Here is a 115343-nt window from a genome sequence, read left to right as displayed (position 1 = left end):
TCCCCATCCGCGCGCACGTGCCGGAGCACCTTCTCGTAGCCCTGATAGTGGAAGGGCTCCGACGCGGACGGGACGGAGGCCGGCAGCAGGCCCTGCACATACAGCGCGGCCAGGGCGACCAGCGTGCTCGCGACGGCGAACACCACGGCGGGCACCAGGAGGCGGCGGCGGGAGGGCAGGGGAGCGTCCACGGGAGCGCGCAGCATAGACCAGCGCCGCGTCGCCCCGCGTCCGTCCGCCGCTCCGTCGCCCAGGCCGCGGGCGAGGCAGCGGCCCCTGTCGTGCCGAGGACGGTGGCCGCCCTCCAGCCCCACGCGGGCTCCGGATGGGCCCGTCCCCGCCCAGCCCGGTGACGCACCCCGGCGTGCCTACTGTTTAATTGGGGATTGTTGCTTTCTCGCGTCTTGAGACAGAGTGCCCTCCGGAATCAAAGGGAGGGAGTCAGCTTTGTCCATACGTGTGGGTCTCGCCCGCGGGGTGTGTCTCGCGGTCCTGCTCTGTGGCGCCGGAGCGTTCGCTCAAGGCGTCTCGGTCATCACCGGCACCATCACCAGCGCGGAGGACAAGAAGGCGCTGGGGGACGCGGTGGTGACGGCCACCTCGCCGAAGCTGCAGGGTGAGCGGGTGGTGGTCTCGGATGCGAGCGGCCTGTATCGCATCCCGCAGCTGCCGCCGGGCACGTACACGCTGCGCGTGGAGCGCGAGGGCTTCGAGCCCTTCGTGCGTCCGGACATCGTGCTGCGGTTGGACCGGACCATCCGGGTGAACATCCAGTTGCTGCCCTCGGCGTTCGGCGAGGAGATCTCCATCAGCGCGGCGCCCACGCTGGACGTGGGCTCGAGCACGCAGGGCATGAGCGTGGACGCGGACTTCCTGCGCAACGTGGCCGTCATCCGGCCGGGCAGCAAGGGCTCCGCGTCGCGCTCGTTCGAGTCGCTGGCGGAGCTGGCGCCGGGCGCGGTGGAGGACCGCTACGGCGTGAGCGTCAGCGGCAGCAGCTCCCCGGAGAGCCAGTACGTGGTGGATGGCCTGTCGGTGAACGACCCGGGCGTGGGCACGCTGGGCACGCCGCTGTCGGTGGAGTTCGTCCAGGAGGTCAACGTCATCACCGGCGGCTACATGCCCGAGTACGGCCGCTCCACGGGCGGCGTGCTCAACGTCGTCACCAAGTCGGGCTCCAACGAGTTCCACGGCTCGGTGTTCGCGAACATGGCGCCGGGGGCGCTGCAACGCGACGGCCCCTGGGTGCGACAGGAGGGCTCCGTCATCTCCGCGCAAGGCCAGCCCTGGAACCAGGGCGACTTCGGCTTCGATTTCGGCGGCCCCATCCTCAAGGACAGGCTCTGGTTCTACGCGGGCGTGGCGCCGTCGTTCAATCGCATCCGCGTGGACCGGCAGCTCAGCCGGCTGGAGTACTGTGGTCCCGACAATCCGAGCTGCGGCGGACCGAACGATCGCGACAAGGACCCGGAGACGGGCTTCGGGCTGGTGACGCCCATCGAGGGCACGCGCACCACGCGCTTCGCGGACGAGCGCTCGCTCCAGTACATGACCAAGCTGACGTACCTCTTCAATCCGGACCACAACTTGTCGGTGTCGGTGTTCGGCACGCCGCGCTCCTCGGGAGGCGCGGGCAAGTTCTCCTATAGCGATGACGGTGACCCGGAGGTGTGCACGGGCCTTGCCTGCACCGGCTTCGTGCAGGGGTCCTACGAATCCATCGCCACGCGGCGCAGCAACGGCGTGATGGACATCGTCGCCAAGCAGTCCTCGTCCTTCTTCGGCAAGACGCTCCTGGTCGACGCGACGGCCGGTTGGCACCACCAGGCGGACAGCATCCTGCCGTCGGATGGCTCGGGCCTCTTGTCCCCCACGGGCCTGGCCGCGGAGCCGAACGTCTCCTGGCGCCGTACGAGCAATCCCGGCCCGCGCTCCATCACCGACTTCGAGACGCTGCCGGACCCGTCTGTCTGTGGCACCACGCCGGAGGAACAGCGGCTCTTCTGTCCCGTCAGGACCTACTCCACCGGGGGGCCTGGCACCATCAGCGAGCAGGAACTGGACCGCTTCCAGGGCAAGGTGATGGGCACCCTCCTGGTCCAGGCACTCGGCCACCACATCATCAAGGCGGGCTTCGACGCGGAGCGGATGAGCTTCTACAACCACCGCGCGCGCACGGGCGGCGCCCCCTGGCAGGAGTGCGCCAACGGCCGCTGCTTCTTCACGCTCAACCAGTACGGCTATCTCGAGGGGCCGGACCAGCCGGTGTTCCTGGCGAGCAAGGAGGGCACGTCCACGTCGGTGACGATGGGCGGCTTCATCCAGGACAGCTGGTCCATCCTGGACAAGGTGACGCTCAACGCGGGCCTGCGCTACGACGTGCAGACCATCCGGGGGCTGGACGACAAGGTGGGCCTGTACCTGCCCAACCAGTGGTCGCCGCGCGTGGGGCTCATCTACGACTTCACCCAGCAGGGGCGCTCGAAGCTGTTCGTCAACTTCGCGCGCTTCTTCGAGAACGTGCCGTTGGATTTGGCGGACCTGTCCTTCCCGCAGCAGCAGCTCCTGTCGGCCACGTACGGTGCGGAGAACTGCGTGCCGAGCGACCGGGAGTCACGGCTCACGGGCTGCATGGCGCCGGGCAACCGTCAGACCATCGGCAGCCGGGAGGGGCCGAACCAGCGCTGGGACGCGCAGGGTGGAGACCGCGTGCCGGTGGACCCGAACATCCGCGCGCAGTCCGCGGACGAAATCATGGTGGGTGGCGAGTACGAGGTGCTGCTCGGCCGCTTCGGCCTGACGTACACGCGGCGCGTGCTCAACGACGTCATCGAGGACATGAGCCGCGATGACGGCAACACCTTCTTCCTGGGCAACCCGGGCAAGGGGTTCTCAACGGACTTCCCCGAGGCGAAGCGCCACTACGACGCGGTGAACCTGTACTACCAGAAGGCGTTCTCCGACGGCTGGCTGGCCCAGGCGAGCTACACGTGGTCCAAGCTGCGCGGCAACTACTCGGGCCTGTTCCGAGCCGACACCGGTCAGCTGTCGCCCAACCTCACGCGCGACTTCGACCTGGTGTCGCTGACCACCAACCGCGACGGTCCGCTGCCCGGGGACCGCACGCACTCGTTCAAGGCGTTCGGTGCGCGGGAGTTCAACCTGACGCGCACGACGAGCCTGAACGTGGGTGGTGGCTATCGGAGCCGCTCGGGCACGCCGCTCAACTACCTGGGCGCGCATCCTCGGCGCAGCGGCTCGGAGACGTTCATCCTGCCGCGAGGCAGCGCGGGTCGGCTGCCGTGGGTGCACAACATCGATACCCGCGTGAGCGTGAACCAGAAGCTGAGTGGCGACTACGTGCTGAGCATGTCGCTGGACGTGTTCAACGTCTTCAACTTCCAGCAGTACACGGCGGTGGACCAGACGCTGACGAATACGCGGGTCTACGCCATCGAGCAGGGGGGCAAGCCCGCGGACCTGTCGGCGTGCCTCGTCGCCAACAACCCGGACTGCAAGGTCATCTCGACGGCGACGAACCTGCCCATCGTCCCCGCGGACATCAACCCCAACTTCAAGCGTCCCACGGCCTACCAGGCGCCGCGCTCCGTGCGGCTGGGCGCGAAGCTGACCTTCTAGGCGCTCGCCATGAAAGGACATCTGCCAATGATTCGTGGAATGGGATGGAGCGCGCTGGCGGCGCTGGTGCTCGCGGGCTGTGGGGTGGAGGACCCGGAGGCGCAGTGTGTGGTGGCCCGGGCCGTGACGGATGGTTCCATCGGCTCGTTCGCCACGGTGTACACGCTGCTGCCGGGACAGAACCCCGACCTGCAGTGCGCGCGGTTGGCGCCGGAGGCGGTGGGGATGCAGAAGTACTTCAGCCAGGACCCCAAGGCGCCGGACACGGTGGCGCTGCGCAGCGCGCGGATGGGGAAGCTGCTGGTGGACTTCAAGGACCGGCCGGACCTGGATGCGTCGCACACGCCGTACTCGGTGGGGCCGTTGGCCAGCGAGGGGCCGGGGGCGGACAATTTCTGCGACGTGCCGCAGTTGTCGACGACGCGTCTGGAGGTGCCGGCGACGGACACGCTGCCCGCGCAGAGCTTCGCGTACGAGTGGTCCAACCTGCGCATCTACAACACGCCGGGCATTCCGGGGACGCAGTTCAAGGCGGACCTGCGCTACTCGGAGAACGGGTGCACGGCGACGTATCAGGCCAAGGGCATCTGGCCGGTGGTGAGCTGCGCCACCGCGGGCAAGCCGGACGACGTGAAGTGCGACCCGTACCCGGACTTCGAGGCGGGCCGCCTGCGTGGCTCGGGTATCAATCCCGTGTTCCCGGTGAAGTGTGACCCCGTCGCGCTCATCTGCGTGCTCACGGGGGAAGTGCCGTCCGACGAGACGCCCTGAGCGAGCGTCGAGCCCCTTCCCGCTTCTGTGGATTGAAGCGGGGAGGGGGCGTGGCTCCTTGCGCGGCGGCCTGCGCGGAAGGGGCGCTGGTGAGTGAGTGTCAGGCGAGCTGAAGCCGCGTGCGTCGAGTCCGTCCTGCTCCGTGCGTTGGCGCGAGCTGCAAGAGCCTCTCCGCGAGAAGACGCCCCGAGGGCCGAGTCCCTTCCTGCGCTGCACGTCGCTGCAAGCGGAAGGGGCGCGCCGGTGAGCGGCCTTCAGGCGAGAGATGCCGGGCTCGGTCTCGCCGAGTCCAGGCTCGCTCGGGACAGTCGAACGGGTGGGCTCCTACTGGAGTGGGGTGGACTTCTGGTCCACGCCCGACACGCGGCGCCACTGCGCGAGGCTGCGGGTCTCCTCGGGGTCGGCCTTGAAGGTGCCCTCGGCGGCGTACTGGTTGCCGTCCATCTTCAGGCCGGGGCGGTGCTTGCCCAGTCGCACCAGGTGCCGACCCTGGATGGAGTTGCCGCGCACGGTGAGGTTCTCGCTGGGCGCGCCGTTGGAGCCCAGCCCGAGCATCATCCCGAAGCCCTCCGTGTCGGAGATGGTGTTGCCCACCACCGTCACGTCGCGCGAGTTCTCCACGCGGATGCCCGCGCCGTCGCTGCCGCCGCTCTGGGTGATGCCCTTGATGGTGTTGCCGCGCACCACGACGTTGGCGGGGCTGGGCTGGTTCCCCTCGCGCGAGCCGCCCACCGCGATGCCGCGTCCCGCGTCGGAGATGCGGTTGCCCTCGATGCGCACGTTCCGCGCGGAGAAGTGGACGACGACGGCCTCGCCCGCCGACGTGGGGGACTTGCGGAAGCCGTACATCGTGTTGTCACGGATGACGACGTCGTGGCACGTCTTGATGTCCACGGCGTTCTCGTCGTTGTCGTGGAGTTGGTTGCCCTCGATGACCACGTTGCGCGCGGGCGCCTGACCCTTGCGGTCCGGCAGCAGGCACTGCACCGAGTCGCCCGAGTTCCCGTGGATGTCATTGCCGCGCACGGTGATGTTCCGCGACGTGGCCTGGATGACCACGCCGTGCGAGTCGCCCTTAGGCGCCCGGCGGAAATCGTGGATGTGGTTGTTCTCGATGAGCACGTCGCGCGCGCCACCGTGCGTCGCGACGCCGGCGCCCAGCGTGCCGTGGTGGATGTGGCAGCTGGTGAGCACCGCGCCGGTGGTGTCGCCCTCGAAGAGGACGGCGAAGCGCGGCTGCCCGCGCACGTCGATCTCGAAGCCCTCGATGACCCAGTGGGGCTTTCGCACCTGCACCAGCGTGCCGCCGCGCGCCGTCGGAATGATGCGGGGCTTGCCCTCGCCCAGCAGCGTGATGGGGGCGTTCGGCTTGCCGGCCTTCACGGCGGGGCCATCGATGAAGACCCCTTCCTCGTACTCGCCTGCCTGGACGCGGATGACCTCGCCAGGACCCGCGGTGCGCACCGCGCGGCCGATGGTCCGGAACGGGGCGCGCTTCGTCCCCGCGGCCATGTCGTTGCCCGAGGGGCTCACGTACCACTCGCGGGTGAAGCGGCCGAGACGCGGGGAGGAGGCCTTCGCGACGCTCTCCTGGCTGCCCTGCTCCCGGGCACTCGTGGGCTCCGCCGCCCATGCGGGCGTCGTGGCCCACATGGCGCAGGCAAGGCCCCATCCCAGTGTTCGCTGGCCGACCCTCATCCCCATCCCCTTCCGCACGAGACCGTCCCCAAGGTGCGCACGATGGCGCCCTGGGGAAGCGGGGCGAGGTGGGAGTTGTGCGCCCTGGCGAGCGAGGCGCCGGGACGGAGGACTCCAGGAGCGACGAACGGTCCTCGGAGCCCTCCGCCAGGGGGCTCAGGGAGGCGCGGGCGTCTTGAACTCGGGGATGAGCTCGCCGGTGAGGCGGATGCTCTTGAGCACGGCCTCGTGGGAGAGGGCGCCCACCTGGTGGAAGGACATCAGCGCGTCGATGCCCAGGGCCTCGTAGCGCTTGAGGCCCTGGCGCACCTGGTCCTTCGTCCCGACGATGAGCGAGTCCTGGGCGCTCAGCACCTCCCAGACCTGCTCATCGGGCACGGCCTCGCCGGACATGATGCGGCCGAGGATGCGCTGGGCCTGGGACTGGGGTGCGTTGGGGTCCTTGCGTCGCAGGTACTGGCCCGTGAGCCCGCCGCCAGCGGGGTCCTTGGCGAGCGCCTCCAGCTCCGCGGCGGATTTGACGAAGTGGTCCTTGGCCTCGAAGAACGTGAAGGAGCCGCTGGTGTACCAGGCGGCGGCCTTCGCGGCGCCGTTCTGCATCGCCTCGCGCTCGGTGTCAGCGCAGTGCACGAAGGTGAAGAAGGCCACCTGGTCGTTCACGAAGTCGCCGACGGGCTCACAGCGGGTCCGCAGCGCTTCGCGGTAGAGGTGGATCATCTCCGCGACTTCTTCGGGGGAGGCCCACAGCGTTACGCCGAGCGCGCCGACGCCGTTGCGTCCGGCCTGTTCGAAGGACGCGGGGCTGGAGCACGCCTGCCACAGCGGCGGGTGCGGCTTGCGGAAGGGCTTGGGGATGACGTTGATGTCCTTGACGCGGAAGTCCGGTGAGTCCCAGGAGAACTTCTCCTGGGTCCACAGCTTCGGAATCATCTGGAAGGCCTGCTGCATCTGCGAGCGGGTGGCGTCGGGCTCGATGTTGAAGACGCGCCACTCGGGGATGGTGCTGCGGGCCATGCCGAGCTGGAAGCGGCCGCCGCTCAGGTGGTCGAGGAACGCGGAGCGCTCGGCGATGCGGATGGGGTGGTTGAAGCGCGCGGGGGCGAGCGCCGCGGAGTGCCCCACGTGGATGTTCTGGGTGCCCATCGCGATGGCGGTGAGCATGACCTCGGGTGCGGAGCTGTAGCTGAACTCCACCGCGGTGTGGTGCTCCACCTGCCACCAGACGCCGTAGCCCATCTCGTCCGCGAGCCGAGCCTGCTCCAGCGTCTCACGGATGATTTGATGCTCGTGGTCCGCGCCAGTCCACCGCTCCTTCGGGTGCTGCATCTCCGAGAAGATGTCGAGTCTCATGTCGGGTCCTCCCCCTGTAGACCTCGGGTTGCGGAAGACTGTAGCACCATGGGTGAAGCAATCCGTTCCCCTGGCCCAATCCTTGTCAGGGGGAGGGCCTGGGTTGACATCCATTGTTTGTTTCGGCGGAGGGGCCCGCAGGCGCCGGTTCCTCGTGATGGATGTGCGGGCACCCGGCGCCGAGGAGTCAAGACGCCGCGCGGCCACCGATTTCAGGGAAGCGCTCATAGGCGCGCTTGAGCGCGTCCAGATGAGCGGGGTCGTCCAGGTCGAGTGGTGCCTCCGTGAGCTGTACGACCCAGCCCCCTGTCGCCGTGCGTCGAGCCCGTGAGAGCAGCTCCGCGTCACGGGAGGGGTCCGGGAACCCAATGGCCTGTGCGGCAGCGGAGGACCAGTAGTTCAGCCACCCGAGGTGACGTGGCGTCTCAGGTGAATGGATGTCCCATGGCATCTTCAACGCGGGCAGTCCGAGTGGCGGCTTGCTGGGGCCGTATCTCTTCGGGCCGGTCTGGTCCGCGATGACCTCCATGATGGCCCCCGGTGCCACGAGGCCCCACAGCGCCCGGATGCCCTCTGCCACTTGCTCCAACACATCCGCAGCTGCCGCGAGAGCGACCGTGTCCTGCGGTAGCTTCGCATGAACCTGAAGCTGGGGCTGGCCTCCTGGACTCTCACTGGCGAGTTGTTGCCGCCCTACAACCGTCACCGGGTAGCGCTCGTCCCCGTTGCAAACAAGAGGAAACTCTCCGCGTGCGGCTGCCTCGGCGAGCCATGCGTCGCGCTTGGGTATCGCGATGAGCTGACCTTTATTTGAAACCTGCCACGTCATGCTCAGGCCGGGGAACGCCCGCTCCAAGCCGTGGACGGCAGCGAGCGGACGGCCATCGTTCTCACTGAGCGCAGATGCATAGAGGTTCAGAATGAGGCGGTTTCGAGTGCTCATCGCGTGCACCCCGTCACGACAATGTCAAAGGTGTCGTCTGCCATCTTCAGTTCAGCTTTGTGCGTAACGGTGCTGACGCCAATGACGAAGTCATAGCCACAAGTCCGTGCGATACTCCGCGCATCCTTGAACTCTCTTATCTGGTCTTCGATGACCCGTTCCCGGAGGAAGTCACTGTACGTGTCGAACTGGTAGGTCTTGATTTCCCATAGGACACGCGCACCGACTTGAAGCGCATCGAAGCGCTTGCCACCCACCAGCACGTCCATTCCAGGATATCGGTTGGGCGGAAACTTATCGGCGCACTCGTCATGGGCGGCATCCTCGCCCGCGTGCGGCACCGGGACGGGCTTGCAGTCCGGGCGGCGCTCACTCGCCACTGGCTCGGTCGGTCCTGGAGGAAACCAGTCCTGCCCTGATGGCTTGGGCTTTCGGTCTGCCGCAGGCTTCTTGATGGGCTGCGTCTGGACCTCTGGCCGCGCGCTCGCACGGGATGCCCGCCGATACGCAGCCAACTCCTCGCTGATGGCGGCTGCCACCACGACCGCACCTGCGACAATCACGGCCCCGACGATGATTTCGGGCGCAATCAGAACGCAGACGCCCAAGCCAAGTGCGGCGGCTCCCGCGGAGGCGACCGAGCATCGTCCCGTGACATCACGAAACTCGAGCCGGTCATGGTCGAGCGAATGGAAGCACCGCTCCACCAGCACGGCCCATTCGTTGGAGGCCTCCCGCACCACACAGCGCCCGTCATCCACCCACGGCAGAGTCGCCGCTCTCTGGAGGTTGGCGACCCTGGAGTCTTGGGCCGCTGAGCCTCGTGTGTTCGACTCTGTCGTCGCGCAGGCCGAGAGTAGCAGCAGAAGTGCGGCGCAGGCGCGGAGTCGCATGGTCACGTCCGTTCAATCAGGCCGGGCTGTCGCGGGTCAAGGAGGGCCAACCGCGTCCGAGCGGGGACAGCGCCGCGCGGCCACTTCAGGCATTCTCCCGCGCATGGCACAGCCACCTCCCTTCCGGACCTACGCGAAGATGCCCGCGGCGGGCGAGCCGAAGTCGGTCCCCAGTCCCGGCGGCCCGTGGATCGCACTGGAGAAGGTCCATGGCGCGCAGCTCGTCATCGCCGTGCGTGAGGGACAGGCGTGGTTCGGCAAACGCAAGGCGTGGCTGACCGAGGAGGAGTCCTTCTTCGGATGGCAGCTCGTCCGAGCACAGCTGGGCCACGCCGCCGAGCAGATGGCCCAGGCGCTGGGGGCGGCCACCGGCACGTTGTACTTCTACGGAGAGCTCTTCGGCGGGCACTATCCGCATCCCCAGGTGCCACCCGTGCCGGGCCTGTCCGCCGTGCAGACGGGCATCTGGTATGCGCCAGACCTTCGCTGGTCTCCGTTCGACGTCCTGCTCGCGCGAGATGATGAAGACGAGGGCGTCTTGCTGGCCCACCCGGAGCTGGAGGCCGCGGCGAGGGACGCGGGGCTCATGACGCCTCCCGTGCTTCGCAGGGGAACCCGCGGCGACATGGACAGCGTCCCCACCCGGTTTCCGACGCGGGTCCCCGGCCTGTTGGGGTTGCCGACGCTCGCCGACAACGTGGCGGAGGGGCTGGTCATCAAGAGCGAACTGCGCGTCTCCCCGAGCGCGCGTGCCTCCGTCAAACGGAAGATCGACGAGTTCAGCGAGGGCCGCTTCGACGAGAGCGAGGCGTGGAGTCCGCACCAGCCCCTCTCTGTGGAGACGCTCGTGGACTGGTCCTTGAGATTGGTCAACCCCGCGCGAATCGCCAGCGCCATCTCCAAGTGTGGACGCGACCACGTCGACGCCCTGCTCGACGAAGTGGTCCTCGACGTGCGCGTGGACCTGGAGCTGGCGTTCCCGCTTGCCTATCGCTCGCTCGATGTCGCGGCGGAGGAACTCCTCTCGTCTCGGATTCGCGAGCGAGCCCGTGTGCTCATCCAAGCCGCGCTGGTGCCTCACGGTGTGTGACGACAAATGGACAGCATCCCGCCATCTTCAATCGGCCTCCCATTTTCTTCTGTCGCCGTGAATACACGCAGTCTTCAATTTTGCGTGGGCAAGTAATTATTGATTTCCAGGCAACTCGTTCCTGAGCGGCAGGAAAACCCATTCGTCACACATCACCGAATGGGTTTCCCCTCACCCCTGGAGCGACATGAGAAGACAATTCCTGGCACTCACCGTGCTGACGCTGGCTGCGACCAGCGCCGCCGCGGCGGACCGCATGAATCCGACGGACCTGCGCCGCGTGACGAAGGCGCGTGAGCACCTCGTCCCCGCCGTCGCGAAGGAGTTCGGACCCAAGGCCCGGTTCGTCCACCTCTTCGGGCAGGGCAAGGGAATGCTGGCCGGCGTCGTCGCGGAGATTCCCGCCGACGCCCTGGGCACGGACGAGCTGCCGCTGCTGGCCATCGTCCAGTACGACGAAACCACGGGCGCGGTGCGCGTGGTGGGCCGTGAGTTCAAGTACCGCGAGGCCCGCACGGTAGGCCCCGAGGTGGCGCTGCTGGATGGCGAGGGCAATCTGCACCTGCGCGACGCCAACGGCCGCGAGCGTCTGCTGGCGCAAGGCGTGGGCGGGGACCTGTTCCCCACGGCGAAGGGCGACGCCCTGGTGGCCACACTGGCGATGTCCCGCGGCCCCAAGCACGAGACCTCCGTGGGCCTCATCGACCTGAAGGGCCGCGTGAAGGTGCTCGCGGATGGGCCCGGCGTGGACGCGACGCCCAGCATCTCTCCGGATGGACGGACCGTGGTCTTCGTCTCCGGCCGCACCACCGTCGCATCGTTCTACGTGACGGACGTGGACGGCGCGGCGCCCAGGCAGCTCACCAACCTCGGGATGGACAGCACGATGCTGTATGGCGGCCCGCCCAAGGGCTTCGTGCCACCGCCCGTCTCCAGTCATCACATGACGTGGTTGAGCGACGACGTGCTCCGCTACAACGCGGGCGGCGGCGAGTTCTGGAAGCTGAACGTGCGGACGGGCGAGGCCTCCGCGGACCTGGGCGGTGAGAAATGAGTCGCGCGATTCGGCAACTGCTCATGCTGGCGCTGTGTGTCCTTCCAGCCCTGGCCTCCGCGCAGACGATGTTCCGCTTCCCCGCGTCGCAGCTCGCGGACCAGTGCGGCAACGGCGGCTGTACCGTGAGCGCGTACAAGGATTACGGCGGTCGGGACTACGCCTGTGGGGGTGTGCGCTACAGCGGCCACACGGGCACGGACTACGCGCTGGTCGGCGGGTTCAGCAAGATGGACTACGGCGTCTGGGCGATGAATGCCGCGCGGGGCTACATCGAGTCCAACGTGGATGGGTATTACGACCGGTGCAACTACTGGAACCAGTCCAACCCCTACGCCGCCTGTGGCCTCTACACAGCCAACTACATCATCATGCGGCACCCGGACAACACCCAGACCTGGTACTGGCACCTGAAGGCCTATACGCAGCAGTTCGCCCGGGGAACGTCGCTCGACTGCGCCTACTGGATTGCACGGGTGGGCTCTTCCGGGGCCTCCACGGGGCCGCACCTGCACTTCGAATACTGGGTGCCGGGCTACGGCACGGATGACCCGTACGCGGGTTCCTGCGGCACTCCATACACGCGTTGGACCTCACAGGGCGCGTACCGGGGCCTGCCGGGAATCGCCTGTCAGTAGCTCACGCTTCCATCGCCGGCGTGGTGGGTTGGGATTGCCCGCCACGCCTGGCGTAGGATGAGGCGTGCACTCTCCAAGATGGCTCCTCCTGGTTGCCCTGACGTTCGCCTGCGTCGCCTCCGCGGCAAGCCCCGCTCCCAGCTACCGGACCCGGGCCATCGAGGGCTGGACGGTTCGCATCGATGACCGCCTGCTGTCAGCGGCGAACAAGCCCCTGACGGACAAGGCCCTGGTGCTCCTGGGGGCGCAGCTCAAGGAGGTCGTCCGGCTCATCCCCGCGGGGCCCGTGGCGCAGCTCCGCAAGGTGACGCTGTGGCTGTCGCCGCCCTATCCCGACGCGCCGGATGCGGCCCGGTACCATGCTGGCAGGGTCTGGCTGGGCCAGCCCGGTCGCAACATGGCGATGCTGAAGGGCATCGAGTTCTCGAACGTCCTCATCTTCGAGAAGGAAACCAGGCGGATGCCGCTCTTCGTGCTCCACGAGCTCGCCCACGCCTATTACGACCAGGTGCTCCACCAGCACGCCGACATCCGGGCCGCCTATGCGCGCGCGGTGGCAAGCAAGAACTACGAATGCGTGGAGCGTCGGCGTGCGTCCGACAAGCCCATCACGTTCGAGCGTGCGTATGCCATCCTCGACGACTGGGAGTACTTCTCGGAGACCTCGGAGGCGTTCTTCGGCCGCAACGACTACTTCCCATTCACGCGTGAAGAGCTGGCCAGTCACGACCCGGGCATGCTCATGCTGCTCGAGCGGATGTGGCAGATGCCCACGACCACGGCCACGCCTCCCGCCACGCCACCTCCGTCCGCCGACTTCGATGCGCGTTGCTACTACCGGCTGACGACCCTGTGGCAGGGCGAGGGCATGTCGCTGGACATCCTCGGGGATGGCAAGGACGACAACGTGCCCATCCTCGCCAGGTCGGCGGAGCTCACGGGTCAGAAGTGGAAGGTGACGCCGGAGGCCAACGGCTACTACCGGTTGACGACCCAGTGGCGTGGGGCCGACCTGTCCCTTGCCAGCACCGCCGACAATCGCCCCCTGCTCGTCAAGACCGCGGATGTTCCGGAGCAGCGGTGGAAGTTGATTCCGGAGCCCAACGGCATCTATCGGCTGACCACCCAGGCGCAGGGTGATGCGCAGTCCCTGGGCATCCTCAATGACAGCAAGGAGAACAACATCTCCGTCCTCTCCAAGACGACCTGCAATGACTCGGCACAGTTGTGGAAGGTGACCTCCGAGTGGCCCGTGAAAGAGGCGCTGTGAGCGACGCCCCGATGGGCGTGCTGGCCACTCGTTCGGGTCAAGGCGACTCCAGGGCGAGGCCGTCCGCTCCCATGGGTCCGTCCCTGTCACGCGAGGGTCTGGGCTGACATCCATTGTTTGTTTGAAGTGAGGGTGTTTCCCGGGCGCGAGGGAATGGTCTACTTCGCGGGCTCGCACGCGCTGGTTCCCTCAAGGCGCGTGTGAGCGTTTCCCCACGGCCCGCGACCCTCCGCTCACCTTGCATCCACCTCCTTCGTCGGAGGGCGAGGCCGTTTCCTGCTCGTGCTGGAAAGGAACGCCCGAATGAGGATGCAAGCCAGGCAGCGCTGGAGTCAGTTGTGTTGGGTCATCGCGATGGTGTTCACCGTCTGGGGCTGTGGCTCCTCCGTTGAGCAGGAGCAGACGGGCTCCGTGGAGTTCATGAGCGCGGTGTCCGACGCGCTCGCGGGAGAGGACGTCACCCGCGTCACGGTGACGCTGACGGCCACGGGCGTGCCCGCGTCGACGGTGGTGTTGACGCAGGAGGCCGGGGCGTGGCGCGGCACGTTCCACCAGGTGCCCGTGGGCAGCGCGCGGACCTTCACGGCGGAGGCGTTCGATTCACAGGGCGCGCTGCGCTATCGCGGCGTGGCGGAGGGCGTCACCATCGTCGCGGGCGAGACAGCGGTGGTGGCGATCACGCTCCAGTCGCTCTCCAGTGGTACCCCGTTCGAGAACACGGTGCCGTGCATCGACTCGCTCATCGCGTCGGCGAGCGTGGTGATGCCGGGTGGGAGCATCGTCCTTCGCGCCACGGCGCACGACAAGGACACCCAGGACACGATTTCGTACGCGTGGAGCGCGACCGGTGGCTCCTTCACCACGACGGGCACGGCGACCACCACGTGGACCGCGCCGCAGGTGGCGGGTGAGTTCGCGCTGACGCTCACGGTGACGGACTCGCGTGGCGCGGCGACGAGCCTGCGCATCGACGTGCGGACGCTGTCGACGGATGGCGGGGCGGGGATGGGCAGCGCGAACGTGACGGTGTCCTTCAACATGGCGCCCACGGTGCGCGGAATCACGGTCACCCGTTCTCCGGTGCCGGTGGGGCAGGGGACCACTGTCACCGTGGACGCGGTGGACGCGGATGGGGATGCGCTGAGCTACCAGTGGTCCACGACGTGCGCGGGTGCGTGGACGCAGGCGACGTCCGCCGCCGCGACCTTCACGCCGAGCGCCGTGCCGGCCGGTGACCCGTGTGGCAACTGCGCGCTCAACGTCAGCGTGTCGGACGCGCACGGTGGACGGACGCAGGGCACGCTGCGCATCTGCGTGGGCCCTGGCACCGGTCCGAGCATCCCTCCGCGCATCGTGCAGGCGTACCAGTCCGCGACCACGGTGGCGGGCGGTGAGTCGGTGACGCTGCGGGTGCTGGCGGAGGATGGAGATGGCGGGGCGCTCGGCTTCGGCTGGGCGGCGAGCGTCGGCACGCTGGGCACGGCGACGAGCGGCTTCACCTCCAGCGAGGTGCGATGGACGGCGCCGGCCTGTGTCGCGCAGGGCAGCGCGCCGACGGTGACGGCCACCGTCACGAATGCTCGCGGCTTCTCCGCGTCACACACGTTCAACGTGAGCGTGGTGAACGGGACGAACTGTGGCAGTGGCTCCGCCGCGAAGTGGGATGCGACAGGGAGCTTGCAGGTGGCACGCGCCCGCCATGAGTCGGTCCTGCTGCCGTCCGGCAAGGTGCTGGTGGCGGGAGGCTACAGCAACACGTCGACCTTCGCCTCGGCCGAGCTCTACTCGCCGGACACTGGGACGTGGACCGCGGCAGGTAACATGCGCCGAGGGCGCATCAACCACACGCTGACGTTGCTGCCTTCGGGCAAGGTCCTGGCGATTGGCGGGGTGACGACCGTGAGCGCGGGGAGTGAGACGCAAGAGGTGGATGTGTATGACCCCCAGACGAATACCTGGTCTGCAGGGCCCTCGATGACGTTCGCTCGGGAGACGCACACCGCGACGCTGCTCGCATCCGGCAAGGTGCTCGTCATTGGTGGGGCGAATTCGGCCAGCGGTGGAGGTCGCATCCCGGAACTCTATGACCCGGAGACGAACGCCTGGACGCCCGTGGCGAGCATGAGCGCCGCGAGTCGTCTGGGCCACGTCGCGCTCCAGTTGCCCTCGGGCAAGGTGCTGGTGGCCGGCGCTGGCGGCGTGGCCGAACTCTACGACGTGGCGACCGACACGTGGGCCCCGGCCACGGGGCTGACGGGAACGAATTGGACGCGCGCCTTCCTATTGCCCTCGGGGCGCGTGCTGCTGCACGGCGGCACCACCTTGTTGGAGTATGACCCGGCACTCAACCTGCAGCGGACCGTCGGCTCCTGGATGCATGGCCGGAGCTGGTCGTTCCTGCTCATGCTGCCCTCCGGACAACTGCTGCACACGGGCGGGACGGACGCGATCTCCGCCACGGGCGAGCTGTTCGACCCCGCGACAGGGACCACCCGCTACACCGTGAGCATGCCGGGCGCTCGCGGCGGGGGACGCCCCATCCTGTTGTCCTCAGGCAAGGTGCTCGTGGAGGGCGGCTTCATCTTCGGCTCCTCGAGTACGACCTTCCTCAACACCGCGGCCCTCTACACGCCGTAGGCCGCATCACCCCGCCACCCTCGCGTGACACGGCGCGAGGGTGACGGCCCCTCTCCGGGCACCTGTGCGCTCACAGGCTCGGGTGCCCATCCCCCACGGCTCCAAACACGTGCCCCCAACCCCCGAACCACGTATGCAGGAGCGCATGAGCCGCGCTGACTCCCGTGGAATCCTCTTCGACCTCGACGGCACGCTGGTGGACTCGCTGCCGGACATCATCGACAGCTTCCTGTACGCCTTCCCCGCGAATGGCCTCCAGGCACCCACCTACGCGCAGGTGCGCGCCCTCATCGGCCTGCCGCTCGACATCATGTACGCGGAGTTCGCGCCCCAGCACGTGCCCGCGCTGTGCGCCTCCTACCGCGAGCACTACCCGCTGAACTTCCACAAGAACTCCCGCCCGTACCCCGGCGTCCTCGAGCTCCTCCACACCCTGCGCGAGCGCGGCTACCTGCTGGCCGTCGCCACCACCAAGAAGAGCCCCATGGCCCGCCGCTTCGTCGACGCCATGGGCCTGGGTGACGTCCTCCACCACGTCCAGGGCACCGACGACTTCCCCCACAAGCCCGCGCCGGACGTCCTCCACCGCGCCCTCGCCGCGCTCGGCACGCGGGGCCTGTGGATGGTCGGGGACACCTCGCTGGACCTCCGCGCCGGCAAGGCCGCCGGCCTGCGCACCTACGGTGTCACCTGGGGCACTCACCCCGTGGAGGAGCTCGCCCGTGAAACGCCGGATGAGCTCCAGCCAGACCTGGAAAGACTGCTGGAGCGCCTTCCTCCCCTGTCCTGAGTGGCCCGCTATACTTGGAAAGTATGGAGCCACTGCCCGACGTCCTTCGTCACTTCCATCCCGTGCTCCCTTCCCAGTCCCTTCGTCGAGAGCCCGTGCGCGTGGAGGTGGCCGGTCGCGCCTACGCGCTGTTCCGGGACGAGAAGGGGAGCCCCGCGGCGCTGGCGGACACGTGTCCCCACCGCTTCGCGCCCCTGTCCAAGGGCAAGGTGCGCCCGGACGGCCGGCTCCAGTGCCCGTACCACGGCTGGCGCTTCGACTCGCAGGGCCGGGGCTCCAATCCCAGCCAACCCGAGCTCAAGCACTGCGACGTGAAGAGCTTCCAGGTCGTGGAGCACCACGGCTACCTGTGGCTGGCCCACCGTGAGACGCCGCGCTCCGCCCTGCCCGAGCTGCCCCTGAACGACGGCTACGTCTTCGGCGGCAGCTTCTCGGTGCCCTTCGAGGCGCCGCTGCACGTCTCGCTCGACAACTTCAGCGAGGACGAGCACACGCCCTACGTGCACACCCGCCTGGGCTGGGACGACCCGCACGCGGGCCAGGTCGAGTTCGACGCGAAGAACCACGACGACCACACGGAGGTCCATTACCGCGCCCCCCAGCGCCCCGCGCTCCTGATGAAGCTGCTCGGCGTGCGCGACGGCGACTTCTTCCACAATGACTGGCTGACGCGCTTCGACCCCGTGCAGAGCGAGTACGTCGTGAGCTGGGTGTCGCCCACGGGGGAGAAGCGGCCGTTCATCACCCGCGCCAACATCTTCTTCGTGCCGGAGACGGCCAGGCGCACGCGCCTGCATGTCTTCTCCTTCCTGCGCTGCGTGCACCCGTGGCTCACCCCCTTCCTGCCGGTGGCGGCGAAGGTGGCGCGCGAGCTCACCCGCTGGGAGATCGTCGACGACGCGCGCTTCATCCCCACCGTCGCGGACACGCCCTACAGCCACAAGGGCATGCGGCTGGACCGCTACGACAAGCCGCTCGTCCACCAGCGCCGGCTGATGGAGCGCATCTATTTCCGTCAACCCCGCGCCGTCACCGAGGACGAGGTGCCCGCGCGCGAGGCGGTAGGCTGAAGGGCGCATGAGCCTGGATGAACGCGTCCTCGAAACCCTCGTGGCCCAGCGAAGGCGCTTCCTCGCCTTCCTGGCCCCGCGTGTCGGCAGCCCCGAGGAGGCCGAGGAGGTCCTCCAGCTCGCCCTGGTGAAGGGCCTGGAGAAGGGCGAGGCCCTGCGCGACGAGGAGAGCGCGGTGGCCTGGTTCTACCGCCTCCTGCGCAACGTGCTGGTGGACCGCCACCGCCGCGCGCGGCGCGAGTCCCAGGCCCTGGCCCTCGAGGAGGCCGAGGCGCCTCGCTCCACCGAGGACACCGCCGCGCTCGAGTCCACCGTGTGCGCGTGCGTGGCGGGGCTCGCCGACACCCTCAAGCCCGAGTACGCCCAGGCCATCCGCCGCGTGGACCTGGAGGGCACGCCCGTCTCCGCCTTCGCGGGGGAAGAGGGGCTCACCGCCAACAACGCCGCCGTGCGCCTGCACCGCGCCCGGCAGGCCCTGGGCCGCAGGCTCATCGAGCTGTGCGGGACGTGCTGCACCCACGGCTGCGTGGACTGCGTCTGCGAGCCGGACCGTCCCCGCGTGGGTGACGCGCCTTCATCCTGAGGTGGGGTGGAGCCGCGGTGCCTGCATCCGCGCACGCAAGGCGCGAGGGCTCGACGCGGTGGGGATTCCCGAGGGCCGTCTTGCTTCGTGGAGTCATGTGCTCCACGAAGGCTCGACGGATTCCCGCTGGACGGGCGTCAGTGCGCCGGTTGAGCGGGTTCCTGTTGCGGCTGCGAGCCAACCCCGACCCGGGCCTCGTACGCGTTGCAACCGCTCGCGCCGGAGACCTTCAGGTCGAACTTCCGCAGACTCGCCTGCATGCAGCGCTGCGTCTCGTTGTCACTGGGGTTGGGCTTGTCGCTGGCGAAGTAGCGACAACCCTTGCAGGTGCCCCACGTTCCTTCCGCCATGTTGACCTCCTCGGTGAAAAGGGTGCTTCGACTTCTCTCCGAGGGTGGGGCCGGTGGTGGGCTCCCACAAGAGCCCCGCCCACCCGCCCCGGGAAGCGGTCGCCCCGGTGCCTGGCGTCGAGCGTCCAGGCCACCGGATGGCGCTTGAAGCCTACTGCTGCTCGGGTGCCGGCTGCTCCGTCTGCACCGGCGCGTCCTGCGGCGCGGTCTGCTGCTGCAACTGGGTGGCGTCGCCGGGCAGCGGCTGCACCACGGGCGGCGCGGCGCTCTCGTCCTTCAGGTCCGAGTCGAGGCCACGGGCCTCGAACGCACCCACCGAGCGCAACAGCTTCAGCGCCGCGACGGACGCCTGGAGCCGCTCGGCCACCAGGCCAATCTCCGCCTGCGTCAGCGCCGTGTTCGCGTCCGCGACCTCCAGGTACGTGGCGACGCCCGCCTTGAAGGAGACGTCCGTCAGCCGCTGGCCCTCACGCGCCAGCTCCACCGTCTGCTCCGCCTTGAGGCGGTTGGCCAGCGCGCTCTCCAGGTCCAGCTGCGCCGTCTTCACTTCCTGCCGCGCCGTCAGCTCCGCCTTGCGCTGCGTGGCCAGCGACTCGGCGATGCGGGCGGAAGCCTCGGAGAGGTTCGCCTCGCGAAGCCCGCCATCCCACAGCGTCCAGTTGGCGCCGAAGGTGATGAGCCACACGTCCGAGCGGCCCTGGAAGCCCGCCGCGTTCGCCACGCGGAACTGCCCGGTGACGCCCAGCGTGGGCAGGTAGCTGAACCACACGCCGCGCTTGTTGATGCGCGCCAGCTCCGTCGTCTCACGGGCCGCGGCCACGTCCGCGCGCTGCTCCAGCGACTTCTGCACCAGCACCTCCGCCTCCGTCTTCACCGGCACCTGCGGCTCGGGAGGAGGCGCCACCTCGAAGTCCGGGCTGTCCAACGCCAGGAGCGTCGCCAGCACCAGCTTCGCGGACGCCAGCGCGTTCTTCGCGCGGATGAGGTCCTGCTCGGCGCGCGACAGGTCCTGCTCGGCGCGCAAGAGCGCCACGCGCGTCACCGTGCCGGCGTCGAAGCGGATCTTCGTGTCCTTGGCGCGGGCGCCGTTGAGCTCCACCAGCCGCTCCTGCACCGTCACCGCCTGGGCCTGCGCCGCAGCGCCGTAGTACGCCTGCGCCACGCCGAAGAGGATTTCGCGCCGGGCCTGCTCCACGTTGAGCTCCGCGACGCGCTCGCTCTTGTACGCGGCCTGGATGCCCGCCCACAGCTGCGGGGCGATGATGGCCTGACGCACCTCCGCCTGGAACTGGCGCTGCACCAGGGGCTGGATGACCACCGGCTCGGGGCCCAGCGGGCCGGGGGGGATGATGGCCGCGTTGGAGTTGCGGATGATGGCCGCGCCCACGGTGACGGTGGGCAGGTAGCCCGCCCACGCCTTGCGCGACGCCGTGTCCGCCTGCCGCAGCCGGGCCTGGGCCGCCTTCAGGTCCAGGTTCTCCTTGCGCGCCTGATTGAGCGCGTCCTCCAGTGTCAGCACGGGGGGCGGTGCCGCGGCCAGGGTGGCCGCCAGGGTCAACGCCAGAAGTGAGCTCATAACCGCCTCTGCCTCCTCGTGGAGCCCCGCGCCGGCGCGGTGTGCCCCATTTGCGTCCTCGAAGGACTTGCTACGGGTTGTGTCTTGGGTGCGCGCGCCCGGACGTCTTGACCGGGTGCGTCATGCTCTGTGGGAATTCAGCGCGAAGTGCCGAACCGGCTCTTATGAAGTTCGTCCGCCGCCGCATCGCTTCTTCCGCCGTCCTGTTCCGGGTCCGGCCCCACATAGGCCATGTCGTTCTATTTTGGAAGCTCCGGAATGTAGTAACCCTCAATAGTTGATGAAGTCAATTGTTTAGGTGGGCGGGGTGAATTACCATGAGGGGCATGAGCGGAAGCAGCGAGAGTCTGGAGCGACGCGGCAGGTCACCGGACGCCGGGCAGCAGGCCCCTGAGGAGGCGGGGCTGCCCAGGCAGGCGTGGACGCTGCTGTTCGAGCTGATGCACGCGCACATGCGCAACTTCCCCGCGCTGGCGGCGGAGTTCGAGCTGTCCCCGGTGCAGGCGCACGTGGTGCGTCAGCTGGGCGAGGGCCCGCTGGCGATGAGCACGCTGGCCAACTACCTGTCCTGTGACGCGTCGAACGTGACGGGCCTGGTGGACCGCATGGAGGCGCGGGGCCTCGTCGAGCGGCGCAGCAGCGAGCAGGACCGGCGCGTGAAGATGCTGGTGCTGACGGAGGCGGGCGTGGCCCTGCGCGAGCGGCTGCTCGAGCGGCTGGCGGAGCCGCCCGAGCCCATCGCCGCGCTGTCGGACGAGGACCTGCGCGCGCTGCGAGACATCATGCGCCGGGCGCTGCGCTCGCAGTGACGGCGCGCCCCCGGCGCCTTCAGTCCAGCAGGAACGTGTACGAGTACTTCATCTCCGTGGAGACCGCCTCACCGCCCTTGATGGCGGGCTTGAAGCGGAAGCGCTTGATGGCGTCGCGGGCCGCCTCGTTGAGGCCGTAGCCCGGGCCGGAGAGCACCTTGGCGGAGACGACGCGGCCCTCGTTGTCGATGGTGATGGACAGCGTCACCGTGCCCTCGATGCCGGCGCGGCGCGCCTCCTCCGGGTAGGGGACCTTCACCTCGGAGGCCACGGTGGGCTCGGAGTCCACCTGGTAGATGGGCGTGTACTTGGGCGCCGAGTACCCCTTCACGTCCTTGGGGTCCTTCGCGGTGCTGTCCACCTTGCCGTAGGACGTGTTGCCCACGGGCGCGGCGAACGAGCCGGCGCTGGTGGTGGACGACATCGTCATGCCCACCACGAGCGGCGGCGGCTTGGCCTGCGGCGTGGGCGGCGGCGGCTCGTTGGGCGGCGGCGGGGCCTGCTCGGGCGGAGGCGGCTGGGGCTTGGTCTCCGCGACCTTGATGGGCGGCGGCTTGACCGGCTTGGGCTTGGGCGGAGGCGGCTTGGGCTCCTCCTTCTTCTCCTCGGGAGGCGGCGGCGGAGGGGGCTTCTGTACCTCCACCATGACCAACTCCACGGGGCGCTGCACCACCGGCCGGGGCCGGTCCGCCATGTGGCTCAGGTACCAGAAGCCCACGCCGTGCAGCACCAGCGACACGAGCAGGAAGGCGCCCACGAACACGAGCGAGCGCTCGCGGCGGGGAAAGGAGTTGTCTTGGAGGACCGCCTGGCTCATGTGCTGGGTCGTGCCGTCAGGGAGTGGCGGGCGCGGCCGCGGGGGCCACGTCCTTCTCGATGTTGAGGGCGAACTTCGCGATGCCCTGGCCCTTCACCGTGTCGATGAGGCGCATCACCTGACCGTAGGCGATGGTCTGGTCGGCGCTGATGATGGCGCGCGTGTCCTTGTCCTTGGCCACCGCCTCCGCGACCTTGGTGGTCAGCTCCGGCTCCGTCACCTGCGCGCCGTCGAAGTAGAGCTTGCCCTCCTTGTCGAGCACCACGTTGACCAGGCCCTGCACCGTCTCGCCGCCGTTGGCCGCGCGGGGCAGGTCCACCTCCACCGTCTCGCGGACGATGAAGTTCGCCGTCACCATGAAGATGATGAGCAGCACCAGCACCACGTCCACCAGCGGCGTGACGTTGATGCCGGTGATCTCCTCTTCGTTGTCCTGCGCGCCGCCCGCCATGGCCTAGCGGACCTCCGCGGCCCGGGCGGCCGTGTCCGGCGTGCGACCCGAGGCGCGCATGCTGCCGACGAGCGCGTGGCCCAGGGCGTTGGTGCGGCTGGTGACCGTCTTCAACTGACGGTTGAAGATGTTGAAGGCGACGACGGCGGGAATCGCGACGGCCAGGCCCACCGCCGTGGCGACGAGCGCCTCGGAGATGCCGGCCATGACGGTCTGCTGGATGGCCGCGCCCTTCACGTTGCTGGCGCCCAAATCATTGAACGCCTTGATGATGCCGAGCACGGTGCCGAACAGACCGATGAACGGCGCGTTGTTGCCCAGCGTGCCCAGGAAGGACAGGAAGCGCTCGTACTGGGGACGCTCGCGCGCGACGGTGGAGGCGATGACCTGCTCCACGGTGTCGGCGCCCTGCGCGCTGGCGGCGAGCGCCTCGCGAATGACGGCGGCCTCCATGCCCGTCTTGCCCTCGATGGCCTTGCGCCCCGCATCGAAGTCGCCCTTCGCGAGCCGCACCGCGAGCGCCTCCGAGTCCGGCAGCCGGTGGCGGGCGAAGTACACCGCGCGCTCCAGCATGATGGCGATGGAGAGCACCGAGAGGACGACGAGAATCCAGAGGACCCACTCGGCGGACGTGAGCGTGACGCCGAGCAGCTTGCTGCTGAGCCAGCCGAGCTCGGAATGCCCTGACTGGGCCAGGAGGATGGGGGGGAGCGTCATGCGCCCATCTGTTTCTCCGTCCGCCCTGAAAGTCAAATGGATCAGCCGGTTTGTCCGCTTCCCGGGCCCTCGGGCCACGACTGGAAACACATTTGTTGCCCGGCCGTCCGCCCCTTTTCAGGCCCGTCTCCCCACGCGGACTCGGAGTGCTGGTCCGCGTGGGTCCGGCACCTTCATTGGGGTGTCATCTTGAGCAGGCGGCCGTTCGGGTCGTCGGTGAGCAGGTACAGCGCGCCCTCGGGGCCCTGGACCACCTCGCGCACCCGCGCGTTGTTGGCGGGCTTGAGCCGCTCCTCGCCCACCACCCGGTCATCCTGGAGGACGAGCCGGATGAGCGCGTGCCCCGACAGCGCCCCGATGAAGATGTTGCCCTGCCACTCAGGGAACAGGCTCCCCGAGTAGATGGTCATCCCGGATGGAGATACCACCGGGTTCCAGAAGTAAACGGGTTGCTCCATGCCCGGGCCCTGGCCGGACTGGTGGATGGGGGCTCCGGAGTACTCGGTGCCGTAGCCGATGGTGGGCCAGCCGTAGTCCTTGCCGCGCTCCACCAGGTTGAGCTCGTCGCCGCCCAACGGGCCCATCTCCGCCTCCCAGAGCCGGCCGCGTGAGTCGAGCGCGGCGGCCAGGATGTTGCGGTGGCCCAGGGAGAAGATCTCCGAGCGGGCGCCGACCTGGTTGTAGAAGGGGTTGTTCGAGGGGACGGTGCCGTCGGGGAAGATGCGGACGATCTTGCCGAAGTGGCTGTTGAGCTGTCGGGCCTGGACGCGGCCGGGGAGGATGGAGCGCTCGCCCAGCGTGACGAACAGGGTGCCGTCCGGGTGGAACACGATGCGCCCGCCCGCGTGCAGCGTCGAGTCCAGCGTGGGCTTCATTCGGAAGATGATTTGCAGGGCCTCGATGCGCGGCTGGGGGCCGTCCACCAGCTTGCCTCGCGCGACGGCCAGGCCGTTGCCCGCGGTGGGCCGGCCGTTGCCCGCCTCGCGCGGCTCGTAATAGCTCCAGTAGATGTAGCGGCTCTGCGCGTAGTCGGGGCCCACCTCCACGTCCATCAGGCCTCCCTGGCCCCGGCCGTCCACGGGCGGCAGGCCCGCCACGGGCGCGGACTTCGCGCCCTGCTGTGTGACGATGTAGAGCTTCCCGGTGGGCTTCTCCGTCACCAGCATCCGCCCGTCCGGGAGGAAGGCGATGGCCCAGGGGTAGTTGAAGCCACTTGCAATGGTGGTGACTTTGTAACGCGTCTGCGAAACGACGACGGGGCCGTTGGTCTGGCCGGGGAAGGCGGGAGGGAAGGGGGACGCCAGGGCCGCGGCGCCCTGTGGGGCCTGGGGCGGCTCGACGGGTTTCGCCGTCTCCGGGGGTGGGGGTGCGGCGCTCTGGGCGTGGGCGGTTCCCGTGAGGGACAGGAAGAGGGCGCAGGCGAGGCTCGACAAAGACAGACACAAGCGCATGGGGCTCCTCGGCGGGTGGTGGGTGGTCGAAGGGCAGCTAACCATCGCGTGCGCGGGCCGAGGCCCGAGGCTCGGGGGGCTGTGGCCGGTTGGACAGGTGAAGGGTTCGGCGTCTGTCCTTGCAAGGACTCGCACGTCCCCGGAGGGCAGGAGGAGCGTCGCGGCGACGACAGACTTCCCCGACGGCGGGGACTTGAGGGACAGTCGGGAGCCTTCCTCCTGGAGGACTCCCGCATGTCGAACAAGCCGCCCGATGACGATTCCTGGCGCTCCGTCCCGCCGCCGCCCCGGCCGCACATGCCTCCGGAGCCCGATGTGTCGACGCGCGACCCGCGGATTCCCGAGGGCAGCGCGGACTACTCCGCGGCGTTGGCGGACTCGGCGGCGTACAAGCGCGGGGACATCGCCTTCGAGGAGCTCCAGCGGCGCGTGCTCGCGCGGGCGCTCCCGCCGCACCCCCTGGGGGACGCGTATCTCATGATGACGCCCCCTCCTCCGCCCCCCGGCATGCTCTCGAGCTTCAATCCGTTGCGGATGCCAGGCGACTGGCGCGGGACGTGGGGCGAAGTCGCGATGACGCTCTTCGCGGGCGACATCACCCATGCGGAGTACGAGCGCCTCCACGCGGCGGCGCATCCAGACTGCCGGCGCTGAGCGCCTGGCGTCACTCGGGATAGGACGACTTCGCGCTCGGCTTCGGTGCGTCGCGCTGGCGCCGGTACTCCTCCAGGTTCCGGCGGTACGCGGCCTCGCTCTTGAGTTCCTGGCGCAGCTTGTCCGGGTACTCGGCGGCGATGATGGGGGCGAAGGTCTCCAGGGCCTCCTTGAGCGCGGGGAAGGGCACCGCGTCCTTGTCGACGAGGATCTCCCAGGGCTCCGACGTCGAACCCCGCTGCATGGTGAAGCCGACGCCCTGCTCCAGCCAGGTCTGGGGCACCTCGATGCGGAGGATGCCGTGGGTGTTGCTGTCGCAGTCCTGCATGGAGACGGCTTTGGGGTACCTGTTGCGGCCCTTGGCGTCCCACCGCTTGTATTCGATGCCGCAGGCCTCGAGCGGTCGGAGCTGCTCCTGGACGGAGGCGAGCTCGGCCAGGTCTCCCACGTCCGAGGTCCGCAGGAAGCCCTCCTTCTGCAGGCCGATGGCCACCGCGGCCAGTCCCCCGCCGGCCGCGAGGATGAAGCACAGCATGACGAGCACCCACCAACTGGATGGCTGCTTGCGGGGGCCGGGGAGCGCGGGGAGGGGCGCGGGCTCGTGCATGTCGATGTTCTCGAGGGCGGCGCGTCCGAACAGCGGCGCCGCGTGGTAGCCGCAGAAGAAGGCGGCGAGCCAGGAGAGGGCGCGCACCCAGTTGGCGGTGGGCGTGACGGGCAGGAAGGTCAGACCCTGGAGCCACACGAGCGTCTTCGCCGCGAGCATGCCCGTGGTGAGCACCATGGCCGTGGCGAACAGGGTGACGTTCACGAGCGTCATGAAGGTCGACGAGCGCGAGCGGGCGAGGGGCAGGACGGCGGGGAGTAGGCGCAGCAACTTCGGGTACACCCACCGGCCCACGAAGAATCCCGCGAGCAGCGGAATCCAGAGCAGCAGCATGCCGATGGCCTGGGCCTTGAAGAGTGGATCCATGCAGTGAAGATGCTCCGAGTGGCTCGCCCCTTGAATGCCCCTTCGCGCAGCCGAAAGGCAAAAGAAACCCAGGGGCGAAAAGCGCCCCCGGGTCGAGGGCCTACTTGCAGATCTCCTTGGTCAGCTTGTCGCGCTGGGCCTGCTCGGAGGTGGCGCGCTTGACGGCGTCTTCCATGGCGTCGTCGGCCTTCTCCAGCGCGTCGAGCGCGCGGCTGTGGGCGCGGCCCTTCTTGGCGGCGACGAGCACCTCGCGCATGTCCTTGCGAGCCTGCTTCAGGGTGGTGAGCTGACCCTCGCGCTCGACGTACTCCTTCTTCGCCGCCTTGCACTCGGGCGTCTGCGCGGACGCGCTCGACGCGAACAGGATTGCGGAGATTACGAACCAACGCACACGCCACCTCCAGGAGAAGGACCTGGGCGCGAGTATAGGGCGGCGCGGCGACGGGGTGCAGCGGCGCGAGCACGCCGGGCTCACGTGGAGACCCGGCGCGTCGCGTGGGGCTTCAAATCTTGCGGTCCGGCACGTCGGTGAGGGCGGGGTTGCGCTCGATGACGGGGCCGAGCACGTCGTCGATGCGGCGCATCAGCTCGGGCTCCAGCTTCACGCCGGCGGCCTTCACGGTGTCGTGGACCTGCTCGGGGCGGGAGGCGCCGATGATGGCGGAGGAGACGCCCTTGTTCTGGAGCACCCAGGCGACGGCGAGCTGGGCCATGGTGAGGCCGGCCTCTTGCGCGAGCGGCTTGAGGTTCTGCACGCGGGTGAGCACGTCCTCCTTGAGGAAGCGCGCGATGAAGCGCGAGCCGGTGGGGTCGGTGGCGCGGCTGCCCGCGGGCGGCGGCTTGCCGGGGAGGTACTTGCCGGTGAGCACGCCCATGGCCATGGGGGACCAGACAATCTGACCGAGGCCCTCGTCGAGGGACGCGGGGATGACGTCTGCCTCGATGACGCGCCAGAGCATGGAGTACTGGGGCTGGCTGGAGACGAAGGGAATCTTCAGCTCGCGGGCGAGCTTCGCGCCCTGGCGGATCTGCTCGCCGGTCCACTCGGAGACGCCGATGTAGAGGGCCTTGCCCTGACGGACGATGTCGGCGAAGGCGAGCATCGTCTCCTCGAGCGGCGTGGCGGTGTCGAAGCGGTGGGCCTGATAGAGGTCCACGTAGTCCGTCTGGAGGCGGGTGAGCGAGCCGTGGATGGACTCCATGATGTGCTTGCGCGACAGGCCCCAGTCGTTCTTCCCGGGGCCGGTGGGCCAGTAGACCTTGGTGAACAGCTCGTAGCCGGCGCGGCGCTGGCCCTTGAGGGCGCGGCCGAGGACGGACTCGGCGCGGGTGCTCGCGTAGACGTCGGCGGTGTCGAACGTGGTGATGCCCACGTCCTGCGCGGCCTTCACGCACGCGAGCGCGGCCTCTTCTTCCACCTGGGAGCCGTGCGTGAGCCAGTTGCCGAAGGAGATTTCACTGACGGCCAGACCGCTGCGACCAAGATGACGGAAGTTCATGGGGCGGCGAGCCTAACCAGCCATGGCGCGCCTCGCACGGCTTTGGGAGGGCAACAGTCCACCGGCCCACGCCACCCAGGCGATGTAGACGAGCTGGAAGGGGAGGCGCAGCCAGAAGTACCAGTCCGGGAAGGGCAGTACATGTGAGGCGGAGTTGGCCGAGGCCTCGTGGAGGTTCGCGGGGAGGATGGCGACGAGCAGCGCGATGAGGCCGAGTGCCGCGAGCTTTCGGGTGCGCGGGAGGAGGAGGCCCACGCCGCCTGCGACTTCGAGCACGCCGGACAGGAGCGTCCAGAAGCGGGGTGAGGGGAGCTGCGGCGGAATCATCGCGTCGTAGCGCGCGGGCATGAGGAAGTGCATGACGCCGGCGCCGATGAAGAAGAGGCCCGCGGCCACGGCGGCGCGGCTCGCGGGGGTGGAGAGCGCGGGCAGCCTGCGCAGCGGGGGCAGGTGGAAGAGGGCGAAGAACGAGAGCAGCACGAGGGCGAAGGACACGGCGAGGCTCCTGGCGCGGAAGGTCGGGAGGGGTCCCGGCCTGACGCTGCTCAAGATGCGTCGGGGGCCCTGGCCTGGGCTTGAACGAACTGGCTGCGACGTTGGAGGAAGGAGGGCGTGGTGCCGAACATGCGCCGGAAGGTGCGCGTCAGGTGGGCGGAGTCGGAGAAGCCGGCGGCGTGCGCGGCCTCTCCGGCGGTGCGTCCGGAGGCGATGGCGCCGGCGGCGCGCTGGAGTCGGAGCCAGAGGAGATAGGGGCGCAGGGGCACGCCGGTGGACTCGGTGAAGGCGTGCATCAGGCGGCCGGAGGACAGGCCGGCGACCTCGGCGAGCGCTTCGAGGGAGGTGTCCTCGGGAGCGGGGTCGGCGCGCAGGTGGCGCAGGAGCTTGCGCACGCGCGGGTGCATGCGAGGGGCGCTGGTGGTGCTGGGGCCGGCGAGGGCTTCCAGCGTGGACTCCATCCACGGGCCGATGTCCGCGTGGGGAATGGGCCCCGCGCGCGGCAGACTGGCGAGCAGGGCGTCGCGCGCGGCCTCGTCGAAGAGTCGGACGGATTCGGTGAGGGACGCGCGGAGGCGCAGACCGTCATGGCTCTCGGGCTCGACGAAGAGGAGGACGACCTCCGTGCCTCGGGCATCGAGCGCGTGTGGGACATCGGGCCCCACGAGGACTCCGGCCGCGCGCGTGTCCTTCCTGGCCGAGTCCACTCGGATGGAGAGCGTGCCCGTGCGGCACAGCATGAGGTGCATCGCGTGGTGGGCGTGCTTCGACGACATGTCCCCGGGGCCCCACATGGCGAGCGCGGCCGGCCACACCACCAGGGGCATGTCCGGCCACGGAGCGCGAGGCGCGAGGTCAGGAGGTCGGGCGAGCAGCATCCGCCCGCAGGCTACCAGCGGTCCCTGGAGAGAATCACCGCGCTGTACGCGCCCAGGGACACAGCTCCGCGCGCGGGCATTCCATCCCGCTCTCCCCACGTGCTCCAGAAGTCGTGCACGTGCGTGCCACCGAAGTCCGGGGAGTAGCCCTGCCAGTCGCTGTTGAACCGCACCCGCCACAGTCCATCCGAGGGCAGGCCCAGCTCGTACCCGCTGAACGTCCGGTGCCCCAGGTTCACGATGACCACCACGTCGTCACCCGCTCCCCCGTGCTGCCACCGGTGGAACGCGAGCACCTTGTCGTCGTGGTTCAGGTGGAAGACGTTGACGCCCTCGCCCCGCAGCCCCGCGCTCGTGTCGTGCCAGTTGCGCCGCAGGCGGATGAGGTCCCGATGCGCCTGGAGGATTCCCCCGAACCAGTCCGACTTGTTCCAGTCCAGCGGGTCCCCATCATCGAAGTGCCCGTCCTCCAGGAACTCCTGCCCCATGAACAACATCGGAATCCCCGGCGCCGTCAGCGTCAGCGCCGCGCCCAGCAACGCCTTCTTCTTCGCCAGCACGTCCCCGGGGTTGTACGGCGACACCTCCGTGGGCAACCGGCTGCGGCCGTTCGCCACCTCGTCGTGGCTCTCCGTGAAGATGACCCGCTGCATCGACTGGCCGTTGTAGCGGAAGTACAGCGCGTCCCGGACCGCGCTCAAGTCCCGCCACTCGTCGAACGGCGCCGTGAGCGCGGCGCGCACCGGGTGCACGAAGGCCGCGTCCCACTGCGCGTCGAACCCCGCCCCCTGCGGATGCGTCACCGCCGGGTCCGCCGCCATGTCCTCCGCGATGAGCAGCTTCCACGGGAACTCGCGCTTCACCGCCTCCGTAATCGAGCGCAGCAGGTCCCAGCCCGCCGGATTGTCCACGCCGCTCGTGGTGCGAATCTCCTTCGTCGCGTCCACGCGCAAGCCATCCATGTGGTACTCGCGCAGCCACATCAGCGCGTTGTCACGCAGGTAGTCGCGCACCTCGTGACGCCCGTAGTCCGGACGCGTGTCCCCCCACGGCGTGCTCGCGCGCCAGTCCGCGTAGAAGTACACGCCCCCTCGGCCGAACGTCTCTCCATCGAAGTCCCAGTGCGGCAAGTCACTGGGCCCCAGGTGGTTGTAGACCACGTCCATGATGACGCCGATGCCGCGCCGGTGCGCCTCGTCCACGAAGCGCTTCAGGTCGTTCGGCGCGCCATACGTGCTCTCCGGCGCGAACGGGAACGTCGGGTTGTAGCCCCACGAGAAGTCCCCCGCGAACTCCGCCGAGGGCATCAGCTCCACCAGGTTCACGCCCAAATCCCTCAGGTAGTCGAGCTTGTCGATGGCGCTCAACCAGTGCCCCGGCCCCCAGCCCGGTGAGTCGTGGAACGTGCCGATGTGCAGCTCGTAGATGACCGCCTCGTGCCGCGCGGGCATCTGGAAGTGCCCGTCGTACCGCCACACGAAGTCACGGTGGTCCAGGATGACGCTGTTGCCCGTGGAGTGCGTGACGTCCGCGGCCCTCGGGTCGTTGCGCCAGCGCCAGTCGCCATAACGGCCCTGCACGATGTACTGGTACTGCTGTCCGTTGTACGCCCCCTGGATGTCCCGGGAGAAGTTGCCCGAGGGCTCGCGCGCCAGCTCCACCGCGTGCCAGTGACTGAAGTCCCCCACCACCTGTACGCGCTGCGCATGCGGCGCCCACACGCGGAACGTCGCGCCGCCGTCGTACGGAATCACGCCCATGCCCGGACGCCATGACGGCTCCGGCTGTGCCTCCATCGGAACGAAGGCCGTGAGCTCGCCCGGGACCTGGAGCTGCTCCGCCGGTCCGAACAACTCCGGCGCCGAGCGCGAGCGCGCGGTGCGCCGAGCCACCTCGTTGCCTCGGGCCCTGCACGCCGTCTCGCTGAAGTCCTTGCGCGGCTGGCGCACCTCGTTCGATTTCGTCTCTCGCGTCGACATGGATTCCCCCCGGAAAGCGGATGCTTCGCGATGCGTCGCATTCCGACAGCGCGTCGCGGCGGGAGGCAAAGCCCACCTTGTCGCCCCCCGTTCAGTTCAGGGCAGTGCCCGGGTGTTTTCCCGTCCTTCGAGAGCAGGCGACCGTTCAGGTCGACACGAACGCCGCCCACCTGCCCCCGCCGACGCTCGACACCGAGCGGCTTGTCCGGGCACCCCGAGTGTCCGACACTGGTCCTTCCTCATGGCCGCCAGCGAAGAACGCCGCCTCCAGGCTCTGGTGCTTGCTCCGGTGCGCCGCGTCCAGCGACGCCTCAATGCCCTCGCGTGGGCGGAGGCCGGCCTCGCTCCCCTCTGGGCCACCAGCACCGCCTGCGTGCTGGCCCGGCTCCTGTTGCGCCAGCAGTGCGTCTGGGCCCTGCCGCCGCTCGTGCTCGCGGGCCTCGCATGGTGGTGGCGACGTGCCCGCGCGCGCCATGTCTCGCTCGAGCATGCGGCCGTGCTCGCGGACCGCTCGGCCAACGCGGGCGGGTTGCTGCTCACCCGGCTGGAGCGCCCCGTGGGGGAGTGGGAGCTCTCCGTCAATCAGCTCGCCCGCGAGGTGAAGCCTCCGCAGCTGAAGTGGCGGCGCCCCGTGGCGGCGCTCGCCGGCGCGCTGGTGTTCGCCCTCATTGGCTTCCTGATGCCGTTGCCCGCACCGCGCGCGTCCCGGGGTGTCCATGCCGCCGCCGCGGCGAAGGTGGACGCGGTGAAGGCACAGGCCGAGGCCCTGGCCCGCGAGGAGCCCCTGGGCGAGGCCGTGGAGGACGAGCTGCGTCGCCTGTCCGAGGAGGTCGCTTCGGGCCGCTTCGACTCGGGTGACTGGGAGGCCGCCGACTCGATGGAGCGTCGACTCGCCGAGCGCGCCGCCGAGGCCGCCGCCGAGCTGGCCCAGGCCTCCGAGGCCGCGCGTGAGCTGGAGGATGCGCTCGGCGCCGCGGGGGGCGCGGAGTCCGCGTCCCGTGAGCGCGAGGCCCTCGAGCGCGCGCTCATGGCGCTCCAGTCCGCGGGCGCGGAGGGCTCGGCGCAAGAGGGCTCCGAGAACGGGCAGCAGGGCTCGGAGCAGGGCGCCTCGAACTCCGGACAACAGGGCGGCGAGCAGGGCGCGTCGAACTCGGGGCAACAGGGCGGTGAGCAGGGCCAGGCGAACGCGGGACAACAGGGCGGCGAGCAGGGCCAGGCGAACGCGGGACAGCAAGGCGGCAATCCGAGCGAAGGTCAGCAGGGCGCTTCGCGCCAGGAGCAGGCGCGTGCCCAGTCCTCCGGTTCGGTGGACCAGATCTCGGAACTGCGCCAGTCGCTGGAGCGTCGAAGGCAGTCGCTCGCCCAGCGCTTCGAGCCGCGTGAGGGGCAGGGCGCGCAGGCCCGCAGTCAACGCTCGCGTCCTCGACAAGGCTCGAGTGGGCGGCAGGAAGGAAATCGCCAGCAATCGGGCCAGGGACAAGGCGGCGAGGGGCAGGAGGGCGGTGAAGGGCAGGAAGGCGGCGAGGGGCAGGAGGGCGGCGAAGGCCAGGGCGGCGGGCGCGGCAACAGCCAGGGCCACGCGAGCCGTGCGGTGCGCCAGGGCGCGGGCTCGGGGGCTCCCTCGGAAGGGGGCGGCTCGAATCCGCTCGTCTTCGGGGGCGCGGCGGAGATGGACCCGGACCGGCTCGCGTTCGAGCCGCTTCCGGAGGGACACGGCGGCGAGGCCGGTGAGCTGTGGGGGCTCGAGGCGGCGGACCCTCGGCGAGGCACGGGGGCCCGGGGCGCGGCGCGCGGTCAGGGGACCAGCGCTCAGGGCGACGCGGCGGCGGGGACCGGCGGACAGCCGCTGCTGCCGCGCAACCGCGACCTCGTGAAGCGGTACTTTGGTGGAGAGTAGTCCGGAAGGGGAGAACACACGTGGCAGCGGAACTTCTCAGTCCCGCCGAGGCGCAGGGGGCGGCGGAGGTGGCGAACCAGCTCAAGGCCCGGCTCGACACCGTCATGCTGGACCAGCAGACCGTCGTCGAGCAGGTCGTCATGGCGGTGCTCGCGCGCGGACACGTGCTGCTCGAGGGCCTGCCCGGCCTGGGCAAGACGGAGCTGTGCAAGTCGCTGGCGAAGCTGCTCGCGCTGCCCTTCCGCCGCATCCAGTTCACCCCGGACCTCCTGCCCGGCGACATCACCGGCACCTACGTGCTGGAGGGCGAGGGCCGCCGCGACTTCGTCTTCCGCGAGGGCCCGCTGTTCGCCAGCCTCGTGCTCGCGGATGAAATCAACCGCTCCAGCCCGAAGACGCAGGCCGCGCTGCTGGAGGCCATGCAGGAGCGCCGCGTGACGGTGCTCGGCCAGACGCGCGCGCTGCCGGACCCGTTCTTCGTGCTCGCCACGCAGAACCCCATCGAGCTGGAGGGCACCTATCCCCTGCCCGAGGCCCAGCTCGACCGCTTCCTCTTCCGCATCCAGGTGCCCCCCGTGGGCGCCAAGACGCTGCGCGCGCTGCTCACCACGCGCGTGCGCGGCGCGCCGCCGGAGCTGTCCCCCGTGCTCGACGCGGACGGGCTCGCGCGCCTGTTTGCCGCCGTGGACCGCGTCCACCTGCCCGGCCCGGTGGCGGACTTCATCGGGCGGCTGGTGGAGGCGAGCGACCCGCGCCAGGCCTCCGCGCCCGAGGCCGTCCGCCGCTTCGTGCGTTATGGCGCGAGCCCCCGCGCCGCGCTCGCGCTCGCGGCGGCCGGACGCGCGCGGGCCTTGATGCACGGCCGGCCCAACGTCGGCTTCGACGACGTGGTGGCCGCCGCCCCCGCCGCGCTCAACCACCGGCTGGTGCTCGCGTACGAGGCCTCGCTGGAGAAGGTGTCCGCGTCGGACGTGGTGGGCGCGCTGCTGCAGGCCGTGCCCGAGGTGCCGCGTGACTAGCGTCGTGGTGCTGTCGGTGTGGCTGCTCCTGGGGACCCCGCCGCCGGTCGTCGAGGCGGCCGCTCCCGTGGACGTCGCCACCGCCGCCACGGCCGTGAAGGCGCCTACCGGCTACCGCGATGCGAGCGGCTCGGTGGACTCGCTCGCCCAGGACTACCTGCGCGTCACGGTGCGCCGGGGCTCGCTCAAGCCCCAGCGCGGCTACTGGGCGGCGGAGGTGACCCTCCACAACGGCGACGCCCAGCCGCACCCGGTGCACCTGTCCTTCCGACCCTCCTACGGCGACGTCACGCACGCCGTCGAGCGCACCGTGGAGCTGGCGCCTCGCCAGCGGCTCGTCACCTGGTTGATGGCGCCCGTGGCCTGGCACTCCGGCGCGCTGACCGTCGAGGTCCCCGGCCTGCCGCCCATCACCGAGCACCTGTTCCCCGACAACGACCGCTTCGAGCCCGTGCTGGTGGTGGGCAACAGCGAGTCCTTCGAGGCCGTCACGGGCCTGACCAAGACGCCGGAGCAGGAGGACCCGCTGTTCTCCGTGCGCTTCATCGACGCGCAAGAGGCGCCGCGCGAGCTGGCGGCCTACGCGGGCTTCGAGATGGTGGTCCTCACCGAGACGGCGACGAAGGTCCCCGCGGATGTGTGGGCCGTGCTGGAGTCCTATGCGCTGTCGGGAGGCCGGCTCGTCGTCGCCAACCCTCCGAGGGACTTGCGCGAGCGGCTGCAGCTGCTCCAGTCCGTCCCGCTCCAGGACGGGCCCTACGCCTTCGGCGGCGTGTGGACCTGCGACAACTCCGCGGCCACGTGTCGGCACAAGATTCAGTCGGAGCTGTCGACCCTCACGGATGACAACCGGGGCAAGACGCGCCCGCAGGGGCTGCGCTCGCGGTGGGCGTCGAAGGTGTCGTTCGGTGACGACGAGGCGCCGCTGCTGGGCACCGCCCGCGCGCCGGTGGGGCCGTTCCTGCTCCTGATGACGGCGTTCGCGCTGCTGGTGGGGCCCGGGGCCTGGTGGCTGACGAAGCGCCGGGGCCCGGTGGCGGTGCTCATCGCGGTGCCCGCCGTGTCGCTGGTGACGTGCCTGGTGCTCATCGCCTGGTCCGTGCTGGTGGACGGCTTCGCGGTGCACACGGCACGCTACAGCCTGACGTACCTGGATGGCGCCCGGGCCCGCGCGGTGACGGTGGGGTTGTCGGGCTGGTACGCGAACCTGTCACCCGAGCCGCTGCGTCTGCCCTCGTCGAGCGTGCTCATCGCTCCGCACGACACGGAGGACCTGATGGCCGACCTGGACTGGACGGGCGGGCTCACCGTGGGAGATGGCTTCCTGCCACCGCGCACCTATCGCGAGTGGGGAGAGCTCGCGGTGGTCCCCTCGCGCGCCCGACTGGTGCTGGTGGAGACGGGCGGAGAACCCAAGGTCCAGAACGCGCTGGGCGTCGTCGTGGAGGAAGGCGTCCTGCGCTGGAACGGTCAGGTGCGCCGGCTGCCCCGGCTGGCGGATGGCGAGGAGGGCGCGCTGGGGGCCGCGGAGCCGGACCCGGGGCCCTCGCAGGCCAACGCGGCGGACACCCTGGTGGAGGTGGGCATGCCCTCCTCGGCCCAGTACCGCCTGCAGGCCGCGCTGCCGCTCTTCCGCAGGGAGCTGAAGGACAAGGAGTTCGTCGTGCGCACGAGTGGCCCGGGCCCGTTGCCCACCAGCGCCTTGAGCGCGGAGGTGGAGGCGAGCGTGCATCTGATTCGGGGCGAGGTGAGGCCATGAGCGCGTTGCTGGAGGTGAAGGGCCTCAGGCGCGACTACGGCGCCCTGCGGGCGGTGGACGACGTGTCCTTCCAACTGGAGGCGGGCAGCATCCTGGGGTTCATCGGTCCGAACGGCGCGGGCAAGAGCACCACGCTGCGCATCCTGGCGACGCTGGACGCACCCACGTCCGGCGAGGTGCTGCTCGGGGGCCACTCACTGGTGGACACGCCGGACAAGGTGCGGCCGCTCATCGGCTACATGCCGGACCGGTATGGCACCTATGACGACGTCACCGTCTTCGAGTTCCTGGACTTCTTCGCGCGCGCCTATGGGCTGACGGGCGCGAAGCGGCGCCAGCGCGTGGAGTCGGTGATGGGCTTCACGGGGCTGGGGCCGCTCGCGGACAAGCTCACCACCGCGCTGTCCAAGGGAATGCGGCAGCGCGTGGCGTTGGGGCGCACGCTGTTGCACGACCCGCGGCTGCTCTTGTTGGACGAGCCGGCGGATGGCCTGGACCCCCGGGCGCGCATCGAGCTGCGCGAGCTGCTGCGGGCGCTGGCGGACCAGGGCAAGGCGGTCATCATCTCCAGCCACATCCTCACGGAGCTGGCTGAAATCTGCGACACGTGCGCCATCATCGAGCAGGGGCGCCTGCTGGCCACGGGCAAGGTGGAGGACCTGCTCCAGCAGGACACGAACCTCGCCTCGGTGGAGCTGACGGTGCGCCTGGCGGCGGGGCCGGAGTCGGAAGGTGCGTGGTCGCGCGCGGAGCGGCTCCTGCTGGAGCAGCCCCGGGTGTCGCGGGTGTCGAAGGAGGGCGAGTCCCTGCGGGTGAGTCTGGAGCTGGAGCCCGGCACGGGCGCGGACGTGGCGTCGGCGGCGCTCCTGGCGGTGCTGGTGACGGCGGGCCTGCCGGTGTGCGCGTTCGGCATGCGTGAGCGCAACCTCGAGGATGCCTTCATGACGGTGACGAAGGGGAGGCTCGCGTGAGCGCGCCCATGGAGACGACCTCGGGGGCGCCCGTGGCGGAGCCGACCGGTGGCGCGGTGTCCGCGAGCGGCGGCGGCTTCCAGGCGCGGTGGGGGGATCGGCTCAACCCGCTGGTGGTGAAGGAGGTCCGTCAGGGCTTCCGCACGCGCATCTTCTGGGCGTGCTTCGGGTTGATGCTGCTGTCGTGCGTGGTGCTGGCGCTGGTGGCCTTCGTGCAGACGCGGGACGCGGCGTTCTCCCAGTTCGGGCAGACGTACTTCTTCGCGTTCTTCGTGTGCCTGGCGGTGGTGCACTTCTTCGTGATTCCGTACAGCGCGTACCGCTCGCTGGCGCGGGAGCGCGAGGACGACACGTGGGTGCTGCTGGTGCTCACGGGGCTGGGGCCTCGGAGGATTCTACGGGGCAAGGTGCTGTCGTTCCTGGTGCAGGCGGCGCTGTATGCCTCGGCGGTGGGGCCCTTCCTGCTCTTCAGCTACTACCTCAACGGCATCGCGCTGCCGACCATCCTGGTGGTGTTGGGGTTGAGCGCGGCGTGGCTCGTGTTCCTCACGGTGGTGGCGGTGTGCGCGGCGACGCTGGCGGACAGCCGGATGGGGCGGGGCCTGGTGCACTTCGTGGTGCTGGGCGCGTTGGGCCTCGCGTTCGCGATGGCGCTCGGCATCGCCAGCGCGCTGACGGACGCGGCGGACCGGCTGCTGCACACGGACGGGGTGTTGCTCGCGATGAGCATCTGTCTGGGGTTGATGCTCCTGGACGGGTGGCTGTTGTTCGAGGTGGCCGCGTCGCGGCTGTCCTTGTCCACGGAGGACTACACGCGCGGCCCGCGTCGGGCGGTGGCGGCGCAGATGGGGGTGGCCCTGCTCGCGGGCCTGGTGCTCTGGTGGGTGGATGACAAGAAGCACGTGGTGACGGAGGTGTTCGCCACGCTGGGGACGGTGCACCTGACGCTGGTGAGCCTGTTCATGGCCTCGGACGTGGATGGACAGGCGCGCGCGCTGCGAGCGGACACGGGCCCCTGGTCGCTGATGCGGCCGGGGGCGCTGCGGGGCTTCCGGCTGGCGGTGTTGCTGTTGGTGGGCTGGAACGTCGCGTGGTTCCTGGCGGCGCTCTTCTCCGAGCACACCTCGTCGCGCAGCGAGCCGTTCCGCATGGTGATGGCGGTGATGCCGGCGTACTCGGTCCTCTACCTGTCGCTGGCGTTGCTGTTGGGGCGGATGTCGAAGTCGGACCGGTTCTCCTCGCCCGCGGCGGTGCGGCTGCTCTTCGTGGCGACGGTGGGTATGGCCGCGGGCCTGCCGCCGCTCTTCGCGGAGGTGGTGGGGCTGGAGGCGGGCGATTCGTTGATCAACCTCCTGAACCCGGTGGTGGGGGTGGCCAACTTCTCGTCGCATGACTACTCCACGGGGCTGCCCGAGATGTCCTGGGCCATGGTGGGCTTCCTGGGCGGGCTGGCGCTGCTGTGCGCGTTCCTGGCCGACCGGGTGCTGACCGAGCGTGAGAAGCGGGCCCATCGGCTGTGAGCGGGCCCGCTCCCATGGACGAAGCGGCGGTGGGGCGGCTGGCCCCGGGGCTCGCGCTGGCGCTGCCGCGAGGGCCGCACCGGGGCCGGGTGGGCGAGGTGCGCGCGTCGTCGATGGGCAGCTCGTTGGAGCTGCATGACTTCCGGGCGTATCAGCCGGGAGATGACCTGCGGCAGCTCGACTGGAACGCGGTGGCGCGGACCGATGAGCTCATCCTCCGGGTGCGGCAGGACGAGGTGTCGCCCCGGGTGGAGGTGGTGGTGGATGGCTCTCGCTCCATGGCGCTGTCGCCGCGCAAGGCCGCGTGCGCGAAGGAGCTGGCGCTGCTGGTGTGCGAGGTGGCGGCGCGGCAGGGGTTGAGCCCGACGCTGCTGACCACGGCGGTCCGCGCGGAGCGGATGCAGGGGGCGGGGTGTCGGGCGGTGCTGCGGGCGCTCGAGTTCGACGCGCGGGATGACCTGGCGACGGCGCTGGGGCGACTGCCTCCGCCCCGGCCCTGTGGGCTGCGCGTGGTGGTGAGTGACTTCCTGTTCGAGGCGGACCTGCCCGCGCTGGTGTCCCGGCTGACGCGTGGGGCGGCGGGGTGCTTCCTGGTGCAGGTGTTGGATGAGGAGGACCTTTCGCCTTCGGGAGGTGAGGGCGCCAGGTTGGTGGACTCGGAGAGCGGCGCGGCGTTGGAGGAGCTGCTGACGGAGGACGTGCTGGCGGCATATGCGCGGCGCTTCGAGGAGCATCAGAGATTGCTGCGGGGCGCGGCGCTGCGTGCGCGTGGGCTGTTGGTGACGGCGCCTGCCACGGAGTCGCTGGCCGCGCTGGTGGCGGGGCCGCTGCATCCGCTCTTCGTGGCGGGAGGTGGCGCGTGAGCTTCGGCTTCCCGTGGGGCTTGCTGGCCCTGGGCGCGCTGGTGCCGTTGGTGGCGGCGTACTTCCTGCGGCGGCGGCAGAAGCCGGTGGTGGTGAGCGCGCTGTTCCTGTGGCGTACGCCGAGCCCTCGCGCCGAGGCGGGGCCTCGCTGGGAGCGCTTCACGCGGGAGGTGTCGCTGCTGCTGGAGGTGCTCGCGGTCATCGCCGCGGCGCTGTATCTGGCGGACGTGCGACTGGGTGAGTCGGCTCGGAGCCGACACCTGGTGCTCGTGGTGGATGGGAGCCTGTCCATGTCCGCGCGGGGGCCGGACAACGTGACGGTGCTGGAGTTGGTGCGCCGCGAGGCCGCGCGTCGGGTGGAGACCGCGAAGGCCACGCGGGTGACAGTGCTGGCGACGGGCATGACGCCCCGAGTGCTCGCGGGGCCGGAGGCGGAGCCTTCGCGGGCGTTGGCCGCGCTGGAGTCCTTCAATGCGCTGGGCGCGGACCATGACCCCATCCCCACGTTGTTGTGGGCACAGGAACTCGCGGGGCCGGGCAAGCACGTGGACTTCTTCACCGATGCGCCGCCGGCCGAGGGGCTCGTGGTGCCCGCGCCGGTGCGGTGGACAGCGCTGGGCACGGCGCGCGACAACGTGGCGCTCGTCTCCGCGCAGCGGAAGGACGAAGGCGGTACGTCGACGGTGACGCTGCGGGTGGCGCGCTTCGGTGTGGGGCCGGACTCGGTGTCGGTGCGGATGACCGCGCAGCCTGGGGCGGGCGCGAAGCAGGGGACGTCGCGCGCGGAGACGGTGTCGTTCAAGGATGGGGAGACGGCCACGGTGCGCGTCACGTTCCAGGACGCGGGCGAGGTGAGCGTCTTCATCGCTCCGGACGCACTGCCGGAGGACAACCGGGCGAAGCTGCCCGTGTCGTCGGCGCGGCCGCTCGCGGTGCGCCTGGCGCAGGGGCTGGGGCCGCTGGAGCGGGGCGCGCTGGAGCGCTTCGTCTCGGCCATCCCGGACCTGTCGCGCGAGGCCGCGGCGGAGGACGTGTTGCTCATCGGTCCGCAAGGCACGGATGCACGGGTGACCGTGGGGGCGACGGGTAAGCCCCGGACCTTCGTGGGTCCGTTCTTCTCCGAGAAGGGGCACCCCTTGCTCGACGACGTGCAGCTCGCGGGTGTGCGTTGGTCCGCGGGGGAGAACCCGCCCGGGCGTCCGCTCATCACCGCGGGGGAAGCGGTGCTGGTGTCGGAGGGAGAGGACGGACGTGTGCACCTCAACGTGGACCTGGCCCGCTCCAATGTTCAGCGTGTGTCCGCGTGGCCGGTGTTACTGGGCAACGTGGTGCGCGAGGCGCGTCGCTCGCGGGAGGGCTTCGCGCGAAGGCAGCTCTCGCTGGGCGAGCCGCTCCAGGTGGTGACGCTGCCCGGCGAGCGCTACACGCTGGTGGGGCCGGAGGGGGAGAAGCCCGTGTTCGGCGCGGGCGCGGTGAGCCTGCCTCCGCCTTCCTCGCCTGGACGCTACGAACTGGAGCGCGACGGTGAAGTCGTCGACGCCGCGGTGGTGCTGACGATGGATGCGCGCGAGTCGGACCTGCGCGGGCGCGGCAGCGTGGACATCCCCCCGCGTGAGTCCGGTGAGGACGAGGATGCAGCGGGGGCCTCCGAGCGGATGCGCTGGCCGCTGGTGCTGCTCCTGCTCGCGCTGATGGGCGACTTCTATGTCACGAGGCGGGTGTCATGACCTTCGCGCTCCCGCAGGCGTGGATGCTGCTCATCCCGCTCGGCCTCTTCCTGTGGAAGTACGGCCGCAGGCCCGGTCCGCCGATGTGGCTGCGCGCCACGCTGCTCGTGCTGGTGGTCGGCGCGCTGTCCGGCCCGAGCTGCCGCCGCGAGGACGCGGGCAGTGACGTGGTCGTCGTGGTGGACCGCTCCGCGTCCATGCCTCGCGACGTGGACCGCACGGCCCAGGAGCTCGTCTCGCACCTGGAATCCCAGCGGCGTCCGGGCGACCGCGTGGGCGTCATCACCTTCGGCCGCGAGGCCCGGGTGGAACAGCCCCTGTCTTCGGTCGGCGCTTTCGGTGGCTTCAGCCGACCGTTGGACGCCGAGGCGTCGGACCTGTCCGCCGCGCTCGACGCCGCCAATGTCCTCATCCCGCAAGAGCGCACCGGCCGCGTGCTCGTCCTCTCCGATGGTCGCGCCACCGGCACGGATGCACGAGGCGCGGCGCGCAGGCTCGCGGCCCGAGGCATCGCCGTGGACTGGCGACAGCTCGCCCGGCCCGAGCCCGCGCTGGACGTCGCCGTCGTCTCGCTCGACGTGCCCACCGTCGTGGCCGCGCGCGAGCCCTTCCAGTTCTCCGCCCAGGTGTACGCCTCGGCGGCCGTCACCGGCACCGTGCGCCTGGAGCGCAACGGCCGCGTGCTCGTGAAAGGTCCCTTCGACTTCCTGCCCGGCCCCAACGTGCTGCCGCTCAGGGACCTCATCGAGGAGCCCGGCCTCGCGCGCTACCAGCTCACCGTGGAGGTCCCCGGCGACGGCGTGGTGGAGAACGACAAGGGCCTCGCGGTGCTGCGCGTCGAGGGCCCGGGCCGCGTGCTGCTGCTCACCCACCAACCCAAGGGCACGCTCGCGCAGGCGCTCCAGGCCACGGGCCTGCTCGTCGATGTCCGCGCCCCCTTCCGCCTGTCCCTCGATGACCTGGACGGCGTGGGCAGCGTGGTGCTCGAGAACGTGGACGCGAACCTGCTCGGCGAACCGGGCCTCAACGCGCTCGCGTCCTACGTGGAGCAGGCCGGCGGCGGGCTCGTGATGACCGGCGGACGCGAGAGCTTCGGCGAGGGCGGCTACCGTCGCTCGCCCATCGAGCCCCTGCTCCCCGTGTCGCTGGAGATGCGCGAGGAGGTCCGCCGCGCCTCCATCGCCATCAGCATCCTGATGGACTGCTCGTGCTCCATGGGCGTCACCGTGCCCGACGGACGCACCAAGATGGAGGTCGCCGCCGAGGGCGTCGTCGCCGCGCTCTCGCTGCTCAACCCCCAGGACGAGGCCTCCGTGCACATGATCGACACGGAGACCCACGAAATCTTCCCGCTGCGCTCGGTCCAGGCGGGCCTGCCCTTCGACAAGGTCGCCCAGGGCTTCAGCGGAGGCGGCGGCATCTACGTGGGCGAGGCGCTGCGTTCCGGCCGCAAGCAAATCCTCCAGAGCGACAAGGCCACGCGCCACGTGCTGCTTTTCTCTGACGCGGCCGACTCCGAGGAGCCCGACGACTTCCGGCGCACGCTCGAGGAGCTCCAATCCAAGTCGGTGACGGTGTCGGTCATCGGCCTGGGCACACCGAAGGACTCCGACGCCAAGCTCCTCATGGAAGTCGCCCAGCGCGGCGGCGGGCGCATCTACTTCGCCGAGGATGCGATGAGCCTTCCGCGCATCTTCAGCCAGGAGACGCTCGCGGTCGCCCGGGCCACGTTCATCGACGAGCCCGTGTCGATGGAGGCCGCGCCCGACCTGCCGCTCCTGGGCCGGCTCCCCTCCGAGGGCCTGCCCCAGGTGGGCGGCTACAACCTCACGTACCTGCGCCCTCAAGCCAACGTGGCGCTGCGCACGCTCGACACCCACGCGGCCCCGGTCCTCGCGATGTGGCCCCGAGGCGCGGGCCGCACCGTGGCCTTCACCGCCGAGGTCGACGGCCCGTTCACCGGAGAGCTGCGCCAGTGGGCCTCGCTGCGCGCGACGCTGGAGGCGATGGTGCGCTGGACGCTGGCGGGCGCGTCTCCGCTGGGCGAGGCGGTGGTGCGCTCCGAGCGCCGCGGACACCTCCTGCGGGTGACGCTGGACCTGCCTCCCGAGGCGCCGCTGCCCGGCACGCTGCCCTCGATGATGTTGCTCGCGGGCGATGGCAAGTCGGAGCCGGTGGAGGTCCCCATGCGCTGGGAGGACGACGACCGGCTGGTGGCGGAGCTCCCGCTGGAGGGGAGCGGCACGTGGCACCCGGTGGTCCGCGTGGGCACGCGCGCCTTGAGGGCACCGCCCGTCGCGCTGCCATACGCCCCGGAGTTCGAGCCAGGAAGTCCGAAGGAGGGACTGGAGCTATTGCGCGCCCTCGCCGCCGTGGGCGGAGGCGTGGAGCGGCTGTCCATGACGGGCCTCTTCGCCGAGGCCCCCGAGTCCGAGGGCCAGCTCGCGCTGGCGCCCTGGCTCATCTCGCTGGCGATGCTGGTGTTGCTCTCCGAGGTGGCCGTGAGGCGCTTCCTCTCCGCGCCCCGGCAGCGCGTGGCCACCGCGACGTCACAGGGCACCGCCACGCCGAGAGGGGCCGCTCCCGGCGTGACGATGCCCGCACCCGACAGCACACGGGGCGCCTTGGAGTCGCCCACGTCCACTTCGAGCACCCCGGAGCCGAAGACAGACACCTCCGGGGCGAAACCATCAGGGGAGGGCGGCGTGGACTCGGCGCTGGAGGCCGCGCGCGCCCGCTCCCGTCGTCGACTGGACCGGTGAGCGGCGAGACGCACCGCCCACCGCTGGACCTCAGGGGTCCGGGACCAGGTACGGCGCGGCGCTCACCGGGTTGCCGAACTCGTTCTGCAGGGTGATGCGGATGGAGCTGCTCAGCGGCCACCGCCACGCGTCCGCGAACACGTCGGACAGGTTGACGTTCGCCGCGCGGCTGGCGGCGAGCACGAAGTTGTCCGCCGAGGAGTACGGGCTCGTCACGCTGCTCAGCGCGCCCACCTTGCGCCAGAGCTGGAAGACGAAGGCCCAGTTGTGCTGGCGCTTGAGGCGCATCACGAAGGACGCGAACAGGTCCGTGGTCCCCAGCCCGTTGAGGCCCTGGTTGGCCAGGAGCGTGTTCGTCCAGTCGTGCTTGTAGCAGAGCGAGCTGTTCGAGGGCGTGGGCGTGCTGGTGGCCCCCGCCGTGCCGCACGCCACCGTGGCGGACGCGTACGTGTCCACCAGCTTCTTCACGTTGGTGTGGAGGGTGGAGTGGCTCGAGGAGACGGCGAGCCCCGTGTACTCCATGGACAGGAACCGCATCAGCACCGCGTAGCCCGTCGTCATCGCGTGGGCGTAGTTGCTGTTCGTGGACGAGAGCTGGCCGCTGTAGAACCAGAAGTTGCGGCCCAGCTCGTAGAAGCCCACCTGGTTGTGCAGGCTCAGCGCGGCGTCGGTGCAGATGTTCGCGTTGTACAGGTCGTACTTGAACTCGATGCCCGTCTGGGCAATCTCACCGCAGGCCGGGTCCGACGCGCTCGGGCAGCCCGTCACGTAGCCGGACGGCAGCACCGCCATGCTGTCCAGGCCCTGGTAGTTGCGGAACAGCGAGGGCGTGCGGCCCGTGACGTCGCTGTAGAAGAGGTAGCCCCGGTCGAACCCATCCACCAGCAGGCTGATGCGATTCACGTCACAGGTGGTGGTGTCCGGCGTGCGCAGGGCGACGTACTGCCCCTTCCACACGAAGAGCGAGTGGACCTGCCCCTTCTGCGACGTGTAGTTCGCGCGCAGCTGGCAGTACCAGGAATAGGCGTCGTTGAAGTTGCGGTACGCGGCCTGGAAGCCATTCGTGTGCTGCGTCTGGCACGCCTGGTTGAGGTCCATTCCCAGGTACTGGCCATTCTTGTAGCAAGACCAGCCATAGGCATTGTTCGCGGTCAGCGTGGCGAACGCTCCCGAGCCATAGCGCTGGACGCAGTGTGCGTTGAGGTCCATCGGTGGATATTGGAGGGCGGCCTGCGCGCTCCCCGGCGCGACGGCTCCCCAGACCAACGCCACGGCTCCAACGGCCCCAAGACATGAACGAGCAATCGCGGAGCGCCTGGCGCCCCACGGCTGGTGCTGAGACATGTGGTGATTCCCCCTCTGCGAAATGACGCGGGCCGCCCCGACCTGGAGGTGTCGTCACGGGATGAGGGGGCGGCCCGCTCCCCTTGAAGCTCACAGGGTAAAGACGAGATACACGGAAAGAGCGGGATGCACAACTGGGTCAAAATAGTTCCCTACTATCAAAAGTTGATGCTCGGTTCATGCGGTCAGGACCACCCCAGGAGGTGGGAGGGATTCGGGGTAAGAGGGCGGCCGATGACGGACGCACGGTGGACGCGCGTGGGACTTGGGCTGGGACTCCTGGGGTTGGGGGTGCTGGCCGCGCGGCTGGCCTTGCACAAGGCCTTCAGCATCGACGAGTTCCAGTATGCCCATGCGGCGTGGCTCGTCTCGAAGGGGCAGGTGCCCTACCGGGACTTCTTCGAGGTGCACTTCCCGCTCGTGTACCAGGCGCTGGCGCCGCTGTTCTGGCTGCTGGGGGACTCGCCCAGGGGCGTGCTCGCGTTGCGCGCGGCCATGCTGGTGCCGCTGTTGGGGAGCTGTGTCGCGGTGGCGGTGCTGAACCGGCGCGAGGGCCCGGTCGTGCGCTGGCTGGGGCCGCTGCTGCTGCTCTCGTGCGTGCCCTTCACGCGCTTCGCCACGGAGATTCGTCCGGATGCGCTATCCACGGCGCTGTTCCTGGGCGTGCTCGCGGCGCTGTCGGTGCGGCCGGGGACGCGGTGGCCAGGCTTCGTGGCGGGGCTGGCGTACGTGGCCGCGCTGTGGGCCTCGCAGAAGGTGCTGTTCTTCGGCGGGGTGGTGGGCGCGGCGCTCGCGGTGGACCTGATGGTTCGGCGCGGACGTGCACCCGCGCTGGTGACGCAGCCGGGGATGTTCCTGGCGGGCGCGGGCGTGGGGCTCGCGGCGGTGGCGGCGTACCTCACGGCGACGGCGTCGTGGAGCGCGTGGTGGCAATGGTGCTTCGTGTGGGCCGCCGAGCACCAGCGTCACTATCCCGGCTTCTCGCCGTGGGACTACCTGGGGCCGGTCTTGCGTGAGCAGCCGTGGCTCTTCGGCCTGGCGGGGCTGGGCGTGGCGGCGACGGTGAGGCGGTGGTGGAGCACCGGCCCCGAGCGCTGGGCGGACGCGGACCTGCCGTTGCTGCTCGCGGTGGTGGCGACGTTCGGCTCGTACGCGCTCCAGCGCGCGCCCTTCCCGTACAGCCTGCTGCCCTGGCTGGGCGTGCTCGCGCCGTTCATGGCGCGTGGGGTGGGCTTCCTCGTCGAGCACGTGCGCGCGAGGGTGGCGCTGGGTGTGGCATTGGGAGCGCTGGTCTGCCTGCAGGTGTGGCGACTGGAGTCCCTGCTCGACGGGGACGGCAATGCCAGACAGCGGGAGGTGCTGGGGCGCATCGCCACGCTCACGGGGCCCGAGGACGTGGCCTACGACAACTCCGGTGGCTACGTGAGCCGGCCACACGCGCACTTCTACTTCTACACGGACGCGTACCTGCGCGGCGCCATCCCGGACCAGCTGGCGCGCGAGGTGCCCGAGGCGCTGATGGAGAAGGGCTGCGTGCTGCGCGTGGATGACCTGCGGACGTCCGGGTTGCCGCCCGGGCTGCGCGGGTTCCTCGACACGCACTACCAGCCGTACGACGGGGACCTGTTCCTCTGGGGCCAGCGGTACGACGTGAAGAACGGGGACAGGCTGGAGGACCGCTTCCTCGCCGTGCGTCAGGGTCGCTACTTCGTCGAGCCCGCGTCCGTGCTCGAGACGGGCGCGCTGTTCATCGACGGCCAGCGGGTGACGCAGGCGGAGCTTGTGCTCGAGCGCGGCGAGCACCCGGTGCGCTACGAAGGGCCCGCGGAGCGCTTCCACCTGCTCTGGCTTCCTCGCGACGGCCGGCGATGGACGCCGCGGCCGGACGCGAGGCCCACCTACTCACGCCTGTTCTGAGCGGGACCGCGAGTCACCGCGGTCCCGCCTCCGTCCGGACGGCTACTTCACGCAAGGCACCTGTCCACCGGCCTGCTTGTACGCGCGGACGCGGCTGGCCAGGTTTCCGTTGTCGGTCTCCGGCGACGTCTGTCGGCCCTCACCCGCGCCGAAGGAGAAGCCCACGGAGTGCGCGGCGGCCAGCTCCGCGGTGTGCGAGAAGAAGTAGTCCACGCGGTTGTCCTTCCAGCGCGTGTTGCTGTTCGGCAGGCTCATGTTGCCCACCGGCAGCTGCCACCAGAAGTTCGGCTTGCCCAGCCGCTCGGAGATGGCGGCGGCCCAGGTGAAGGCCTGACGGAAGTGGGGCAGCTTGCGGTTGTCCACGTCCCACCACGTCTCCTCGCCGATGCTGTCGTAGAAGCCCGCGTCGCGGTCCGACGCCTCCACGACGATGAAGTCCGTGTCCGCCGCGCCCAGCTTCGACAGGAAGTCGGCCACCTTGCGCGCCTCGCCCGCGATGTCGAAGGACGCGTTGGTGTTGAGGTACACGTCGACGCGCGTCGACCAGGGGCTCGCGTGCAGGCTCACCTTCGCGTTCGGCGCGTACTTGCGCGCCATCGCAATCATGCAGCGGCTCAGGCCCGACGCGGTGTTCGCCATGCCTCCGCAGTCCGTGTTGTTCGCGCTCGCCACCTGCGCGGGCACCGAGTCCGGATTGCCGTTGGAGAAGAACTGGAGATAGCCCCACAGGTCCGGCTCCAGGTGGAGCAGGGCGCGCGCGCTGCCCACCTGCTGCAGCGTGAAGCGATAGTCCGCGAAGTAGCGCCGCATCACCGCCGCGTCGTTGAGCGCCGTGAGCTGCTGCTCGCCCTCACCCGAGGGCCCCACGCTGCCCAGCAGCTGCTGGTAGTACGTGATGAACGGGAGCTGCTGCCGCCCCGCCGCCCGCGACACGAAGCCGCGGATGTAGTCCCCCGGCGGCTGCGACAGGTCCTGCCAGCAGCCCCACCACGCGCACGCGCCATTCGCGCAGGATGTTCCCCCCGCGTTGCAGCCCGACGTGCACGACGTGCACACGTTGTTCGAGTCCACCAGCCCGCTGGCGATGTACAGGTAGTGCACGTCGAACGGCGCGCTGGCCGCGGTGTCGTCCTCCATCTGCGCGCCCACCAGCAGCCGGTCCTCGCCCAGCGACTCCAGGAACGTCTCTCCCAGGCAGTCACCGCTGGCGGTGCCTCCGCCGTCCGGAGTGTTCGTCCCGCCATCCGCCGCGGGTGTCTTGCCGTCGTCGTCCGAGCTGGAGCAACCGCCCAGCACCGCGAGGGACACGCTGACCACCACCAGACGCTTCAGCCACATCGAGCAGGGCATGTGCATACGCCTAGGACGCTAGCCCGACGCGCCGCGTGAGCCTCAAGTCCCCTGGACTCCAGGACAGCACCCGCGCTCCGGGCGCCCATCCAGCTCGGCGCCAATAATCTGTCATTCCTTCAATTCAAGAAATTCTTGAGACATGAGGCAGGGGCCGGGTAGACGAGAAGGCTCCCCCCTGCCGGGCCCGCTGGGAGGCGAGCGCTTCACTCGCGGGCACGGCGCATCTCCCCTCGAGGCCGTGATGAAGACGCGACTGTGGTGGCTCATGGTGCCCGCGCTGTTGGCGGTTGGCTGTGGCCCTGTCGAAGAGGAGCAGGACGAGTTCGTCGACGAGCTGACCGGACAGGTGTTGCAGCGAGCCACGGTGAAGTACGACATGCACCGGCTGCTGGAGGACGACAACCTCCTGGGCCACCAGTGGATTACGACCGAGCAGGTGCAGGCCTTCCTGACGCAGCAGGGCTCGTACCTGGCCACCTATCGGGACCCGGCCTTCAGCAACAAGACGGCGGCGGCGCTCATCGTCGAGCGCTCCAAGGCGTTCGGCATCAGCCCGCTGTACATGCTCGCGCGCATCCAGGTGGAGTCCAGCCTGGTGCAGAGCGGCACCTCCAACAACCTGAGCAAGGCGACCGGCTGTGGTTGTCCCGACAGCAGCGGGTGTGACGCGCAATACGTGGGCTTCGGCAAGCAGATTGATTGCTCGGCGAAGAAGCTGCGCGGCTACTTCACGGACCTGGACGCGGGGCGGGCCACCGTGTCCGGCTGGAAGGTGGGCACGACGAAGGCGACGTTGGACCCGTGCTCGGTGAAGCCGACCAACAAGGCCACCGCGGCGCTCTACACGTACACGCCCTGGGTGGGCGCGTACGCGACGCAGTGTGGCCGCACGACGGTGGGCGGCTCGTCGTTGGTGTCGGTCATCTACCACCGGTACGCAGATGGCGGCTTCAACTGGGGGGCCCCGACGTCCACGGGCTGCGTGTCGGAGACGGCGGGCACGACGGTGCCGGAGCTCGGCTGCGTGCAGAGCTCGTCCGATGCGATGTGGCGCCAGTGCGTCTCCGGCGTCTTCACCGCGGGCAGCACCACGCGCCCCACCAACTGCACCCAGGCGTGGCCGTGGTGCTCGTCCGCCACGCTGGGCCGCTCGGTTCCCGCGCGCACCTGCGTGCAGTCCTCGTCGAACCAGCAGTGGAGCCAGTGCGGCGTGGGCGGCGCGTGGGTGAGCTCGCCCATGGCGCCCGACAGCGGCGCGGGCCCGGTGGGCGCGTGCTTCGAGATGTACTGGCTGTAGCCCCCTCGCGCTTGGAGGGCGGCCCTCAGTACTCGTTGGTCCAGATGAGGTCGAGGCCGCCCGAGCGGGCGTCGCCGTACTGTCCTTCCAGGCTCCAGCGCGGTCCGAACTGGTACTCGAAGCGGACCGCGTTGGAGTTCTCTCCCTGCTGGATGTTGGCGCCCACGCGTCCGGTGTAGCCGACGTAGATTTTGTCGGTGACGTAGGTGCCCACCTCCAGCTTGGTGCCGGCGATGCCCGCGCCGCCGGCTTCAATCGACAGCACGTCCAGCGGCAGCTTCGCGGCCAGCGCCTTGCGCGCCTCGTTGGCGACGAGCGAGCCCACCACGGAGGCCGCCTGCGCGCTGGCCGTCATGGACGCGCCGGAGCCTCGCTCCAGCGTGCGCCGGCCGGTGGCGAGCAGCGTGTAGATTTCGGACTCGGGCAGGGGCGGCTCGCTCGTGGGCTTCAGGGTGATGTCGCGGCCCTGGCCCCGGATGGTGACGTACACCGTGATGTTGGAGCTCTCGGCGCGGTGCTCCGCGGTGACGTTGATGTACGGGACGGTGGGCGGGCCGGTGAAGCTCACCAGGCTGTCGCGCTGCACGTCGAAGCGGCGGCCCAGCACGTCCACGCGGCCGCGCAGCACGCGCACCTGTCCGAAGAGGCGCGCCACGTCGGTGTACTCGACGCGGAAGTCCTCCGACAGACCCAGCTCCACGTTGAGGTCGCTGCCCTTCACCCAGATGTTTCGCGGCGCGTTCACGTTCACCCAGTACGCGCGCTGGGGCTTCGGCTCGTCGCCCGTCTCCAGGTCCTCCTCCGCGTCGGCGGGCGTCGGAGGCTCCGTGGACGGACCCGCGGCGACCTCGGGCTCGGGGTCTCCGGGCGAGGGCTGCTGGGGCTGCTTGCGCTTGCGCCGCTCGATGGGCTGACCGTTGCGCACGAGCACCACGTCGCCGGGGCGCTCCAGGTCCTGGAGGTCCTTGCGCTTGGCCTCGGGCAGCTCGACGGTGGCCTCCGGCACGGAGACGTTGCGCAGGTTGACCAGCCGCTCGGAGAGGGTGCCCTCCACCTTCGCGCGCAGGCTCAGCACCGCCATCAGCTGGTCGTCGAAGACGATGGGGAAGTCGCGGGCGCGCAGCGGGTAGGGGTTGTCCTGGGGGCTGGTCAGCTCGTACTCGCCCCGGGGGTTGCGCGTGGCCGTCAGCGGCGCGTCCAGCCAGACGGTGCCGCCGCCGGCCTTCATGGACAGCGTGTTGATGGCCAGGCGCTCCTGGCTGGCCTCCAGCGCCAGCTGGATGTCGCGGTACTCGCCCAGCCCCATCAGCGCGAGCTTGCCGTCCTTCCACTTCATCGACCCCTGGAAGGTGGGCACCGCGAGCGTGCCCGCGAGCTTCGCGTCCGCTTGAATCAAGCCGCCGATGCTGCGCAGCATCTCCGCCGCGCCGGACAGGAACGACGGGTCGAAGTCCTTCGCCTGCAGCGTCACCTCCATGGGCGCGCGCGAGGTGTCCAGGCCGCGGCGAATCGCGGGCAGCGACACGTCCAGCTCCAGGCCGCCGTCCACCATCATGGTGCCGCCCGACGGCGCGGTGAGCAGCACGTCGAACTTGGAGCGCGCGTCCTGGTAGCCGTACTGCAACCGCGCCTGCCCCAGCGCCAGCGCGCCCATGCCCAGCTTCTGCACGCCGGCGGTCAGCTCCATGCGCGGCGCGTCCAGCGTGCCTCGCGCGGCCAGCTCCACCGCCAGCTCGCCCTGCAGGCCCTTCTGGGACGACGGCGCGCCCGTCCGCTGCGCGCGCTCACCCGTGGCGCGCGCCTTGGCCACGCCGGGTAGCTGCTGCAGCGACACCGGGCCCAGCCGGCCCTTGAGCTGGAAGGGGATGTGTCCGTAGACCTCCTGGTCCTGCAGCGCGCCCAGCGGCGCGTCCAGCGTGAGGTCCAGCTGCGCCAGGGGCCCGTCCTCGCGCTGCGCGGCCAGCGTCACGCGCACGTCCTGGTCGTCACCCACCACGCCCAGCTGGCTGTTCATCGGCGGCAGCCCGTACGCGGTGAGCCCCACGCCCAGCACGCTCAGGCGCGCCTGGGGCACCAGCGCGGAGCCGGTGAGGTTGAGCTGCACCGACACGTTGCCGCCGGGCTTCTGCAGTCCGCCCACGCCCTCGAACTGGGCCAGGGGCAGCTCCGCCACGCGGGCCTCCAGGTCCACCGACGCGGAGAGGAGGTCCTCGGCTTGCGGCGGCCGCGCCATCATCCCGCCCACCGTGAAGGGCGTGCGCAGCACCACGTAGGTCTGCTGGGTGCCCAGGCCGCGCACGTCCAGGCGCGCGTCCAGCGTGCCGTCCTCCTTGTCGGAGGCCGCGCGCAGCTCGAAGTCCAGCGGGGCCTTCAGGGCGAAGCCCGGGGGCGGCGCGCTGTAGTTCACCTGCTGGCCGAGCAACACGAAGTCCAGGCGCGGGTCCTTCGCGGTGCCGTCCACCACGAGCTGGGCGGACACGGTGCCGCTCACCGGCTCCGGACGCTCGAGCAGCTTCATCACCCCGGCCAGGTCCACGCCCTCGAGGTTCGCCTTGAGCGACAGCGTGTCCTTGCGCCGCTTCAGCACGCCCTGCACCGGCACGTCGAAGTTCGCGGTGAGCTTCGCCACCGGCAGGCCCGCGGAGAGTGTGCCCTGCGCGCGGTCCTTCACGTACGTCGCGTCCAGCGCGAGCTGCAGGTCCTCGTAGCCCTGCGCGCGTCCGTCGCTCCAGCTCAGCTTCACCTGCGCGTCCGGACGCGGCATCCGGCCCTGCGCGGTGACGAAGCCCGACACCGTGCCGCCCAGCCCCAGCGACTCCGGCACCGCGACGCGCGGCAGCAGCGACAGGTCCACCGCTTCCAGGTCCACGCGCGCCGTCAGCCGCTCGTTGACCAGCAGGGCGCGCACGCCCAGCGCCTGTCCGCCCGAGCCGAGCCGCAGCGCGGGCTCCACCTCCACCTTGCCCCCGCCGAAGCCCACGTGCGTGGGGCCTTGCAGCTTCCACGTTGCCTCCGGCCACGACAAGGTCAGCGCCTCCAGCGCCAGCCCCATGCCGTCGTCGTCCACCAGCCCCGCGAGCGTCAGCCCCAGCGCCGTGTCGCCCATGACGCGCACGCTGGCCTCCAGGCGGCGCTCCTCGGTGGCGATGCCCACGGACACGTCGCGGAACATCCGCTCGCCCACCTTCAGCACGCCCACCACCAGCGTCGCGTCGGTCGTCAGCGGGCGGGTGGCGTCCGGCACCTCCGCGTTCAGCGTGAGGTTGCGAATCGCGTAGTCGCCGTAGGTCAGCGACGTGAAGTTGCCCTGCGCCACCACGCCGGGCGCGCGCACGGGGCCCTCCACCTTGAACTCCAGCGTGCCGCTGCCGGAGATGGGCGGCACCGCGCCGGGCAGCAGCTTCGTCAGCGAGTCGGACAGCAGGGCCAGGTTGCCCGCCGTCAGCCCGCCGTCGATGCGCACCGCCTGCGCCGTGCCCTGGCCCTTGGCCTGGAGCGAGGCGCCCGGCACCAGCACCAGGAGCCGCGACAGCGTGTACTGGCCGTCCTTCGCCTTCGCGTGCAGCTCCACGGGCCCCAGCGGCTGGCCCTTGAAGCGCGACGGCGACACGGTGAGGTCCACCTCGCCGTCGAGCGTCTCCAGGCTGGTGCCGCCGCCCTTCGCGCTCAGGTCCGCGGACAGGCTCGTCTTCGGCCCCTCGGCCACGAGCGCGGACAGGTCCACGCCTCGCACCTTCACGGTGACGCCGCGGGTGCGCAGGCGCTCCAGGTCCACGTCGCCCTTCAGCTCGAGCGTCGCGTCCGCCGCCTTGCCGGACAGCTGGGCCTGGGCCAGGTCACCCTCGATGCCCGCCGTGCCCTCCACGTGCACGGGCACCAGCAGGGGCCACGAGGGCACGAAGCCGCGCGGCAGCTCCGGCGGCACGGTGAGCTTGCGCACCACCAGGTCCGCCTTCAGGGCGCCAGGAGGCTGGCCGGGCGGCGTCTCGGCGGGGAGCTTCGCGTTGGCGCTCGCGTCGAGCAGGAGCCCCGCGAGCTCCAGCTTCACGTCCGCGTCGAGCGCGCCCTCCTCGCCGCCGCCCTTGAGGCTCAGCTTCACGGGGCCCTTCGTCGGCTGCGTCAGGGCCGCGGTGGCCTCCAGCGTGGCGCCGAAGCCCTGCGTCGCCGCGGCGAAGTGTCCGGAGGCCGTGGCGTCCAGGTCCTCCAGCCGCGCGTGCCGCTCGCCGCCGTCCTCCAGCTCCTGCCGGAAGTCGACGTAGCCGTCCTGGAGCACCAGCGCGTCCAGGTCCACGCGCAGCTTGCCGCGCGGACCGGGCGGCTCCTCGGGCTTGGGCACGCGGGGCGCAATCGCGCGCGACAGGTTCAACCCGCGCTCGTCCTGCGCGAGGTAGAGGCGGGGCGCCTCGATGCGGGCCTCCGTCAATCGGACCTGTTGCTGGAGGAGTCCGCCCAGCCGCACGCGGGCCTCGACGCGGGCAATCTCCGCGACCAGCTCTCCCTCCGGGTCATACAGCTTCACCCCGGTGAGCACCGCGCCCGGCGGCGCCAGGTCCAGGCCCCCGACTTCGAGCCTGCCGGAGAACTGCTCGTTGGCGAGCTGCAGCCCCTTGCCCACCAGGAACCGCTCGCCCGGCGCGGACGTCGCCCAGACGAGCACGCCCACCACGGCGAGCACGATGAAGGCCAGGCCGCCCAGCAGCCCCCACAGCAGTCGTCGCCCCCAGCGTCGCCGGCTCAAAACGCCTCTCCAATCGACAGGTGCAGCGCGCACTGTCCGTCAGGGGCCCCCGCGAAGGTCGCCTGCCGGGAGGTGGGTCCATCCGGCTTCCACTTGCTGCCAATGCCGAAGCATCCACCGGAGGACGGATAGATGTACCCCGGCGTGGCCACGGGCAATCCCTGGCCCAGGTTCAGCCGCCGCGCGATGTCCAGGCGGATGGGGCCCACCACCGTCAGGTAGCGCAGCCCCAGGCCCACCGCGTGGTAGTGCTCGGGACCGAACAGCCGCGGCGCGCGCGGCGAGTCGAAGCCCTCCACCCCCACCAGGCCCGAGTCCCAGAACGTCGCCAGCATGATGCTCTCGGTGATCTGGTAGCGCAGCTCCAGCGAGGTCTCTATCAGGCTGTTGCCGCCCACCGGCACCGTCTCCCACTCCTCGTTCTGCACCGGGGTGTCCGGCTCGCCGTCCCCGTTGGTGTCCTCCTGCTTCTCCAGCGCGGCCAGGGGCGACAGGCGCTGGCCGTTGAAGCCGCGCATGGACGTGGCGCCGCCGGAGAAGAAGCGCGTGACGATGGAGCTCTGCGAGTTTCCCGCCGGGTTGAGCGTCCCCATCCGCAGCTTGCCCGCCAGCACCACGCGCTTCTCCTCGCCGAAGGAGCGGTAGAAGCGCAGGTCCGGCAGCAGCCGCACGTAGTTGAAGTCACCCTGCAGGAAGCCGCCGCCCTTCTGCACGGACATGCTCACGTAGTAGCCGTCGCGCGGCTCCACCGGGTCGTCGCGCCGGTCCCACGCGAACGCGACCTCCAGGAAGGAGAGCGACACGTCACAGCGCGTCTGCCCCTCGCCGCAGCCCAGGATCACGGGCGGCACGCGCGAGTCCGCGCTCACCCGACCCGACAGCCGGTACACCTGGAGGTTGTAGGACGGGAAGACGGAGAAGTTGCGGTGCGGCTGCCAGATGACGCCCGTCTGCAACCGGCCGCCGTAGAAGTCGTAGGCCTGCTCCAGGCCCTTCTCCAGCGTGAGCGAGGTCTGCTGGCGCAGGTCCCGGAAGAGGAAGCGCGGCTGCTCGTACTCGCCCGTCACCTCGAACACGGGGCCCTGCTTCGACGTGCTCAGGATGTTGGGGATGAAGGCGTAACCGGCGCGCCCCCGCACCGTCACCCGGCGCAGGCCGCCCAGGAAGTTGCGGTGCGTCCACTCACCCAGCGCGCGGACCTCCTGGCGCGCGGCGTCCACGCCGATACCACCACCCAGCCGCACCGAGCGGAACGGCGCCTCGCGCACGTCCACCACGACGGGCACCGTGGCGGACTCGCGGTCCGGCGCGCCCCGGTTCACCTTCACCGCGCCGAACACGCCCATGCGGAACACGCGCGCCTGCGCCTCCGCGAGCGCCGTCTCGCTGTACCAGTCCCCCTTGCGCAGCGCGCCCTGCACCTGCTCGATGATGCGGCGCGGAGGCACCTCGGGGTTGGCGTCCGTGGCCACGAAGGTGTTGCCGAAGCGGTAGCGAAGCCCCGGCTTCACGTCGAGCCGCACCCGGGCCAGCTTCGTGTCCACGTCCACCTGGACCTCGCCCGACACCTCGGCCTCCGCGTAGCCCTGCTCGCGCAGCTGCTCCTGCATCGCGCCCTTGGACTCCTCCCACGGCCCCTCGCGGAAGATGTCGCCCTTCTTGAAGGGCAGCTTCGACTCGAGCCGCTCGCGGTGCTTGCCGCGCTCCTCCTCCGGCAGCGCCTGCAGCCCCTCGATGGTGATGTCGCCGATGCGCGTGGGCTCGCCCTCGTTCACCTCCACGAAGAGCTCCACCGCGTCGCCCTTGGGCTTCACCTCGCTGTCCACCACCTCCGCCTGGTAGTAGCCCTGGGCCTGGTAGTAGCGCTCGATGCGGCGCAGGTCCGCCTGCCACGCGTTGGGGTCGAAGTAGTTGGGCCCGCCGAACGGCCAGAACGCCCACCACGGCGTCTGCGACGTGAGGATGCGGTCCTTGATGTCGCCCTCGCTCACCTGCTTCGTGCCCTCGATGTCGAGCTTGGCGACCTTGGGTCCCGGGGGCGGCGTGGACGTGGTGGCACAACCCGCCATGCTCAGGAGCAGGGCGACGGTGGCGATGCGGAGGAGTCGGAGCAGGTCAACGGCCACGGACTGTTCATACCCGGAAGGCAAGAGGGGCAGCGCGTCTTGTGGAGGACGACCTCCTCCCTTTGTCGCATTCCAACGTCTCTTCATCCCGGCCTCTGTCGGCAAGTCCTTGCTCGAAACACCTCGACACGTGCAAGCCGCGCCAAGGTGCGCCAGATTGGGGGCCATGCTCCTGTCCCGCCGAATCAGAGTCCTGGTGTTCTGCGTGGTGTCGGCGCTCGCCTCCGCCTGCGGCGTGGATGACGACGAGGTCGTCAAACTCCGAGAAGGTGAGAGCCTCGCGGACGCCGAGTACTGCGGCTCCTTCGGCTGCGAGCAGATCTACGAGTTCTGCGCCGAGGTATTCCTGGAATTCGGCCGCTCTCCGCCCATCTGCGTCACCGAGGACGTCTGCGACAGGCTCGAGTGCGCGAACTCCAACCGCCGCTGCGCCATCTTCGATGGCTTCCCCGGTCAGGTGAAGTGCATCGACTGAGGTGAGGGCCACGCCACCGCGCCCGGGTGCGAATCACCCCGGGCACGGCGGTGGGAAGGCGTCCTTCAGCGGCGCGCGGAGGCGGTGAGCCAGGCCAGCTTCTCGGCGGCCTCGCGCGTCGTGGCGTCGTTGAGCAGCGAGCCCACGTCCTGGGCGATGCGGTAGGCCCAGTTCGAGTCGCTCATGGAGCCCGGCAGGTTGATGCGGTCCCGGGTGCCGAGCACGTCCTGCCAGGGCAGCACGCACAAATCACTGCCCGAGTTGAGCGCCGCGGCCAGCAGGGCCCGGTGCACCTCCGGGGTGAACTCGCGCGACACCGGCACGCCGTGGAACTCCGGCCACGCGCGGGCGGCGGCCTGGCGCTCGTCGTCGCGGGCGCCCTCCCACCACTCCACCATGGTGTCGGTGTCGTGGGTGCCCGTCGTCACCAGGGAGATTGCGGGGAACTGGTGGGGGTTGCGGTACGTGTTGTCGTCGCGCTCCCAGCGCATCACGCGGTAGCCGGGCAGCTTGAGCTCCGCGAGGATGTGGCGCACGAAGGGCGGAATCACGCCCAGGTCCTCGGCGACGATGCCCGCGCCCTCGGAGAGCAGCTCGAAGTGCTTGCGGCCCAGCCGCTTGTGGCTCTCCTCGTCCGGCGGGATGAAGCGCCCGGTGGGCGTCTGCTCGTCGCGAATCCACTGACGGAAGTAGCCCACCGCGTGGTCCACGCGGCGCAGGTCATAGTAGCTGGCGGCCTTCTTCGCGCGCGCCTTGAGCCAGGCGTAGTCGTCCTCCTGCATGGCGACGAAGTCGAAGTAGGGCAGGCCCCAGTCCTGGCCGGTGGCGGAGAAGTCATCCGGCGGCACGCCCAGCCGCGCGTCGCGGCGCAGGATGGTGGGGTTGGCCCAGCAGTCCGCGCTGTCCTGGCCGATGATGAACGGCTCGTCGCCGCACAGGAGCACGTCCTGGGCGCGGGCCTTGGCGCGCGCGGCGTTCCACTGCTCCTCGGCCACCCACTGCAGCCACGCGTGGTAGCGCACCCGGCGCTCCAATTCCTTCCCCTTGGCGGCGAGCGCCTCCGGCTGACGGGTGCGCAGGCCCTCCGGCCACTCCCACCACGCGCGGCGGTCCTCCTGCTCGCTGATGGCGGTGAACAGGGCGTAGGTCTCCAGCCAGCCAGCCTGGGCGTCGCGCCACCGGGCGAAGGCGCGGGCGCGCTCGGACTGGGTGGCCCAGTGCTGCGCCTCGAAGGTGTCGAACGCGCGCGCCAGGGCGGCGTCCTTCAGGGGGAAGACCAGGTCGTAGCGGATGCGCGGGGCGCTCCGGGCCTCGGCGAGCTGCCGGCGCTGCTCGTCGGAGAGCGCGGCCTCGCCGCCCGAGGCGGTGAACTCCGGCAGCGCGTGCAGGTCGATGAAGAGCGGGTTGAGGCCGAACGCCGAGCGGGTGGCGTAGGGGCTGGAGTCACCCGGCGCGGTGGGCAGCAGCGGCAACAGCATCAGCAGGCGCTGACGCCCGAGCTTCATCCAGGAGAACAGGCCGTCGAGCGCGCCGAAGTCACCGATGCCGAAATCCGTCGGGGAGCGCAGGGAGAAGAGCGGAAGCAGGAGACCGGAGAGCCGGCCGGGGGTGGACATGGTGCGGCGCAATCTGCACCAGCCCCGCGCTGGAGTGAACTGGTCCGGCGACAGGAAGTGCAGGGCCGTTTTCCGCTGGTGGACGGTTGTCCATTCCAAGGCGCAAGTCGGCCCTGAGCGGTACACTGCTGGACGTGAGCGTGTTGCCTTCGTCCTTCTACGCGCGCCCGGCCCTCGTCGTGGCGCGGGAGCTGCTCGGTACGCTGCTCGTCGTGCAGGCGTCCGACGGCGCCCGGCGGGTGGGGCGAATCGTCGAGACCGAGGCCTATATCGGCGAGCACGACCTGGCCTGCCACGCCGCCAAGGGGCTCACCCCTCGCACCGAGGTCATGTTCGGCCCGCCGGGAAAGGCCTACATGTATCTCATCTATGGGATGCACCACTGCTTCAACGTGGTGACGGACGCGCCCGGGGTGGGGGCGGCGGTGCTGGTGCGCGCGGTGGAGCCGGTGGAGGGGCTGGACGCAGGCGCGCGCACGGACGGGCCCGGCAAGCTGTGCAAGGCGATGGGGCTGACGCTCGCGCACAACCGGGTGGACCTGGCCTCACCGGGGCTGCACCTGCTCCCGGGTGTGCCGGTGGAGGAGGGGCGGGTGGAGAAGGGCCCCCGCATCGGCGTGGAGTACGCGGGGGCGTGGGCGGACGAGCCCTTCCGGCTGTGGGTCCGGGACAGTCAACATGTCAGCAAGCGGCCTGGGACGAGGCGTCGCAACCGCGCTTGACGAAGGCGCTTCCGGCTGGTTGGGTGCGCCCCGCCATGTCCGACGAGGTCGCCACGGAAGATGATCGCCAGCTCCTCGCCCGCGCGCAGGACGGGGACATGTCCGCCTTCGAGGCCCTGGTGGGAGCCCACCAGGACAAGGTGTACGGTCTGGCGCTGCGGATGACGCGCTCGGAGGCGGACGCCGCCGAAATCACCCAGGACACCTTCCTGTCGGCCTACCAACATCTCAAGGATTTCCGCGGGGATGCGGCCTTCGGCTCGTGGGTGCACCGCATCGCGGCCAACCATGCGCTCATGCGCCTGCGCCACCGGCGGGTGGCCCAGGCGGCCGAGGCGGAGCTTCAGGGGCCGGAGTTCACCCCCCGGGGTACGCTGGCGGACTACCCCCAGACGGACTGGAGTCGGGACGCCGAGGAGAAGGCCCTGGACGCGGAGCTGGGCCAGGCCATCCGGCAGGCGGCGGACCGCCTGCCCGAGGGGTATCGTGAGGTCTTCCTCTTGAAAGACGTGGACGGCCTCAGTTACGAACAGATTGCGGAAGTGACGGGGGATTCCATCCCCGCCATCAAGAGCCGCCTGCACCGGGCTCGTCTCGCGCTCCGGGAAGCCATCGACGCCTTCTACAACCGCGACAATCCCGGGCCGTGAAACGCGAACGGGGGGCTCCGCATCTTCCGAAGCGAGGACGAGGGCGCGCCGCAGCCAGCCGAGGTTCGGATGTACACCTGTAAAGACTCCATCAACCTCCTGCTGGAATACCTCGAGGGCGAGATGTCGCCCGAGGATTCGCGCCATCTCCAGGAGCACCTGTCCGGGTGCAGCCCCTGTGAGGAGTTCCTCCGCACGTACCGGGCGACGCCCAGTCTGTGCAAGCGCGCGCTGGCGGCGAGGATGCCGAAGGAGGTCAGCACCAAGCTGACGGACTTCCTTCGCTCCAAAATCAAGTCCGCCTCGTGAACCTGAAGCAACTCTCGCTCCCGGAGCTGGAGGCGGCGCTCGCGCCGCTGTCCCCGTCGCCCACCGCCGTGCGCAAGGTGTTCGCGGCCGTCTTCGCCCACGGCCGCAAGTCCGTGACGGAGGTGGCGCGCTCGCCGCAGGTGCCCCGCCGGGTGACGGACTACCTGGAAGCCCACGCCGAGATGCCGAGCCTCCAAATCGTGGAGCGCCGCAAGGCGGACGACGGCTTCGTGAAGTACCTCTTCGACTCCCCGCTGGGCGGGCGGATTGAAGCGGTCCGCATCCCCATCTTCGACGAGAAGTACGTCATCTGCGTGTCCAGCCAGGTCGGCTGCGCGCTGGCGTGCGACTTCTGCATGACGGGGAAGTTGGGCTTCAAACGGAACCTGTATACCTGGGAGATATTGGACCAGGTGCTGCAGGTGAGGGCGGAGGCGGACCGGCCGGTGCGGGGTGTGGTGTTCATGGGGATGGGCGAGCCGCTGCTGAACTACAAGGAGACGCTGCGGGCGGCGGGCATCCTGTCGAACCCGGCGGGGTTCTCGATTGCGGGCACGGCGATTACGTTCTCCACGGCGGGGCATGTGCCGGCGATTCGGCGCTACACGCGGGAGGGGCATCCGTACCGGCTGGCGTTCTCGGTGACGAGCGCGATGTCGGAGAAGCGGGCGAAGGTGCTCCCGATTGAGAAGACGCATCCGTTGCCGGAGCTGATTGAGGCCATCCGCGAGTACAGCCAGGTACGGCGTGAGCGGGCGATGATTGCCTATGTCGCCATCTCCGGCTTCAACCTGGAGCGCGAGGACGCGGAGGCGCTGAAGGTGGCGTTCGAGGGGATTCCCATCAAGGTGGACCTCATCGACGTGACGGACCCGACGGGGAAGTACCTGCCGCCGTCGGCGGAGGAGCTGAGCGCGTTCCGGGACTACTTGCAGATCCTGAAGGCGCCGGTGGCGCGGCGGTACTCAGGGGGCAAGGAGATTGGGGCGGCGTGCGGGACGCTGGCGGCGACGCAGTACGGCGGCACGGTGATGCCGGTGCCTGGGGTTGTGACCACGACTCCGTGACGGTGGGCGCGGGCTCACTGCGTTGGCGGCGTCAGGTCTTCGCGGAGGATTCGTTCTCGCCAGAGCCGTGAGCGCTCGGCGAACAGCTTCTCGTTCTCCTCCAGGCTCAGGCCTTTGGGCATCGAGGCATCGAGCCGCAGCGCATCGTCGTAGATGTGCAGGAAGCGCGCTCGATGTTCCCAGCCGTCGAAACAGGGGGCGTGGAAGGACGCGTCCTGATACCCCCAGAGTGAATGCCCCTTGGGGATGAAAGCGGGGAACATCACCGGGGCGTCGTCGATGACCTGTTTGCAGAGGATGCATCGACTGAGGCCGGGGAAGAATTGCGCCATGGAGAAGTCCGTTGGAGAGCGCTCGACTACTGAGTGGGGTCTTGGGTTGAGGCGTCGCTCTTGAGGAACAGCTTCGCTCCACTGTGGGCAAGCCGTTCTCGGAGCAGCTCCATCTCGACACGTGTTCCCTCCGCCAATTGACGTGGCAGGGACTTACACAGTTCGCCCGTGTCCTGGATGCTCATGCCCATGACGTCGCGGACTGCGTGGAGAAGCTGGCCTCTTCGTGGGCCTGGTTCTTCGAGACGCAGCGTCCATTTCCCGTGCGTTTCGTAGAAGAGATGGCGGAGGTCTTCCGGGATGCGGGAGTCGTCGCTCTCGAAGGTGTCTCCGCATTCGAGGCAGTGGAACGAGCTGGCGAAGCCCAGCCCCTTGCTCCTTGCCGTCGCCGTGTGGGTGCACTGTTGGAGTGTTCCGCACTGACGACACGACATGCTCGTGGTGATTGTCTCGCGAACCATCTCGTCGTCCTGAGCCCTGCGAGCCCCTCTCGCTGTTAGCGAGGCGTGTTCGCATCCTCTTCGTTGTGCAGGTCGTAGACGGTGCGCGTGCCGTGCTTTTCCTCGAGAAGATTGAAGGCCTCTTCGCCGTCTACCGCCATCACGGTCACCGGTGTTCCAGGCCAAATGAGGTCAGGGGTCCAGATGAACGCTTTGTACTCTTTCAATCTCTTCTTCGTCATGATTGTGCCGTTTTGATGAGTGAGAGGCAGGCCCCCACAAGGGCAAGAGACTTCGATGATGGTCCCCTGTTATTGGAGGGTTTCGTTGATTTGGGCGATGGTCGGTACGGCGTGAAAGGGGAAAGGCAAGATGCGCTGGTTTCCATGTCGAAGACATGGCCCGCAGCCCCTGGAGAGATGCTGCGTGCACTTCTCCAGGAACACGGAAGAGAGTTTTCGATGTTGCATGTGTGTTCATGGAGAAGTGAGCTGGCTGCTGTCGGTGCACCTATTGCTTGACGAAATAGCCAGCCTTGTCTGGGTCCGCCGAGATGGCTACACGGCCGCCTTGTTCTTCTATGTAGGGGATCCATTTCGTCTGTCCCCGATCCATCCAGTCGGGCGTGAACCCATCGAAAACGATAGCCGTTCCCGATGTGTCGGTAATGGCTGTCCAATGCCCCTCTTCCCGTTGTGGCTGATTATTTTGAGTGAATGTATGAAGATAGGTTCCATCTTCCCTGAGGACGATGGTTCCATTGATTTCTCGCGAGTTGGCAGTATATGTGCCAACGAGTGATGCGGCCGAGTGCCGGGATTTCGAGCGTTCTTGGGGGCACGCGAAACTGAATGCGAGGAGGAGTGAGAGCGGGAGAAAGCGAAGGTTCATGGCGGCTTGCGACACAGGGCATGGTCTATGGTTCCGACTCCGGCATATTCTGGTCCTTCGGAGGTATCCCTGGCAAGGGCTCTCTCCAGGTGAAGGTCTGGTAGGTGTTGCCAAAGGGGAGTCCCCAATTGGGGAATTCAATTCTGGCGCGTACTGCGAGCGTGTACAGAAAGATTCTCAGTATTGGATTCTTCGCGTCCAGAATTGGCCACCGTTCCCAACTCGGAGTGGTGTTCGCGGCGCCGGTGTCCATGTTGTTGCGTCGGGCGGATGTGAGCGACGTGGTGTTAAATAGGGTGACTGTCATTGATTTCTGATCTGGATGCGGTTTGAAGCTGGCTCCGTGGGTGCCAATCCAGAATGGGTAGTGCATTTCGTCGGGGTTGCTGATTCGAAGGATGGCGTCTTCGTATTTGCCGCTGAGTATGCTTGCTTTTTCGTATCGTTCACGTGCGGTTCGATAGTCGGCTGTATCCCTCATGAGCCTTGCAGGAAGGGATCCGTCTTCGTAGTTTGTGTTGACCGGCCCGATACCTGTTGCCCAGGTAAGAATGAGTTTGGCTGCGAAGATTGTGCCGATTGGTTTGAGGGCGGCAGGGACGTCATAGCCTGCCATGATTGAGGTAAGTGTGGATTTGTGTGTCCGCTCGTCCTCTTTTGAAAATGATGCCAAGGGGGATACTTGGCCGCGAGCGCTGGGGCCGGAACTCTGCCCGATGTCGTTTGTGTGATGCGCGTCAGGCTGCGCCTTGGCATCGTCGAGCGCTTGAACGCTAGGAACCTTGCTATTGGCGCTGGGCAGGTACAAGGATGGGCCCGGCATGGACAGGTGTCGCTCCAGCGCGCTCGTGATAATACTCTGGTGTGACTGAGGCGCCCCGGTCCAACCTCCTCCCCAACTGCTGACCAGCTCCCCGCCATACGGCGTGAAGCCGCTGGGGTCCGTGTAGCGCAGGGGGTTGTTGAGGACGTACGAGTACGCGTTGTAGGCCTGAGCGGAGCCCGGCTCGGCGATGACCGGGTCCACGCTGAGGAACTTCATCATCCGCGGGTCGTAGATGCGCCCGCGCATGTTGATGAGGCCCAGCTCGTCGTCCTGCTCGTGCCCGGTGAACCCTCGGCGCGCTCCCGTGTGGCTCGTCGTGGACGCCTGCGCCAGGTTCGCCGCCTGACGCTTGCCACCGAAGGGCTCGTACTTGATGCGCTCGAGCACTGCGCCCGAGGCATCCGTCACCGTGTCGGGGCTGCCCTGCGGGTCGTTGAGGAAGTAGCGAGTGGACTCCGACGTCGAGCCCTCCTGCCAGGACACCTCGGCGACGACGCCCTCGGGGCTGGGGATGCTGACGATGTGGGTGACCGTCGAGCCCTGCTTGCGGCGCTGGTAGAGGCCACCGACGTAGACGGTCTCATCCTGCCCATTGTCGGAGTACTTGCGGACGCGGGTGCCCGAGGCGTCGTAGTCGAAGCGGACGGTGCCGCTCGACGAGGTGATGCTCTCGGGCAGGTTGGCCGGGGTGTACTGGACCGAGCGCACCAGCGCGCCCTGGGCATCGCGCATCGCGAGCTGGTTGCCGCGGTGGTCGTACTCGTAGGTGAAGGACTCGGCGCCCAGCTGGGCCTGCTTGACGGCGTGGGGGCCGCCCGAGGTGCCGCCAGTGTACTGGAAGCTCGCGGAGGGCTCTGTGCCGGTGACAGGCGAGCGGCTGAGCATGTTGCCGAGCTTGTCGTACTGGAACTGGACATCGAGCGTCTGGCAGTTCTGCTGGACCTTCCAGCGCTCGAGCCGGTCCAGCGCGTCGTAGGTGTACTTCTGCGTGACGCCGACCATGAGGTCGTGACGCGCGGAGAGGTTGTCGTTGTAGGTATAGTCGTAGGCGAGGCTCTGGATTTTGTTTCCGCCGTGGCGAGCCTCCTGAAAGCGCAGCCGCCCTTGGCTGTCGTACTGAAAGCTCCTGGCAACGCCATTGCCGTAATGGGCCGTCTTGAGTCGACCCATGCTGTCTCTTGCGTACGCTCGCCAGTAGATGGCAAACGGGCTTGAAATGCTAGTCGAGTAGATGGTCGCGAGACTCCCTTGATTCATGAAGGAGTACTCCAATGTCATGGGCACTCCATTGCGCGCGACCGGGTAGGTGAGCCGCTTCACTCGCCCGAAGTCATCGTATTCGCGACTCATCACCAGTGTCTCGCCGCCTACTCTCAACGCAGTATCCGTCTCGCGCCCGAACGGGTCGTACACATGGTCCTTGATGACGACGCCATCGGAGTCGCCAACAGGCGTACGGGTCGTGCGTGACAGGCGTCGCATCGCACCCGGACCACTGTCATAGACGTAATCCAGACGCTCCTTTTCGTTGGTCGCCGAAAGAACCCGCCCCAGGAGATCGCGCTGATACGTGGTCGTCAACCGGCCCGTCGTCCCAGAGGGCGCGTCAGACTGACTCTTGAGCTCACCAAAGGCGTTGTAGAGGAACAGTCTTGTCCCCGCGCTGGGGTCGACCGTGCGCTCCAATCGTCCAGACGCATCGTAGAAGTGGGAACTCCGGTTCCCAGCAGGGTCGTCAACATGTTCCAGTCGCCCGAAGGGACCGTAGGTGTAGGCCATGGTTGCTTCCAGGGCTGTTCCGGGTGCCTCGGTTGTCCGGGTCATCAGCCCGCGGAAGTCGACGAGCGTCCGCTTCATCTGTCCGGCCGCGTCGAACGAGACCGCCTGCGAAATGTAGGGCGCAGTCGCTGCGTACAAACGTGTCTCGACGAGCATGCCGCGAGGCCCGGTGGTCGAGTCGCCAACGCGGCGTGCCGTGACTCGCCCAAGCGGGTCGTACTCGAATGCCTCCCAGGACGACATCTCCGTACTCAGTCGAGGGGCTTCCTGCTTCACCACGCGACCCAGGTCGTCATAATCGATGGTGGAGAGCACGGTCTGTCCATCGAATCGCGGCGCGCGGTGCGACACCGGGCGGCCGAGGGCGTCGAACGAGGTCGTGGCCTCAGTCACCCCTGCCGCGCCAGTATTCGTGTCTGCCTGGACGCGGAGCTGGGGCGTCGAGCCCTGCCACTCGTAGAAGCTGCGCACGATGGACTTGTTCGCAGGTGCAGACGATGGCCCTTGATAAAGCGGAGTCGCGATTCGCTCACGACCGAAGCCATCATATTGAACGCGCGTATGGACCCCGTTGGGGTCTTCCGTCTGCGCAAGAACGCCGAGACCTGGATGGAAGAGGTAGCGCCAGGTCGCGCCTCCTGCATCCGTCGTTGACGCAAGCTGCGTCTGGTCGAGGCTGTCGTATGTCACGGACCCGGTGCGCACTTCACCACTGCCGTGCTGGGAGACTCGCACGACGAGGCCTCTGTCGTTGCGGGTGAAGAAGGTCTTGAGGTGTGCTTCGGAGGTTGTAGGCGTCACGGACTCCCCAGAAAGGGAAGGCTCGGTCTCAGTGCTCGCAACCTCGCCAAGAGCACCATAGGTCATCCGCTGAGTATGGATATTCGTGGACTCGGGTTGCCCGGAGCAGCCAAGCGAGATGGCTCTGGCGCAGGACATCCATGACGTCGCAACAGTCCAGTCGCCTGCGGGGAGCCAGGTCGCTGCGTCGAAGGTGCCGGGCGTCGTCAGGGTCTTGACCTGTTCGGTCTTGTCTGCTCCATGGGTCAGTACCGTGTGCGAAATCGGTGTTCCATGGGCATCGAGCTCAACGATCGTCTCCGTCTCGGAAACGACTGTGGAGAGGGTTCCCTTGACCTCGCGTACAACCTCTACGAAACGACGTGCATACTGCTGATAGGTAAGAGCATAGGCGTGCTGGATGCGGGCATACGTCCAGGTTCGCTGCGTCTGGAGGGCCGTGTTCAAATCCACTTGGATCTCGACGTTCTCCTCGACAGGAAGATGTGCCTGGAGGGACGAACTCCTCTGATCAGCTCCTGGCACCATGGAGACGTTGTCGTAGCGTGTCGTGGTGCGAGCGCCTGTCACTTCGTCGACGACGACGCGTTGACCAAACCCCAGCCATCCCAGGCCGCGCATGTCGGAGAGTCCATCTCGATAGAGATAGTGCCAGCGGCGGGTACGCCGCCCATCCATCATGAGGGAGAGGCGTGCGACAACGCGCGTCGTCTCCGGTACTGCTCGAAGCCACCACTGCTCCGTGATATTGGATTTCGAGTAGAACGGCTCTGTGGCAACACCTACGCCGGTTGGGTTGGCTTGGGACAAGGGCGCATAGTCGAACGTGTAGTTCGCATTCTGGTTGAAATTGACGGACTTGAGGACATCGGTCGCGCGGGTACGAAACGCTACGCGCAGTTGATTGCCCTGCCGGAAGGTGAAGTCCAACAACCCGTCATTGTTGACGTCGACGACCTGTGCCCATTCCAGGTTGTCGCCGCTGAGGACGGAACTCAGCTTCTCCGTTCGTGCAAAATCGCCTCGGGTTCCCGCGAGCCAGAGTTGCACTGGCTCACCCTTCTTGAAAATCGCCAGGTCGATCCGGCCATCTCCGTCGAAGTCCCCATGCTCCGTCTTGGCTCCAAGGAGCATCTGCGAAAGATCGCTTGGAAGCACGACCTTGGTGGATTCGAGAAATCCGTTGCCGGAGTTGTGCTGCACCCATCGCTCGGGCGCAGGGTCCAGGAAGTACATCTGCCCGAGTGTGACAGCATCTCGCAGTCCATCGCCGTTGACGTCGATGAAGTCAAAAGTGAATGAGTAAGGGTTGTTGAGGAACGGGTTCCATTCGGGAGGTGTCCGGACCGTTGTCAGAGCGGGTTCAAGCGATGCGATGTCCGGGTTGTTTGGTGCGTGCTCTCGATAGGAAAGTGCGGCGAGAAAGGTGTTGGTGTCGGGGCCAACTCCAAGCAGGTTCATCTTGCCCGTGCCATCAAGGTCCGCTACGCGAACTCCGACGCGGGAGGGCTGGAAATAGCCCAGCGGGGACGCTTTAGTAGTTCGCCCTGTCGCGGGCTCTACGACAACGACACGTTGATTGGGGACGATGGAGTCTCCTGCTCCCCTGAGGTCAATGATATGTCGACCCATCCACACCCGCTCGTTCCGTCCATCGCCGTCCACGTCGAGCCAGTATTGTGAATTCGGTTCCGAGCCTGCTATCTTGGCTTTTCCGTATCCGCGGGGAATGTGTCCATATGCGGGGGCAAGCCTGCCTTCGGGATTGGAGAGAGGATTCTCCACAAAGACATCCCAGAAACATGAGAGCGGAGTGACAGAGGACCGGCCCATCCCGTTCCAGTCTGTGACCATGGGATACAGTCCTCGCTCATTGCGCTTCCCGCAGAAATATCCGGGGTCGTTACTCCCAAAGACGCTGTCCCAGATGTCCTCGAGCCACCCGGTTCCTTGAATGTTGAACCAGGGATGCCAGAGCGCGAATCCGGTCTCTTCCGCGAGAATGGGAGAGGTGGATGTTGCGTCTGGGTACTCAAGCAGTCGCATGACATCCCGCCAGTTTTGCTGCGTGAAGTCCGTGACCTGGCCATTGGTCGAATGGAAATCCAAGTCGTCCTCTCGAGTTTTCTCGGAGCGTACGTAGTACGCGAGGCCTTGTCGTCCTGCGCCCAGGCCGAATGCGTGGAGGCCTGCACCTGCGGCCGCTTCGCTCACGTTCACTGGCGGAGCAAGAGTGAACTCCCAGGAGCCCTGCTCCCAATCGAAAAACAAAGGCTTCTTGCAGATGCCCCCACCATCGCACTCGCCGACTTGTGTCAACAAACTGCGCTTACTGATCGCTCCCTCGGTGTACTTGAGTTCGTAGTAGCGCAGGAGGGTCATGGAAAGTGATGTCGAGCCGGGTGAAATGCCTGGGCCCCGCATGTTGATGCGGCGCAACCGAAAGTCACGGCTGACCTTCACCCCGGAAAAGTATCCAAGAAAAGTGTCAGGTCGAGTCTCATAGTCGAAAGTGACTTCTCGCTGGCCAGGCTCGAATCCGCCAGATGCTGATTTGAATTGGGTGTAGGCGATACGCGATGGCCGATGCCAGGCCCCTGTCTCAGTTCCAGGTGATGCCTGCTCGTAGAACACCTCCATGCGATTGCCGAAGCGATCTTCTATAGATGCGAGTGCCCAGGCGAGGGTCACGACATCATCGTGGTGCTCTTGAATCGCCCCGTCGTGTGGTGTGTATGCGAAATGCTGGCCCCGAAGGAGAGCGTCCTTCCGATTTCCAGCGGCCTTGCCATAAGTCCGGACGAGGCCGTCTCGTCCTAGGACTTCGAAGGTGTTTGGGTCCGCGGTGCTGTCGCCGGCGGGAATGCGAATGGAGGCGTATGAGTCGCGTTCCGTCTTGAACTCTCTCAATCCAGAGCGTACGAGTCGCATGCCGTCGAGGCAATAGGTCTTCGTGTAGCGATTGCTGTCGCTGGGATTCGCGTAGTTCGTCAGGTCGATCGCGTGGAGCTTGTTGTCTCGGGCAATGGTGTTGGGACAAAGAGTGATCTGCGACAGCCCCGCGAGGTTGAAGCCCGGGCCGAGAATGCCGTCGCTCCCCTGGCTGTCGTAGACGATGGAGAGAGAGGGCTGGATTCCCGCTCGACCGGGAGGAACCCAGAGGGGAATGGACACCGCGGCTGACCCGCTGGCCGTGACGTCGGCCGAGAACGGGATGGCCCCTGGCGTCGACTGCCCCGCCGGCCCCGTGGCGAGAATCGTGTCCTGTCTCAGTTCAAAAGGAATGTTCTGCGACGCCCCCAGTGCCTTGGCGTGCTGCGCGCTGCGCTCTTCCTCCTGCTCCCGAGGACTGGATGGCGCGCAGCTGACGAGCTGGGTTCCGTAGAGAAAAAGCATGACGTGCGCGGCGACAAACCTGCGCAACGAGGAATGATGATGGGATTTTTCCGGACTCATGAGGGCAATGGACTCCGAGCAGGACGGAGGGCTTCCGCCTGGGGATGCAGTCAATGGACTCGTGTCACTGGCACTGCGACTGTTCGCAGATGCCCGCTTCGTCGATGTTCGCGTTGCAGTTGTTGTCGATGCCGTCACAGACTTCCGCGGCGCCGGGCCTCACGGTGGACCGGGTGTCATCACAGTCTCCGCCAACTCGAGTCGTGCCCTCGGGCTGGCGGCACGCTCGTGTGCTCACCCAGGTGGCGCCATATCCGTCTTGATCCCGGTCGGCGTAGAAGTCGAGCCATGCATTCGAGTGGGTCGAGTCGTCAGCCAGCCCATTGCAGTCTTCGTCGATGCCGTTGGCGCAGACTTCCGGGGCTGGGGCTCCGGGAACGCACATGCCGTAGTCTCCCCACTCGCACACTTCTCGTGGAGGCTTGCCGTCACGACTCGGCTCCATCCAGCATGCCGTGGTGCAGGCGGGGACACTTCGCGCGCACGCTCCTACGCCACAGGTCTTCGGAGGGACATCGTCCACCTGCCCATTGCAGTTGTTGTCGATCTGGTCGCAGATCTCCCCGGAGGGAGGCAGCGGCGTGCAGGACTGCTCGACTCCGTTGCGACATGCGGGAACGCTGTTCGCGCATGCACCGACGCCGCAGGTCTTCTGGGCCGAGGGATGAACCGCGGCGTTCTTGTCGTTGCAGTCCAGGCTGTTCAGGGACGCCCCAGGAGGGACGCTGCAGCCACTTCCGATGGGGGCACTTGCCGCACCGAATCCGTCGCCATCCTCATCGCGGTAGAACGTCAGTTGCACGCCTTCGTCCGTCATCCCATTGCAGTTGTCATCGGCCCCATTGCAGACCTCGGCGGGCTTGGGGGTGCCAGGGACGCAGAAGTTGGATCTCCAGGTGCAGACCTCGACGGGGGGCTTCCCGTCATGGCGCTCTTCCAGTTCGCAGATATTGGCGCACGCGGGCACCGTGCGCTGGCAGGCTCCAACACCGCAGGAGAGCGGAGGAAGGTCATCCACCTGGCCATTGCAGTTGTTGTCGAGCTGGTCGCAGACCTCCTCGGTGGGAAGCCGGGGCGTACAGACCTGCTCGACTCCATTGATGCAGGCCTGGATGCTGGTCGCGCAGGCTCCGATGCCACAGGACTTCACGACGCCCGGCTTGACGGCGGACGAGGTGTCGTTGCAGTCGGTCGCATCCGTCACGTAGCCCGAGGGCTGGTCACATGAGTCCTTCCAGGTCGCCGGCGATCCGAAGCCATCGCCATCCGCATCGCGGTAGTATCTCCGCCACTGCCAGATGGAGGCGTTGTTGTCGTTGCAGTCGCTGTTGTTGCTGACCCAGCCGGGCTGGGCACAGGCTGCCTTCCCGACGCCCGCGCCCTTCCCGTCACCGTCCGCGTCACGGTAGAGGGTGAGAATCAGTCCTTCGTCGATGAGCCCGTCGCAGTCGTTGTCGACGCCGTCACAGACCTCCGGAGTGCATTCGGGGTCGGGGTCGGGGAACGGCTCGCAACCGTTGCAGGCCATGGGGGCAGCCATGGGGCCCGCGTCAGCCTGGGACATCGGCAGCGTGGGCTCCGAGGCGAGGACCGGTGGTGTGACGAGAAGGACGAGGAGTGCCGTGAGATGCAATGCCTGGAGCGCAAGGCGGGGTGGCGGGCGACGCGCTTGAGTCATGGTGAGCCTTCGGTCGAGCGACGAGGGTCTCGCGATGCCCTGGCTTGCGTCGGGATGGCCGTGTTCGGCCGTGCCGTCCAAGTGGGCTCGCGTGGTCCGCTGTTGTGCAACGGACGCGCCGGAGACCTTCCTCGACGGAGGGCTGCGCGGGGCTCGGCACGAGTCCGCAACACGGGACTCGAGTCCAACGCCGATGATGCACAGCTAGAAGCTTGCTGCTGGAGGGGACCAGGAAGTGGGTCGATCCAGCCTCTGCTCAGGCGATCGAACTCTCACTCTGGAATGGGTGCGCCCTGGGCGGGCCCGTGCGCCAGTGCGGCGTCCGGGCCCCGAGAGCGTCAAGCGCGTGGCTCCTTCATCAGGTCCACCGCACGGGACTCAGCCCTGGGATGCAGTCCCGGACTGGGTGAGGAACACCTTGAACTGGAGCGAGACGAAGAGGGGCTTGGGCGTCGTGAAGCCCGCCTGCCCGAGCATTCCGGCCAGGGCCGCGTCGGACTCGATGGGCGTCACCTTGGCGTCGAAGAGCTTGCGGCGGTGGTCCAGCTCCTCCTTGGGGATTCCATGGGCCCGCAGGCGGCGGAACTCCACATCCGTCAGCACCGGGTCCTTTCCGACGCGGCAGCCGATGACCAGGGGCGCTCCGGGCTTGAGCCGACGAGCCACCTCGCGCAGCAGCTCCAGGCGGGCCGCGTCCCCCTCGACATGGTGCAGGATGCCCATCATCTGCGCGCCGTCGAACGGAGGGCCCTCAGGAAGGCTCTTCAGCTCCCCCACGTGGATGTGCGTGCGAGAGAGCAACCCCTCGGTCTCCAGGCGTTTCCGGGCCACGTCGAGCATGGCCGCAGACGGGTCGATGCCCGTGAAGCGCCAGCCCGGGACATCGAAGCGCAGGTAGGGCACCAGCTCCATCCCCGTGCCCAGGCCCACGGCGAGCAGGGAGGCGTCCTGCTGGCCATCGAGCCGGGACGTCATCGCGCTGGCCACCAACTCGTACATGGCCTGGACGCCCGCGAGGCTGAGCGCGGCCTGGGCATCGTAATGAGCGGCGCGGTCCGCGCCGAAGCCCGGAACGATGTGCTGAACGGAATGGGCGGAGTGGTCGTGAGCCATGACGTGTCCTCGAAAGTCGGATGAGTCTTTCGAAGATGCGCGCCGGGCCGTCAGTCCGGTAGAGCGCGGATTCAGGCCACATCGGCGGATTGTCGGGCCGATGTCCCTCCCACGAAGAAGGGCCCGCGACCCGTGAGTCGCGAGCCCTTCCTCAACTACCTCGAACTGGCGCCTGCTGCGCCAGCCCGGTCAGCGAATCGTGTTCGCTTCCTCTTCGTTGTGCAGGTCGTGGACGGTGCCCTTGCCATGCTTCTCCTCCAACATGTCGAAGGCCTCTTCGGGGTCCGTCGCCATCACGCTCACTCGCAGGCCCGGCCGAGTGAGGTCCCGAGTCCAGATGAACCCTTTGTACTCTTTCAGCTTCTTCTGGGTCATGTCGTGCCTACCTGAAGGGCGCGAGGCAGCGGTCACTGTAGCAGAAGGCTCCGAAGATGCTCCCCTCGCTTCGGAGGATGTTCGTGATCTCCTCGGGAGACAGCTTGTTGATGTCGTGGACGGTCACGTTGGGCGCGTTTCGCCAGCGAAGCCTGTCTTCCTTGTGGAGTCTCATGTCCTGAAGCAGCCTGCCATTCGCCTGCCCATGGGTTCCTGAGAGAATCTGCACATTGCCCTTGAGGCGGGCTTCATCCACGAGGTGCGCGAAGTCCATCTGGATGATCTCCCCGTTGGAGGTCCAGACCTCTCCGCCCGCCGCGTTCTTGCTCATGGAGAAGGTGCCACGAGGTGGGAGCGTTCGACCCCTGAGCGAGCGGGTCACCTGGTTCATCGCGCTGCGCGCGCTCGAGACCGGAGCCTTGAGGACCCCTGCCACACCAGCGCCCGATTCGATGAGGGACAAGAGGCTGGCGCCAGAGGCCAGCGTGTAGAACGTGGTCTTGCCCGCGCCCACGGCGCAACCGCCCGCGTCTCCCTTGCTACAGGCCGACTTGGTCTCGAGATAGCTCTCACCCGCGGACACGAACGGGATGAACTCGTTGATGGCGAAGCTGGCCGCCGCGAGCTTGCTGACCGGCGCATAGCGGTCATAGAGCGTCGACGCATTGAGCATGCTCTCGAGCTGCGACCTCGTCATCGCCCGGCTCAGATGGCAGCCCACCATCGGACCGCACGGGACCTTGTCGGCGACCGCGTTGAACGTGCTCGACGCCGTCGTGAGCAGGGACGTCAACCCGGACCTGGACGACCCCGAGCTCTGTCCGATGTCGTTCGTGTGACGCGCATCGGGCTGGGTCCTCGTGTCATCCAGCGACTGGATGCTGGGCACCTTGAAGTCGACGCTGGGCAGGTACAGGGACGGGCCCGGCATGGACAGGTGGCGCTCCAGTGCGCCCATGATGCGGCTCTGGTGCGACTGCGGCGCTCCCGTCCAGCCACCCCCCCAACTGCTGACCAGCTCCCCGCCATACGGCGTGAAGCCGCTGGGGTCGGTGTAGCGCAGGGGGTTGTTGAGGACGTACGAGTACGCGTTGTAGGCCTGAGCGGAGCCCGGCTCGGCGATGACCGGGTCCACGCTGAGGAACTTCATCACCCGCGGGTCGTAGATGCGCCCGCGCATGTTGATGAGCCCCAGCTCATCGTCCTGCTCGTGCCCGGTGAACCCCCGGCGCGCGCCGGAGTGGTTCGTCGCGGAGGCCTGCGCCAGGTTCGTCGCCTGACGCTTGCCGCCGAAGGGCTCGTACTTGATGCGCTCGAGCACCGCGCCCGAGGCATCCGTCACCGTGTCGGGGCTGCCCTGCGGGTCGTTGAGGAAGTAGCGCGTGGACTCCGACGTCGAGCCCTCCTGCCACGACAGCTCGGCGACGACGCCCTCGGGGCTGGGGATGCTGACGATGTGGGTGACCGTCGAGCCCTGCTTGCGGCGCTGGTAGAGGCCACCGACGTAGACGGTCTCATCATCTTGCCCGTTGTCGGCGTACTTGCGGACGCGGGTGCCGGAGGCGTCGTAGTCGAAGCGGACGGTGCTGCTCGGCGCCGTGCTGCTCGACGAGGTGATGCTCTCGGGCAGGTTGGCCGGGGTGTATTGCACCGAGCGCACCAGCGCGCCCTGGGCATCGCGCATCGCGAGCTGGTTGCCGCGGTGGTCATACTCGTAGGTGAAGGACTCGGCGCCCAGCTGCGCCTGCTTGACGGCGTGGGGGCCGCCCGAGCTGCCGCCGGTGTACTGGAGGCTCGCGGAGGGCTCCCAGCCGGAGACAGGCGAGCGGCTGAGCAGGTTACCGACCGGGTCGTACTGGAACTGCACGTCGAGCGTCTGGCAGTTCTGCTGGACCTTCCAGCGCTCGAGCCGGTCCAGCGCGTCGTAGGTGTACTTCTGCGTGACGCCGACCATGAGGTCGTGGCGCGCGGAGAGGTTGTCGTTGGCCGTGTACTCGTAGGCCAGGCGCTGGACGTCGGTGAGGTGCTTCTTGGCCTCGGTGAAGCGCAGCCGTCCCTGCGTGTCGTAGCGGAAGACGCGCGAGACACCGTTGCCGTAGTGGGCCGTCTTGAGCCGGCCCATGCTGTCGCGCTCGTAGGCCCGCCAGTAGGTCGTGATGCTGTTGGAGCGGTAGACGCTCGAGAGCTCACCCCGGTCGGTGTACGAGTAGTTGATGGAGAAGGGCTGACCGTTGAGCTGCGCCGGATAGGTGAGGCGACCGACGCGACCGTAGTCGTCGTACTCACGACCCAGGCTGCGCGTGGTGCCGGCCACCTTCTGGGAGAGGCCCGTCTCCCGGCCGTACACGTCGTAGAGATAGGCGGTGTCGACGGCCTCCACCGAGGTCCCCACGGGCGTGCGGCTCGCGCGGGTCAGCCGCCCCTTTCCCCCCGGGCCCTCGTCGTACCAGTACTGGAGGGACTCCTTCGGATTGGTCGCCGTGAGGACACGGCCGAGCAAGTCCCGCTCGTACGTGGTGGTGATGCGGCCGGCCGCTCCCTCCGGCGCGTCGGAGTGGCTCTTGAGTTCACCGAAGGCGTTGTAGACGAACAGCCGCGTCCCGGAGTTGGGGTCGACCGTGCGCTCCAGCCGCCCCACGGCGTCATAGAAGCGCGAGCTGCGAATGTTAGCCGGGTCATCCGTGTGCTCCAGGCGGCCGAAGGCGCCGTAGGAGTACTTCATGGTGGCGGCCTTCGCCGTGCCCAGGGCCTCGGTCGCTTCGACCATCAGCCCGCGGAAGTCGGTGAGCGACTTCTTCACCTGTCCGAGCGCATCCGTCGACGTCGCCTGGGCCGAGTAGGGCTGGGGCGCCGAATAGGCGATGCCCTCGAGGAGCCTCCCGTTGGGTCCCGTGCTCCCATCCGCGAAGCGGCGCGCCGTGACGCGGCCGAGCGCGTCGTACTCGTGCAACTCCCAGGTGGGCGGCTCGGTGCTGGTCCTGGGCAGCTCCGTCTTCACCACGCGCCCGAGCACGTCGTAGGTGAGCGTGGTGGTCACCGGCTGACCATCGAAGCGCGGGGACTGGGTCGTCACCGGTCGGCCCATCGTGTCGAACCGGATGACGGTCTCGTCGAACACGCCGTTGCCCGTGGCGACCCGCGTCCGGTGCTGCGGCAGCGTGCCGTTCCACTCGTAGAACGTCTCGACGATGGACCTGTTGGCCGGCGCCGCCGAGGGGCCCTGGTACAGCGGCGTCACGATGCGCTGGCGGCCGAAGCCGTCATACTGGAGGCGCACGTGGGCGTCGTTCGGGTCCTTCGTCTGGGCGAGCACGCCCAGGCCCGGATGGAAGAGATACCTCCAGGTGAGCCCTTCCGCGTCCGTGGTGCTCGCCAACTGGGTCTGGTCGACGCCGTCGTACGTCACCGTCTCGGAGCGGGTGACGCCGTTCGCGCCCTGCTGGGAGACCTGCTCGACCAGTCCCTTGGCGTTCCGCGCGAAGGTGGTCTTCAGATAGGTCTCGGACGTCGTCGCCGTCGAGGACTCGTTGACGAGCGACGGCTCGTTCTCGGTGGACGACACCTGTCCCTGGGCGTCGTGGGTCACCTTCATCGTCCGGACGTTGGCGGCAGCGGGTTGACCCGCGCAGCCCGGGCTGTTCGGGAGCAGTCTGTCGCAGGACATCCACGAGGTCGTGATGGTCCAGGTGCCTCGGGGCAGCCAGGTGGCGGCGTCGAAGTCCGGCGTCGTGACGACCTGCTCCTGCTCGGTCGTCAAGGCGCCGTGGGTGAGCACGGTCCGCGACACCGGCGTGCCGTAGGCATCCAGCGTGGTGAGCGTCTCCTTCTCGGACACGGGCGTCACCGCGCCGCCCCGGCGCTCGCTGACGGTCTCCGAGATGCGCGTGGCGTACTGCTGATAGGTCGCGGCATACGGCTGCGCCACCGTGCGCGCGTACGTCCACTGGCGCTTCGTCTCGAGCCGGGTGTTGGCGTCGAGCGGGACTTCGGTCAGCTCCTCCACCGGGAGGTGGGCCAGCGGCGCGATGGCCTTGCGCTCGGTGCCCTCCTTCGCCGAGACGTTGTCGTAGGTCGTCGTGGTGCGAGCCCCCGTCACCTCGTCGATGACGATGCGCTGGCCGAAGCCCTTCCAGCCCAGGCCGCGCGTATCGGAGAGCCCGGTGCGGTACAGGTGCCGCCAGCTCTGGATGCGCTGCTCGTTGGAGTTGACGGACAGGCGCGAGACGACGCGCATCGACTCCGGCGCCAGGCGCAGCCACGGGGTCGTGGTCGTCTCCGTGTAGTTCCGCAGGTAGAAGGGCTCGCTCGGCGTGACGGCGCCGTGCGGGTTGGCCTGGGAGAGCGGCGCGTACTCGAACGAGTAGCTCAGGCCGGAGTAGCCCTGGTACGTGGCGAGCTGCACGTTGCCGTGCACCCGCTTGAGCTCGTCCACCGGCTTCTGGCGCCGGGCGATGCGCAGCTCGTTGCCCACGCGATAGGTGAGGTCCAAGAGGCCGTCGTTGTTGACGTCGATGACCTGCGACCAGTCCTTGCTGTCGCCGCTGGAAGGAATCGACAGGTTCAACAGCTGGGTGAACTCACCCCGCGGGCCCGCCAGCAGCACCTGGACGGGATGGCCCGGACGGAAGACCGCCAGGTCCACGCGACCGTCCCCGTCGAAGTCGCCGTGCTCGGTCTTCGCGCCCAGGAGCGCGGTCTTGAAGCTCTCCGGGAGCTCCGTCTCACGCATCTCCGTGAAGCCCTTGCCCGTGTTGAACTGGACCCGGAGCTTGAGCTGGGTGTCGGTCGCCTGCAGCTGTCCCAGCGTCACCGCGTCCTGGAGGCCGTCGCCGTTGACGTCGATGAAGTCGAAGGTGAAGGCGTAGAGGCTCGGGAAGAAGAACGGCAGGCCGGGCGGCCGGCGCAGCGTGGTCGGCACGATGTTCAGCTGGCCCGCGGTGGTGCTGCCCGAGGTCACCTCCCGGAAGCTGACCGCATCCAGGAAGCTGCTCGCGTCCGGGTGCGAGCCCAGGCCCACCAGGCTCAGCTTGCCGGTGCCGTCCAGGTCCGCCACGCGCACGCCCGCGCGTGTGCTCTGGGCGTAGAGCGCCGGTGACATGGTGTTCGCCCGGGTGGCGGGCACCATGGGCGGACGCATCGTGGAGGGGACGGGCTGGGTGATGACGACCCGCCGCACGATTTGACTGTTCGGGTTGCTCGTATCCTCGAGGTCGACCTGGTGCCGGCCCACCCACACGCGCTCGTTGCGCCGGTCACCATCCACGTCCAGCCAGTACTGGGGATTCAGCTCGGAGCCGACCCAGTGGATTTCATTGACCGTCCGCGAGACCTGATGCGCATAGGCGGGCGTGAGGTAGGGGCTGCCCGGGAACACGTTCCAGGCGCACGAGAGGCCCACCACCGAGGAGCGGCCCGAGCCGTCCCAGTCCGTGACCAGGGGGAAGAGGTTGCGCTCCGCGCGATTGCCGCAGAAGCGGTTGGAGTCTCCGCCGCCGAAGGGACCGCCATCCGCGTCGAGATAGGGATACCAGAGGACCAGGCCGCTGGCCTCTGACGAGTCGAGCGTGGTGGAGGCGGCGTCCGGGTACTGCAACAGCCGCATCCGGTCCTCCCAGTTCTGGATGGTGACGTCCGTGACGTACTCGGGGGGGCCCAGGTCGCGCTCCTGCATGAGGACGGAGCCGGTGAAGTACGCGAGGCCCTGACGGCCCGCGCCCAGCCCGAAGGCGCTGAGCCCCGCGCCCGCCTTCGCGTTGCTCACGTTGACCGTGGGCAGGTAGTCGAAGTCCCAGGAGCCCTGCTCCCAGTCGAAGCGGACGGGCGTCTTGCAGACGTCGGCGCCATCGCACTCGCGCAGCTCCGTCAGCAGGCTGCGCTGGCTGACGGTGCCCTGGTAGTACTTGAGCTTGTACGAGCGCAGCGCGACCTTGGAGAGCGTGCTCGCGCCGGGCGCCAGGCCCGGGCCCTTCATGTTGATGCGTGACAGCCGGAAGTCGCGTCCGACCTTCACCCCGGAGAGGTATCCGGTGAAGGTGTCCGGCCGGGACTCGTACTCGAAGGTGACCTCGCGCTGGCCCTCCTCGACGGTGACCTGCGTCGAGCCGGTCTCCGGGTTGACGACTTCGCGGCGGAAGCCGGTGTAGGTGATGCGCGACGGGCGGTGCCAGGCGACGGACGAGGCGTCGGTGGCGGGGGCCTGGTCGTAATGCACATCCATCCGGTTGCCGAACCGGTCCCGGACGGAGGCGAGCGCCCAGGTGAGGGTCACCGCCTGGTTGTCCTCCGACGTGATGGTGTTGTTGGCGCCGCGGATGGGCGTCGAGTGGAAGCCCCGGACGAGCGCGTCGTCCCGCTGCGCCCCGGAGACGGTGGTCGTCCTGCCGTAGGTCCGGATGAGCCCGTCGCGCCCCCGCACCTCGAAGGTCAACGCCTCCAGGTGGTTGCCGCCGGTGATGGTGATGGCGGTGGAGGGGTCCGCCTCCGTCGTGAACCTGTCCCAGGTGGAGCCCACCAGCCGCGAGCCATCCAGACAGTAGACGCGGGTGTAGTCCTGGACTCCTCCGGAGAGCATCCAGTGTCGCGTGTCCGCGGCCAGGAGCTTCCCGTCGCGCGCGAACGAGTTGGGGCAGAGCGTGATTTGCGACAGGCCCGCCAGGTTGAAGCCCGGGCCGAGCAGGCCGTCACTGCCCTGGCTGTCGTAGACGATGGAGAGCGAGGGCTGGATGCCCGCGCGTCCCGGTGGAGTCCAGAGCGGAATGGAGACGTTGGCCGAGCCGCCCGGCGACACGTCCGCGGTGAACGGGGTGATGCCCGGGGCCTCGGGGGTGGCGGAGGTGGTGGGGAGGATGGTGTCGGAGCGCAGCTCGAACGGGACGTTGTCGAGCGCGGCCCGGGCCCGCGCGACTTCGCCGGCGCCGCCAGGCTCGTCGGAGGGTGAGCCCGCTGGCACGCAGCCACTCAACAGCTGCGTGCCATAGAAGAACAGCATCGCGTTCGCCGCGAAGCGCTTGAGGCGCCCCGGGGGACGCGGAGGTCGTGAGTCGTGTCTCATTGGGGAAGGACCGTGATGAGTCGGAAGGGGGTTACTGGCAGAGGGACTGGTCGCAGACATTTCCTTCGTCCAGCGTCCCCGAGCAGTTGTTGTCGATGCCGTCGCAGACCTCGGCGGCGCCTGGCTTCATGTCGGCGCGGGTGTCGTCGCAATCCCCGCCCGTTCGGACCGTGCCCATGGGCTGGTAGCAGGCCCGCGTCGAGTTCCAATCCGCGCCGTAACCGTCATGGTCCTGGTCCGGATAGAAGGTCAGCCACGCGGCGCTGTTGCTCGAGTCATCGGCGATGCCGTTGCAGTCCTCGTCGATGTCGTTCGCGCACACCTCCGCGGAGGGCGCGCCGGGCGTGCACAGGCCGTACTCGCCCCACTCGCAGACCTCCTTGGGCGGCTTGTCGGGCTGGGTCTCCACCATCTCGCAGAGCTCACCGCAGGCCGGAGCGGTGCGACGGCACGCGCCCGTGCCGCAGGCGATGGTGATGTCGTCCACCGCGCCGTTGCAGTCGTTGTCCGCCTTGTCGCAAATCTCGACGCCGGGGGGACGCGGGGTGCAGGTCTGCTCCACGCCGTTGACGCAGGCCTGGACGCTGACGCGGCACTCGCCCACGCCACACTGCTTCACGGCGCCGGGCTTCACGTTGAAGTCGTGGTCGTTGCAGTCCGAGGCATTGGACGCGGCTCCGCCCGGGACGGTGCAGGCCATGCCGATGGGCGCTCCCGCGCCGTACCCGTCACTGTCGTTGTCGCGGTAGTAGGTCGTCATGACACCGTCGTCGACGGTGCCGTTGCAGTTGTCGTCGATGTTGTTGCAGGTCTCGGCCCTGGCCGGGCCCGGGGTGCAGCTGTTCGCCATCCACTCGCAGACCTCGACGGGCGGCTTGTTGGGCTGCGTCTCCACCAGCTCGCAGACGTCGGCGCAGGCGGCCACCGTGCGCTGGCAGTAGCCGGTGCCACAGGTGATGGGCGGCAGGTCGTCCACCACGCCGTTGCAGTTGTTGTCCACCTTGTCGCAAATCTCGGCGGTCGCGGGCTTGGGGACGCAGGCCTGCTCCACGCCGTTGACGCAGGCCTGGACCGTGCGCGCACACTCGCCGACGCCGCAGGACTTGATGACCCCCGGCTTCACGCCGGCGTTGGCGTCGTTGCAGTCCGTGGCGTCCGTGACGTAGCCCGCGGGGATGCCACAGGAGTCCTGCCACTGGTTGGGATTGCCGTAGCCATCTCCATCCGCGTCCCGGTAGAAGCGGCCGGCCTGCCAGACGGACGCGTTGGAGTCGTTGCAGTCCGTGTTGTTGGTGACCCAGCCGTAGTCGACGCAGCCCTGGACCGCGGCGCCCGCGCCCTTCCCGTCACCGTCCGCGTCGCGGTAGACGGTGCGCTTGACGCCCTCGTCAATCTGCCCGTCGCAGTCGTTGTCGACGCCGTCGCAGATCTCCGGGTCGCAGATGGGCTCGGGCTCGCAGTCGGGACAGCCCGGGGGCGGCAGCATCTGCGCTCCCGACTTCGCGCTGGGGCTCGAGGTGGAGCTGGAGGGCGTGCTCGCCGGGGCCGCGAGGACCAGGCTGGAGGCAAGCAATGGGAGTAATGCCAAGACATACGAAGGGAGTCGCCACACACGCGTGTGGGACCCAGGTGGTCGTTTCATGAGGTGCTTTCGTGGTGAACGAGCGGGGCGCTCGCGAGGCGCGAACGGGCGGCCATGGCGCACTGCTCGCCGTCAGACGGTGAATCCTGGCGAGTGTGCACGCGTGGGCCCGGTGCTGCGTGGACGCGCGCTTCCCTCATAAAAGAGGAATCACTCAAAAATCAAGCAGGCCACCCCATACCCAGAGAGCGCGCTCGGCCAGGAATTGCAGAGGGGCCGGGTATACGTATCGACGAATTGTCTTGGGTTGCCGGGGCTGAAAATCAGCCCGCTTTCCACGTGCTACGTCGGGATTCTTCCGGACATTGGAGCTGCAATCGGTGCGTGCCGCTCAGGGCTCGGGTTTCGCGGGTGTCGGCCGGCCGGTCCGGGAGCCCGAGCCGGCTCCAGGATGCGAGGCCCTGGGGGGCGGCTGGCGCCAGCCGGGCTTTCGCAGGGCGTAGAACACGAAGGGCACGGCGGCCAGGGAGAGGACGAGCCCAGCCAGCCGCGCCACGTAGGCCGCGGCGTTCTGCACGCCCAGCTGCTTGGGGGGCACGAAGCCGACGAGGAAGGCGAGGACACAGGCCACCAGTCCGACTCCCGCGAGCACGGGCAGCATGGGCGCCCGGTAGCCCCGCGGCAGGTCGGGCTGCGTGCGGCGCAGGCGCAGCGCGGAGAGGAACAGCAGCCCATACATGGGGATGTAGAGCTGCGTCGTCATCGCGTCGAGCGCCCAGTAGACCTGGTTGACATCCCGGGCGAAGAAGAACAGCAGCGCCAGCAGGGCCACCAGCACCGCCTGCGTGGCGAGCAGGCCCGTGGGGGTGCCGTGTGTGTTGGTGCGCTGGAAGAACGGTGGGAGCAATCCCTTGCGCCCCACGAGCAGCAGGCTGTGATTGGGGCCGAGTATCCACGTGAGCACCGTGCCCAGCGTGGCCACCAGGAACAGCACCGCGATGAGCGGCGCCACGCGCCGCATCCCGAACGTGGACAGGTAGGTCTCGAATGCCTGGATGAGCCCCGCGCTCAGGTCCACACGGGTGCGCGGCACCGCCACCGCGACGCCCAGCGTGGCGAACACGAAGATGCTGGTGGCGAGCAGCGCCATCACCACCATCGCCTTCGGATAACCGTGCCGCGCGTCGCGCATCTCCCGCACGTGCACCGCGCTCACCTCCACGCCGCCGAAGGCCAGGAAGTTGCCCACCACCAGCACGAGCCCGCCGATGCCGGACCACGGCGGCACCCAGTCGCGCGCGCCCAGCGGGGCCGCCGAGCCGTGCCCACCGACGAGATAGACCACCGCCAGCACCGACAGCAGCGCCGTGGGCAGGACGATGCCCAGAAGCACGCTCCACACCGAGAACAGCGAGGCGTGTCTCACGCCGTGCATCGCCACCGCCGCGCACAGCCCGAAGCCCACCAGCACGAAGGCGCCGTTGAACGGTCCGCTGCGCGCGAGGTCCGGCGACACCACGAAGGCCAGGTTCCCCGCCGCGAACGACAGGAGCAGCGGATAGAAGATGACGTTCTGCACCCACTGCTGCCACGCCGCGCAGAACGCCCACTTCTCCCCGAAGGCCTCGTGCACCCACGTGAAGACGCCGCCCGGCCAGGTGCTGCCCAGCTCCGCCGCGACGAAGGCCGCGGGCAGCAGGAAGACCAGCGCCGGGATGAGGTACAGCACCACCGAGCCCAGGCCGTACTCGGACATCGCCGCCACGTTCGTCAGGTTGATGACCGCCGAGGCCGACAGGAGTCCCATCGCGGGCCAGCGCATCCCGTGGCCCGGTTGCTTCGTGGACAGATGGGGGGACGGCCCTGACATGGTGGCGCTCCTCTTGGCTCAGGGAGTTCCCAATGCCACCTCGCCCCGTCAAGGTGCGCCCCGGTGGGGAACGTGCTCGAGCGGAAGCGCCGCGGCCGAGATGTGGCGTTTCGCGTGCTCGCCCGAGCCCCGCGTCCCGGTCGACAGAGCTGGGTACGGCTGGAGTGACGCAGCGACGGCGCGTTTGGGGTTGTCGGGCCGTAAATCCAGTCAGGCTTCAACGACTCCTCGCCAGGGGTTCGTGTTGCCCCTGGGATTCGTTTCAGGAGGGCGCCGTGGCACAGGGGCTCGGTGTTCCGAGGGAGAGAGGGCGGGATGCCACCGGACCCCAGTTCCCTTGTAGGATCGCATTCCATGAGTTCGACGGTGAGCGCGTTCCTCGACGACATCTCTACCCGCGACGGGCTGAAGGCGGCGCGGGCGCGAATCGACCAGCTGGGAGAAGCGCGGGCCTACCCGGCGCTGGTGGCGGTCGCGGCGGAGCTGGAGGCGCGGCTGGCCTCGACGCCCGCGGAGGGCCGGGAGCGGCTGCACGCCCTCTCGGACCACCTGGAGGAGGTGCTGGCCAAGGGCCAGGACGTGGACAGCGCCCTGACCCTCCTGGAGGTCGCCCGTCAGCCGCGTGACGCGCGCTACCAGGGACGTCTCTCCGCCGCGCGACGGGAGCAGGAGCTGGCGGCGCTCCTGGCCACCCATCGCCCCGCGACGAGCTTCGTGGAGCTGCTGTCCCTTCGACAGGGCCCCGAGGACCTGCTGGAGCTGTTCGCCTGCTGCGTCCACGAGTTCGTCCTGCGCGGCGCGGACCTGTCCTCGGTGCCCGGGGTCCTGGCGCTCCAGGAGGAGCTGTCTCGACGCGGCCATCCGCTGGCGGTGCTGCCGCTCCAGCGTCGGCGCTGGGAGTCCTCGTTCGGGCGCCTCATGGGCACGGAGGAGCTCGACCCGTACGACACGCTCGGGGAGCGGCTGTCCTCGGCGTCACGGGAGGACGAAGAGGACGAGTACACTGCGCCCGACATCCGGCTGGCGACGCAGGACGAGCCCGTGCCGCCCGGGCTCGCGGCCGTCCTGGTCTCGGAGGACGGGGAGAGGCCTCACGAGGCCATCGAGCAGCGGGTGCTCAAGCTGCGTCCCGCGCTGCCCAAGGCGCCCTCGGACACGATGACCTCGCTGCTCATCGACCTGGGCCTGCCGCTCATGAAGGACGCGGCCTTCGTGGTGTGCGAGCGGGACACGCTGTCGCGCGTGTCCGACTTCTTCTTCTCCCGGGTGGCGTCCCGCGCTCGTGGGTGGCTGGGCGCGGCGTATGGACGTCTGGCGTTGTGGCGCACGCTCGAGGCGCTCGGCGGCATCGAGGTCTCCTGGTCCAGCGATGCCCCCGAGAAGCGCTGGAACGCCTGCACCTGGTACCAGTTCAAGGGCTCCTGGCAGGACGCGCGTCCCCCTGTCATGGGGGTCGTCTGTCTTCGCCCCGGTGGGACATCGCTCGCGCTCGTCGCGGTGCGCGACACGGCGTCACTCTGGTAGGGACCTGCGCTTCCACAGGCGGAAGGCCCGCTTCGCGCCGTGGCCATCGGGGTCGCGAGGCTGGTTGAACTCCAGGAGCCGCTCGTTCTTCAGCTCGTTGGCGATGAAGCCCACCGCGCCGCCGCTCTCGTAGCCGCGCCACGTCTGGCTGCGCTGGATGGCGCCCTCGAAGAACCGCTGGCCCTCGGGCGTGTCCTCGACGAGCCCCTGGTAGACGAGGAACCGCCAGGCCTCCTCGGCATTCCCCTGGAGGTCGACGACGTGCAGCGAGGTGGTCAGCCTGTCCCAGTAGCGCGGAAGAATCATGGCGGCGACTCCGACTCCCGAGTTCGAGCGGAGCATAGCCGACGTCCCGGGCACGGTGCTGTCGTTGCACTGTTCACCAACGGCCACTCACGCTTTCCCCTCCGCGAGGGCTGCCTTATGACGGGTGCCTGGCACCTGGAGGAGGTCGTTCGCGCGGATGGTGGAATACATCGACCAGCTCATCGGGGCGCTCGGTCCCCTGGGGCTCCTGGTGTTGGGCGTGGCGGCGGCCCTGGAGTACGTGGTGCCTCCCTTCCCGGGGGACACCATCACCCTGCTGGGTGGCGTGTACGCGGTGCGCGGTGAGCAGTCGATGGTGCTCGTGTTCCTCGTGGTGACGGCGGGCAGCGTGGTGGGCGCGGCCATCAACTACGCGGTGGGCCACTGGCTGGCGGGGCGCTTCGACGCGAACCCGGGGCGCAGCTACCTGGGCATCAGCCACGCGCGGCTCTCCGAGGTGCAGTCCCGGATGCGGCGCAACGGGCCCTGGCTGCTGCTGGCCAATCGCTTCCTGCCCGGCATCCGCGGGCTCATCTTCGTCGCGGCGGGTGCCTCGCGCGTGCCGCGCATCAACGCGCTGGGGCTGGGGGCGCTGTCCGCCATGGCGCACACGGGGCTGGTGCTCGCGCTGGGGGCCGCGGTGGGCGGAAATCTGGAGCGGCTGTCGGCGCTGATGAGCCGCTACCAGTACGCCGTGGTGGGGCTGGTGGCGGTGGGCGCGGTGGCGGTGTTGGTGCGCATGTTCGCCCGGCGACGGGCTCCGGCCCCCGGGCCTTGAGTCCTCGGGACGACGGCATTCCACGGCGACGTTGCATGGGGCGGCCCGGGCGCGCTTGAGTCGAGGGATGGCCTCGCGCACCTCTTCGTGGACGCTCCTGCTCGTCGCGCTCGCGCTGTCGCTGACGGGCTGTCGCTGTGGGGATGACTCGGGCACGGGCGACGCGCGCCAGGGCTTCCGTCCCCAGGAGACGGAGGTCGACTTCGGTCGCGCCCTGGAGGGCAGCCTCACGCGCAGGCAGGTGACGCTGCTGGCCACCGGACGCGCGAGCCTCACCGTGACGGCGTCCGTGGGCGCGCCCTTCAGCGTGGCGAGCGCGGAGGTCACCGTGCCGGGCAGCGGGACGACGGTGGTGGAGGTGGACTTCCTCGCGGCCAACGGGCCCGCGGAGGGGACGCTGACGCTGACGGGCGCGGGGCGCACGGAGACGGTGCGCCTCACGGGCCTGGGGGTGCGGCCGCTCACGTGTGTGCCATCGAGCCCCTGTCACGAGTCGAGCTTCGACCTGGCCACGGGCACCTGCATCGAGCGGGCGCTGGAGGATGGCGCCACCTGCATCCCCACCAGCCGCTGCGTGGTGAACGGGCGCTGCGAGTCGGGTGCTTGCGTGGGCTCTCCTCGCACGTGTGATGACGACAACCCGTGCACGGTGGATGCGTGCTCGCCCTCGCAGGGCTGCGTGACGGCGCCGGTGGTGTGTCCGACGCCGAGCAACCGGTGCAAGGTGGGCGTGTGCGACCGGGACGAGGGTTGCCAGGAGGTGGATGCCGAGGACTTCATCCCGTGTGGGCCGGGGGACTGCAAGTCGGCGCGGCTGTGCTTCAACGGCTCGTGTGACGAGTTCGCCACGCCGGATGGCATCGTCTGCGCTCCCGCCACCGCGTGCCGGGGTGAGGGCACCTGTCAGGATGGCGAGTGCGAGCGGCCCGACGCGGGGGAGCTGGAGGCGGAGTTCAGCCAGCAACTCGGCGGGGAGCCCGTGGGGGCTCCCGCGCTGCTGGTGCAGGACGGTGCGTTGTTCTCTTCCGTGTGTGACGAGGATGCGGGCTGCCGGCTCGTGTCCTTCACCCAGGGCGGGCTGCTGCGCTTCGAGTCGCCCTATCCGGATGGGGGCGCACGCACGCTGCTGGCCGCGTCCGATGCGGGGGTGGTGGTGGCTGCGCCGGAGGGGCTGGAGTCGTATGCCCCGCGCACTCCGGGAGCGAGACAGTGGGAGGCGTCGTGGACGTCGCTCGGTGCTTCTTCGGATGCGGGGCCGTGGCTGGGTCACGTGGAGGCGGGGCAGGTCGCGCTGACGGCGGCGGGGGATGTGGTGGCGCATGTGGCGTGGGGCCCGGTGCCGGAGGATGGTGGCGCGGTGGCGGTGCCCGAGAGCACGCGGTGGGTCTGGCTCGCGGGACGTGAGGATGCGGGCACGGTGCTGCGCGCGGGGCCCGTGGAGGCGTGGCGCGGTGAGGCGCGGCTCGCGCTCGATGCGGAGGAGGCGGCGTTCCGGTACACGGTGGATGGGCGGCTGGAGCGCGCGGACTTCGAGCCGGATGGAGGCTCGCTGCTCATCTCGGAGCTGGCGGACGGTGGTGTCCCGGGTGGGAGCGCGTCGCTCGCGGTGGCGGGGGGCACGTTGTTCGTGGGGACCCGGGCCTTCGTGCCCACGGATGGCAGCGCTCCCGTGACGGTGGACTGGGACGCGGGCTCTCGGACGCTGATGTCGTTGGCCGAGCCCGCGCTGCTGTCCTCGGCGGGGAACCCGGGCTACGTGTTCGCTCGCTCCTGCTCTCGCACGGATGGCTTGCCATGTGCGCCCGACGAGGAGCGCACGGTGCTGCGCGCGGTGGACTCCAATACGGGGCTGGTGGCGTGGGAGGTGGACGCGCTGCCCTTTGAGGAGGTGCCGGGCTCGTTCCACGATGCGACGCTCGTCGAAGGTGACGCGGTGGGTGTGCTCGCCGACGCCGAGCGCACGGACGGGCGACAGGTGTGGCTCCAGTTCTTCGCGCGAGGGAAGAAGGGGGAGATGTGCGCGCTCCCCGGACGACCGACGCGCGTTGCGGGCAGCACGTTCTCCGGCGGCCGGCTGCTCGTCGTGTTGGAGCGTGATGGCGTCTGGCGCGTGGAGGCCTACGGGATGGGGGGCATCCAGGCGTCGCCCTTCGGCTGGCCCCAACGACACGGGAGTTCGTCGGGCGTGAGGCGCGAGGCGCGCTGAAAGACATCGCCGCGCTCAGGTCCACCCAAGGCGCTCGACGTGAGTCTCGCGCCGACCTCAGCGACGCGACCGCGTGGCGGGTTCACCCCGAGGGGGGCGATGTGTGCGGAGGCTGCTCGAAAGTCTCGACGCAGGCCTCGGTTCGGCCCCAGCGGCTCGAGGCGCGCTGAGTCACTCCGTCGTGTTCGTATCCACCCAGAGGGTCTCGAAGCGGACCTGGGGCGGTGTCTGGTGCAGCCGCAGTCCCTGCACGGCCGCCGAGGCCGCCGCGTGCACGCGCTCGTGGTACAGCGGGATGAGCGGGCAGTCGTCGCGGAACAGGTGCTCGGCGCGCACGTAGAGCTGCTGGCGCAGCTCCGGGTCGATGGACACGCGCGCCTCGGAGGTGATGCGGTCCAGCTCCGGGTTGCGGTAGCCCACCGGGTACACCGTCTGCGCGCTGGAGTTCAGCAGGAAGTAGAGGAACGTGTCCGGGTCCGGGAAGTCCGCCAGCCACAGCGTGCGGAAGGCCGACATCTTCCCGTCGCGCAGCCGCGTCAGGTACTCCTCCGGCGCCAGCTCCACGTGCTCCAACTGCAACAGCCCCGCCTGCATCAGCGGACGGAACAACACCGCGTCCTCGGTCGACGTGTCACGCCCCACCGGGTGGTGCAGCGTGAGCTTCAGCCGGCGCAGTCCCGCGTCGCGCAACAACTGCTCCGCCAGCGCCACGTCGGGCGCCGGCAGGGGCGCCATCTCGGAGCCCGCCAGCAGCTCCGGCGGCGTCAGCGTGCGCGCCACGCGCGCCCCCGGGTGGAACTGCTCCACCAATCCGATGATGTCCATGCCCGCGCGCAGCGCCCGACGTACCCGCACGTCGTCATAGGGCGGCTCGCGCAGGTTGAGCGCCACGAAGGCCGTGGAGGGCGTGGTGCTCGCCAGCACCTGGAGCGACTCCAGGCCCGGCACCTCGACGTGCTCCGCCGAGAGGAACGACACCAGGTCCGCCGTGCCCGTGCGCAGCCTCGACACCGCCTCCTGCCGCGAGTCGACGAGCTGGAACTCCAGCCGGTCCAAGAGCGGCGTCCCCGAGCGCCAGTAGGACGGATTGCGCTCCATCACCACGCGCTCCGGCTCCAGTGACATGACGCGGAAGGGGCCCGTGCCCACCAGCCGCCCGCTCCCGTCCATCCTCGCCACCGACGTGGCCGTGAGCGCCATCAGGTGCAGGAAGAACGCCTTCGGCTCGCGCAGCCGTATCTCCAGTGTGGCGTCGTCCAGCACCTCGATGCCCGTCACCTCGCGCGCCAGGCCCGACGAGAACTCGGGCGCGCCCTCCACGTCCTCGAGCAGGCTGCGGTCCGGCGAGCGCACCGCCGGGTCCAACAGACGCTCCAGGTGTCGCTTCACATCGCCCGCCGTCAAGAGCGAGCCGTCGTGGAACGTGACGCCCTTGCGCAGATAGAAGCGATAGCGGCGCGCGGACGGGTCCGCGTCCCAGCGCTCGGCCAGGTCCGGCTCCAGGCCGCCGTCCTCCAGTCGCACGAGCCCGGAGAACGAACATGCGGTGAGCTCGGAGAGCTGGTTCTCCACGCTGAACAGCGGGTCCACCGCCTGGCGGTTGCGCAGCGAGGCGGACTGGTGCAGCACCACGCGCAGCGTGCCGCCCGTGCGAGGCTGGGGCAGGCGGAAGCGGAACACCTCCGTCTCCAGTCCCACCGCCTCGTGGCCCAGCTGGTCCACCGTGCGCGTCAGCCCGTCGCCGATGCGGATGACCCGGCGCGCGTCCTCGCGCACCTGCGCCACCTCCTCGCGAATGGAGGCGTCCGCGCGGGTGAGCACCACGTTGGCGGTGCGCAGCTCTTCAATCGCCGCGCTCAGGCGCACCACGGACTCGGACAGGTCGCGCCCCGTGCGCGCCTGGTCCTCGGCCTTCTGAGAGGCGCCGTGGCCCACGCGGGCCATCTCCTGCGTCTGGCGCACCAGCTCGCGCGCGTGGCCGGCCTGTTCAATCGCCATGCGCGTGACGTCCTCCACGCGCCGGGCCACGCGGCGGCTCGCCTCGACGACGGTGGCGCCCTGGGCCTCCAGCCGCTGCGTCTCCGTCACCGTGGCTTCCACGGCGCTGAAGGTGCGCTGGGTGATGGTGCGAATCTCCACCAGCGCCTCGGACGCGCGGTCTCCCAGCGCGACGCCGGTGGTGGCCTGCTCGCGGCCCTCGTGCACCAGCGTCACCGCGGTCATCACCGCGTCGCGGATGCCGGACACCATGGCGGCGATTTCGCGCGTGGAGCGCGTGGTGCGCTCGGCCAGGTTGCGAATCTCGTTGGCCACCACGCCGAAGGGGCGGCCGTGCTCGCCGGCCTGCGCGGCGATGATGGCGGCGTTGAGGGCGAGCAGGTTCGTCTGGTCTGCGATCTCCTGGATGACGTCGACGATGCGGCCAATCTCCGCGGAGCGCGAGCCCAGCGTGCCCATCAGCTCCGCGGCCTTCCGGACGGTCTCCTCCACCCGGTACATGCCCTTGACGCTGTCGCCCACCAGCACCTCGCCGCGCTCGGCGGTCGCCGTCACGGCCAGGGCCAGCTGGTTCGTCTCGCTGGCGCGCCTGCGCACGGAGTCGATGCCACCCTCGACCAGCGCCACGAAGTTCTCCGCCTCCGCGGCGAAGCGCGCCAGCTCGTCACCCGAGGAGGCGATATTGGCCAGCCGCTCGCTCATCGCCTGCATCAGCGAGGTGGTGTGGTTGGCGAAGTCGTTCACCTGCGACAGCGACTCCACCACCTGCTCCAGCCGCTCCGTCATCTCCAGCAGCGCGCCGGTGGTGTCCACCGCGAACACCTCCAGTTGGTGCACGCGCTTGCCCACCACCTGGAGGCTGCCGCCCATGCCGCTGACGGAGTGCAGCGTGCGCTCCACCGCGCCACCCTGGCGCCGCGCGGCCTCCAGCAGGCTCAGGGCCTGCTCGCTCACCTCGTTGCTGGTGCGGTGCAGGTTCGCCGTCACCCGCTGCACCTGCGACAGCGCGCGGCGCAGCGACAGGATGAGCCGGCGGACGTCCTCATGCCCCTCGTAGCGGAAGCCGCCCGTGGTGGTGAGGTCGCCCTCGGCCAGCTGGGCCATGACGCGCCGCCGGGCCAGCCTGCGCAGCGCCGCCCAGCGGAACCACGACAGGTAGCCGCCCACGATGTAGAGCGTGGGCGTGGCGAAGAGCAGCGCCGTCCACGCGGACACGTCCAGCCGCTGGCCGGTGAGCTGGAGCACGCCCCCCAGCACGAGCGCGGAGAGCAGACCGGCCGCCAGGCCGAACGCGAAGAGGTACCGTTTGGCGCCCATGGACCCGGGGAAGGGTACTCCGCCTTCTCGCGCCGGTCCTCAAAACGCCGCAGACTCGTCTCCCTCGTGCCCATCCTGCTCGCCCTCCTGGCCCTGGCCCTCCCCGCGAACCCCGTCAGTCCGGGCTCGGCGCGGGCCCACCCGCCCGAGGAGACGGCCCGCTACGTCTTCGCCTGGCGCGGGGTGCCCGTGGGGACCGTGACGCTGACGCGGGAGGCGGCGGCCTTCCGGTACGACAGCCATCACCTGCACACGAGAGGGGAGGACTCGGGCGCGCGTCGACGCACGGCGTTGCTGGAGGTGGACGCCGAGGGGCGCCTCGTCGGCCGCCCGGTGGTGCCCCAGGCGCTGTGGCTGTGGCGCGGGCCTCCCACCCCGGGCTGCGTCACGGGGCGCGAGGAGCTCTCCGGCCGCGAGGGCCCGCACTGCGTCACCGGTGGGACGGCCCCCTGGGTGGAGGGCACGCTCCTGGGGACACCCTTCCGGGCCCGCTACGACGCGCGTGGCCTCATGGATGTGCTGGAGGTGGGCGAGTCCCGCTTCACCGTGGCGTCGCCGGACACGCGGCTGGTGGCGCCTCCAGACTTCTTCGCCCAGGGGCTGCCGGTGCAGGGCGAGCGCGGGGCGCTGACCCTGGTGCCGGCGCTGGAGGTGCCCGCGAGGCTTCCGGGCATGACACCCTGGACGGCCCGGGCCGCGAGGGCGCTGGCGGCGCGGGTGCACGCGGCCTTCATCGAGAAGGGACCGAGCGCGGCGGACTGGCGCGAGGACGGCGAGGGCGAGGCGGGTGGGTGCCTCGCGCACGCGCTGCGCTTCGCGGCCGGAGCCCGCAAGCGGGGCGTGAAGGTGGCCCTGGTGCACGGGCTGTTGGTGGTGGACGGCGGGCCCGCGCGGCCGCACGCGTGGGTGCGCGTGGCGCTGGAGGACGGGGGCACGCTGGAGCTGGACCCCACGTCGATGGACCCGGTGCGCGCGGACACGCACCTGCCCGTGGCGCTGGCGGATGCGCAAGGTCCAGCGCTGGAGGCTGGGGCCCGGTGGCTCGCGCTGCTGCGCGGAGACCACCGCGTGGTGAGACGTCCGTAAGGGCGTTGCCGGTGGCGCTGGCGGATGCACAGGGTCCAGCACTGGAGGCTGGCACTTACTGGCTGGCCCTCATGCGTGGAGAGCACCACTTGGTGCTGCATCCGTGAGCGCTCTGCCTGCGGCGCTGGAAGCTGGCGCGCGCTGGCCCTCCTACGCGGAGAGCACCGCGTGGTGAGACGTCCGTGAGTGCGCTGCCCGCGGCGCTGGCGGACGCGCTGGAGGCCGGCGCGCGCTGGCTCTCCAGGGCAAAGGGCACCGCGCCGTGCGACGTCCGTGAGTGCTACTCGAACGGGATGATGGACAGCTTCGCGCCGGCGCTCGCGCCCAGGATCTCCTTGGCGCGCGCGGGCAGGTAGGCCACCTGGTTGTCCAGCCGGGCGTGGCAGCGCACCGAGCGGAAGCGGTTGCGGCCCGACTCGCGCTCGAAGGCGACCAGGACGTCATCCCCCTCCAGCTCGAAGTCCTCGGCCGCCAGCTTCACCGTGCGGTATTTGCGCACCAGCGTCACGTCACCGGTGTTGGCCTCGAAGTGGGGCCCGCCGTCGAACGGGTCGATGCGCTCCACGTACCGGAAGCCCACGCGCTCCAGCATGCGCTGCACGCCGCGCGTCTGCGGCCCCACCTCGCCGAGCACCTTCTGCACCCGGTCCGGGAAGAGCGACGCGTAGATGTCCGACGCGGGGAACAGCTCCTTGATGAACTCCTTGTTCTGCCGGCTGAGGCGGTCCGCCTCCAGGTACGTCAGGCCGGTGAACTTCTTGCCGCACGCCTCCCACAGCAGGCTGCGTCCATCCGGCAACAGCGGCGGGAGCAGCTCCGCCAGCACCCGGGGACGGAACAGCCGCCGGTGCATGGCGATGAACAGGAAGCGCACGTAGGACAGCTGCTTGCCGGGCTTGTCCGGCGTGGCGCGGTAGGGCGGGTCCACCACCAGCCCGCCGATTTCGGTGGGGCCCTCGTAGTTGTAGGCGATGGACAGCACCTTGTGCCGCAGGTGGCGCTCCAGGGACGCGGAGTAGTGCTCCCGCTCGCTCACCTCGTAGTAGATGTGCGGCGCCTCGTACGTGCCGTGCTGGGCGATGATCATCGACGTGCCGATGATGAGCCCGTTGCGCATGTCCTCCAGCACGAAGAGGTACTCGCGCTCGAAGGGGTTCTTCACCTTCCCGGCGAAGCTCTTCACCGACTTGTCGATGATGCTCTCGAGCGTCTCCTCGTTGTTCGGCAGGTTCACCGTGTTGAGCACGGCGGCGAGCCGCTTGAGGCCGGCCAGGTCGGTCTTCTGGACGTCACGCAGGACAAGCATGGTTGCACCCGGGACGCTGCCGGAACGGAGCGCCGGAAGGGGTGGGGACCATACACCACACCACCTCCGAACGGTCAGCCCATGGCTCCCTTGTTTCCTTGCGTGACGCACTGAGTCATAAGCTGAACTCACCGATTCGGGCGGGAGGTGCGCGCCCGTTCCACTCACCGAAACATTTATCAGACATCCATCCCCCTGCCCGGATGCTCGCTCTGTTGTCAGGCAAGAGGGAAGAATTTGCCGGGGGAATGAAACACGGAATCGTTTCGGCTACGGTCTGTCGAAGGTTGGCTTTCAAACCTTCGCAAGGACATGTGCCATTGAGAGTCTTTGTCCCTGGATTGCTGGCGATGTTCCTGCTCCCTGGCCTGGCGTCAGGGGAGGTCCTCTGGCGCGGTGACTTCGAGACGGGCAACCGCTCGCAGTACACGCGCGAGCAGATGGTCAGCTCGGACCGTCTGTTGGTGGTGAGCAACCCCGTGGCCGAAGGGAAGTACGCGCTCAAGGTCACCGTGAAGCAGGGCGATGATCCCATCAACTCCAGTGGCAACCGCAACGAGCTGGTGTACCTGGGCAAGGAGAAGGAGGGCTCGGAGTACTACTACCGTTGGAAGGTGATGTTCGCGCCGGACTTCCCCAGCGTGGACACGTGGCAGCTCTTCACGCAGTGGCACCATGACGGCTGCTGCGGCTCGCCTCCGCTGGAGTTCTACGTGCGCGGCGAGGAGATGCGCATGGCGCTCAACTCCGACTCCACGATTCCGTGGCGCGGCAAGCTCGTGCGAGGCGTCTGGCACGAGTTCATCCTGCACGTGAAGTGGTCCGCGAAGGCGAGCACGGGCTTCGTGGAGCTGTGGCACAACAAGGAGAAGGTGCTCGCGAAGCGCGCCGCCGCGACGATGTACGCGGGGCAGAACAACTACCTGAAGCTGGGCCTGTACCGCAGCGATACCGTGAAGCCGGTGGGCGTGCTGTACCACGATGGTTTCATCCAGGCGACGACGCTCGCGGACGTGCTGCCCACGACGCCCACCCCCACGCCTGACGCGGGCACGCCCGTGGACGCGGGCACGCCCGTGGTGGACGCGGGGACGGCGGATGCCGGGACGCCCGAGGTGGACGCGGGGACGCCCGTCGCAGATGCGGGGACGCCCGTCGCGGATGCGGGCTCCCGGCCGGACGAGTCACCGGGCGGCGTGATTCCTCCCGGCGGTCTGTCCCCGAGCGAGGACGACGAGGAGGCCGTGGGCTGCAACAGCTCCGGCGGTCCGCTCGCGGGGATGGCGTTGTTGGGGTTGATGGGGCTCATCGGCGCGCGTCGGCGTCGGCGCTCCTGAGCCTGCGTGGAGGGCTCGGGAGCGGCGTTCCCGAGTCCCCCGCTCACAGCTCCTGGGCCTGCTCGCGCTTCTTCTCCAGGGCCTCCAGCTCGGTGGAGCGCTTGCCCAGGTGGGGCTCCAGGAAGCGGCTCACGTAGTCGAGCGTGAGCCTGCGGGTGTCGGGCTGCTGCCAGCCGGTGAGCTGGAGCTTCGTCTCCGCGTCCTTCCACGACTTCTCCACGACGTAGTCGGACTGCGCCGCGAGCGCCTCGACGCGGACCTTGTTCTCGTAGGCGAGGTCGTCCGCGGTGGTGCGGGAGCGTCGGGTGCCTTCACCCAGGCTGCGGTTGTAGGACTCCGCGCTGCGCACGCGCGCCTCCGCCTCCTCGGCCGTGTCCCGCCGCGAGGTGGGCTCGCCGTACTTCATGGAAGGGGGAGAAGTCCGGCGAGGGGGCGAAGCATCTCAGGCTCCTGGGGGCGGGGATTCAGCTCCCTGGACGACCGGAGGCTCCAGAAATTCATGCGAGCCGGGTGACGGCGCTTTTGACAGGGCACTGTCAATCAGCCAGCCTGCGGGGCATGGCGAAATACACGACGGCCGGGTCGGCCTTCACGGACCTGGTGCTCGAAATCTTCCAGAACAACGGCCTCTTGCTGGCGGCGGGAGACCGGTTGGCGGCGCCGTCGGGGCTGACGAGCGCGCGGTGGCAGGTGTTGGGGGTGGTGGACCACGAGCCCGCGCCGGTGGCGAACGTGGCGCGGTCCATCGGGTTGACGCGGCAGAGCGTGCAGCAGACGGCGGACGCGTTGGAGGCGGAGGGGTTCATCGAGTACGAGGAGAACCCGCACCACCGTCGGGCCAAGTTGATGCGATTGACGCCGAAGGGGCGCGAGCGGCTGCGAGAGGTGGAGGCCCGGCAGCTGGCGTGGGCCAACAAGCTGGGCGGCAAGCTGACGGCGGCGTCCTTGAAGACGGTGGTGGGCACGCTGCGCGAGGTGCGCGAGGCGCTGGAGCAGGAGGAGGCCGCGAGCCCGTGAGCGCTGATGCGCACGCAGTGTGAATAGGACGTGTCGGCGTGCGTCATCAGGCGCATGCACGACATCTTGCGCCGCACGGTGCTCACCGCACTGTTGGCCACGTCCGCGACGGCGTGGGCCGAATCATCTCAGTCCCCCGACGTCATGGTCTCCCCGGTGCCGTTGATTGCCCTGGCTCCTGGCCGGGTTGTCTACGCCGACTCGCAGGGCTCGCGGAATCTCGCCGAGTGCGAGTACGTGGAGGAGCGCAAGTGGCTGGCGGGACCCGAGAAGGGGACGCGGTTCCAGGAGAAGGAGCCGTGCTCGCTCTGGTTCCTGGCGGTGCATCCGTCCACGGGGCGTTGGGCGATGTCGCTCTCCGTGGGCGGGGACGAGGGGCACGATCGCCTGGTGAGCGTGACGCTCGCGGGGCGGAGGCTCGAGGTGCCCCGGAGCAAGTCGGGGCGCGCGAAGCAGGGCTCCTTCCTCGTGATGGGGGACCTGAACGGGGTCGTGGGGGTGACGCCTGGCGTTGCTTCGCAGTGGACCGAGAACAACGTCCACCACTCGCAGATGCCGATGATGTTCACGGAGGATGGCGCTCGGGTGCTCGTCACCAATGGGACGGTGACGACCACGGATTGGTGGAGCTGGAGCTTCGGGCCGAAGCCCGAGGGCATTCGCGTGTTGCCGGTGCACCAGACGGACAAGGCGGGCAATGAGGTGCTGCCAGGCGAGTCGCGCACGGTGCTGCGTCATGACAAAGGAGGTGTCCGCATCGCCACGATGGACCCCACGGGGACGAAGCCGTGGAAGGTGGGGCCGCCGCTGAAGCTGAGGCGCAAGGGGATGCTGTCGCCCATGGTGATAGGGGACACGATGGTCTTCTATCGCGAGGGGACGCAGGACGAGGGCGGCAACTGCGAGGGCGCGGACTCGGCCACCTATCGTCGTGTGGACTTGCGCACGGGGCAGGAGCGCGTCTGGAAGACCCATGACACCTACTGCAGCACCTACGAACTCACGGCGGGGAGCCCGCGGCGCAAGTCGGTGTTCTTCATCGAGAGCAACTACTACGAGAGGAAGCTCTCTCAGTTGTACGAGTACTCGGTCGAGCGGGACGAGGTCCGGGTGACGAAGGCCGAGGGCTTCGAGGGCGCGCACGACATCAGCGAGGATGGGCGGACATTGCTGCTCTACGACCAGGGACGCTCGGTCGCCGTGTTCGATGCCGATACGGATGAGTACGTCTGGCTCAAGGGCTTCGGGCGAATCACCGACGCGGGGCTGTTGGACCTGCGCTGAGGTCGGAGACGTGAGAGGGTGCGGCCATGGGAACCCCGAGCGATTTCCCGGCCGCCCCCGACATGGAGGCGCTGGTCGGCTGCGCGCGACAGATGGCGGTGCGGATTGGCGCCGAGGGTGTGTCGGACGCGGAGCTGGCCCAGGTCATCGACCGCGTGCTGTTCCGTGAGAAGGACGGCTGGGCCTGCGCGGTGGAGGGCCTGCTGACCCGGACGGAGGCCGCGAACCTCGTCCTGGCGCACCTCGAATCCTGGCTCGTGGACCGCACGGGCCGGGGTTGGGATGCGCCGCTGCCGTGGGGGCAGGGCTCGCTCGTGGCGGAGGTCGAGCAGGCCCTGTTCGGTTCGCGGTGAGCCTACCAGCCCTGGCGGTCGAGCCAGCTTCGGAGTGCCTTGGCGATGTCCTCGGGCACGTCCTCCGGCGCGTGGTGTCCCGCCGGGCTGAGGGGGACGATTTCGAGGCGTGGGAAATGGGAGCGTGCCCACTCGATGGTCTTGGGCGCGCTGAGGCTGCCGCCATCGAACGTCAACAGGAGCGCGGGCTTGCCGGTGGGCTGGGCGAGCCAGGCGTCGTAGTGCTCGATGACGGCGGCGACATCGGCGGGGCTGCCGTCGATGGGAATCTCGCGGGGCCACTGGAGCATGGGGCGCCGTGACGCGGCGTCGGGGTAGGGCGCGTAGTAGGCCGCCCGGGCGCTGTCGGTGAGGCCCGTCTTGACGCCGTTGCTGAGCGAGCGCTCGAGGAACTCGTTCTGTTCGAGCACCATCTGCTCACCGACGCCGGCCGTGCGCAGCGCGCGGAACAGCTTCTCACCCTGGGGCGGCCACTCGCTCCAGTGCATGGGGCGCAGGAAGGTCTCGAAGACCACGACGCCGCGCACGCGGTCCGGGTGCCGAGCGGCCCAGTCGAGGGCGAGCACGCCGCCCCAGTCGTAGCCGACGAGCACGACGTCGCGCAGGCCGAGCGCGTCGAACCAGGCGTCGAGGTAGCGCGCATGGTCTGCGTAGCGATAGGCGATGTCGGGCTTGCCGGAGCTCCCCATGCCGATGAGGTCCGGCGCGAGGCAGCGGCCCCGGTCCGCGAGCCGGGGCGTCACGTTGCGCCAGACGTACGAGGACGTGGGGTTGCCGTGGAGGAACACGATGGGCGAGCCGGTGCCCTCTTCACGGTAGGAGATGAAGGAATCGAGGACGGGGAGCTGGTGGGTGGTGGGCATGGGCGTGGGGTGGGGGATGACGGGTGTGGATGCGTGGCACGCGATGAGCGCGCCGGTGGCGAGCCAGCCGAGCAGTCTGTGCATGGCCCCAATATGTGCCCGGAGCGCCCTCGCTGGCCGTGATGGTTCGTGAGCAGTACCCTCACGGGAAATGAGCATTCAAATCGGGGCCATCGACCTCAACCTGCTCCTGGTCCTCCACACCGTGCTCGCGGAGCGCAGCGTGGTCCGAGCGTCGGAGCGGCTCCACGTGACGCCGTCGGCCATCAGCAACAGCCTGGCGCGGCTGCGTGCGCTGCTCGGAGACCCGCTGGTGACGCGCAAGGGGCGGGGAATCGTCCCGACGCCCAGGGCGCTCGCGTTGGCGCCGGCGATTGGTCGCGGGCTGCGGGAGATGGAGCTGGCGCTCCATGAGGTTCCGTTCGAGCCGGGGCGCTGCACGCAGACCTTCACGTTGGCGGTCGCGGATGCGGGGCAGCTGACGTGGGTGCCGCGCATCGCGGCGCTGATGCGTCGGGAGATGCCGGACGCGCGGCTCTCCGTGGTGGGCATCGACTCGCTCGTGTCGCTGGGGGATTTGGGGTCGGGGCAGGTGGACCTGCACCTGGGGCTCGCGGGGAAGGGGACGGGGCTGCACGTCGAGCCATTGCTGATGGAGCGCACGGTGCTGGTGGCGCGCCGGGGACATCCGGTGCTGGGCAAGAGGCTGTCCGCGCGGGCGCTGGGAGGGCTCCAGCATGTCCGGGTGGAGATGGTGCCGGGGAAGAGCTTCCGTGACGCCGTGGGGGCCGCGTACGCGCGGGCGGGGATTGCTCGGGAGGTGGTGATGGCGGTGCCGTCGTTCACGGCGGCGGCGGCGGTGGTCGCCGCGACGGACCTGGTCGCGACGTTGCCGGAGTCACTGGTCAGCGAGAAGGGGGCGAGGTTCGCGGTGCAGGCGGTCGATGCGCCGATTCCTCCGCACACGGTGCGAATCTCGATGTGCTGGCACGAGCGCACCCACGTGGACCCGGCGGCGCGCTACTTCCGCGAGCTGGTGCGGCGCGGTGTCCTGGCGTCCTGACGTGGTCCAGGCCGACCCTTCGGCGTGTCCTCGGCGGGCATGTTAGAGAATGGGGATGGAGTCGTTGGCGGCGACGTGTCCTCTTCATCCCGAGCGCCTCGCGGACGGGACATGCGGTCGATGTGGCACCTTCGTGTGTGAGGGCTGCCGCAGGTGGCAGGTGGGGAGGATGCTGTGCCTTCGCTGCCACAAGGTGGCGCTGGGGGAGAAGCCATCCAGGAGGGCGACGCTCGCGGTCGTCCTCGCCACGTTGGGGTTCTGCGGATTCGTCCCGGGGCTCGTCGGACTGGTGCTGGGCTACCAGGAGCTGGCGGCCATCCGCGCGGGCACGTCGCCCGGGTCGGGCGAGGGCTGGGCGGTGCTGGCGCGCAACGTGGGGTGGTTCCACCTGGCGGTGCTGGTTGTCATTGGCGTCGGGTTGATGCTTCAGGGGTGAGGGATTTCCGTCGGGTTGCGTGTACGCTTCGCGGTCAGGCTGATGGACTCCATGGAGTCCGAGGGCCGACGTCTTCTGACGCATCAAGTGGGGGCATGAATGGCTACGAGGAAGTTCGCGCTGGAGGCGGGTGGTCCGCTGCGTCTCGAGTTGGTGTGGGGGATGTTCTGGAGGAACTTCACGGTGGTCCTCGACGGCCAGGTCGTGGGGACGTCGGAGGGCGGGGGCTCCGCGCTCAAGAAGGGGGTGCGGTTCACGCTGCCGGACCGGACCGTGCTGGACGTGCAGCTCCAGTCCGGCGTGCTCAGCGCGGAGCTGGCGGTGAAGCGCAATGGACTCCCGTTGCCCGGGTCGTCGACGGACCCCGAGCAGCAGATCAAGACCGCGGCCTACATGCTGTATGTCCTGGCGGGCCTGAACACGCTGCTGGGCGTCATCGGCATGCTGACGGCGAGCGAGGAGATGGAGGCGCTCGGGCTGGGCATCGGCTCCATCGTCTTCGGCGCGCTGGTGGCCGTGTTCGGCTTCTTCACCTACCGCGCCACGCGGTTCGGGCCCATCCTCGCGGTCCTGCTGTACATCGGCGACACCGTGGTGACGTTGATGGACTCGATTGATGCCGGTGGCAAACCGAACATCTTCGGGTTCGTCGTCCGCGTGTACATCATCGTCACGCTGGTCAAGGCCGCGCAGGCGGCGGGTGAGCTGAAGCGGCGGGAGCAGGAGAACGCCGGGGTGTCACTCCAGCCCTGAGGCTCCAGGCGCGAGTCGTCGGATGCAGGTGACGGCTCGCGCCGTGGGACTCAGCGCTGTCCCGACTCCAGGCCCGGGCGGTCGTCGAAGAGCTGGACCCAGCGGCCGTCGAAGCCGCCGTTCGCGGGCAGGTACCAGGCCCCTGGTAACCAGAAGCCCTGCTCCACGCCGTCCGTCGAGTCCGTGAAGCCCGCGTGCACGAAGTAGTCGTGCTGCCACCAGAACGAGGACGGCGACGTCGTGTAGCCGCTCGCGCTCGCCCGCGTCTGGCCCCGTGAGTCCACCGCCGTGCTCGCGTAGGCGTTGTCGTGGAAGGCGTTGGAGCCGCCCCCTCCGAAGTCGGAGGCGCTGTCGTTCATCTCGTACGTCCCGACGAACCACTTCTTCGCGATGTACCCCTCGCGGTCATCGTCGTTCTCCACGTCCCGCGTCTTGGGGAAGAAGCGCTGCATGCCCGCGCTCACCTCCGTGGCGCCGCCCTCGTTCACCAGCGCGCTCTCCAGGTAGAAGTCGATGGGCCCCGCGTCCAACCAGTGCGTCGCGTAGCCGCCGTGCTGCCAGTGCGTGGGCAGGATGTCCGCCAGGTCCTGGAGCTCATACGTGACGCGCTTCACGTTGGGCCAGGTGATGGTCTTCCCGTTGTCGTAGCGGCTCGCCAGCGCATCCGCCGTCGCGTACGTGAGCGCCCGCGCTCCGAACGCCGCCACCGCGTCCGCCGAGCCCTCCGGCACGAAGGCATAGTGCACGTTCTTCCGCCCGCCATCGTTGTTCACCCCCGCCTCCGCCTTGCCCGCGCTCGCCATCCGCCCCGCGAAGAACGCATACGGGTCCGTCACGAAGCGCAGCTCCTGCCCATGCGCCGCCGCGAGCTTGTCCGACCACTCCGCCTGCCAGATGAGCAGGTGCTTGCCCGTGGCCGTCTGCATGAAGTTCAGGTCCACGTGTCCCGCGCGGCGCACCACGTTGCGCTTGTGCTGCGTCACCACCGCGTACGCCACGGACTCGCCACTGCCCGGTGCGCCCACCGCGTTCGTCACCAGCATCTCCACCCGCTCCCAGTCGTGGAGCTGGTAGTCCCCGGCCGCGTTCTTATCGAGCGCGTGATACACGTGGTAGATGAGCTTCAGGTTCTTGCTCCCATCCATGAACTCGATGAGCGACGTGTAGAGCGTCGGACGGATGCGCCAGGCGTCATACGCGCTCGGCCCCGCCCGCGAGGCGTCCACGTACTGGGGGATGCGCTTCCAGTTCAGCTTGTTGTTGGAGAAGTTCCCGTCCCGGTCGAAGTCGAAGCTCGTCACCCAGTCATAGCCGTGCCGCCCGTCGTCCCCGTTGCCCCGCTTGAGCAGCACGGGCGCGTAGTACTGGAGGAACGCCTGCCGCTGCTCCGTGGTCAGTGTCCACGCCTGCGCGTGGGCGCTCGTGGGCCAGCTCAGCGCCGCGAAGGTCAGGGCCAGCACGCCGTACAGGCCAAGCCGTGAGAACCGGGGAGCACGTCTCGTGATGTCTGGGGTCATGCCCCCAGCAAACCACGGCCTTCCCTCTCAAGATGAGCAAAGCGAGAATAAGTCACTTTCTCGAAAGGGCGCTCATCGGGGTGTGCGAGGAGGGGACCTTCGTGGCTGTCTGGCCTGGATGAGCGCGCCCAGCCCATCGAGGACGCGCTGGAGGCCGAAGCCGAAGGCATGGTCCGGACTGTAGGCGGCCCCGTGGGCTGCTCCCGCCGCGGCCCCCACACGTGAGGCCAGGGGATAGCGGGCCGGGTCCATGACGCGGGCCAGCAGCGGCTCGTTCGCCTTCCACCAGGCCTCCTCGGTCTTCGCTGTCTCGGCGGAGGCCGCGCGTGCTCGGCTCGTGCTCCGCGCGGAGGACTCGACGAAGCCCAGCACGAAGGTCAGCGCCGCATCCATCTCGACATCGTCCAGGCCGAGCCCTTCCAGCGCGCCGAGCTCGTACTCGTACTTCGCCATCAACCCAGGGCCCAGGGGCGGGCGACTGGTGGCGATGTCGCTCATCCAGGGGTGCCGCTCGTACAGCGCATGGTTGTCGCGGGCCACCGCCTCGAGCCGGGCGCGCCAGCCCGTGTCCTCGGGCGCGCGACGCGGCATGTCCGCGTAGAGCTGGTCGAGCATCAGGTCCACCAGCTCCGCCTTGCCCGGGACATACGTGTAGAGCGTCATCGGGCCCACCGAGAGCCGCTCGGCCAGCTTGCGCATGGTCAGCGCTTCCAGGCCCTCCAGGTCCGCCAGCTCCACCGCCGAGGCGATGATGCCGTCGACGCTCAGCGTCGGCTTGGGCCCCCGCTGCCCCGCCGAGGGGACGTCCTTCCTCCAGAGCAGCTCCAGCGTCCGGGCGGGGTCCCCCGCGCCGCTGCGATGTGTCGCCATGCGCTCTCCAGTGCCAGAGCCCGCCTTGACTGGCTACTCCGTACATTGTACGTAGATTCTCGTCCACATCGAGCCGGAGGCCTGTCCGCATGCGCATCACCGCATCCGCCATCTCGCTGAATGTCGAAGATGTGTCCGCGTCCGCGGCGTTCATGAAGCGCCACTTCGGGTTCACGGAGGACATGTCCGCGGACGGGTTCGTGTCCCTGTCGCGCAAGGACGCGGGGTTCAACCTCATCTTCCTGCGCACGGGGCTCGAGTCGCTCAAGCCCGAGTCGCTCAAGCACCGCAAGGCGGAGGGCATCCTCGTCGCGTTCGTCGTCGACGACATCGACGCCGAGTACCGACGGCTGCAGGACGAGGGCGTCCGAATCCTCACGCCCATCGAGACCGAGCCCTGGGGCGAGCGCTTCTTCCAGGTCGCGGATGACAATGGCGTCATCCTCCAGCTGGTCCAATGGATGCACCCGCCTCCGGAAGGCGTGGTGAGTTGAGGCCGCGCGGCGACCTGCTTGAAGCGACCCGAGGCTCGTGCGAGGTGTCGGCCATGCGCGACGAATCGAACCGTGGTGATGGCGGCGTGCCCCATCTGAGCCCCGAGGAGTTTCGTGAGCTGGGCCACCGGCTGGTGGACTGGGTCGCCGACTATCAGCAGCGGCTGGAGTCCTTCCCCGTGCGCTCGCAGGTGGCGCCGGGGGAGGTCGCCTCGAAGCTGCCCCTGCGTCCTCCGGAGGAGGGGCTCCACGGGGTGAAGGGCTGGGATGCGGTCCTCAAGGATTTGGAGGACGTCATCCTGCCGGGCGTGACGCATTGGCAGTCGCCGTCGTTCTTCGCGTACTTCCCCGCGAATGCCTCGGGGCCGGCGGTGCTCGGGGAGCTGTTGTCGGCGGGCCTGGGGGTGCAGGGCATGCTCTGGTCCACCAGCCCCGCGGCGACGGAGCTGGAGACGCGCGTGGTGGACTGGCTCGTGGACCTGCTGGGCTTGCCCGAGGACTTCCGCTCCACCTCCGCGCGAGGTGGTGGTGTCATCCAGGGCACCGCGAGCGAGGCCACGCTCGTGGCCATGGTGGCGGCTCGGGAGCGCGTGCGTCGTTACGGCGCCCCCGCGAACTCCGAGTGGGTGGCCTACGCCTCCACCCAGGCCCACTCGTCCGTGCTCAAGGCCGCCATGCTGTGCGGCGTGGCGCATGGCGCGGAGGACACGACGCATGTGCGGCTCATCGAGACGAACGACCGCTATGGGATGCGGGCCGAGCTGCTGGAGCGCGCCATCCTGGAGGACCTCGGCGCGGGGCGCGTGCCCTTCTTCGTCTGCGCCACCGTGGGCAGCACGTCGTCCGGCGCGGTGGACCCGGTCCGCGCCATCGGCGAGGTGATGGCGCGCACGCCGGTGCGCTCCACCGGTGGTTGGCTGCACATCGACGCGGCGTGGGCGGGCTCGGCGCTGGTGTGTCCCGAGCACCGGGGTTTGCTCGACAGCATGAACCGGGTGGACTCGTTCGCCTTCAACCCGCACAAGTGGCTGCTCACCAACTTCGACTGCAATGCCTTCTTCACGCGCGACCGGCAGGCGCTGCTCGACGCGCTCAGCGTGACGCCGGAGTACCTGCGCAACGCCGCGAGCGCGAGTGGCGCGGTCATCGACTACCGCGACTGGCAGGTGCCGCTGGGGCGCCGGTTCCGCGCGCTCAAGCTGTGGTTCGTGCTGCGTCACTACGGCGCGAAGGGGCTGCGCGCGCACATCCGCGAGCATGTGCGCCTGGCGCAGTGCTTCGAGTCCTGGGTGAAGGAGGACGCGCGCTTCGAGCTGGCCGTGCCCCGCTCACTGTCGCTGGTGTGCTTCCGCTTGAAGCCGCTTCCGGGTGAGGCAGTGAAGGACACGGATGCGAGGAACCGCGAGCTGCTGGAGCGCGTGAATGCCTCCGGCAAGGTGTTCCTCACGCACACGGTGTTGCCCTCGGTGGAAGGAGCGCCCGCACGGTACGTGTTGCGGATGGCCATCGGCGCGGCGACGACGGAGGAGCGACATGTGCGTGCCGCCTGGGAGTTGCTCGTCGCCTCTGTCCGCTGACACCGCGTGCGAGGGAATACACGCGCGAAGGGCGTGCCCTTCGGCCGACGGCGCGCCCGCGCGAACGCAGATGAGGCTGGAGGGCTCTTCTCCCGTCCGCTGACACCGCGTCCGTGTGGCACGTGGGCTTCCACGTGCGCCTTTACATGGCGAAATGAAATGAGTCTCGGTGGCGGGCGTTCACACCCCGCCCGCATCACGGGCCCTTCTGTGCACCACACCCCTGCCTGGAGTCATCTCTTGTCGCGACGAGTCCTGTTCCTGCCGCTCTGCGCGCTGTTGGCCTGTGCTCACGCCTCTCCTGCGGATACAGCTTCGCGCGCTCCTTCCCAGACCCTCAGCTCCGGGCGGATTGCGCCTGAGGCCACGAGCGCCATGACCCGCTCCTGGATGGCCCAGCGTGAGGGAGACCTGCCCAAGGCCCAGGACGAGCTCCGTCGCGCGTGGGACGCGGGGCACCATGCTCCCGAGCTGGCTCGGGTCGCGGCGAACGTGGCCGCGGAGGCGAAGGACACAGCGGCCGCCTTCACCTGGCTGGAGCGCGCCCTGGACGTGGGCTACGCCGACCCGGGTGGACTGCTCCACGCCAAGGCCCTGGCTCCCGTGCGCGAGCTGCCGGGCTACGACGCCCTGGTGGAGCGCGCGCGGAAGAACGCTCGCGAGGCTCGCAGCACCTGGGGCGTGGGCTCCGGACTGGAGAAGACCACCCCGAGCGAGGCCGGCCTGTCCGAGCCCGCGCTCGCCGCGCTGCTGAAGGCCGCCGAGGACTCCGGCTCGGCGGGCCTCGTGCTGCTGCGCCACGGCAAGCTCGTGGGCGAGTGGTACTTCGGCGGTGACACGCACCGCATCGAGGCCATGTCCGCCACCAAGGGCATGGTGGCGCTGGCCATCGGCCTGCTCATCGACGAGGGGAAGATTCCCTCCCTGGACACGCCCGTGTCCGCCTTCTTCCCCGAATGGAAGGATGGCCTCAAGGGACAGGTGACGGTGCGACACCTGCTCAACCACACCTCGGGACTGGCCGCGAACCGGAGCGCGCTGGACATCTACGCGTCGAACGACTTCGTGCGCTACGCGCTCGACTCGGAGGTGACGGACACGCCGGGCAGCAAGCACGCGTACAACAACAAGGCCACGAACCTGGTGGCCGGCATCGTCGAGCGCGCGTCGGGCGAGAAGATGGATGTGTACCTGGCTCGACGGCTGTTCGCGCCACTCGGCATCCGAGACTTCCGCTGGGACACGGACCCGTCGGGCAATCCCGTGGGCATGGCGGGCCTGCAGCTCCACCCGTTGGACTTCGCCAAGGTGGGGCAGATGCTCCTCCAGGGCGGGATGTGGCAGGGCCAACGCATCCTGAGCACGGAGTGGATTCACGCGATGGGCGGCGCACCCTCGCAGCCGCACATGCCCACGGGCGGCCTCCTGTGGTGGCTCCTCTACGAGGATGGGATGAGCGTCACGCTGGGCTCGGACATGCTGGAGCAGGCGCTCCGTAATGGCTTCCCCGAGGCGTCGCTCGCGCCGCTGCGGGAGATCGCGGACCGGCCTCTGCCCCAGAAGGACTTCTACCCGGCGTTCATGGCGAAGCTGGGAGGAGACTCGAACCGGGCCCGGGACTTCATGATGAAGTCCGCGCCCTTCAACCTGAAGCAGGCCGTGGAGGGGGCTCCGAGCGGCTTCGCGGCGGTGGGCCAGGGCGGAAACCGGGTGATCGTCCTGCCCAAGTATGACCTCGTGGCCGTGCGCATGTCGGACCCCGACGAGCGCGTCTCCGAGGAGGTCCTCGAGTTCACCGCGTTCGCCGACCTGGTGCTCCGCCTGGTCCGCCCCGAGCCCACCGCCCGCTGACCCGCCTGCTCGCACCGGGTCCCTCGTGTCCGGGGGCGTGTGGCATCATGCCGTCCGCTCATGGTGCCGCACCGTCCCGTCTCGCTCGTCCTCAGCTATCAGTACCCGGGCAAGTACGCCTTCACCGTGCTGGCGGGTGCCGTCGAGTCGGACCCGGCGCTCGCGGACGTGAAGCTGTTCTTTCCCCGAGACCGCGAGACGCTGCTCGCCACCCTCAAGGAGCGCCATGACGCAGGCGACACCGTGGTCGCCGCGTGGTCCTTCTACTCGGCCAGCTTCGCGGCGTCCGCGGAGGAGCTGGCCTGGGTGCGCGAGCGGCTGGAGGGGCGCCTTGTCCTCTGCATCGCCGGCGGCGTGCACGCGACGGCCGAGCCGCTGCAGACGCTCCATGCCGGCTTCGACGTCATCGCCATCGGCGAGGGCGAGCACTCCCTGCGCGAGCTGCTCGGCCGCGTCCAGCGCGGCGAGGAGCCCCGTGACACGCACGGCGTGGCCCACCTGAAGGACGGCAAGCTGGTGCAGCACGGGCGAGGGGAGGGCGTGAAGCTCGACGACTTCCCGCCGTTCGCCGCGCGCAACGCCATGTTCGGCGCCATCGAAATCACGCGTGGCTGCATCTACGCGTGCCGCTTCTGCCAGACGCCCTTCATGAGCAAGGCGCGCTTCCGCCACCGCTCCGTGGCCAACGTGGCGCACTGGGCGCGGGAGCTGCGCCAGTCGGGCCGCCGTGACATCCGCTTCATCACGCCGACGTCCATGTCCTACGGCACCGGCGACGAGACGATGAACCTGGCCGCGGTGGAGGAGCTGCTCTCGGCGGTGCGCGAGGCCATGGCCCCCGACGGGCGCATCTACTACGGCACCTTCCCCTCGGAGGTCCGCCCCGAGCACGTCACGCCCGAGGCGCTCGCCGTCCTCAAGCGCTACGTCCACAACGACAACCTCATCATCGGCGGCCAGTCCGGCTCCGAGCGCATCCTCCAGAGCACCCGCCGGGGCCACGACGTGGAGACGGTGGTGCGGGCCACCCGCCTGGCCGTGGAGGGCGGCTTCGTGCCCAACGTGGACTTCATCCTCGGGCTTCCGGGTGAAGAGGCCGACGATGTCGCCGCCACCGTCGCGCTCATGGAGCGACTGGCGGAGCTGGGCGCGCGCGTGCACGGCCACACCTTCATGCCGCTGCCGGGCACGCCTTTTCGAGACGCGCCTCCGGGGCGCGTGGACGCCGAGACGCAGACGAAGCTGGACCGGCTCGCCTCCCAGGGACGGCTGTACGGCCACTGGAAGCAGCAGGTCGCCCTCGCGGAGGGCATCGCCCAGCGGCGCCGGCCTCGAGCGGGCTAGCGTCCTCCATCACTTCGTCGGGCCCGCCGGCGGCGAGGCGCTTAGGATGGGAGCGCGATGTCCTCCGACGAGACTCCCTACTGGCTGCTCATCTCCGTCCTCTTCAGCTCCCAGCCGCTGACGCCCTCGCTCGCCATGACGCTGCACCAGACGGCGTACGCGCTGCACGAGCGGGGTGAAGGGGTGAAGGAGGTCGCCGGCGACATGCTCAGCGGCAAGGTGCACAACCTGCGCAAGAACGTCGCCCTGGGTGGCATCGCGGGCCCGGCCTTCGAGGCGGAGATCGAGACCGAGCGCGGCTCCGGCGTGGTGCGCTTCATCCTCACGCGCCAGGGCCTGGAGATGATGCGTCAGCAGCCCGCGACGCCGCCCCGTCCGAAGTACCTCAACTGAGGCCACGGGCTCCCGGTCGCCTGCTCCCTGTGCTGCGTGCGGTGCCCGGTGTCTCCATCTTCGAGGCACGGGCTCACCCCAGCACCCTCGAAGGAGCGACAGCCATGGACCCGAAGGACTATCTCAAGAAGCCGCTCGGCATCCCGCTGGACCCCGCGAAGCAGAAGGACCCGGAGGAGGATGGAGACCACGTGCCCGCGGAGGGCCGCTCCGAGTTCCTCAATGACGTGACGGAGCAGGAGGGCGGCCAGCGCACCGACGTGGGGCCACCGTACGACGGCTCGGGTGATTTGCAGCAGGGCCAGCGCGCCGAGTACCTCGAGCGCGCCGAGCGCAAGGAACCGAAGAAGGACTGACTCGCGAGGCGCGGGGCTACTCGCGGTCCAGCGACACCTTGTTGCGGTTGCCCATGTGGAAGATGGAGTTGTTCAGCGTCGCCGCGGACAGCTCGGCCAGCTCCATCATCACCTTCTGCTCCTCGGCCTCCTTGGAGCCCGCGGCGGCGGTGGGCGACTGCGCCTTGTCCTGACCCGAGGCCGCGTCCTGGATGGGAGGACGGCCCACGGCGGCGAGGTAGGAGTTCATGATGCCGCTGTGCGGCGAGCTGCCCACCGAGTTGAGCGCCGACTGCACCACCAGGCCGCCGGTGGACATCAGCGGATCTCCCGGCCGGTTCGCGGGGGACATCGCCGCGCGCTGGTTCTGCTGGATGAGCGAGCCGAACCCGACGTTCGCCGACTGCACGCCGGCCTGGGGACGGGGGACCTGGACCTGGGGACCCGTGAACGAGTTGATGCGGCTCATGGCTGGCTCCGTGGCGGTCCGAGGGCGCACTGAGCGCGGATCTCGGAGGTCTGCCCACATTATCGGGCAACCCTGGGAGAAGTTGCGTCCGGGGACCTGACGCCTGCTCGGAGGGCGGAAAAACGACCAGAGGCCGCGGGGTTGGGACCCCACGGCCTCCGGTGTCAGGCGTCTTCAGGCGCCGTCGAGGCGATTAGAACTGGTGGGCCTCGGTGGACTCGTGGAGCGCCAGGGTGCTGGCGGAGCCGCCGGAGATGACCTCGGCGACCTGGTCGAAGTAGCCGGTGCCGACCTCGCGCTGGTGACGCGTGGCGGTGTAGCCGTCCTTCTCGGAGCCGAACTCGCCCTGCTGGAACTCGCTGTAGGCCGCCATGCCGCGGTCCTTGTACTTGCGCGCCAGCTCGTACATCGAGTGGTTCAGCGCGTGGAAGCCGGCCAGGGTGACGAACTGGAACTTGTAGCCCATGGCGCCCAGCTCGCGCTGGAACTTCGCGATGGTGGCGTCGTCCAGGTTCTTCTTCCAGTTGAAGGACGGCGAGCAGTTGTACGCGAGCAGCTTGTTGGGGAACTTCTCGCGGATGGACTCGGCGAACTTCTTGGCCTGGGCGAGGTCCGGGGTGCTGGTCTCGCACCACACGAGGTCCGCGTAGGGCGCGTAGGCGAGGCCGCGGGAGATGGCGCAGTCGAGGCCGCCGTTGATGCGGTAGAAGCCCTCGGAGGTGCGGCCGTTCTTGCGGTCGATGAAGGCGTGGTCGTACTCGTCCGCGTCGGACATGAGCAGCTTGGCGCTGTCGGCGTCCGTGCGAGCGACGAGCAGGGTGGGCACGCCCATCACGTCCGCGGCGAGGCGCGCGGCGGTGAGGGTGCGGATGAAGTGGCTGGTGGGCACCAGCACCTTGCCGCCCATGTGGCCACACTTCTTCTCGCTGGCGAGCTGGTCCTCGAAGTGGACGCCCGCGGCGCCGGCTTCAATCATGCCCTTCATCAGCTCATAGGCGTTGAGCGGGCCGCCGAAGCCGGCCTCGGCGTCCGCCATGATGGGGGCGAACCAGTAGCGGTCGCTCTTGCCCTCGGCGTGGTCGATCTGGTCCGCGCGGCGCAGGGCGTTGTTGATCTTCCGCACCACGGTGGGGACGGAGTCGACCGGGTAGAGGCTCTGGTCGGGGTACATCTGCCCGGCGGAGTTGGCGTCGGCGGCGACCTGCCAGCCGGAGAGGTAGATGGCCTTGAGGCCCGCGCGGACCATCTGCACGGCCTGGTTGCCGGTGAGGGCGCCGAGCGCGTTGATGTAGTCCTCGGTGTGGAGCAGCTCCCACAGTCGCTTCGCGCCGACCTCGGCCAGCGTGTAGCTGATGGGCAGCGTGCCGCGCAGCTTCAGGACGTCCTTGTCGGTGTAGTTGCGCTTGATGCCCTCGAAGCGGCGAGCGTGGAGCTTGGCGTGAGGGGAGGCGTCCGGGGTGGTCGTGGTGGCGTCGTACATCGCAGGCTCCTCGGTGATGCGTTGAAGGGTTGGAAAGGGTTCAGCGGTTGGCGTCGAGCGCCGCGTAGGCGGGCAGGGTGAGGAAGTCCTCGAAGGCGGGCGCGGTGGACAGGCGCTCGAAGAGCTCGCGGGCGCGGGTGACGTGCTCGCGGCCATACTTCTCGTGGACGCCCTCCTTCTCGAGGTGGGCCATCTCCTCGGAGAGCAGCGTCTGGAACAGCTCGGGCGTGACCTTGCGGCCGTCGTCGAGCGAGGCGCCGTGGTGCAGCCACTGCCACACCTGGGCGCGGGAGATTTCGGCGGTGGCCGCGTCCTCCATGAGGTTGTAGAGGGGCACGCAGCCCAGGCCGCCGAGCCACGCGGCGGTGTACTGGATGCCCACGCGCAGGTTGTGGCGCAGGCCCTCCTCGGTGCGGGTGCCGGAGGGGACCTTGAGCAGGTCGGCCTCGGTGACGCGCACGTCCTCGCGCTTGTTGGCGAGCTGGTTGGGCCCCTTCATGTTCGCGTCGAAGATGTCGCGGGCGATGGAGACCAGGCCCGGGTGGGCGACCCACGTGCCGTCGTGGCCGTTCTTCACCTCGCGCAGCTTGTCGGCGCGGACCTTCTCCAGGACGGCCTCGTTGGCGGCGGCGTCCCCCTTGATGGGGATGAAGGCCGCCATGCCGCCCATGGCGTGCACGCCGCGGCGGTGGCAGGTCTGGATGAGCAGCTGCGAGTAGGCGTTGAGGAACGCCTTGTCCATGGTGACCTGGCCGCGGTCGGGCAGCACGACGCTGGTGTCGGACTGGAGCGTCTTGATGAAGCTGAAGATGTAGTCCCAGCGGCCGCAGTTGAGGCCGGCGGAGTGCTCGCGCAGCTCGTACAGGATTTCGTCCATCTCGAAGGCCGCGGGGAGCGTCTCGATGAGGACGGTGGCCTTGATGGTGCCGCGGGGGATGCCGAGCGTGTCCTGGGCCATGAGGAACACGTCGTTCCAGAGGCGGGCCTCCAGGTGGCTCTGCATCTTGGGCAGGTAGAAGTAGGGGCCGGTGCCGCGGGCGAGCTGCTCGCGGACGTTGTGGAAGAAGAAGAGGCCGAAGTCGAAGAGGGAGCCGGAGATGGGCTTGCCGTCGACTTCGACGTGGCGCTCGGGCAGGTGCCAGCCGCGAGGGCGCACGAAGAGGACGGCGGGCTTGTCGACCAGGGCGTAGTGCTTGCCGTTGTCGCCGGTGAAGGAGATGGAGCGGCGCACGGCGTCGCGCAGGTTGACTTGCCCGCGCACGACGTTGTCCCAGGTGGGGCTGTTGGCGTCCTCGAAGTCCGCCATGAAGACGTTGGCGCCCGAGTTGAGGGCGTTGATGATCATCTTCCGGTCCACCGGGCCGGTGATTTCCACGCGGCGGTCCTGGAGGTCCGGAGGCAGCGGGGCGACCGTCCACTGGGCGTCCCGGACGGACTTCGTCTCCGGGAGGAAGTGGGGGCGCTCACCCTTGCGCCAGGCGGCCTGGACCTGCTTGCGGCGCTCCAGGAGGGCCTCGCGGCGCTCCCCGAAGGCGCGCACCAGCTTCGCGACGAAGTCCAGGGCGGCCGGGGTGAGCACCTCGGCGTAGTCGGGGTGCCACGGCCCCTTCACCTCTACGCCAGCGCTGAAGGCCGGGCTCTTCGAAGAGGGGACTTCCGTGGGCATCTCGGCTCCTTGGCTTGGTGCGTTGTAAATCTACGGCAACGGGTCGGAAAATGAATCTTCCGAGGGCGAAATGGAAGTGCGCGTCAATTTCTGCCTGCTTGCCTGTAATGCTGTCAACAGCCGGCGGATTAAATCTGTAAATCAACAGACGTGACGCGGGGTTGCGAGCAGGGGGGCGCCGGGTGCCGGGGACGCAATCAGCGACGGCGAGGTGCGTAGGTAGGGTCGAGGGTGCTCGCCGCCAAGGGGTCCCCTCACGGGAGACACGTCATGGACGCGATGAAGCGGTGCTCGGGGTGCGCGGAGGAGATTCGGATGGAGGCCTCGCGCTGCGCCCGGTGTGGAATCCGGGTGGAGCGGCTGCACCGCGGCGTCGAGGGCCGCGCCGTGGCCGGCGTCTGCGCGATGCTCGCTCGCGAGCTGGGAATCGACGTGGCCCTGGTGCGCGTGGCCGTCGTCGTGGCCACCTTGTTCTCCGGCGGCACGCTTCCGCTCGTGTACGTCCTGCTCTGGGCGTTCACCCCGACCTCCGCGTTGGGGCGGGCTCCCCTGCAGCGCACGCTGAACTGGTTGTCGCGCTTCGGGGAGTCGGAGACGCCTCGCTTGGAGCGGCGGGTCTAGGCACACGGCCAGGGGCACGGCTCGCGGGCCCCTCGGCTCGCCGTGGGTCCCCCCGCCGGCGGGCGGGGCCCCCCACGCCGGCCGTCCCGCTCCTCTGTGTCACGCGTTCGCGGTGCCCTGCCTATCGGCGCGTTCTGCTCACGGCTCGACGGTTCTCCTCGTCTCCCGGTGACCCGTTGACCGGCCTGTTATGCGTGGGCTCCAGGATTCTCTCCTCCAGGAGCCCGCCCTTGAGCACTCGCGACGTCCGCATCGAGAAGGACACCTTCGGCCCCATCGAGGTCCCCGCCGACCGCATCTGGGGCGCCCAGACGCAGCGCAGCCTCCAGAACTTCGACATCTCCACCGAGCGCATGCCTCCCGCGCTCATCCGCGCGCTCGTGCTCGTCAAGAAGGCCGCCGCCCTCGTCAACGTCGAGAACGGCTCGCTCTCCCGCGAGAAGGGCGACGCCATCGTCCGCGCCTCCGACGAGGTCCTCGCCGGCAAGCATGACGCGGAGTTCCCGCTCAGCATCTGGCAGACCGGCAGCGGCACCCAGACGAACATGAACACCAACGAGGTGCTCGCCAACCGCGCCTCGGAGCTGCTCGGCGGCGAACGCGGTGAGCAGCGCCGCGTCCACGCCAACGACGACGTCAACAAGGGGCAGAGCTCCAACGACGTCTTCCCCACCGCGATGAGCGTCGCCGCCGCCACCGCCATCGCCGAGCGGGTGCTCCCCGAGCTCGACGCGCTTCGCGACGTGCTCGCCGACAAGTCCCGCGCCTTCATGGACGTGGTGAAGATTGGCCGCACCCACCTCCAGGACGCCACGCCCCTCACCCTGGGCCAGGAGCTGAGCGGCTATGTCGCGCAGCTCGCCCATGCTCGCGCCCACCTGGAGCGCGTGCTGCCCCACCTGCACGAGCTGGCCCTGGGGGGGACGGCTGTCGGCACGGGGCTCAATGCCCCCAAGGGATACGCCGAGCGCGTCGCCCAGGAGATTGCCCGCCTCACCGGCCTGCCCTTCGTCACCGCCCCCAACAAGTTCGAGGCCCTGGCCGCCAACGACGCCCTGGTCCACGCGCATGGCGCCCTCAAGGGCCTGGCCTGCGCGCTCTTCAAGATCGCCAACGACATCCGCTGGCTGTCCTCCGGCCCCCGCTCCGGCCTGGGCGAAATCACCATCCCGGAGAACGAGCCCGGCAGCTCCATCATGCCCGGCAAGGTCAACCCCACCCAGAGCGAGGCCCTCACCATGCTCTGCGCCCAGGTCATGGGCAACGACGTCGCCGTCAGCGTGGGCGGCGCCTCCGGCAACTTCGAGCTCAACGTCTTCAAGCCCCTCATCATCCACAACGTCCTGCAGAGCTGCCGGCTGCTGGCCGACGGCATGCGCAGCTTCCGCCTCCACTGCGCCGTGGGCATCGAGCCCCACCGCGCCCGCATCCAGGAGAACCTGGAGCGCAGCCTGATGCTCGTCACCGCCCTCAACCCGCACATCGGCTACGACAACGCCGCGCGCATCGCCAAGAAGGCCCACAAGGACGGCAAGACGCTCAAGGAGGTCGCCGTCGAGCTGGGCCTCGTCACCGCCGAACAGTTCGACCAGTGGGTCCGCCCGGAGAAGATGACCGGCCTGTAGGCGCCGGGTGTCCTACACGCCGTCGTCCCTCCTCCGGACGCCCCGTCGAGGGCCCACCGGGGGAGGGGACGGG

General features: G+C 69.1%; 88 protein-coding genes (1 of these 88 running past the window's edge). 46 read left to right on the top strand and 42 right to left on the bottom strand.

Going from position 1 to position 115343, the window contains the following annotated elements:
- Positions 1 to 206, bottom strand: partial view of a DUF547 domain-containing protein gene (locus tag K8625_RS10620; RefSeq protein WP_223782645.1) — the 5' end (the start) only. The gene continues 712 nt to the left of window position 1, outside the view; the window shows 206 of its 918 coding nt (coding positions 1-206); its start codon is at positions 204 to 206; the stop codon falls past the left edge of the window.
- Between the two features lie 241 nt (positions 207 to 447).
- Between K8625_RS10620 and K8625_RS10615 the strand changes: the two genes are divergently transcribed.
- Together K8625_RS10615 and K8625_RS10610 are read left to right on the top strand one after the other, a co-directional pair.
- Positions 448 to 3639, top strand: coding sequence for a TonB-dependent receptor (locus K8625_RS10615; RefSeq protein WP_223782644.1), 3192 nt, complete (start codon positions 448 to 450; stop codon positions 3637 to 3639).
- Between the two features lie 27 nt (positions 3640 to 3666).
- Positions 3667 to 4410, top strand: coding sequence for a hypothetical protein (locus tag K8625_RS10610; protein WP_223747009.1), 744 nt, complete (start codon positions 3667 to 3669; stop codon positions 4408 to 4410).
- Between the two features lie 324 nt (positions 4411 to 4734).
- Here K8625_RS10610 and K8625_RS10605 read toward each other — a convergent pair whose 3' ends face one another.
- The 4 genes from K8625_RS10605 to K8625_RS10590 form a co-directional block, all read right to left on the bottom strand.
- Positions 4735 to 6063: a nitrous oxide reductase family maturation protein NosD gene (locus K8625_RS10605; RefSeq protein WP_223782643.1), complete on the bottom strand. Its 1329-nt coding sequence runs from the start codon at positions 6061 to 6063 to the stop codon at positions 4735 to 4737.
- A gap of 201 nt (positions 6064 to 6264) precedes the next feature.
- Positions 6265 to 7458: an LLM class flavin-dependent oxidoreductase gene (locus tag K8625_RS10600; protein ID WP_223747011.1), complete on the bottom strand. Its 1194-nt coding sequence runs from the start codon at positions 7456 to 7458 to the stop codon at positions 6265 to 6267.
- 187 nt (positions 7459 to 7645) lie between these two features.
- Entirely contained in the window at positions 7646 to 8401 is a 756-nt protein-coding gene (locus K8625_RS10595; RefSeq protein WP_223782642.1) for a DUF5953 family protein, read from the bottom strand.
- Entirely contained in the window at positions 8398 to 9294 is an 897-nt protein-coding gene (locus K8625_RS10590; protein ID WP_223782641.1) for a DUF6310 domain-containing protein, read from the bottom strand. The genes K8625_RS10595 and K8625_RS10590 overlap by 4 nt, the downstream gene beginning before the upstream one ends.
- A 103-nt stretch (positions 9295 to 9397) precedes the next feature.
- On the opposite strand from K8625_RS10590, the gene K8625_RS10585 reads away from it, so the two are divergent.
- The 8 genes from K8625_RS10585 to K8625_RS10550 all read left to right on the top strand — a co-directional run bounded on the left by K8625_RS10585 (position 9398) and on the right by K8625_RS10550 (position 18426).
- The gene (locus tag K8625_RS10585; protein ID WP_223782640.1) at positions 9398 to 10384 is read left to right on the top strand and encodes an RNA ligase family protein; all 987 of its coding nucleotides are present in this window, start codon (positions 9398 to 9400) and stop codon (positions 10382 to 10384) included.
- 187 nt (positions 10385 to 10571) lie between these two features.
- On the top strand, positions 10572 to 11438 hold the full coding sequence (locus K8625_RS10580) for a hypothetical protein (RefSeq protein ID WP_223747015.1): 867 nt from the start codon (positions 10572 to 10574) through the stop codon (positions 11436 to 11438).
- Positions 11435 to 12076 (top strand): M23 family metallopeptidase, encoded by a 642-nt coding sequence (locus K8625_RS10575; RefSeq protein WP_141332012.1) that lies wholly within the window; start codon positions 11435 to 11437, stop codon positions 12074 to 12076. The genes K8625_RS10580 and K8625_RS10575 overlap by 4 nt, the downstream gene beginning before the upstream one ends.
- A gap of 64 nt (positions 12077 to 12140) precedes the next feature.
- Positions 12141 to 13346: an RICIN domain-containing protein gene (locus tag K8625_RS10570; RefSeq protein WP_223747017.1), complete on the top strand. Its 1206-nt coding sequence runs from the start codon at positions 12141 to 12143 to the stop codon at positions 13344 to 13346.
- A gap of 303 nt (positions 13347 to 13649) precedes the next feature.
- Positions 13650 to 15983 carry a kelch motif-containing protein gene (locus K8625_RS10565; protein WP_223782639.1) on the top strand — a complete coding sequence of 778 codons (2334 nt, stop codon included), beginning with the start codon at positions 13650 to 13652 and terminating at the stop codon, positions 15981 to 15983.
- A 145-nt stretch (positions 15984 to 16128) separates the two neighbouring features.
- On the top strand, positions 16129 to 16773 hold the full coding sequence (locus K8625_RS10560) for an HAD family hydrolase (protein ID WP_223782638.1): 645 nt from the start codon (positions 16129 to 16131) through the stop codon (positions 16771 to 16773).
- Between the two features lie 23 nt (positions 16774 to 16796).
- Positions 16797 to 17843, top strand: coding sequence for a Rieske 2Fe-2S domain-containing protein (locus K8625_RS10555; protein WP_223782637.1), 1047 nt, complete (start codon positions 16797 to 16799; stop codon positions 17841 to 17843).
- A gap of 7 nt (positions 17844 to 17850) precedes the next feature.
- A complete protein-coding gene (locus K8625_RS10550; RefSeq protein ID WP_223747021.1) occupies positions 17851 to 18426 on the top strand; it encodes an RNA polymerase sigma factor in 576 nt (191 codons plus the stop codon).
- Positions 18427 to 18563: 137 nt separating this feature from the next.
- On the opposite strand, the gene K8625_RS10545 is transcribed toward K8625_RS10550, so the two are convergent.
- Both K8625_RS10545 and K8625_RS10540 read right to left on the bottom strand, forming a co-directional pair.
- Positions 18564 to 18776, bottom strand: a complete 213-nt coding sequence (locus K8625_RS10545; protein ID WP_223747022.1) for a hypothetical protein — start codon at positions 18774 to 18776, stop codon at positions 18564 to 18566.
- A 151-nt stretch (positions 18777 to 18927) separates the two neighbouring features.
- A complete protein-coding gene (locus K8625_RS10540; RefSeq protein WP_223782636.1) occupies positions 18928 to 20352 on the bottom strand; it encodes a TolC family protein in 1425 nt (474 codons plus the stop codon).
- Between the two features lie 317 nt (positions 20353 to 20669).
- On the opposite strand from K8625_RS10540, the gene K8625_RS10535 reads away from it, so the two are divergent.
- Complete coding sequence (locus tag K8625_RS10535; protein ID WP_223747024.1) at positions 20670 to 21161, top strand: MarR family winged helix-turn-helix transcriptional regulator; 492 nt, start codon at positions 20670 to 20672, stop codon at positions 21159 to 21161.
- Positions 21162 to 21180: 19 nt separating this feature from the next.
- Here K8625_RS10535 and K8625_RS10530 read toward each other — a convergent pair whose 3' ends face one another.
- The 4 genes from K8625_RS10530 to K8625_RS10515 form a co-directional block, all read right to left on the bottom strand.
- Positions 21181 to 21978 carry an energy transducer TonB gene (locus K8625_RS10530; protein WP_223782635.1) on the bottom strand — a complete coding sequence of 266 codons (798 nt, stop codon included), beginning with the start codon at positions 21976 to 21978 and terminating at the stop codon, positions 21181 to 21183.
- 16 nt (positions 21979 to 21994) lie between these two features.
- Positions 21995 to 22429 (bottom strand): biopolymer transporter ExbD, encoded by a 435-nt coding sequence (locus K8625_RS10525; protein ID WP_141333310.1) that lies wholly within the window; start codon positions 22427 to 22429, stop codon positions 21995 to 21997.
- Between the two features lie 3 nt (positions 22430 to 22432).
- Positions 22433 to 23146 carry a MotA/TolQ/ExbB proton channel family protein gene (locus tag K8625_RS10520; protein ID WP_046716312.1) on the bottom strand — a complete coding sequence of 238 codons (714 nt, stop codon included), beginning with the start codon at positions 23144 to 23146 and terminating at the stop codon, positions 22433 to 22435.
- Positions 23147 to 23319: 173 nt separating this feature from the next.
- The gene (locus K8625_RS10515; RefSeq protein WP_223782634.1) at positions 23320 to 24597 is read right to left on the bottom strand and encodes a PQQ-dependent sugar dehydrogenase; all 1278 of its coding nucleotides are present in this window, start codon (positions 24595 to 24597) and stop codon (positions 23320 to 23322) included.
- Positions 24598 to 24831: 234 nt separating this feature from the next.
- Between K8625_RS10515 and K8625_RS10510 the strand changes: the two genes are divergently transcribed.
- Positions 24832 to 25251 (top strand): hypothetical protein, encoded by a 420-nt coding sequence (locus tag K8625_RS10510; RefSeq protein ID WP_223782633.1) that lies wholly within the window; start codon positions 24832 to 24834, stop codon positions 25249 to 25251.
- 10 nt (positions 25252 to 25261) lie between these two features.
- Here the strand turns inward: K8625_RS10510 and K8625_RS10505 are convergent, their stop codons facing one another.
- From K8625_RS10505 to K8625_RS10480, 6 genes are all read right to left on the bottom strand, one after another.
- Positions 25262 to 26224 (bottom strand): hypothetical protein, encoded by a 963-nt coding sequence (locus K8625_RS10505; RefSeq protein ID WP_223782632.1) that lies wholly within the window; start codon positions 26222 to 26224, stop codon positions 25262 to 25264.
- Positions 26225 to 26324: 100 nt separating this feature from the next.
- Positions 26325 to 26615: a hypothetical protein gene (locus tag K8625_RS10500; protein ID WP_046716308.1), complete on the bottom strand. Its 291-nt coding sequence runs from the start codon at positions 26613 to 26615 to the stop codon at positions 26325 to 26327.
- A 112-nt stretch (positions 26616 to 26727) separates the two neighbouring features.
- Positions 26728 to 27723, bottom strand: a complete 996-nt coding sequence (locus K8625_RS10495; protein WP_141331099.1) for an aldo/keto reductase family protein — start codon at positions 27721 to 27723, stop codon at positions 26728 to 26730.
- A gap of 12 nt (positions 27724 to 27735) precedes the next feature.
- Positions 27736 to 28218 carry a DoxX family membrane protein gene (locus K8625_RS10490; RefSeq protein ID WP_223782631.1) on the bottom strand — a complete coding sequence of 161 codons (483 nt, stop codon included), beginning with the start codon at positions 28216 to 28218 and terminating at the stop codon, positions 27736 to 27738.
- A gap of 50 nt (positions 28219 to 28268) precedes the next feature.
- Complete coding sequence (locus K8625_RS10485; RefSeq protein WP_223782630.1) at positions 28269 to 29045, bottom strand: AraC family transcriptional regulator; 777 nt, start codon at positions 29043 to 29045, stop codon at positions 28269 to 28271.
- A 62-nt stretch (positions 29046 to 29107) separates the two neighbouring features.
- Complete coding sequence (locus tag K8625_RS10480; RefSeq protein WP_223782629.1) at positions 29108 to 31075, bottom strand: alpha-amylase family glycosyl hydrolase; 1968 nt, start codon at positions 31073 to 31075, stop codon at positions 29108 to 29110.
- 241 nt (positions 31076 to 31316) lie between these two features.
- Here K8625_RS10480 and K8625_RS10475 point away from each other — a divergent pair, with 241 nt between their 5' ends.
- From K8625_RS10475 to K8625_RS10440, 8 genes are read left to right on the top strand one after another with little or no spacing between them, the layout of a single operon-like run.
- Positions 31317 to 32972: a hypothetical protein gene (locus K8625_RS10475; RefSeq protein ID WP_223747034.1), complete on the top strand. Its 1656-nt coding sequence runs from the start codon at positions 31317 to 31319 to the stop codon at positions 32970 to 32972.
- Positions 32973 to 32992: 20 nt separating this feature from the next.
- Positions 32993 to 33991, top strand: a complete 999-nt coding sequence (locus K8625_RS10470; RefSeq protein WP_223747035.1) for a MoxR family ATPase — start codon at positions 32993 to 32995, stop codon at positions 33989 to 33991.
- A complete protein-coding gene (locus tag K8625_RS10465; protein ID WP_223782628.1) occupies positions 33984 to 35750 on the top strand; it encodes a hypothetical protein in 1767 nt (588 codons plus the stop codon). The genes K8625_RS10470 and K8625_RS10465 overlap by 8 nt, the downstream gene beginning before the upstream one ends.
- On the top strand, positions 35747 to 36721 hold the full coding sequence (locus tag K8625_RS10460) for an ABC transporter ATP-binding protein (RefSeq protein ID WP_223782627.1): 975 nt from the start codon (positions 35747 to 35749) through the stop codon (positions 36719 to 36721). Before K8625_RS10465 ends, K8625_RS10460 begins: the two co-directional genes overlap by 4 nt.
- The gene (locus tag K8625_RS10455; protein ID WP_223782626.1) at positions 36718 to 38241 is read left to right on the top strand and encodes an ABC transporter permease; all 1524 of its coding nucleotides are present in this window, start codon (positions 36718 to 36720) and stop codon (positions 38239 to 38241) included. Before K8625_RS10460 ends, K8625_RS10455 begins: the two co-directional genes overlap by 4 nt.
- A gap of 14 nt (positions 38242 to 38255) precedes the next feature.
- Positions 38256 to 39104 carry a DUF58 domain-containing protein gene (locus tag K8625_RS10450; protein WP_223782625.1) on the top strand — a complete coding sequence of 283 codons (849 nt, stop codon included), beginning with the start codon at positions 38256 to 38258 and terminating at the stop codon, positions 39102 to 39104.
- Positions 39101 to 40831 carry a BatA and WFA domain-containing protein gene (locus K8625_RS44150; RefSeq protein ID WP_223782624.1) on the top strand — a complete coding sequence of 577 codons (1731 nt, stop codon included), beginning with the start codon at positions 39101 to 39103 and terminating at the stop codon, positions 40829 to 40831. The genes K8625_RS10450 and K8625_RS44150 overlap by 4 nt, the downstream gene beginning before the upstream one ends.
- Complete coding sequence (locus K8625_RS10440) at positions 40828 to 43593, top strand: VWA domain-containing protein (protein WP_223782623.1); 2766 nt, start codon at positions 40828 to 40830, stop codon at positions 43591 to 43593. Before K8625_RS44150 ends, K8625_RS10440 begins: the two co-directional genes overlap by 4 nt.
- Before the next feature lie 30 nt (positions 43594 to 43623).
- On the opposite strand, the gene K8625_RS10435 is transcribed toward K8625_RS10440, so the two are convergent.
- Positions 43624 to 44802 (bottom strand): calcium-binding protein, encoded by a 1179-nt coding sequence (locus tag K8625_RS10435; RefSeq protein ID WP_223782622.1) that lies wholly within the window; start codon positions 44800 to 44802, stop codon positions 43624 to 43626.
- A 369-nt stretch (positions 44803 to 45171) separates the two neighbouring features.
- Here K8625_RS10435 and K8625_RS10430 point away from each other — a divergent pair, with 369 nt between their 5' ends.
- Complete coding sequence (locus K8625_RS10430; protein ID WP_223782621.1) at positions 45172 to 46854, top strand: hypothetical protein; 1683 nt, start codon at positions 45172 to 45174, stop codon at positions 46852 to 46854.
- Between the two features lie 42 nt (positions 46855 to 46896).
- On the opposite strand, the gene K8625_RS10425 is transcribed toward K8625_RS10430, so the two are convergent.
- Positions 46897 to 48204, bottom strand: coding sequence for a hypothetical protein (locus K8625_RS10425; protein ID WP_223782620.1), 1308 nt, complete (start codon positions 48202 to 48204; stop codon positions 46897 to 46899).
- 244 nt (positions 48205 to 48448) lie between these two features.
- Between K8625_RS10425 and K8625_RS10420 the strand changes: the two genes are divergently transcribed.
- Positions 48449 to 49504, top strand: coding sequence for a hypothetical protein (locus K8625_RS10420; RefSeq protein WP_223747045.1), 1056 nt, complete (start codon positions 48449 to 48451; stop codon positions 49502 to 49504).
- A gap of 25 nt (positions 49505 to 49529) precedes the next feature.
- Here the strand turns inward: K8625_RS10420 and K8625_RS10415 are convergent, their stop codons facing one another.
- Positions 49530 to 54242, bottom strand: coding sequence for a translocation/assembly module TamB domain-containing protein (locus tag K8625_RS10415; protein WP_223782619.1), 4713 nt, complete (start codon positions 54240 to 54242; stop codon positions 49530 to 49532).
- Positions 54239 to 56368, bottom strand: coding sequence for a BamA/TamA family outer membrane protein (locus K8625_RS10410; RefSeq protein ID WP_223747047.1), 2130 nt, complete (start codon positions 56366 to 56368; stop codon positions 54239 to 54241). The genes K8625_RS10415 and K8625_RS10410 overlap by 4 nt, the downstream gene beginning before the upstream one ends.
- Before the next feature lie 166 nt (positions 56369 to 56534).
- Between K8625_RS10410 and K8625_RS10405 the strand changes: the two genes are divergently transcribed.
- Complete coding sequence (locus K8625_RS10405) at positions 56535 to 56843, top strand: hypothetical protein (RefSeq protein WP_141325756.1); 309 nt, start codon at positions 56535 to 56537, stop codon at positions 56841 to 56843.
- A gap of 65 nt (positions 56844 to 56908) precedes the next feature.
- On the opposite strand, the gene K8625_RS10400 is transcribed toward K8625_RS10405, so the two are convergent.
- Complete coding sequence (locus K8625_RS10400; RefSeq protein WP_223782618.1) at positions 56909 to 58459, bottom strand: 4-alpha-glucanotransferase; 1551 nt, start codon at positions 58457 to 58459, stop codon at positions 56909 to 56911.
- Positions 58460 to 58593: 134 nt separating this feature from the next.
- Here K8625_RS10400 and K8625_RS10395 point away from each other — a divergent pair, with 134 nt between their 5' ends.
- From K8625_RS10395 to K8625_RS10380, 4 genes are all read left to right on the top strand, one after another.
- Positions 58594 to 59181, top strand: coding sequence for a DNA-3-methyladenine glycosylase (locus K8625_RS10395; protein WP_141325767.1), 588 nt, complete (start codon positions 58594 to 58596; stop codon positions 59179 to 59181).
- A gap of 35 nt (positions 59182 to 59216) precedes the next feature.
- A complete protein-coding gene (locus tag K8625_RS10390) occupies positions 59217 to 59831 on the top strand; it encodes an RNA polymerase sigma factor (protein ID WP_141325754.1) in 615 nt (204 codons plus the stop codon).
- Between the two features lie 69 nt (positions 59832 to 59900).
- The gene (locus K8625_RS10385) at positions 59901 to 60140 is read left to right on the top strand and encodes an anti-sigma factor (protein WP_141325753.1); all 240 of its coding nucleotides are present in this window, start codon (positions 59901 to 59903) and stop codon (positions 60138 to 60140) included.
- Positions 60137 to 61207, top strand: a complete 1071-nt coding sequence (locus K8625_RS10380) for a radical SAM protein (protein WP_223782616.1) — start codon at positions 60137 to 60139, stop codon at positions 61205 to 61207. The genes K8625_RS10385 and K8625_RS10380 overlap by 4 nt, the downstream gene beginning before the upstream one ends.
- Positions 61208 to 61221: 14 nt before the next feature.
- On the opposite strand, the gene K8625_RS10375 is transcribed toward K8625_RS10380, so the two are convergent.
- The 10 genes from K8625_RS10375 to K8625_RS10330 all read right to left on the bottom strand — a co-directional run bounded on the left by K8625_RS10375 (position 61222) and on the right by K8625_RS10330 (position 83401).
- A complete protein-coding gene (locus K8625_RS10375) occupies positions 61222 to 61539 on the bottom strand; it encodes a hypothetical protein (RefSeq protein ID WP_223782615.1) in 318 nt (105 codons plus the stop codon).
- Between the two features lie 26 nt (positions 61540 to 61565).
- Positions 61566 to 62000: a hypothetical protein gene (locus K8625_RS10370; RefSeq protein ID WP_223782614.1), complete on the bottom strand. Its 435-nt coding sequence runs from the start codon at positions 61998 to 62000 to the stop codon at positions 61566 to 61568.
- A 35-nt stretch (positions 62001 to 62035) separates the two neighbouring features.
- Entirely contained in the window at positions 62036 to 62221 is a 186-nt protein-coding gene (locus K8625_RS10365) for a hypothetical protein (RefSeq protein ID WP_223782613.1), read from the bottom strand.
- Positions 62222 to 62895: 674 nt separating this feature from the next.
- The gene (locus K8625_RS10360) at positions 62896 to 69732 is read right to left on the bottom strand and encodes an RHS repeat-associated core domain-containing protein (RefSeq protein ID WP_223782612.1); all 6837 of its coding nucleotides are present in this window, start codon (positions 69730 to 69732) and stop codon (positions 62896 to 62898) included.
- Between the two features lie 64 nt (positions 69733 to 69796).
- Positions 69797 to 71491, bottom strand: a complete 1695-nt coding sequence (locus tag K8625_RS10355) for a putative metal-binding motif-containing protein (RefSeq protein WP_223782611.1) — start codon at positions 71489 to 71491, stop codon at positions 69797 to 69799.
- A 297-nt stretch (positions 71492 to 71788) separates the two neighbouring features.
- Positions 71789 to 72523 (bottom strand): cyclopropane-fatty-acyl-phospholipid synthase family protein, encoded by a 735-nt coding sequence (locus K8625_RS10350; RefSeq protein ID WP_223782610.1) that lies wholly within the window; start codon positions 72521 to 72523, stop codon positions 71789 to 71791.
- Positions 72524 to 72712: 189 nt separating this feature from the next.
- A complete protein-coding gene (locus tag K8625_RS10345; protein ID WP_223782609.1) occupies positions 72713 to 72898 on the bottom strand; it encodes a hypothetical protein in 186 nt (61 codons plus the stop codon).
- A gap of 7 nt (positions 72899 to 72905) precedes the next feature.
- On the bottom strand, positions 72906 to 79949 hold the full coding sequence (locus tag K8625_RS10340) for an RHS repeat-associated core domain-containing protein (RefSeq protein ID WP_223782608.1): 7044 nt from the start codon (positions 79947 to 79949) through the stop codon (positions 72906 to 72908).
- A 31-nt stretch (positions 79950 to 79980) separates the two neighbouring features.
- Entirely contained in the window at positions 79981 to 81435 is a 1455-nt protein-coding gene (locus K8625_RS10335) for a putative metal-binding motif-containing protein (RefSeq protein WP_223782607.1), read from the bottom strand.
- A 487-nt stretch (positions 81436 to 81922) separates the two neighbouring features.
- Positions 81923 to 83401: an amino acid permease gene (locus K8625_RS10330; protein ID WP_223782606.1), complete on the bottom strand. Its 1479-nt coding sequence runs from the start codon at positions 83399 to 83401 to the stop codon at positions 81923 to 81925.
- Between the two features lie 354 nt (positions 83402 to 83755).
- Between K8625_RS10330 and K8625_RS10325 the strand changes: the two genes are divergently transcribed.
- Positions 83756 to 84925, top strand: coding sequence for a DUF6183 family protein (locus tag K8625_RS10325; protein WP_223782605.1), 1170 nt, complete (start codon positions 83756 to 83758; stop codon positions 84923 to 84925).
- Here the strand turns inward: K8625_RS10325 and K8625_RS10320 are convergent.
- On the bottom strand, positions 84914 to 85231 hold the full coding sequence (locus tag K8625_RS10320; RefSeq protein ID WP_223782604.1) for a hypothetical protein: 318 nt from the start codon (positions 85229 to 85231) through the stop codon (positions 84914 to 84916). The genes K8625_RS10325 and K8625_RS10320 overlap by 12 nt on opposite strands.
- Positions 85232 to 85388: 157 nt before the next feature.
- Between K8625_RS10320 and K8625_RS10315 the strand changes: the two genes are divergently transcribed.
- Complete coding sequence (locus tag K8625_RS10315; protein WP_223747059.1) at positions 85389 to 86009, top strand: DedA family protein; 621 nt, start codon at positions 85389 to 85391, stop codon at positions 86007 to 86009.
- Between the two features lie 67 nt (positions 86010 to 86076).
- Positions 86077 to 88215, top strand: a complete 2139-nt coding sequence (locus K8625_RS10310; RefSeq protein ID WP_223782603.1) for a hypothetical protein — start codon at positions 86077 to 86079, stop codon at positions 88213 to 88215.
- Positions 88216 to 88386: 171 nt separating this feature from the next.
- On the opposite strand, the gene K8625_RS10305 is transcribed toward K8625_RS10310, so the two are convergent.
- Positions 88387 to 91530, bottom strand: a complete 3144-nt coding sequence (locus K8625_RS10305; protein ID WP_223747061.1) for an ABC transporter substrate-binding protein — start codon at positions 91528 to 91530, stop codon at positions 88387 to 88389.
- A 66-nt stretch (positions 91531 to 91596) separates the two neighbouring features.
- On the opposite strand from K8625_RS10305, the gene K8625_RS10300 reads away from it, so the two are divergent.
- The gene (locus K8625_RS10300) at positions 91597 to 92616 is read left to right on the top strand and encodes a lasso peptide biosynthesis protein (RefSeq protein ID WP_223782602.1); all 1020 of its coding nucleotides are present in this window, start codon (positions 91597 to 91599) and stop codon (positions 92614 to 92616) included.
- A gap of 280 nt (positions 92617 to 92896) precedes the next feature.
- Here K8625_RS10300 and K8625_RS10295 read toward each other — a convergent pair whose 3' ends face one another.
- Positions 92897 to 93922, bottom strand: a complete 1026-nt coding sequence (locus K8625_RS10295; RefSeq protein ID WP_141331855.1) for an arginine N-succinyltransferase — start codon at positions 93920 to 93922, stop codon at positions 92897 to 92899.
- Positions 93923 to 94272: 350 nt separating this feature from the next.
- On the opposite strand from K8625_RS10295, the gene K8625_RS10290 reads away from it, so the two are divergent.
- The gene (locus tag K8625_RS10290; RefSeq protein ID WP_223782601.1) at positions 94273 to 95259 is read left to right on the top strand and encodes a polysaccharide lyase; all 987 of its coding nucleotides are present in this window, start codon (positions 94273 to 94275) and stop codon (positions 95257 to 95259) included.
- A 43-nt stretch (positions 95260 to 95302) separates the two neighbouring features.
- Here the strand turns inward: K8625_RS10290 and K8625_RS10285 are convergent, their stop codons facing one another.
- The gene (locus K8625_RS10285) at positions 95303 to 95665 is read right to left on the bottom strand and encodes a hypothetical protein (RefSeq protein ID WP_223782600.1); all 363 of its coding nucleotides are present in this window, start codon (positions 95663 to 95665) and stop codon (positions 95303 to 95305) included.
- A 152-nt stretch (positions 95666 to 95817) separates the two neighbouring features.
- Here K8625_RS10285 and K8625_RS10280 point away from each other — a divergent pair, with 152 nt between their 5' ends.
- The 3 genes from K8625_RS10280 to K8625_RS10270 are packed head-to-tail and all read left to right on the top strand — an operon-like array spanning position 95818 to position 97913.
- Positions 95818 to 96276, top strand: a complete 459-nt coding sequence (locus K8625_RS10280) for a MarR family winged helix-turn-helix transcriptional regulator (protein WP_223782599.1) — start codon at positions 95818 to 95820, stop codon at positions 96274 to 96276.
- A 54-nt stretch (positions 96277 to 96330) separates the two neighbouring features.
- The gene (locus K8625_RS10275; protein WP_223782598.1) at positions 96331 to 97560 is read left to right on the top strand and encodes a hypothetical protein; all 1230 of its coding nucleotides are present in this window, start codon (positions 96331 to 96333) and stop codon (positions 97558 to 97560) included.
- 26 nt (positions 97561 to 97586) lie between these two features.
- Positions 97587 to 97913: a hypothetical protein gene (locus K8625_RS10270; RefSeq protein WP_223782597.1), complete on the top strand. Its 327-nt coding sequence runs from the start codon at positions 97587 to 97589 to the stop codon at positions 97911 to 97913.
- A gap of 2 nt (positions 97914 to 97915) precedes the next feature.
- Here K8625_RS10270 and K8625_RS10265 read toward each other — a convergent pair whose 3' ends face one another.
- On the bottom strand, positions 97916 to 98860 hold the full coding sequence (locus K8625_RS10265; RefSeq protein ID WP_223782596.1) for a haloalkane dehalogenase: 945 nt from the start codon (positions 98858 to 98860) through the stop codon (positions 97916 to 97918).
- A 67-nt stretch (positions 98861 to 98927) separates the two neighbouring features.
- Here K8625_RS10265 and K8625_RS10260 point away from each other — a divergent pair, with 67 nt between their 5' ends.
- The 3 genes from K8625_RS10260 (at position 98928) to K8625_RS10250 (ending at position 101028) form a co-directional block, all read left to right on the top strand.
- Positions 98928 to 99839 carry a LysR family transcriptional regulator gene (locus K8625_RS10260; RefSeq protein ID WP_223782595.1) on the top strand — a complete coding sequence of 304 codons (912 nt, stop codon included), beginning with the start codon at positions 98928 to 98930 and terminating at the stop codon, positions 99837 to 99839.
- A gap of 169 nt (positions 99840 to 100008) precedes the next feature.
- Positions 100009 to 100275: a hypothetical protein gene (locus tag K8625_RS10255; RefSeq protein ID WP_223782594.1), complete on the top strand. Its 267-nt coding sequence runs from the start codon at positions 100009 to 100011 to the stop codon at positions 100273 to 100275.
- Positions 100276 to 100374: 99 nt separating this feature from the next.
- Entirely contained in the window at positions 100375 to 101028 is a 654-nt protein-coding gene (locus tag K8625_RS10250) for a hypothetical protein (protein ID WP_223782593.1), read from the top strand.
- A gap of 50 nt (positions 101029 to 101078) precedes the next feature.
- Here the strand turns inward: K8625_RS10250 and K8625_RS10245 are convergent, their stop codons facing one another.
- Together K8625_RS10245 and K8625_RS10240 are read right to left on the bottom strand one after the other, a co-directional pair.
- On the bottom strand, positions 101079 to 102545 hold the full coding sequence (locus tag K8625_RS10245; protein WP_223782592.1) for a hypothetical protein: 1467 nt from the start codon (positions 102543 to 102545) through the stop codon (positions 101079 to 101081).
- Positions 102546 to 102617: 72 nt separating this feature from the next.
- Entirely contained in the window at positions 102618 to 103415 is a 798-nt protein-coding gene (locus K8625_RS10240; protein ID WP_223782591.1) for a TetR/AcrR family transcriptional regulator, read from the bottom strand.
- A gap of 89 nt (positions 103416 to 103504) precedes the next feature.
- On the opposite strand from K8625_RS10240, the gene K8625_RS10235 reads away from it, so the two are divergent.
- The 6 genes from K8625_RS10235 (at position 103505) to K8625_RS10210 (ending at position 109430) form a co-directional block, all read left to right on the top strand.
- Positions 103505 to 103909 carry a VOC family protein gene (locus K8625_RS10235; RefSeq protein WP_223747074.1) on the top strand — a complete coding sequence of 135 codons (405 nt, stop codon included), beginning with the start codon at positions 103505 to 103507 and terminating at the stop codon, positions 103907 to 103909.
- A 53-nt stretch (positions 103910 to 103962) separates the two neighbouring features.
- Entirely contained in the window at positions 103963 to 105486 is a 1524-nt protein-coding gene (locus K8625_RS10230) for a pyridoxal-dependent decarboxylase (protein ID WP_223782590.1), read from the top strand.
- Between the two features lie 375 nt (positions 105487 to 105861).
- Positions 105862 to 107337, top strand: a complete 1476-nt coding sequence (locus tag K8625_RS10225; RefSeq protein ID WP_223782589.1) for a serine hydrolase — start codon at positions 105862 to 105864, stop codon at positions 107335 to 107337.
- A gap of 60 nt (positions 107338 to 107397) precedes the next feature.
- Entirely contained in the window at positions 107398 to 108681 is a 1284-nt protein-coding gene (locus K8625_RS10220; protein WP_223782588.1) for a TIGR04013 family B12-binding domain/radical SAM domain-containing protein, read from the top strand.
- A gap of 57 nt (positions 108682 to 108738) precedes the next feature.
- On the top strand, positions 108739 to 109074 hold the full coding sequence (locus K8625_RS10215; RefSeq protein ID WP_223782587.1) for a hypothetical protein: 336 nt from the start codon (positions 108739 to 108741) through the stop codon (positions 109072 to 109074).
- A gap of 104 nt (positions 109075 to 109178) precedes the next feature.
- Complete coding sequence (locus K8625_RS10210) at positions 109179 to 109430, top strand: hypothetical protein (protein WP_223782586.1); 252 nt, start codon at positions 109179 to 109181, stop codon at positions 109428 to 109430.
- 16 nt (positions 109431 to 109446) lie between these two features.
- Here K8625_RS10210 and K8625_RS10205 read toward each other — a convergent pair whose 3' ends face one another.
- The 3 genes from K8625_RS10205 to aceB form a co-directional block, all read right to left on the bottom strand.
- Positions 109447 to 109878 carry a hypothetical protein gene (locus K8625_RS10205; protein WP_223782585.1) on the bottom strand — a complete coding sequence of 144 codons (432 nt, stop codon included), beginning with the start codon at positions 109876 to 109878 and terminating at the stop codon, positions 109447 to 109449.
- A 193-nt stretch (positions 109879 to 110071) separates the two neighbouring features.
- Positions 110072 to 111358: an isocitrate lyase gene (gene aceA / locus K8625_RS10200; RefSeq protein WP_141325400.1), complete on the bottom strand. Its 1287-nt coding sequence runs from the start codon at positions 111356 to 111358 to the stop codon at positions 110072 to 110074.
- Positions 111359 to 111398: 40 nt separating this feature from the next.
- A complete protein-coding gene (aceB, locus tag K8625_RS10195; RefSeq protein ID WP_223782584.1) occupies positions 111399 to 113024 on the bottom strand; it encodes a malate synthase A in 1626 nt (541 codons plus the stop codon).
- Between the two features lie 270 nt (positions 113025 to 113294).
- Here aceB and K8625_RS10190 point away from each other — a divergent pair, with 270 nt between their 5' ends.
- Both K8625_RS10190 and fumC read left to right on the top strand, forming a co-directional pair.
- Complete coding sequence (locus K8625_RS10190; RefSeq protein ID WP_223747082.1) at positions 113295 to 113645, top strand: PspC domain-containing protein; 351 nt, start codon at positions 113295 to 113297, stop codon at positions 113643 to 113645.
- A gap of 230 nt (positions 113646 to 113875) precedes the next feature.
- A complete protein-coding gene (gene fumC / locus K8625_RS10185; protein WP_223782583.1) occupies positions 113876 to 115270 on the top strand; it encodes a class II fumarate hydratase in 1395 nt (464 codons plus the stop codon).
- The last annotated feature ends 73 nt before the right edge of the window (positions 115271 to 115343 follow it).

This window comes from Myxococcus sp. AS-1-15, assembly GCF_020037055.1.
GTDB classification, from domain to species: Bacteria; Myxococcota; Myxococcia; order Myxococcales; family Myxococcaceae; genus Myxococcus; species Myxococcus fulvus.
The sequence above is the reverse complement of the archived record's forward strand: the minus strand, read 5'-3'. Positions and strand labels throughout refer to the sequence as shown.

Bases quoted from the DNA above. Each gene is read 5' to 3' on its own strand.
- K8625_RS10505 (WP_223782632.1), bottom strand. From the start codon at position 26,224: ATGGATCCACTCTTCAAGGCCCAGGCCATCGGCATGCTGCTGCTCTGG.
- K8625_RS10285 (WP_223782600.1), bottom strand. From the start codon at position 95,665: ATGAAGTACGGCGAGCCCACCTCGCGGCGGGACACGGCCGAGGAGGCG.
- K8625_RS10460 (WP_223782627.1), top strand. From the start codon at position 35,747: ATGAGCGCGTTGCTGGAGGTGAAGGGCCTCAGGCGCGACTACGGCGCC.
- aceB (WP_223782584.1), bottom strand. From the start codon at position 113,024: ATGCCCACGGAAGTCCCCTCTTCGAAGAGCCCGGCCTTCAGCGCTGGC.
- K8625_RS10575 (WP_141332012.1), top strand. From the start codon at position 11,435: ATGAGTCGCGCGATTCGGCAACTGCTCATGCTGGCGCTGTGTGTCCTT.
- K8625_RS10365 (WP_223782613.1), bottom strand. From the start codon at position 62,221: ATGACGAAGAAGAGATTGAAAGAGTACAAAGCGTTCATCTGGACCCCT.
- K8625_RS10495 (WP_141331099.1), bottom strand. From the start codon at position 27,723: ATGAACTTCCGTCATCTTGGTCGCAGCGGTCTGGCCGTCAGTGAAATC.
- K8625_RS10540 (WP_223782636.1), bottom strand. From the start codon at position 20,352: ATGAGCTCACTTCTGGCGTTGACCCTGGCGGCCACCCTGGCCGCGGCA.
- K8625_RS10335 (WP_223782607.1), bottom strand. From the start codon at position 81,435: ATGCTGCCGCCCCCGGGCTGTCCCGACTGCGAGCCCGAGCCCATCTGC.
- K8625_RS10595 (WP_223782642.1), bottom strand. From the start codon at position 8,401: ATGAGCACTCGAAACCGCCTCATTCTGAACCTCTATGCATCTGCGCTC.
- aceA (WP_141325400.1), bottom strand. From the start codon at position 111,358: ATGTACGACGCCACCACGACCACCCCGGACGCCTCCCCTCACGCCAAG.
- K8625_RS10310 (WP_223782603.1), top strand. From the start codon at position 86,077: ATGGCCTCGCGCACCTCTTCGTGGACGCTCCTGCTCGTCGCGCTCGCG.
- K8625_RS10250 (WP_223782593.1), top strand. From the start codon at position 100,375: ATGGCTACGAGGAAGTTCGCGCTGGAGGCGGGTGGTCCGCTGCGTCTC.
- K8625_RS10585 (WP_223782640.1), top strand. From the start codon at position 9,398: ATGGCACAGCCACCTCCCTTCCGGACCTACGCGAAGATGCCCGCGGCG.
- K8625_RS10485 (WP_223782630.1), bottom strand. From the start codon at position 29,045: ATGCCCCTGGTGGTGTGGCCGGCCGCGCTCGCCATGTGGGGCCCCGGG.
- K8625_RS10305 (WP_223747061.1), bottom strand. From the start codon at position 91,530: ATGGGCGCCAAACGGTACCTCTTCGCGTTCGGCCTGGCGGCCGGTCTG.
- K8625_RS10210 (WP_223782586.1), top strand. From the start codon at position 109,179: ATGGACCCGAAGGACTATCTCAAGAAGCCGCTCGGCATCCCGCTGGAC.
- K8625_RS10390 (WP_141325754.1), top strand. From the start codon at position 59,217: ATGTCCGACGAGGTCGCCACGGAAGATGATCGCCAGCTCCTCGCCCGC.
- K8625_RS10605 (WP_223782643.1), bottom strand. From the start codon at position 6,063: ATGTGGGCCACGACGCCCGCATGGGCGGCGGAGCCCACGAGTGCCCGG.
- K8625_RS10220 (WP_223782588.1), top strand. From the start codon at position 107,398: ATGGTGCCGCACCGTCCCGTCTCGCTCGTCCTCAGCTATCAGTACCCG.
- K8625_RS10520 (WP_046716312.1), bottom strand. From the start codon at position 23,146: ATGACGCTCCCCCCCATCCTCCTGGCCCAGTCAGGGCATTCCGAGCTC.
- K8625_RS10530 (WP_223782635.1), bottom strand. From the start codon at position 21,978: ATGAGCCAGGCGGTCCTCCAAGACAACTCCTTTCCCCGCCGCGAGCGC.
- K8625_RS10525 (WP_141333310.1), bottom strand. From the start codon at position 22,429: ATGGCGGGCGGCGCGCAGGACAACGAAGAGGAGATCACCGGCATCAAC.
- K8625_RS10320 (WP_223782604.1), bottom strand. From the start codon at position 85,231: ATGATTCTTCCGCGCTACTGGGACAGGCTGACCACCTCGCTGCACGTC.
- K8625_RS10385 (WP_141325753.1), top strand. From the start codon at position 59,901: ATGTACACCTGTAAAGACTCCATCAACCTCCTGCTGGAATACCTCGAG.
- K8625_RS10255 (WP_223782594.1), top strand. From the start codon at position 100,009: ATGCTGTGCCTTCGCTGCCACAAGGTGGCGCTGGGGGAGAAGCCATCC.
- K8625_RS10275 (WP_223782598.1), top strand. From the start codon at position 96,331: ATGCACGACATCTTGCGCCGCACGGTGCTCACCGCACTGTTGGCCACG.
- K8625_RS10205 (WP_223782585.1), bottom strand. From the start codon at position 109,878: ATGAGCCGCATCAACTCGTTCACGGGTCCCCAGGTCCAGGTCCCCCGT.
- K8625_RS10265 (WP_223782596.1), bottom strand. From the start codon at position 98,860: ATGCACAGACTGCTCGGCTGGCTCGCCACCGGCGCGCTCATCGCGTGC.
- K8625_RS10550 (WP_223747021.1), top strand. From the start codon at position 17,851: ATGAGCCTGGATGAACGCGTCCTCGAAACCCTCGTGGCCCAGCGAAGG.
- K8625_RS10370 (WP_223782614.1), bottom strand. From the start codon at position 62,000: ATGGTTCGCGAGACAATCACCACGAGCATGTCGTGTCGTCAGTGCGGA.
- K8625_RS10215 (WP_223782587.1), top strand. From the start codon at position 108,739: ATGTCCTCCGACGAGACTCCCTACTGGCTGCTCATCTCCGTCCTCTTC.
- K8625_RS10345 (WP_223782609.1), bottom strand. From the start codon at position 72,898: ATGACCCAGAAGAAGCTGAAAGAGTACAAAGGGTTCATCTGGACTCGG.
- K8625_RS10610 (WP_223747009.1), top strand. From the start codon at position 3,667: ATGATTCGTGGAATGGGATGGAGCGCGCTGGCGGCGCTGGTGCTCGCG.
- K8625_RS10430 (WP_223782621.1), top strand. From the start codon at position 45,172: ATGACGGACGCACGGTGGACGCGCGTGGGACTTGGGCTGGGACTCCTG.
- K8625_RS10375 (WP_223782615.1), bottom strand. From the start codon at position 61,539: ATGGCGCAATTCTTCCCCGGCCTCAGTCGATGCATCCTCTGCAAACAG.
- K8625_RS10330 (WP_223782606.1), bottom strand. From the start codon at position 83,401: ATGTCAGGGCCGTCCCCCCATCTGTCCACGAAGCAACCGGGCCACGGG.
- K8625_RS10560 (WP_223782638.1), top strand. From the start codon at position 16,129: ATGAGCCGCGCTGACTCCCGTGGAATCCTCTTCGACCTCGACGGCACG.
- K8625_RS10420 (WP_223747045.1), top strand. From the start codon at position 48,449: ATGAAGACGCGACTGTGGTGGCTCATGGTGCCCGCGCTGTTGGCGGTT.
- K8625_RS10295 (WP_141331855.1), bottom strand. From the start codon at position 93,922: ATGCTTGTCCTGCGTGACGTCCAGAAGACCGACCTGGCCGGCCTCAAG.
- K8625_RS10225 (WP_223782589.1), top strand. From the start codon at position 105,862: ATGACCCGCTCCTGGATGGCCCAGCGTGAGGGAGACCTGCCCAAGGCC.
- K8625_RS10565 (WP_223782639.1), top strand. From the start codon at position 13,650: ATGAGGATGCAAGCCAGGCAGCGCTGGAGTCAGTTGTGTTGGGTCATC.
- K8625_RS10535 (WP_223747024.1), top strand. From the start codon at position 20,670: ATGAGGGGCATGAGCGGAAGCAGCGAGAGTCTGGAGCGACGCGGCAGG.
- K8625_RS10405 (WP_141325756.1), top strand. From the start codon at position 56,535: ATGCTCCTGTCCCGCCGAATCAGAGTCCTGGTGTTCTGCGTGGTGTCG.
- K8625_RS10240 (WP_223782591.1), bottom strand. From the start codon at position 103,415: ATGGCGACACATCGCAGCGGCGCGGGGGACCCCGCCCGGACGCTGGAG.
- K8625_RS10315 (WP_223747059.1), top strand. From the start codon at position 85,389: ATGGTGGAATACATCGACCAGCTCATCGGGGCGCTCGGTCCCCTGGGG.
- K8625_RS10350 (WP_223782610.1), bottom strand. From the start codon at position 72,523: ATGGCTCACGACCACTCCGCCCATTCCGTTCAGCACATCGTTCCGGGC.
- K8625_RS10580 (WP_223747015.1), top strand. From the start codon at position 10,572: ATGAGAAGACAATTCCTGGCACTCACCGTGCTGACGCTGGCTGCGACC.
- K8625_RS10510 (WP_223782633.1), top strand. From the start codon at position 24,832: ATGTCGAACAAGCCGCCCGATGACGATTCCTGGCGCTCCGTCCCGCCG.
- K8625_RS10340 (WP_223782608.1), bottom strand. From the start codon at position 79,949: ATGAGACACGACTCACGACCTCCGCGTCCCCCGGGGCGCCTCAAGCGC.
- K8625_RS10545 (WP_223747022.1), bottom strand. From the start codon at position 18,776: ATGGCGGAAGGAACGTGGGGCACCTGCAAGGGTTGTCGCTACTTCGCC.
- K8625_RS10600 (WP_223747011.1), bottom strand. From the start codon at position 7,458: ATGAGACTCGACATCTTCTCGGAGATGCAGCACCCGAAGGAGCGGTGG.
- K8625_RS10360 (WP_223782612.1), bottom strand. From the start codon at position 69,732: ATGAGTCCGGAAAAATCCCATCATCATTCCTCGTTGCGCAGGTTTGTC.
- K8625_RS10515 (WP_223782634.1), bottom strand. From the start codon at position 24,597: ATGCGCTTGTGTCTGTCTTTGTCGAGCCTCGCCTGCGCCCTCTTCCTG.
- K8625_RS10235 (WP_223747074.1), top strand. From the start codon at position 103,505: ATGCGCATCACCGCATCCGCCATCTCGCTGAATGTCGAAGATGTGTCC.
- K8625_RS10400 (WP_223782618.1), bottom strand. From the start codon at position 58,459: ATGTCCACCCCCGGCCGGCTCTCCGGTCTCCTGCTTCCGCTCTTCTCC.
- K8625_RS10230 (WP_223782590.1), top strand. From the start codon at position 103,963: ATGCGCGACGAATCGAACCGTGGTGATGGCGGCGTGCCCCATCTGAGC.
- K8625_RS10290 (WP_223782601.1), top strand. From the start codon at position 94,273: ATGTTCCTGCTCCCTGGCCTGGCGTCAGGGGAGGTCCTCTGGCGCGGT.
- K8625_RS10245 (WP_223782592.1), bottom strand. From the start codon at position 102,545: ATGACCCCAGACATCACGAGACGTGCTCCCCGGTTCTCACGGCTTGGC.
- K8625_RS10450 (WP_223782625.1), top strand. From the start codon at position 38,256: ATGGACGAAGCGGCGGTGGGGCGGCTGGCCCCGGGGCTCGCGCTGGCG.
- K8625_RS10440 (WP_223782623.1), top strand. From the start codon at position 40,828: ATGACCTTCGCGCTCCCGCAGGCGTGGATGCTGCTCATCCCGCTCGGC.
- K8625_RS10435 (WP_223782622.1), bottom strand. From the start codon at position 44,802: ATGGACCTCAACGCACACTGCGTCCAGCGCTATGGCTCGGGAGCGTTC.
- K8625_RS10190 (WP_223747082.1), top strand. From the start codon at position 113,295: ATGGACGCGATGAAGCGGTGCTCGGGGTGCGCGGAGGAGATTCGGATG.
- K8625_RS10280 (WP_223782599.1), top strand. From the start codon at position 95,818: ATGGCGAAATACACGACGGCCGGGTCGGCCTTCACGGACCTGGTGCTC.
- K8625_RS10325 (WP_223782605.1), top strand. From the start codon at position 83,756: ATGAGTTCGACGGTGAGCGCGTTCCTCGACGACATCTCTACCCGCGAC.
- K8625_RS10425 (WP_223782620.1), bottom strand. From the start codon at position 48,204: ATGCCCTGCTCGATGTGGCTGAAGCGTCTGGTGGTGGTCAGCGTGTCC.
- K8625_RS10260 (WP_223782595.1), top strand. From the start codon at position 98,928: ATGAGCATTCAAATCGGGGCCATCGACCTCAACCTGCTCCTGGTCCTC.
- K8625_RS10480 (WP_223782629.1), bottom strand. From the start codon at position 31,075: ATGTCGACGCGAGAGACGAAATCGAACGAGGTGCGCCAGCCGCGCAAG.
- K8625_RS10590 (WP_223782641.1), bottom strand. From the start codon at position 9,294: ATGCGACTCCGCGCCTGCGCCGCACTTCTGCTGCTACTCTCGGCCTGC.
- K8625_RS10270 (WP_223782597.1), top strand. From the start codon at position 97,587: ATGGGAACCCCGAGCGATTTCCCGGCCGCCCCCGACATGGAGGCGCTG.
- K8625_RS10555 (WP_223782637.1), top strand. From the start codon at position 16,797: ATGGAGCCACTGCCCGACGTCCTTCGTCACTTCCATCCCGTGCTCCCT.
- K8625_RS10475 (WP_223747034.1), top strand. From the start codon at position 31,317: ATGGCCGCCAGCGAAGAACGCCGCCTCCAGGCTCTGGTGCTTGCTCCG.